Origin of the sequence: Gluconacetobacter asukensis (assembly GCF_014174375.1) — a bacterium.
Taxonomy (GTDB): domain Bacteria; phylum Pseudomonadota; class Alphaproteobacteria; order Acetobacterales; family Acetobacteraceae; genus Gluconacetobacter; species Gluconacetobacter asukensis.
Map to the genome: position 1 here is coordinate 1 of NZ_JABEQE010000002.1, position 114,667 is coordinate 114,667.

Annotated in this window: 103 protein-coding genes, 2 tRNA genes and 1 other RNA gene (1 of these 106 cut by a window edge); 48 read left to right on the top strand and 58 right to left on the bottom strand. The window is 66.4% G+C overall.

Translation table 11 applies throughout. The features are described 5' to 3' along the window. Positions 1-171, bottom strand: a 171-nt coding sequence (locus tag HLH35_RS19840; RefSeq protein ID WP_182977628.1) for a 2Fe-2S iron-sulfur cluster-binding protein, incomplete at its 3' end; no start/stop codon positions are given. A gap of 481 nt (positions 172-652) precedes the next feature. Here HLH35_RS19840 and HLH35_RS02370 point away from each other — a divergent pair. Further along, positions 653-1,564 carry a LysR family transcriptional regulator gene (locus HLH35_RS02370; RefSeq protein ID WP_182977629.1) on the top strand — a complete coding sequence of 304 codons (912 nt, stop codon included), beginning with the start codon at positions 653-655 and terminating at the stop codon, positions 1,562-1,564. Positions 1,565-1,679: 115 nt separating this feature from the next. Here the strand turns inward: HLH35_RS02370 and eat are convergent, their stop codons facing one another. From eat to HLH35_RS02385, 3 genes are read right to left on the bottom strand one after another with little or no spacing between them, the layout of a single operon-like run. Then, a complete protein-coding gene (gene eat, locus HLH35_RS02375; RefSeq protein WP_182977630.1) occupies positions 1,680-3,008 on the bottom strand; it encodes an ethanolamine permease in 1,329 nt (442 codons plus the stop codon). Further along, the gene (gene eutC / locus HLH35_RS02380; RefSeq protein WP_182977631.1) at positions 3,005-3,754 is read right to left on the bottom strand and encodes an ethanolamine ammonia-lyase subunit EutC; all 750 of its coding nucleotides are present in this window, start codon (positions 3,752-3,754) and stop codon (positions 3,005-3,007) included. Before eutC ends, eat begins: the two co-directional genes overlap by 4 nt. Beyond that, the gene (locus HLH35_RS02385; protein ID WP_182977632.1) at positions 3,747-5,123 is read right to left on the bottom strand and encodes an ethanolamine ammonia-lyase subunit EutB; all 1,377 of its coding nucleotides are present in this window, start codon (positions 5,121-5,123) and stop codon (positions 3,747-3,749) included. The genes eutC and HLH35_RS02385 overlap by 8 nt, the downstream gene beginning before the upstream one ends. A gap of 229 nt (positions 5,124-5,352) precedes the next feature. On the opposite strand from HLH35_RS02385, the gene hisG reads away from it, so the two are divergent. The 16 genes from hisG (at position 5,353) to HLH35_RS02470 (ending at position 19,701) form a co-directional block, all read left to right on the top strand. Then, a complete protein-coding gene (gene hisG / locus HLH35_RS02390; protein WP_182977633.1) occupies positions 5,353-6,063 on the top strand; it encodes an ATP phosphoribosyltransferase in 711 nt (236 codons plus the stop codon). Next, the gene (gene hisD / locus HLH35_RS02395; protein ID WP_182977634.1) at positions 6,060-7,373 is read left to right on the top strand and encodes a histidinol dehydrogenase; all 1,314 of its coding nucleotides are present in this window, start codon (positions 6,060-6,062) and stop codon (positions 7,371-7,373) included. The genes hisG and hisD overlap by 4 nt, the downstream gene beginning before the upstream one ends. Before the next feature lie 142 nt (positions 7,374-7,515). Continuing rightward, positions 7,516-7,734 (top strand): translation initiation factor IF-1, encoded by a 219-nt coding sequence (gene infA, locus HLH35_RS02400; protein WP_003622234.1) that lies wholly within the window; start codon positions 7,516-7,518, stop codon positions 7,732-7,734. A gap of 11 nt (positions 7,735-7,745) precedes the next feature. After that, complete coding sequence (locus HLH35_RS02405) at positions 7,746-8,357, top strand: Maf family protein (RefSeq protein WP_338029271.1); 612 nt, start codon at positions 7,746-7,748, stop codon at positions 8,355-8,357. Further along, positions 8,354-9,469 carry a ribonuclease E/G gene (locus tag HLH35_RS02410; RefSeq protein WP_182977635.1) on the top strand — a complete coding sequence of 372 codons (1,116 nt, stop codon included), beginning with the start codon at positions 8,354-8,356 and terminating at the stop codon, positions 9,467-9,469. Before HLH35_RS02405 ends, HLH35_RS02410 begins: the two co-directional genes overlap by 4 nt. Further along, positions 9,462-9,689 (top strand): DNA gyrase inhibitor YacG, encoded by a 228-nt coding sequence (locus HLH35_RS02415; RefSeq protein WP_182977636.1) that lies wholly within the window; start codon positions 9,462-9,464, stop codon positions 9,687-9,689. The genes HLH35_RS02410 and HLH35_RS02415 overlap by 8 nt, the downstream gene beginning before the upstream one ends. Before the next feature lie 59 nt (positions 9,690-9,748). After that, positions 9,749-9,824, top strand: a tRNA-Phe gene (locus HLH35_RS02420). A 200-nt stretch (positions 9,825-10,024) separates the two neighbouring features. Then, positions 10,025-10,393, top strand: coding sequence for an Arm DNA-binding domain-containing protein (locus HLH35_RS19750; RefSeq protein WP_220790505.1), 369 nt, complete (start codon positions 10,025-10,027; stop codon positions 10,391-10,393). A gap of 1 nt (position 10,394) precedes the next feature. Continuing rightward, complete coding sequence (locus HLH35_RS02435; RefSeq protein ID WP_182977637.1) at positions 10,395-10,661, top strand: conjugal transfer protein TraD; 267 nt, start codon at positions 10,395-10,397, stop codon at positions 10,659-10,661. Between the two features lie 210 nt (positions 10,662-10,871). Then, entirely contained in the window at positions 10,872-12,695 is a 1,824-nt protein-coding gene (locus HLH35_RS02440; RefSeq protein ID WP_182977638.1) for a type I restriction-modification system subunit M, read from the top strand. Continuing rightward, positions 12,688-14,013 carry a restriction endonuclease subunit S gene (locus HLH35_RS02445; protein WP_182977639.1) on the top strand — a complete coding sequence of 442 codons (1,326 nt, stop codon included), beginning with the start codon at positions 12,688-12,690 and terminating at the stop codon, positions 14,011-14,013. Before HLH35_RS02440 ends, HLH35_RS02445 begins: the two co-directional genes overlap by 8 nt. Then, positions 14,010-14,456 carry a DUF6978 family protein gene (locus HLH35_RS02450; RefSeq protein ID WP_182977640.1) on the top strand — a complete coding sequence of 149 codons (447 nt, stop codon included), beginning with the start codon at positions 14,010-14,012 and terminating at the stop codon, positions 14,454-14,456. Before HLH35_RS02445 ends, HLH35_RS02450 begins: the two co-directional genes overlap by 4 nt. Continuing rightward, positions 14,453-15,214, top strand: coding sequence for a DUF1829 domain-containing protein (locus tag HLH35_RS02455; protein WP_182977641.1), 762 nt, complete (start codon positions 14,453-14,455; stop codon positions 15,212-15,214). The genes HLH35_RS02450 and HLH35_RS02455 overlap by 4 nt, the downstream gene beginning before the upstream one ends. Before the next feature lie 71 nt (positions 15,215-15,285). Beyond that, complete coding sequence (locus tag HLH35_RS02460; protein WP_220790506.1) at positions 15,286-15,963, top strand: abortive infection family protein; 678 nt, start codon at positions 15,286-15,288, stop codon at positions 15,961-15,963. Then, complete coding sequence (locus HLH35_RS02465) at positions 15,963-19,103, top strand: type I restriction endonuclease subunit R (protein ID WP_182977643.1); 3,141 nt, start codon at positions 15,963-15,965, stop codon at positions 19,101-19,103. The genes HLH35_RS02460 and HLH35_RS02465 overlap by 1 nt, the downstream gene beginning before the upstream one ends. A 343-nt stretch (positions 19,104-19,446) precedes the next feature. Continuing rightward, entirely contained in the window at positions 19,447-19,701 is a 255-nt protein-coding gene (locus tag HLH35_RS02470) for a DUF2171 domain-containing protein (RefSeq protein WP_182977644.1), read from the top strand. A 75-nt stretch (positions 19,702-19,776) separates the two neighbouring features. Here the strand turns inward: HLH35_RS02470 and HLH35_RS02475 are convergent, their stop codons facing one another. Together HLH35_RS02475 and HLH35_RS02480 are read right to left on the bottom strand one after the other, a co-directional pair. After that, positions 19,777-20,205: a hypothetical protein gene (locus HLH35_RS02475; protein ID WP_182977645.1), complete on the bottom strand. Its 429-nt coding sequence runs from the start codon at positions 20,203-20,205 to the stop codon at positions 19,777-19,779. Positions 20,206-20,251: 46 nt separating this feature from the next. Then, positions 20,252-20,773, bottom strand: coding sequence for a DUF1269 domain-containing protein (locus HLH35_RS02480; protein ID WP_182977646.1), 522 nt, complete (start codon positions 20,771-20,773; stop codon positions 20,252-20,254). Between the two features lie 426 nt (positions 20,774-21,199). On the opposite strand from HLH35_RS02480, the gene HLH35_RS02485 reads away from it, so the two are divergent. Genes HLH35_RS02485 through HLH35_RS02495 form a run of 3 tightly spaced genes read left to right on the top strand, consistent with a single transcriptional unit; the run spans position 21,200 to position 23,665 of the window. Further along, positions 21,200-22,009 (top strand): MetQ/NlpA family ABC transporter substrate-binding protein, encoded by an 810-nt coding sequence (locus HLH35_RS02485; RefSeq protein WP_182977647.1) that lies wholly within the window; start codon positions 21,200-21,202, stop codon positions 22,007-22,009. After that, positions 22,003-23,037, top strand: a complete 1,035-nt coding sequence (locus tag HLH35_RS02490) for a methionine ABC transporter ATP-binding protein (protein ID WP_182977648.1) — start codon at positions 22,003-22,005, stop codon at positions 23,035-23,037. The genes HLH35_RS02485 and HLH35_RS02490 overlap by 7 nt, the downstream gene beginning before the upstream one ends. Next, a complete protein-coding gene (locus tag HLH35_RS02495) occupies positions 23,018-23,665 on the top strand; it encodes a methionine ABC transporter permease (RefSeq protein WP_182977649.1) in 648 nt (215 codons plus the stop codon). Before HLH35_RS02490 ends, HLH35_RS02495 begins: the two co-directional genes overlap by 20 nt. A 146-nt stretch (positions 23,666-23,811) precedes the next feature. Here HLH35_RS02495 and mgtA read toward each other — a convergent pair whose 3' ends face one another. From mgtA to ssrA, 6 genes are all read right to left on the bottom strand, one after another. After that, entirely contained in the window at positions 23,812-26,343 is a 2,532-nt protein-coding gene (gene mgtA / locus HLH35_RS02500; protein WP_182977650.1) for a magnesium-translocating P-type ATPase, read from the bottom strand. Between the two features lie 63 nt (positions 26,344-26,406). Beyond that, complete coding sequence (locus HLH35_RS02505; protein WP_338029272.1) at positions 26,407-27,312, bottom strand: MIP/aquaporin family protein; 906 nt, start codon at positions 27,310-27,312, stop codon at positions 26,407-26,409. 2 nt (positions 27,313-27,314) lie between these two features. Next, entirely contained in the window at positions 27,315-27,707 is a 393-nt protein-coding gene (locus tag HLH35_RS02510) for a VOC family protein (RefSeq protein WP_182964853.1), read from the bottom strand. 46 nt (positions 27,708-27,753) lie between these two features. Further along, the gene (locus HLH35_RS02515) at positions 27,754-29,418 is read right to left on the bottom strand and encodes a fumarate hydratase (RefSeq protein ID WP_246384794.1); all 1,665 of its coding nucleotides are present in this window, start codon (positions 29,416-29,418) and stop codon (positions 27,754-27,756) included. Between the two features lie 103 nt (positions 29,419-29,521). Further along, positions 29,522-30,073, bottom strand: coding sequence for an SspB family protein (locus tag HLH35_RS02520; protein WP_182977651.1), 552 nt, complete (start codon positions 30,071-30,073; stop codon positions 29,522-29,524). 185 nt (positions 30,074-30,258) lie between these two features. Continuing rightward, positions 30,259-30,598, bottom strand: a transfer-messenger RNA (tmRNA) gene (gene ssrA, locus HLH35_RS02525). Between the two features lie 65 nt (positions 30,599-30,663). Here ssrA and thyX point away from each other — a divergent pair. Then, positions 30,664-31,614, top strand: coding sequence for an FAD-dependent thymidylate synthase (gene thyX, locus HLH35_RS02530; RefSeq protein ID WP_182977652.1), 951 nt, complete (start codon positions 30,664-30,666; stop codon positions 31,612-31,614). Between the two features lie 10 nt (positions 31,615-31,624). Here the strand turns inward: thyX and HLH35_RS02535 are convergent, their stop codons facing one another. Next, a complete protein-coding gene (locus tag HLH35_RS02535) occupies positions 31,625-32,491 on the bottom strand; it encodes an MOSC domain-containing protein (protein ID WP_246384795.1) in 867 nt (288 codons plus the stop codon). 387 nt (positions 32,492-32,878) lie between these two features. Between HLH35_RS02535 and HLH35_RS02540 the strand changes: the two genes are divergently transcribed. Beyond that, positions 32,879-33,694, top strand: coding sequence for an MlaA family lipoprotein (locus HLH35_RS02540; RefSeq protein WP_182977653.1), 816 nt, complete (start codon positions 32,879-32,881; stop codon positions 33,692-33,694). A gap of 14 nt (positions 33,695-33,708) precedes the next feature. Further along, a complete protein-coding gene (locus tag HLH35_RS02545) occupies positions 33,709-34,329 on the top strand; it encodes an MlaC/ttg2D family ABC transporter substrate-binding protein (RefSeq protein ID WP_182977654.1) in 621 nt (206 codons plus the stop codon). Between the two features lie 192 nt (positions 34,330-34,521). On the opposite strand, the gene HLH35_RS02550 is transcribed toward HLH35_RS02545, so the two are convergent. The 3 genes from HLH35_RS02550 to HLH35_RS02560 form a co-directional block, all read right to left on the bottom strand. Beyond that, a complete protein-coding gene (locus HLH35_RS02550; protein WP_182977938.1) occupies positions 34,522-35,076 on the bottom strand; it encodes a GNAT family N-acetyltransferase in 555 nt (184 codons plus the stop codon). A 160-nt stretch (positions 35,077-35,236) separates the two neighbouring features. Continuing rightward, the gene (gene ettA / locus HLH35_RS02555) at positions 35,237-36,916 is read right to left on the bottom strand and encodes an energy-dependent translational throttle protein EttA (RefSeq protein WP_182977655.1); all 1,680 of its coding nucleotides are present in this window, start codon (positions 36,914-36,916) and stop codon (positions 35,237-35,239) included. Between the two features lie 83 nt (positions 36,917-36,999). Next, positions 37,000-37,073 (bottom strand) — tRNA-Ile (locus HLH35_RS02560). Between the two features lie 160 nt (positions 37,074-37,233). Between HLH35_RS02560 and ppa the strand changes: the two genes are divergently transcribed. Then, the gene (ppa, locus tag HLH35_RS02565; protein ID WP_182977656.1) at positions 37,234-37,761 is read left to right on the top strand and encodes an inorganic diphosphatase; all 528 of its coding nucleotides are present in this window, start codon (positions 37,234-37,236) and stop codon (positions 37,759-37,761) included. A gap of 212 nt (positions 37,762-37,973) precedes the next feature. Here the strand turns inward: ppa and HLH35_RS02570 are convergent, their stop codons facing one another. The 7 genes from HLH35_RS02570 to HLH35_RS02600 form a co-directional block, all read right to left on the bottom strand. Beyond that, positions 37,974-39,200 carry a glycosyltransferase family 4 protein gene (locus HLH35_RS02570; RefSeq protein ID WP_182977657.1) on the bottom strand — a complete coding sequence of 409 codons (1,227 nt, stop codon included), beginning with the start codon at positions 39,198-39,200 and terminating at the stop codon, positions 37,974-37,976. A 58-nt stretch (positions 39,201-39,258) separates the two neighbouring features. After that, positions 39,259-40,491 carry a hypothetical protein gene (locus HLH35_RS02575; RefSeq protein WP_182977658.1) on the bottom strand — a complete coding sequence of 411 codons (1,233 nt, stop codon included), beginning with the start codon at positions 40,489-40,491 and terminating at the stop codon, positions 39,259-39,261. Further along, positions 40,491-43,508: a glycosyltransferase gene (locus tag HLH35_RS02580; protein ID WP_338029273.1), complete on the bottom strand. Its 3,018-nt coding sequence runs from the start codon at positions 43,506-43,508 to the stop codon at positions 40,491-40,493. Before HLH35_RS02580 ends, HLH35_RS02575 begins: the two co-directional genes overlap by 1 nt. A 3-nt stretch (positions 43,509-43,511) precedes the next feature. Continuing rightward, positions 43,512-45,281 (bottom strand): SEL1-like repeat protein, encoded by a 1,770-nt coding sequence (locus HLH35_RS02585; protein WP_182977659.1) that lies wholly within the window; start codon positions 45,279-45,281, stop codon positions 43,512-43,514. A 423-nt stretch (positions 45,282-45,704) separates the two neighbouring features. Continuing rightward, the gene (locus HLH35_RS02590) at positions 45,705-47,141 is read right to left on the bottom strand and encodes an HlyD family type I secretion periplasmic adaptor subunit (protein WP_182977660.1); all 1,437 of its coding nucleotides are present in this window, start codon (positions 47,139-47,141) and stop codon (positions 45,705-45,707) included. Further along, the gene (locus tag HLH35_RS02595; protein WP_182977940.1) at positions 47,138-49,318 is read right to left on the bottom strand and encodes a peptidase domain-containing ABC transporter; all 2,181 of its coding nucleotides are present in this window, start codon (positions 49,316-49,318) and stop codon (positions 47,138-47,140) included. The genes HLH35_RS02590 and HLH35_RS02595 overlap by 4 nt, the downstream gene beginning before the upstream one ends. A gap of 128 nt (positions 49,319-49,446) precedes the next feature. Next, a complete protein-coding gene (locus HLH35_RS02600) occupies positions 49,447-49,848 on the bottom strand; it encodes a hypothetical protein (RefSeq protein WP_182977661.1) in 402 nt (133 codons plus the stop codon). A gap of 129 nt (positions 49,849-49,977) precedes the next feature. Between HLH35_RS02600 and HLH35_RS02605 the strand changes: the two genes are divergently transcribed. Together HLH35_RS02605 and HLH35_RS02610 are read left to right on the top strand one after the other, a co-directional pair. Next, positions 49,978-50,808 carry a hypothetical protein gene (locus tag HLH35_RS02605; protein WP_182977662.1) on the top strand — a complete coding sequence of 277 codons (831 nt, stop codon included), beginning with the start codon at positions 49,978-49,980 and terminating at the stop codon, positions 50,806-50,808. A gap of 159 nt (positions 50,809-50,967) precedes the next feature. Then, on the top strand, positions 50,968-51,399 hold the full coding sequence (locus HLH35_RS02610; RefSeq protein ID WP_182977663.1) for a c-type cytochrome: 432 nt from the start codon (positions 50,968-50,970) through the stop codon (positions 51,397-51,399). Between the two features lie 10 nt (positions 51,400-51,409). On the opposite strand, the gene HLH35_RS02615 is transcribed toward HLH35_RS02610, so the two are convergent. The 7 genes from HLH35_RS02615 to HLH35_RS02645 form a co-directional block, all read right to left on the bottom strand. Beyond that, entirely contained in the window at positions 51,410-51,943 is a 534-nt protein-coding gene (locus tag HLH35_RS02615; protein WP_182977664.1) for a cytochrome b, read from the bottom strand. Positions 51,944-51,948: 5 nt separating this feature from the next. After that, a complete protein-coding gene (locus HLH35_RS02620) occupies positions 51,949-53,217 on the bottom strand; it encodes a cytochrome-c peroxidase (RefSeq protein WP_220790508.1) in 1,269 nt (422 codons plus the stop codon). Next, the gene (locus HLH35_RS02625; RefSeq protein ID WP_182977665.1) at positions 53,217-54,482 is read right to left on the bottom strand and encodes an alkaline phosphatase family protein; all 1,266 of its coding nucleotides are present in this window, start codon (positions 54,480-54,482) and stop codon (positions 53,217-53,219) included. The genes HLH35_RS02620 and HLH35_RS02625 overlap by 1 nt, the downstream gene beginning before the upstream one ends. A 141-nt stretch (positions 54,483-54,623) precedes the next feature. Next, positions 54,624-57,365 (bottom strand): TonB-dependent receptor, encoded by a 2,742-nt coding sequence (locus HLH35_RS02630; RefSeq protein WP_182977666.1) that lies wholly within the window; start codon positions 57,363-57,365, stop codon positions 54,624-54,626. Positions 57,366-57,480: 115 nt separating this feature from the next. Beyond that, positions 57,481-58,554, bottom strand: coding sequence for a YncE family protein (locus HLH35_RS02635; protein WP_182977667.1), 1,074 nt, complete (start codon positions 58,552-58,554; stop codon positions 57,481-57,483). Between the two features lie 293 nt (positions 58,555-58,847). Next, positions 58,848-60,218, bottom strand: a complete 1,371-nt coding sequence (locus tag HLH35_RS02640) for a sensor histidine kinase (RefSeq protein WP_338029274.1) — start codon at positions 60,216-60,218, stop codon at positions 58,848-58,850. Beyond that, the gene (locus HLH35_RS02645; RefSeq protein ID WP_182964833.1) at positions 60,215-60,943 is read right to left on the bottom strand and encodes a response regulator transcription factor; all 729 of its coding nucleotides are present in this window, start codon (positions 60,941-60,943) and stop codon (positions 60,215-60,217) included. The genes HLH35_RS02640 and HLH35_RS02645 overlap by 4 nt, the downstream gene beginning before the upstream one ends. Positions 60,944-61,126: 183 nt before the next feature. On the opposite strand from HLH35_RS02645, the gene metH reads away from it, so the two are divergent. The 6 genes from metH to ybaK all read left to right on the top strand — a co-directional run bounded on the left by metH (position 61,127) and on the right by ybaK (position 68,725). Next, a complete protein-coding gene (gene metH / locus HLH35_RS02650; RefSeq protein ID WP_182977668.1) occupies positions 61,127-64,633 on the top strand; it encodes a methionine synthase in 3,507 nt (1,168 codons plus the stop codon). Positions 64,634-64,702: 69 nt separating this feature from the next. Further along, complete coding sequence (locus tag HLH35_RS02655; RefSeq protein ID WP_182977669.1) at positions 64,703-65,131, top strand: phosphoribosyl-ATP pyrophosphatase; 429 nt, start codon at positions 64,703-64,705, stop codon at positions 65,129-65,131. A 181-nt stretch (positions 65,132-65,312) separates the two neighbouring features. Beyond that, entirely contained in the window at positions 65,313-65,843 is a 531-nt protein-coding gene (locus HLH35_RS02660) for a CvpA family protein (RefSeq protein ID WP_182977670.1), read from the top strand. 73 nt (positions 65,844-65,916) lie between these two features. After that, positions 65,917-67,452 carry an amidophosphoribosyltransferase gene (purF, locus tag HLH35_RS02665; protein ID WP_220790509.1) on the top strand — a complete coding sequence of 512 codons (1,536 nt, stop codon included), beginning with the start codon at positions 65,917-65,919 and terminating at the stop codon, positions 67,450-67,452. A gap of 39 nt (positions 67,453-67,491) precedes the next feature. Continuing rightward, positions 67,492-68,202 (top strand): SDR family NAD(P)-dependent oxidoreductase, encoded by a 711-nt coding sequence (locus HLH35_RS02670; protein WP_182977671.1) that lies wholly within the window; start codon positions 67,492-67,494, stop codon positions 68,200-68,202. 31 nt (positions 68,203-68,233) lie between these two features. Further along, the gene (gene ybaK / locus HLH35_RS02675; protein ID WP_182977672.1) at positions 68,234-68,725 is read left to right on the top strand and encodes a Cys-tRNA(Pro) deacylase; all 492 of its coding nucleotides are present in this window, start codon (positions 68,234-68,236) and stop codon (positions 68,723-68,725) included. A gap of 132 nt (positions 68,726-68,857) precedes the next feature. Here the strand turns inward: ybaK and HLH35_RS02680 are convergent, their stop codons facing one another. Beyond that, positions 68,858-69,592 carry an OmpH family outer membrane protein gene (locus HLH35_RS02680; protein ID WP_182977673.1) on the bottom strand — a complete coding sequence of 245 codons (735 nt, stop codon included), beginning with the start codon at positions 69,590-69,592 and terminating at the stop codon, positions 68,858-68,860. Positions 69,593-69,783: 191 nt separating this feature from the next. Here HLH35_RS02680 and HLH35_RS02685 point away from each other — a divergent pair, with 191 nt between their 5' ends. Further along, a complete protein-coding gene (locus HLH35_RS02685) occupies positions 69,784-70,185 on the top strand; it encodes a hypothetical protein (RefSeq protein WP_246384796.1) in 402 nt (133 codons plus the stop codon). 94 nt (positions 70,186-70,279) lie between these two features. Here HLH35_RS02685 and HLH35_RS02690 read toward each other — a convergent pair whose 3' ends face one another. The 3 genes from HLH35_RS02690 to xseA all read right to left on the bottom strand — a co-directional run bounded on the left by HLH35_RS02690 (position 70,280) and on the right by xseA (position 72,816). Then, positions 70,280-70,765: a helix-turn-helix domain-containing protein gene (locus tag HLH35_RS02690; RefSeq protein ID WP_182977674.1), complete on the bottom strand. Its 486-nt coding sequence runs from the start codon at positions 70,763-70,765 to the stop codon at positions 70,280-70,282. A 105-nt stretch (positions 70,766-70,870) separates the two neighbouring features. Next, positions 70,871-71,248 carry a BA14K family protein gene (locus HLH35_RS02695; protein WP_182977675.1) on the bottom strand — a complete coding sequence of 126 codons (378 nt, stop codon included), beginning with the start codon at positions 71,246-71,248 and terminating at the stop codon, positions 70,871-70,873. 98 nt (positions 71,249-71,346) lie between these two features. Continuing rightward, positions 71,347-72,816, bottom strand: coding sequence for an exodeoxyribonuclease VII large subunit (gene xseA, locus HLH35_RS02700; protein WP_182977676.1), 1,470 nt, complete (start codon positions 72,814-72,816; stop codon positions 71,347-71,349). Positions 72,817-72,886: 70 nt separating this feature from the next. Here xseA and purD point away from each other — a divergent pair, with 70 nt between their 5' ends. The 3 genes from purD to HLH35_RS02715 all read left to right on the top strand — a co-directional run bounded on the left by purD (position 72,887) and on the right by HLH35_RS02715 (position 76,714). Further along, positions 72,887-74,194: a phosphoribosylamine--glycine ligase gene (gene purD, locus HLH35_RS02705; RefSeq protein ID WP_182977677.1), complete on the top strand. Its 1,308-nt coding sequence runs from the start codon at positions 72,887-72,889 to the stop codon at positions 74,192-74,194. 410 nt (positions 74,195-74,604) lie between these two features. Continuing rightward, the gene (locus HLH35_RS02710) at positions 74,605-76,284 is read left to right on the top strand and encodes a M28 family metallopeptidase (RefSeq protein ID WP_182977678.1); all 1,680 of its coding nucleotides are present in this window, start codon (positions 74,605-74,607) and stop codon (positions 76,282-76,284) included. Between the two features lie 103 nt (positions 76,285-76,387). Further along, a complete protein-coding gene (locus tag HLH35_RS02715) occupies positions 76,388-76,714 on the top strand; it encodes a zinc ribbon domain-containing protein YjdM (protein ID WP_182977679.1) in 327 nt (108 codons plus the stop codon). Between the two features lie 310 nt (positions 76,715-77,024). On the opposite strand, the gene lpdA is transcribed toward HLH35_RS02715, so the two are convergent. The 4 genes from lpdA to zapE all read right to left on the bottom strand — a co-directional run bounded on the left by lpdA (position 77,025) and on the right by zapE (position 84,846). Next, on the bottom strand, positions 77,025-78,767 hold the full coding sequence (lpdA, locus tag HLH35_RS02720; RefSeq protein ID WP_182977680.1) for a dihydrolipoyl dehydrogenase: 1,743 nt from the start codon (positions 78,765-78,767) through the stop codon (positions 77,025-77,027). Positions 78,768-78,839: 72 nt separating this feature from the next. Further along, on the bottom strand, positions 78,840-80,081 hold the full coding sequence (gene odhB, locus HLH35_RS02725; protein ID WP_182977681.1) for a 2-oxoglutarate dehydrogenase complex dihydrolipoyllysine-residue succinyltransferase: 1,242 nt from the start codon (positions 80,079-80,081) through the stop codon (positions 78,840-78,842). Between the two features lie 178 nt (positions 80,082-80,259). Further along, positions 80,260-83,133 (bottom strand): 2-oxoglutarate dehydrogenase E1 component, encoded by a 2,874-nt coding sequence (locus tag HLH35_RS02730; RefSeq protein ID WP_182977682.1) that lies wholly within the window; start codon positions 83,131-83,133, stop codon positions 80,260-80,262. A 525-nt stretch (positions 83,134-83,658) separates the two neighbouring features. Continuing rightward, positions 83,659-84,846 carry a cell division protein ZapE gene (gene zapE / locus HLH35_RS02735; RefSeq protein ID WP_182977683.1) on the bottom strand — a complete coding sequence of 396 codons (1,188 nt, stop codon included), beginning with the start codon at positions 84,844-84,846 and terminating at the stop codon, positions 83,659-83,661. Positions 84,847-84,978: 132 nt separating this feature from the next. On the opposite strand from zapE, the gene HLH35_RS02740 reads away from it, so the two are divergent. From HLH35_RS02740 to HLH35_RS02755, 4 genes are all read left to right on the top strand, one after another. Beyond that, positions 84,979-85,323: a carboxymuconolactone decarboxylase family protein gene (locus HLH35_RS02740; RefSeq protein WP_182977684.1), complete on the top strand. Its 345-nt coding sequence runs from the start codon at positions 84,979-84,981 to the stop codon at positions 85,321-85,323. A 106-nt stretch (positions 85,324-85,429) separates the two neighbouring features. Then, positions 85,430-86,077, top strand: a complete 648-nt coding sequence (locus HLH35_RS02745) for a 2OG-Fe(II) oxygenase family protein (protein ID WP_182977685.1) — start codon at positions 85,430-85,432, stop codon at positions 86,075-86,077. A 126-nt stretch (positions 86,078-86,203) separates the two neighbouring features. Next, positions 86,204-86,590 carry a hypothetical protein gene (locus tag HLH35_RS02750; RefSeq protein ID WP_182977686.1) on the top strand — a complete coding sequence of 129 codons (387 nt, stop codon included), beginning with the start codon at positions 86,204-86,206 and terminating at the stop codon, positions 86,588-86,590. Between the two features lie 60 nt (positions 86,591-86,650). Beyond that, positions 86,651-87,130 carry a Spy/CpxP family protein refolding chaperone gene (locus tag HLH35_RS02755; RefSeq protein ID WP_182977687.1) on the top strand — a complete coding sequence of 160 codons (480 nt, stop codon included), beginning with the start codon at positions 86,651-86,653 and terminating at the stop codon, positions 87,128-87,130. A 121-nt stretch (positions 87,131-87,251) separates the two neighbouring features. On the opposite strand, the gene zwf is transcribed toward HLH35_RS02755, so the two are convergent. Further along, the gene (gene zwf / locus HLH35_RS02760; protein WP_182977688.1) at positions 87,252-88,796 is read right to left on the bottom strand and encodes a glucose-6-phosphate dehydrogenase; all 1,545 of its coding nucleotides are present in this window, start codon (positions 88,794-88,796) and stop codon (positions 87,252-87,254) included. Between the two features lie 306 nt (positions 88,797-89,102). Here zwf and HLH35_RS02765 point away from each other — a divergent pair, with 306 nt between their 5' ends. The 6 genes from HLH35_RS02765 (at position 89,103) to HLH35_RS02790 (ending at position 94,721) form a co-directional block, all read left to right on the top strand. Then, a complete protein-coding gene (locus HLH35_RS02765) occupies positions 89,103-90,131 on the top strand; it encodes an aspartate-semialdehyde dehydrogenase (RefSeq protein WP_182977689.1) in 1,029 nt (342 codons plus the stop codon). Between the two features lie 188 nt (positions 90,132-90,319). Beyond that, a complete protein-coding gene (gene sdhC, locus HLH35_RS02770) occupies positions 90,320-90,784 on the top strand; it encodes a succinate dehydrogenase, cytochrome b556 subunit (protein WP_182977690.1) in 465 nt (154 codons plus the stop codon). Between the two features lies 1 nt (position 90,785). Next, positions 90,786-91,208, top strand: a complete 423-nt coding sequence (sdhD, locus tag HLH35_RS02775; RefSeq protein ID WP_182977691.1) for a succinate dehydrogenase, hydrophobic membrane anchor protein — start codon at positions 90,786-90,788, stop codon at positions 91,206-91,208. 123 nt (positions 91,209-91,331) lie between these two features. Next, positions 91,332-93,143: a succinate dehydrogenase flavoprotein subunit gene (gene sdhA, locus HLH35_RS02780; protein WP_182977692.1), complete on the top strand. Its 1,812-nt coding sequence runs from the start codon at positions 91,332-91,334 to the stop codon at positions 93,141-93,143. A gap of 27 nt (positions 93,144-93,170) precedes the next feature. After that, on the top strand, positions 93,171-93,953 hold the full coding sequence (locus tag HLH35_RS02785; RefSeq protein ID WP_182964804.1) for a succinate dehydrogenase iron-sulfur subunit: 783 nt from the start codon (positions 93,171-93,173) through the stop codon (positions 93,951-93,953). Between the two features lie 105 nt (positions 93,954-94,058). Further along, a complete protein-coding gene (locus tag HLH35_RS02790) occupies positions 94,059-94,721 on the top strand; it encodes a protein-tyrosine phosphatase family protein (RefSeq protein ID WP_182977693.1) in 663 nt (220 codons plus the stop codon). 91 nt (positions 94,722-94,812) lie between these two features. Here HLH35_RS02790 and HLH35_RS02795 read toward each other — a convergent pair whose 3' ends face one another. The 5 genes from HLH35_RS02795 to HLH35_RS02815 form a co-directional block, all read right to left on the bottom strand. After that, complete coding sequence (locus HLH35_RS02795; RefSeq protein ID WP_182977944.1) at positions 94,813-95,370, bottom strand: helix-turn-helix domain-containing protein; 558 nt, start codon at positions 95,368-95,370, stop codon at positions 94,813-94,815. A gap of 158 nt (positions 95,371-95,528) precedes the next feature. Beyond that, complete coding sequence (gene lnt / locus HLH35_RS02800; RefSeq protein WP_182977945.1) at positions 95,529-97,019, bottom strand: apolipoprotein N-acyltransferase; 1,491 nt, start codon at positions 97,017-97,019, stop codon at positions 95,529-95,531. A gap of 121 nt (positions 97,020-97,140) precedes the next feature. After that, complete coding sequence (locus tag HLH35_RS02805) at positions 97,141-97,986, bottom strand: GNAT family N-acetyltransferase (protein ID WP_182977694.1); 846 nt, start codon at positions 97,984-97,986, stop codon at positions 97,141-97,143. After that, positions 97,983-98,474: a Fur family transcriptional regulator gene (locus HLH35_RS02810; protein WP_246376292.1), complete on the bottom strand. Its 492-nt coding sequence runs from the start codon at positions 98,472-98,474 to the stop codon at positions 97,983-97,985. Before HLH35_RS02810 ends, HLH35_RS02805 begins: the two co-directional genes overlap by 4 nt. A 91-nt stretch (positions 98,475-98,565) precedes the next feature. Next, positions 98,566-98,970 (bottom strand): MucR family transcriptional regulator, encoded by a 405-nt coding sequence (locus tag HLH35_RS02815; RefSeq protein ID WP_182977695.1) that lies wholly within the window; start codon positions 98,968-98,970, stop codon positions 98,566-98,568. A gap of 89 nt (positions 98,971-99,059) precedes the next feature. Here HLH35_RS02815 and HLH35_RS02820 point away from each other — a divergent pair, with 89 nt between their 5' ends. Next, entirely contained in the window at positions 99,060-99,302 is a 243-nt protein-coding gene (locus HLH35_RS02820; RefSeq protein WP_182977696.1) for a sulfurtransferase TusA family protein, read from the top strand. Between the two features lie 31 nt (positions 99,303-99,333). Here the strand turns inward: HLH35_RS02820 and HLH35_RS02825 are convergent, their stop codons facing one another. Genes HLH35_RS02825 through HLH35_RS02840 form a run of 4 tightly spaced genes read right to left on the bottom strand, consistent with a single transcriptional unit; the run spans position 99,334 to position 101,695 of the window. Further along, complete coding sequence (locus HLH35_RS02825; RefSeq protein WP_338029275.1) at positions 99,334-99,819, bottom strand: GNAT family N-acetyltransferase; 486 nt, start codon at positions 99,817-99,819, stop codon at positions 99,334-99,336. Then, on the bottom strand, positions 99,816-100,493 hold the full coding sequence (tsaB, locus tag HLH35_RS02830; RefSeq protein WP_338029276.1) for a tRNA (adenosine(37)-N6)-threonylcarbamoyltransferase complex dimerization subunit type 1 TsaB: 678 nt from the start codon (positions 100,491-100,493) through the stop codon (positions 99,816-99,818). Before tsaB ends, HLH35_RS02825 begins: the two co-directional genes overlap by 4 nt. Positions 100,494-100,511: 18 nt before the next feature. After that, positions 100,512-101,096: a malonic semialdehyde reductase gene (locus HLH35_RS02835; protein WP_182977698.1), complete on the bottom strand. Its 585-nt coding sequence runs from the start codon at positions 101,094-101,096 to the stop codon at positions 100,512-100,514. A gap of 35 nt (positions 101,097-101,131) precedes the next feature. Continuing rightward, entirely contained in the window at positions 101,132-101,695 is a 564-nt protein-coding gene (locus HLH35_RS02840) for a NifU family protein (protein WP_182977699.1), read from the bottom strand. Positions 101,696-102,062: 367 nt separating this feature from the next. Here HLH35_RS02840 and HLH35_RS02845 point away from each other — a divergent pair, with 367 nt between their 5' ends. Beyond that, a complete protein-coding gene (locus tag HLH35_RS02845; protein WP_182977700.1) occupies positions 102,063-103,091 on the top strand; it encodes a YncE family protein in 1,029 nt (342 codons plus the stop codon). Here HLH35_RS02845 and HLH35_RS02850 read toward each other — a convergent pair. The 10 genes from HLH35_RS02850 to HLH35_RS02895 form a co-directional block, all read right to left on the bottom strand. Beyond that, positions 103,049-104,401 (bottom strand): ATP-binding protein, encoded by a 1,353-nt coding sequence (locus tag HLH35_RS02850; RefSeq protein WP_338029277.1) that lies wholly within the window; start codon positions 104,399-104,401, stop codon positions 103,049-103,051. The two genes, HLH35_RS02845 and HLH35_RS02850, sit on opposite strands and share 43 nt — an antisense overlap. 433 nt (positions 104,402-104,834) lie before the next feature. Next, positions 104,835-105,629, bottom strand: coding sequence for a response regulator transcription factor (locus tag HLH35_RS02855; RefSeq protein ID WP_246384798.1), 795 nt, complete (start codon positions 105,627-105,629; stop codon positions 104,835-104,837). A 166-nt stretch (positions 105,630-105,795) separates the two neighbouring features. Then, positions 105,796-107,043: a tetratricopeptide repeat protein gene (locus HLH35_RS02860; protein ID WP_246384799.1), complete on the bottom strand. Its 1,248-nt coding sequence runs from the start codon at positions 107,041-107,043 to the stop codon at positions 105,796-105,798. A gap of 4 nt (positions 107,044-107,047) precedes the next feature. Beyond that, on the bottom strand, positions 107,048-107,482 hold the full coding sequence (locus HLH35_RS02865; RefSeq protein WP_182977702.1) for an ExbD/TolR family protein: 435 nt from the start codon (positions 107,480-107,482) through the stop codon (positions 107,048-107,050). A 146-nt stretch (positions 107,483-107,628) separates the two neighbouring features. Next, a complete protein-coding gene (locus HLH35_RS02870) occupies positions 107,629-108,054 on the bottom strand; it encodes an ExbD/TolR family protein (protein ID WP_182964793.1) in 426 nt (141 codons plus the stop codon). A gap of 2 nt (positions 108,055-108,056) precedes the next feature. Further along, on the bottom strand, positions 108,057-109,121 hold the full coding sequence (locus HLH35_RS02875; RefSeq protein ID WP_182977703.1) for a MotA/TolQ/ExbB proton channel family protein: 1,065 nt from the start codon (positions 109,119-109,121) through the stop codon (positions 108,057-108,059). A gap of 93 nt (positions 109,122-109,214) precedes the next feature. Beyond that, positions 109,215-109,874 (bottom strand): energy transducer TonB, encoded by a 660-nt coding sequence (locus HLH35_RS02880; protein WP_182977704.1) that lies wholly within the window; start codon positions 109,872-109,874, stop codon positions 109,215-109,217. Positions 109,875-110,462: 588 nt separating this feature from the next. Next, a protein-coding gene (prfB, locus tag HLH35_RS02885) for a peptide chain release factor 2 (RefSeq protein ID WP_182977705.1) occupies positions 110,463-111,594 on the bottom strand; the annotation gives its coding sequence in 2 pieces (ribosomal slippage) (positions 110,463-111,524 and positions 111,526-111,594; 1,131 coding nt in all). A gap of 70 nt (positions 111,595-111,664) precedes the next feature. Further along, positions 111,665-114,427 carry a penicillin-binding protein 1A gene (locus tag HLH35_RS02890; RefSeq protein WP_182977706.1) on the bottom strand — a complete coding sequence of 921 codons (2,763 nt, stop codon included), beginning with the start codon at positions 114,425-114,427 and terminating at the stop codon, positions 111,665-111,667. A gap of 105 nt (positions 114,428-114,532) precedes the next feature. Next, positions 114,533-114,667, bottom strand: the end of a protein-coding gene (locus HLH35_RS02895) for an aldo/keto reductase (protein ID WP_182977707.1). Its footprint extends 753 nt past the window's final position; only the last 135 of its 888 coding nucleotides appear in the window; its start codon lies beyond the right edge, outside the window; the stop codon is at positions 114,533-114,535.

A 114,667-nucleotide genomic window follows, 5' to 3' on the forward strand; every position in this document is an offset into this window, starting at 1 on the left:
CAGCCGCACCACCAGCACCGTGCAGGCGCCGCAATCGCCTTCGTTGCAGCCCTCCTTGGTGCCGGTCCGGCCGCAATGCTCCCGCAACCAGTCCAGCACGGTCAGGGTCGGTGAAAAGCCGGACATTTCATAATACTCGTCGCCGATATAAAACCGGACATGGTGTCGCATTGGCGGCTTCTCCTGACACGAGGACCCGAGATCGGACGCAGCGACCACCCGGCAGGAAACGGCATGACCATAGGGACGCTTCCGACAAACTTGCGGATACGACGCGACAACCAGATTTTTCATCGCGATGACGCGCTGATGAAGCATCAACAGGCGACAAAAAAGCTCGATGCGCGACGCGCCCCTCAGTCTCCGCAGGCGCGGCAAATCCGCAGATCAGTGCTAGTGACTGTATGACAATATAAAATTGCCGATATCGAACCGCCCGTCCAACACAAAGAACGTGACAGGCCGTTGCATTTTTGTCGACACCGGCGCAACCGCCAGTCCTCCTTGACGTTTCTTGACAAAAGCCGCCAAGCTGGATTCGAAACATGCCACATTAAGCCACATACCGTGAACAAGGGTCTCATCAACCAGTCCGATGCCCACTATAAAAACCAGAATACCCGGCAATCGTAATGCGGGTCGAATTTTTACGTTGTCCCGCTTCTCGATCTATTTCGAGATGGTGGCGCAAACGGGTTCCATTCGACAGGCCGCGAGTGCGCTGAACGTCTCGGCATCGGCGGTCAATCGACAGATTCTGACCGTGGAACAGGAGATGGAGCTCCTGCTGTTTCACCGGCATAGTGCAGGTCTGACCCTGACGACGGCCGGAGAGTTGCTGCTGGCAGCGATCATGTCGGGAAAACGCGATTTCGAGTCGTTCCGTACACGCCTCGAAGATCTGTCCGGCCTTCGCCGCGGCCTGGTGGAAATGGCCGTGGTCGAAGCCGTCAGCGATCGTTTCATTCCGGAAATTCTTCTTGAGGTCAACAAACTCTATCCCCGTGTCGAATTCAACATCCGGACACTGGACATCGCGGAAATCTGGGAGGCCGTCACCAGTAACGAAGTGGATTTCGGCATCTCGATCCGCGAAGGTGCGTCGAAGAAGGTCCGTACAGTCGCCACACTCAATTCGCCCGTCGGTCTGGTCGTGCGATCCGACCATCCGCTCGCCGACCTGCGGGAAACCAGACTAAGCCATGCGGTAGGATTGAAACTCATTCTTCCCAGCGGCACCTTGGCAATCGGTGCCAATATTCGCGAAACCCTGGCGCGGCATAGTGTCAACCTGCACGCGGCGATCACCAGCAACCGCATCGTCAGCATCAAATCGCTCGTCAGGAGCGGCCTGGGAGCAGGCCTCCTGACCCTCGCCGACGTCATGAACGAAGTGAAGGCCAGAGAATTCAGCTTCGTCCGGTTGATCGATACCGGCATCACACCCCTGAATTTCTCCCTCTTCTACCATGTCCAGCGTAGCATTTCTCCTGCCGCGCAGACGGTGATCGACTTGATCTCGGATAAATTCAACTCAATCCTCGATGAGACGGACCAGACCTGAGAACCTGAAGAAAAAAAGCAAAAAGACTTTGATTCGTTCAGGGGCATCGCGTGTCCCACGCACAAAACTCCCGAATGAATCAAAGTTTTTTGGTTCTTTTTTCAAAAGAAGAACCTCAGGCATCACCCGGCAGCGCAATGGCGCCCCCCACGAACAACACCGCGACCCCCAGCGCCACCGGATGGAAGACACCCATCAGGACCAGCGCGCCGGATGCCGCGAGCAACGCAAAGGCGGGGACGTAAGGAAATCCCGGCACTTTCCACACCAGATGCGCACTGCCGTCGCGCCGGCGCAGCCTGAACAGGCTGGCCATGGTCAGTACATAGACGATCAGCGCGCCGAACACCGACAGCGTGACCAGTGACGCCGTCAGCGACTGGCCGCCGAAGCTGGCGAAATCGTCGCAGAGAATGGCGGCAATCCCGATCATGCCTCCGGCAAGGGTCGCGACCCAAGGCGTGCCGAGGCGGGGATGGCGGTGCGCGAGCAGGCGCGGCAGGCCGCCGTCGCGCGCCAGCGCGTAGATCTGCCGCGAATAGCCCATGATGATGCCGTGCAGCGAGGCGATCAGCCCGAACAGGCCGAGCCAGACCAGCATGTGGACGTAGCCGCTATGCGGGCCGACGACGATGCGCATGGCCTGCGGCAGCGGGTCGTTGCGATCGGCAAGGGCGCGCCAGTCGCCCACCCCGCCGGCCAGTACCATCACGCCGAGGGCGAGGACGACCAGCGTGAAGATCGAGGCGACATAGGCCAGCGGCAGGGTGCGGTGCGGGTCGCGCGCTTCCTCGGCGGTCAGCGCCACGCCCTCGATGGCGAGGAAGAACCAGATGGCGAACGGCACCGACTGCGCGATGCCGCCCAAGGCGGCGAACGAGACCTGCCCGCTGCCGGCCCAGCCGCCATCGGTAAAGCGCGCCATCGAAAAGCCGGGCCAGACGATGGCCATGAAGATCAGGAGCTCGATAATCGCCGCCAGCGTCACGAACAGCTCGAACCGTGCCGCCAGATGCACCCCGGCGATATTGAGCGCCATGAATGCGCAAAATGCCCCCGCCGCCGCCAGGGTGGGCGACAGCCACGGATATTGCACATGCAGGTAGGCGCCGATCGCCAGCGCGATGGCGGGTGGCGCGAAGACGAATTCCATGACCGAGGCGATGCCCGCGATCAGCCCCGCCCGCCGCCCGAAGGCAGCGGTGACATAGACGAACGGACCGCCCGCGCGCGGCATGGCGGTCGTCAGTTCGGTGTAGGAGAAGATCAGCGACAGGTACATCAGCGCGACCGCGAGGGTCGCGACCAGAAAACCGAGCGTGCCGGCGCTGGCCCAGCCATAGCTCCAGCCGAAATATTCGCCCGAGATGACCAGCCCGACCGCGATGGACCAGAGATGGATGACGCCCAGATGGCGGGGCAGCGCGTCGGTCTGGGTGGTCATGGCGTGCCGGGCGGCAATTGGGCGGTCATGCTGTCATCCTTGAGGGCAATGCCGCTGCGCCCCAGCGTGCGCGCGCCGCGCAGCAGCCAGGCGAGGCGGAAGGCGGCTTCGTCATGCGTCATGCCGCCATGGGCATGGATGTTGGAGAGGCAGTTGCGTTCGGAATCCATGCGGCCGATTTTCGGGTCCCATGTCAGATAGAGGCTGAGACTGTCGGCGGCGCTCAGGCCCGGCCGCTCGCCGATCATCATGACCACGCAGCGCGCGCCGACCCGCGCGCCGATCTCGTCCCCCAGTGCGACCCGCGCATTATGCGCGACGATGACGGGGCCGACGGACCAGCCCGGCAGGGACGCGCGCGCGGCCTCCAGCACGCCGGGCGCCTGGCGCGCCGCCGCCAGTGCCGAGAGCCCGTCGGCGACGACGAACAGGACGTCGCAGGGCGCATGCGGCAGGCGCTCCGCATCCTGCGCGCGCAGCCGCCGCCCCAGATCCGGGCGGCGTACGAAGACGCCGCGATCGGGCGCGCGGCTGCGCACTTCGATGAACGGTTCGGCGAGGGAAAGCCGGGTCGGATCGAGCGTGGCATGAACCGCCCGTCGGGCCGCCGCGTGCGCGGCCTGCAAGGCGCGTACATCCGCCCCCGCCAGCGCGTCGCCGGCCCGGCCGAGGCCGATGCGGGCATGGGTCAGGCCACGCAGCGCGGTCCAGGGATCGCGGGCGAGATCTGGCCGGCTCTCACTCATCCATGAAGCCGGGAAGGGCCAGCGGCGCGTTGGCGTTCAGGCGGCGCTTGCCGTCCAGCAGGGCCATCCGTTGCAGCCAGTGTTCGAATTCGGGGGCGGGAGCGGTGCCATAGACGGAGCGGACGGTCAGGATGTCGTGGTAGGAGAGGCTCTGGTAATTCAGCATCACGTCATCCCCTCCCGGAACGGCGATCAGGAAATTCACCCCTGCGGCCGCCAGCAGCAGCATCAGATCGTCGCTGTCGTCCTGGTCGGCTTCGGCATGGTTGGTGTAGCAGACGTCGCAGCCCATCGGCAGGCCCATCAGCTTGCCGCAGAAATGATCTTCCAGGCCAGCACGAATGATCTGCTTGCCGTCATAGAGATATTCGGGGCCGATGAAGCCCACGACGGTGTTGACCAGCAGCGGCGCATAGTCGCGCGCCACCGCATAGGCGCGCACTTCCAGCGTCTGCTGGTCGACCCCGAAATGCGCGTCCGCCGAGATCGCCGCCCCCTGCCCGGTCTCGAAATACATCACATTCTCGCCCACGCTGCCGCGCCGCAGGCTTCGCGCCGCCTGATGCGCCTCGTCCAGCAGCGCCAGCGAGACGCCGAAGCTTTCATTGGCGCGCTGGGTGCCGGCGATGGACTGGAAGACCAGATCGACCGGCGCCCCGCGCTCGATCATCGCCAGCGTATTGGTGATGTGGGTCAGGACGCAGCTCTGGGTCGGGATGTCGTAGCGCCGGCGGATTTCGTCGAGCATGTGCACCAGCACCATGCCGGTCTCGATGGAATCGGTGGCCGGGTTAATGCCCAGCACCGCATCGCCCGCGCCCAGCAACAGCCCGTCCAGCAGCGAGGCCGCGATGCCGCGCGCATTGTCGGTCGGGTGATTGGGCTGGAGGCGCGACCCCAGCCGCCCCTTCAGCCCCTGCGTGTTGCGGAAGGCAGTGACGACACGCACCTTGCGGGCGACCGCGATCAGATCCTGGTTGCGCATCAGCTTGCTGACGGCCGACACCATTTCCGGCGTCAGGCCCCGCGTGATGGCGGCCAGCGCGGCCTCGTCGACCTCGTAGCTCAGCAGCCAGTCGCGCCACTGGCCGACCGTCATATGCGCGATCGGCGCGAAGGAGGCGGCGTCGTGCCGTTCCACGACCAGACGCGTGACGTCGCACTGTTCGAAGGGAATGACGGCTTCGTTCAGGAAGGCCCGCAGCGGCACGTTGGCCAACGCCTCCCGCGCCGCCACCCGCTCGACCGGATCGGCGGCGGCCACGCCGGTCAGCTCGTCGCCCGACCGCAGGGGCGAGGCCCGGGCCAGCAGGGTGCGCAGATCGTCGAACCGATAGCGTTCGCCCTGGAGGGTCGCGTGAAACACCATGGGGCCGTCCGTCGTCGAGAGAGCGGGTCTGGCAGGGCGGAGCGCCCTCTTGTTCTTGTGTAAGCGGCCGGTCGCATACGCGGCAAGCGCCGGATTCCGCCAGTCACGGCTGTGCGCCCTTCCTGTCGCAGGGCGGAATGTGATAAGTCGCAGCGCACCTGGCGCCTGGACGCGGCCCTGGCGGCCCTGCCGCCACCGCAATGGGGGCGCGCTTGTAGCCGGAGTTCGCATGACCGCCCCAGTTCAGGAAACGACGACTCAGGACACGAAGCTGGTCCTCGCCCTGCCCAAGGGACGCATCCTGAAGGCCGCCGCCCCGCTGCTGGCCGGCGCCGGCATCCTGCCGGCCTCGGACTGTCTGGACGAGGGCAGCCGCCGGCTGCGCTTCCCCACCGACGACCCGACGCTGGACGTGGTGCGCGTGCGCTCGTTCGATGTCGCGACCTTCGTGGCCTTCGGCGGGGCGCAACTGGGCATCTGCGGCGCCGACGTGCTGATGGAATTCGACTATCCCGAAATCTATGCGCCGCTGGATCTGCGCATCGGCGCCTGCCGTGTCTCGGTCGCGCGCCCCAAGGGCCAGGGCGAGGGCGACAATCCCGCCCGCTGGTCGCGGGTGCGGGTGGCCACCAAATATCCGGCCATCACCCGCCGCCATTTCGCGGCGCGCGGCATCAATGCCGATATCGTGCATCTGCATGGCGCGATGGAACTGGCCCCGGTGCTGGACCTGTCGCACCTGATCGTGGATCTGGTCGATACCGGGTCCACCCTGCGCGCCAACGGGCTGGAGGAAACCGAGACGATCGCCACCGTCACCAGCCGGCTGATCGTCAACCGCACGGCGCTGAAGACCCAGCCGGAGCGGATCGGCGCGCTGATCGCGCGCTTCCGCCAGGCGCTGGCCGCGCCCGCCACCGCCGAGACCCTGCCCGCATGAAACGCCTCGACAGCACCCAGCCCGATTTCCGCGCCGGCTTCGCCCGCCTGCTGGCCGACCGCGAGGGCGATACCGCCCGCGTCGATGCCCCGGTGGCCGAGATCCTGGCCCGCGTGCGCGCCGAGGGCGATGCCGCGCTGTGCGCCTATACTGAGCGGTTCGACCGCATGCCGATCACGCCTGACCGGCTGCGGGTGACGGAAGCCGAGATCGAGGCCGCCTGCGCGCAGGTCTCGCCGGACCTGCTCCAGGCGCTGGACGTGGCCGCCACGCGCATCGAATCCTTCCATCGCGCGCAGTTGCCCGCCGACCTGCGCTATACGGATGCCGAGGGCGTGGAGTTGGGCATGCGCTGGACGCCGCTGGATGCGGTGGGGCTGTATGTGCCCGGCGGCACGGCGGCCTATCCGTCCTCGGTGCTGATGAATGCGGTGCCGGCGCGCGTGGCGGGCGTGGAGCGGCTGGCCATGTGCGTGCCGACGCCCGACGGCGTGCTGAACCCGCTGGTGCTGGCTGCCGCCCGCCGCGCCGGCGTCAGCGAGATCTATCGCGTCGGCGGGGCGCAGGCCGTGGCGGCAATGGCCTACGGCACCGCCACCATCCAGCCGGTGGACCGCGTGGTCGGTCCCGGCAATGCCTATGTGGCCGAGGCCAAGCGGCAGGTCTTCGGCCGGGTGGGCATCGACAGCATCGCCGGCCCGTCGGAAGTCGTGGTGGTGGCCGATGCTGGGGCCGATGCGCGCATCGTGGCGCTGGACCTGCTGGCGCAGGCCGAGCATGACGCGCTGGCCCAGTCGATCCTGATCACCACCGATGCCGCCCTGGCCGACCGGGTGGCCGCGGCGGTCGAGGCCGAACTGCGCACCCTGCCGCGCGCCGCCATTGCCGGGGCAAGCTGGGCGACGCATGGCGCCATCATCCTCGTGCGCGACCTGGACGAGGCGGCGGCGCTGATCAACGAGATCGCGCCCGAGCATCTGGAACTGCTGCTGGCCGAGCCCGAGGCGCTGTTCGCGCGCGTGCGCCATGCCGGTGCGGTGTTCCTGGGCTATCAGTGCGCCGAGGCGATCGGCGATTATGTGGGTGGCCCCAACCATGTGCTGCCGACCAGCCGGACGGCGCGTTTTGCCTCCGGCCTGTCGGTGTTCGACTTCCTCAAGCGCACCACCTTTATCGGTGCGGGGCCGGATGCGCTGCTGCGGATCGGCCCGGCGGCGGTGGCCCTGGCGCGGGCCGAAGGGCTTGATGCGCATGCCCTGAGCGTATCGGCCCGGCTGGACGCGCAATGCTCGGGCGCGGACAAAGCTTGACCGCGGCCCCGACAGACCGCACATATCCGCCTGCATTTCATCCGACCGGCCGCAGGACCGTCCCAATAGGACGGTCCTGCGGCCATGCCTGCTTCCTTATTTCCGGCCCGATGCCGGCCAACCAGCATGATCGAAGGATACAATGTCGAAAGAAGACATGATCGAATTCAGCGGTACGGTGACCGAACTGCTGCCCAATGCCATGTTCCGCGTGAAGCTCGATAACGAGCACATGATCCTGGCCCACACCAGCGGCAAGATGCGCAAGAACCGCATCCGCGTGCTGGCCGGCGACCGGGTGAACGTCGAAATGACCCCGTACGATCTCTCCAAGGGTCGCATCACGTTCCGCTTCAAGTAAGGCACCTGCCTGTGTCCGACAGTGCCACGGGACCAGGGCTGATCCTGGCTTCCGCCTCGCCTCGCCGGCGCGACCTGCTGGCGCAGATCGGACTGGTGCCCCGGCGGATCGTCGCCGCCGATCTCGACGAACAGCCCCTCGCCGGCGAACTGCCCCGCCCCTACGCCGAGCGTCTGGCGCGGGAGAAGGCGGCGCATGTCGCCGCCATGCTCGATGAACCCGCCCTGGTGCTGGGCGCCGATACGGTGGTCGCGCTGGGTCGGCGCATCCTGCCCAAGGCCGAGGACCGGGAGACCGCCCGACGCTGCCTGTCCCTGCTGTCGGGCCGGCGCCATACGGTCCTGACCGCCATCGCCGTGCGGCCGACCGCCGCGTGGCCCGAGGGCCGGGCCGCCGAGCGCACGGTCGTCAGCACTGTCACCTTCGCGCGACTGACGGAGCGGCAGATCGAGGCGCTGCTCGATGCCGGCGATTGGGAAGGCAAGGCCGGGGGCTATGCGCTGCAAGGCCATGCGGCGGCGCATATCCGCTTCCTGTCGGGATCGCCCTCCGCCGTGATCGGCCTGCCTGTGTTCGAGGTCGCGCAATTGCTGCGTGGCCAGAAAGGGGCCTGGCTGCCGTGACGGCGCGGATCCTCGCCGCCAGCGCGCCGGGCGAGATCCGCATCGCGGTCACCGATGCCGCCGGCCTGCGCGATTATGCGCTGTGGCGGCCGGGCTGGCCGGACGGCGTGGGCGACCTGCATCGCGGCCGTGCCGGCGCGCGGCTGACGGCCATGGGCGGCACCTTCATCGACCTGGCCGACGGGGCCTCGGGCTTCCTGCCCGACTCGGCGGCGCCCGGCCCGCTGGCCGAGGGCGACCCGGTACTGGTGCGGATCGTGCGCGCCCCGCAGGACGGCAAGGGCGCGCGGCTGACGGCAACCGGCCTTGTCCTGCCCGAGGGCCAGAGCCCATCCGGGCCGCCAGCCCTGCTGGCACGCGGCCCGACGCCGCTGGACGCCCTGGCCGCCGCCTGGCCCCACGCCCCCATTGTGATCGACGATGCCGCCCTCGCGGCCCGCCTGCCCGCCGGGCTGCGCGGCCGGGTGCAGCGCGAACGCCATGCCTTCGATGCCGAGACCGAGGCCGCCTGTGCGGCGCTGGCCGAACCATCGGTGACATTGCCGGGGGGGCTGCGGGCCACCATCACCCCCACCCCGGCGCTGGTCGCCATCGACATGGATGGCGGGGCTGCCAGCAGCGACCGGCGCGCCAAGCAGACGGCGCAGTTTGCCGCCAACCGCGACGCCCTGCCGGCCCTGCTGCACCAGATCCGCCTGCGCAACCTCTCCGGCGCCATCGTGATCGACGTCGCGGGATTGGCCATCCGCAAGCGCCCGGCCCTGCGCGAGACGATCGAGGCCGCACTGGCGCAGGACCCGCTGCGCCCGCGCTTCCTCGGCTTCAGTGCCCTGGGGCTGGCCGAAATCATGCGCCCGCGCATCCGCCCGCCGCTGCACGCGCTGTTGTCGGAGGCGCCGGGCCAGATGCTGCGGATGCTCGATGAATGGGCGCGCCAGGTCACGGGCCAGCCGGGCCGGGCGCCCGCCCTGCGCGTCGGCACCGATCTGGCCCGCGCGCTGGGCCATGATCCGGGCGCCATCGCCGACACCGCCCAGTTATCGGGCCACCAGCCGGCCTGGCGGCTGGACCCGTCCTTGTCCCCCCTGAGCTGGACGCTCGACCATGTCTGATCCCACCGCACCCGCCACCCCCGCCCGTCTGCCCCCCTGCCCGATCTGCGGGCGGCCGGGCGAGGCGGCGTTCCGCCCCTTCTGTTCCAAGCGATGCAGCGACGTGGACCTGGGCCGCTGGTTCTCGGAAAGCTACCGCGTACCCGACCAGAGCGAAGGCGGACAAAACTTCGACGAAAACGATCCGAGACGGGTTGATCCCGATGACGAGGTGGGATAGATCACACCCCCACGGCGGCACGATCCCGATCGCACCGCCCGCGCCGGTCTCGGCCCGGTGCCCAAGTAGCTCAGTTGGTAGAGCATGCGACTGAAAATCGCAGTGTCGGTGGTTCGATTCCGCCCTTGGGCACCATTAGTCTCATTTCCCCACATCTCAAGGCGTTTCATCGAGGCTCATAAAGCCTTGAAATAATTTGTATTTTACAGGTTTTGGCGTTTTTCGCCGTCTCAATCGGCGCCTCCCGATATCGCCCCATCCCACGGATTTTGTTGGCCTTGATGTTGGCCTCGCCCTGATGTTTGCTGGCAAAAGGCCAACAGCATGAGGCGGGAATGGCCCTGACCGATACGTCTTCCCGCACTGCCAAGGGACGGGCGGCGGATTACAAGCTCTCCGATGGTGACGGGCTCTATCTCCTTGTGAAGCCAAGCGGCGCGCGGCTCTGGAACCAGGCATACCGATTCAGTGAGAAGCAGAAGAAGCTCTCCCACGGCGCTTACCCGGTCGTTTCTCTTGCCGAAGCGCGGCGCCTGGCCGAGACGAAGGATGCCGGAAAGAGGGAGGCGTGGGCGAAGCGAGGCGCCGCCTTCTTTCAGCGCCGGGCGCGCAGAACTGCATCCCCGTCTGATCGCGACGCTGGCGGCGGTCAAACGCAGCCGGGCGGCGCGGAATCGATATCAGGCAACGCGAGCGAGGCATGATATGCGCGACTGGCAGATGAAGCGCCGCCTCCGCACGTGCCGTCTGATCGAGCTTGGCGGCCTCGTCGTCAAGGCCGGGATCGTGGACCTCACCGGCGACAACCGCGCTATGATCTATGGCGCCCTGCTCTGGATGACAGGCAAGCTCCAAAGCGCGGACGGCGAACGCGCGCGGGAACTGTGGGGCGGAAAAGGAAGGCTGGCGTTCAAGGTGGAGCGTGAGAGCATAAGCCGCGCGATCTCGCAAGATCGTGACACTGGGACGTGAGACCGAATGGACGGCTCATGTCGCAGCGCCACCTTTCTTGCTATGCTTCCTCTTGACCCAAAGAATCCATTTCGATTCAAATGGCAAAAGGCAAGTTTGGCGAGATTCGGGCCGCGAAAGCCACGTTGACCCGCCGAGCGAAAAAGACTCCGGCCCAATGAGCAACCCGCTCCCGAAGGCGTCTGCGTGAGTAAGGATTGGTAGGGCGGAATGGCTAGGCAATCGCTCAAAGAGAAGTTCGTCACCGTGTTGACCGAGCTGGGCGGCTCGGCAGGCAACGGTCGTTTGCGCGAGACGCTTGGTTGGGCCGAAGCCACATATAATGCCGTCAAGGAAGAGTTGGTCACCGAAGTTGTCGTGATTCCGGGCAGGGGTCGCGGCGGCTCCGTGGCGCTGGCCGACGCTCCACGGGTTGAAGCGGTAAGCGACAAGCCGGTTGTGCCGGCGCCCACAAAGCCTTCCCGATCGAGTGGCAATGGCAAGGGCGGCAACCTGGGCTTCGAGGCAGAACTATTCAAGGCGGCCGACAAGCTGCGCGGCAACATGGAGCCATCGGACTACAAACACGTCGCGCTCGGCCTGATCTTCCTTAAGCATATCTCGGACAGCTTCGAGGCCAAGCGCGCCGAGCTGCTGGCAGACTATCCCGAGGGCGCCGAGGACCGCGACGAATACGCCGCCGACAACGTGTTCTGGGTGCCGCCTACCGCCCGCTGGTCGCACCTTCAGGCAAACGCAAAGCAGCCGGCGATCGGCAAGATGATCGATGAGGCGATGATCGCCATCGAGAAGGACAACGAGAACCTGAAGGGCGTGCTGCCGAAAGACTACGGTCGCCCCGCGCTCAACGCTGTGATACTCGGCGAGTTGATCGACCTCATCTCTGGGATCGCGCTGGGCGCCGAGCAGGGCGCGGCGCGCGACGTGCTCGGCCGTGTTTATGAATATTTCCTCGGCCAGTTCGCGGGGTCTGAAGGCAAGCGTGGCGGCGAGTTCTACACGCCGCGTTCAGTCGTTCAGGTCATGGTCGGCATGATCGAGCCGTTCAAGGGACGCGTCTATGATCCGTGCTGTGGTTCGGGCGGCATGTTCGTGCAGTCCGAACGCTTCGTCGAAGAGCACGGCGGCCGCATCGGCGACATCGCCATTTACGGCCAGGAGTCGAACTATACGACATGGCGGCTGTGCAAGATGAACCTCGCCGTGCGCGGCATCGACGCGGACATTAAATGGAACAGTGACGGCAGCTTCCATAAGGATGAGCTGCGCGACCTGAAGGCCGATTTCATCCTCGCCAATCCGCCCTTCAACATCTCCGACTGGGGCGGGGAGCGGCTGCGCGAGGACGTACGCTGGAAATATGGCGTTCCACCAGCCGGCAACGCCAACTTCGCCTGGGTGCAGCATATCGTGCATCACCTCGCACCAGCGGGCGTAGCCGGCGTGGTACTAGCCAATGGCTCCATGTCTTCGACGCAAAATGGAGAAGATGCGATCCGCCGCGCCCTGGTCAAGGGCGTCAATGGTGCGCCCGGTGTCGTCGATTGCATGGTGGCGTTGCCCGGCCAGCTCTTTTATTCGACGCAGATTCCCGTATGCTTATGGTTTCTTGCCCGTGATCGGTCTAACGGCTTGGTAAGAAGTGATAAGTTGCGCGATCGACGCGCCGAAATCCTGTTCATAGACGCCCGCAAGCTCGGCCACATGGTGGACCGCACGCGCAAGGAGTTCTCCGACGCTGACATCGACATGATTACACGCGCCTACCACGCTTGGCGCGGCGAAGGTGAAGCGGGCGCCTATGAGGATGTGCCGGGGTTCTGCAAGTCAGCGACGTTGGAGGAGATTCAGGCGCATGGCTACGTACTGACGCCTGGGCGGTATGTCGGAGCGGCAGAAGCTGAAGAGGATGATGTGCCTTTTGTCGAAAGGCTTTCTAGCTTTCAGGCAGAGCTAGACATCCATTTTCAGGAGTCAGATCGACTTGCCGCGATCATCCGCCGAACGCTCGCTAAGGTCGTTGTCAATGGGTGAATGGATCACCGATACTGTCATCAATCTTCAATCAAGGGGCATATTGCGCGTCGAAGATGGAAACCATGGGGAGTCGAGGCCTCGGCCTGACGAGTTTGTAGATGTCGGTGTGGCCTTTATCAGGGCGGCCGACATGGCCGATGGTGTCGTTCTATTTGATAGCGCGTCCAAAATAAACAATAGGGCTCGTGAACGTATCACCAAAGGAATCGGGAAACCTGGCGACATTCTAATCTCCCACAAAGGCACTGTTGGAAGAATTGCGCGAGCGCCCTTAAACGCCCCAGATTTCGTGTGCAGTCCACAAACAACATTCTGGAGAAGCGCAAATGAAGAAATCCTAAGTCAGGATTTTCTATATGCTTATATGCGCTCGCCAAGATTTGCTCAAGAATTTCAGGTTCGGTCGGGCGAGACCGACATGGCAGGCTATGTAAGCTTGACCTCTCAGCGATGCCTTGTGCTCTCTATACCGCCGATAGAACTCCAGCGACCTATTGGCGCGCTCATGTCGACACTTGACGAGAAAATTAAGCTGAATCGGCGGATGAATAAGACGCTGGAGGCGACGGCACGGGCGATCTTCAAGGACTGGTTCGTCGATTTCGGCCCAACCCGCGCCAAGATGGAAGGCCGCGCGCCCTACCTCGCTGCGGAAATCTGGCCTCTATTTCCCAGCCGTCTTGATGATGGCGGCATACCGGAGGGATGGACGGTCGTTCCGCTCGCCACTCTCATTGAAATAAATCCATCGGAGCAAATAGCGCGCGGGAAGTCGGCTCCCTATCTCGATATGGCGTCGATCCCGATTGCGGGGCCAAACCCAGAGCCTTATGTCGTTCGCGAGTTTGGATCGGGTATGCGCTTTCGGAATGGTGATGCGTTGCTGGCGCGGATCACTCCGTGCCTCGAAAACGGCAAGACCGCATTCGTCCAGAATCTCCCTGAGGGCGAAGTGGGGTGGGGTTCGACGGAGTTTATCGTCCTTCGGTCGCGCCCACCGCTTCCCAAAGCGCTGACCTATCTGATCGCACGCGATCCGGTCTTCCGCGCGAATGCTATTCGGAGCATGACAGGGACCTCAGGCCGACAACGAGCATCGAACGACGCAATATCGGCGTATTTCTTAACTCAGCCCAAGAACGATACCCTATGGACCCATTTGAATAATCTGATTGCCCCGATGTTCGACCGTATTGCCGCCAACGACCGAGAAAACCAAAGTCTCGCCGCGACCCGCGACCTCCTTCTGCCCAAGCTGATGTCGGGCGAAGTGCGCGTGAAGGATGCCGAGAAAATTGTCAGGCCGGCGACATGACGATTTGGCTAACTCAAGCGGAAGCCGACGCCCTTCTCGCGATGGAGAAGCATCGCGTCGACGAGCAACGCTGGAGCCTGCCCGATATGGGAGGCGGCATCGTCGTGCCGCTTGTCTCGGCTGATGGCGACGAAGCCTTCCATATCGATATCAGCCGGGGACGGATCAATCTCGCAAAGGGCAAGATTCAGAACCGCGCGCGAACAACGATGGTGCTGGCGCGGATCGATTTTGGCGGCCCGCCACATCGTAACCCTGATGATGAAGAGATCGCTTGTCCGCATGTTCACCTCTATCGCGAGGGGTATGGAGATCGCTGGGCATTCCCGATCTCGCCCGAAGTTTTCACGCAGCCGACGGACCACTGGCAGACGCTCGTCGACTTTATGCGGTTCTGCAACGTTACCCGTCCGCCCGAATTTGATCGGGGGCTGTTCACATGAGCGAAATCGACCTTCTGATCGATGGGTATTGGCGCTGGCTGCGAGACAAGACCGCAATCAAGCAATTGAAGGACTGGACCGAGATCACGACGCCGTATCTCGACCGGCACAACGACTATCTTCAGATCTATGCCCGCAAGACCGAGACCGGCTTCGTGCTGACCGATGGCGGTGAAACATTGCTTGATCTTAAGCAGTCGGGATGCCTGATGGACAGCCAGAAGCGCCAGGCCATCTTGCAAACAATCCTCAACGGTTTCGGCATCGAACAGCAGGACACCGAGTTGCAGGTCACGGCGACCAGCGACAATTTCGCGCTGCGCAAACACAACCTGATCCAGGCGATCTTGTCGGTGCACGACATGTTCTTCCTGGCCTCCTCAACCATCGAAGCCCTGTTCTTCGAGGATGTGGCGGACTGGCTTGAAAGCGTCGATATCCGGTACACACCGCGCGTGAAGTTCTCGGGCAAGAGCGGATTCGATCACATGTTCGACTTCGTGATCCCGAAGTCGAAGGTCGCCTCTGAGCGGATCATCCGCGCGATCAACAATCCGAGCCGCAGCACAGCGCAGAATCTGATTATGGCGTGGATTGACACAAAGGACAGCCGACCAGAAAGCTCCGAATCCTTCGCCTTCCTTAACGACAACGAAAAGACCATCGCAGGCAACGTGACCGAGGCGCTTCGAAACTACGGGATCACGCCCGTCGCATGGAGCCAGCGCGATCAATTCCGCGAACGGCTTGTAGTATAGGGGCGGCCGCTATGTCAGCCGACTGGTATCCCGGCATCCGCGCCTTCTGTGCATATTGGGAACAAGCGCCGATGTTGCAGCAGACGTTCGAGACGCTGGAACGCGAGTTCAACGACGAGAACGATGCGTGCATCGACGCGGCCAAGGGCCTTGTCGAATGTGCCTGCCGAGTGCTGATTGAGGAACTCGATGATCCGTTGGCCCCACTTAAGCCGAATGCCACCGATACTCCGCTTGGCCAGTTGGTGGGACTCGCCACTCGCCTACTAGGTCTCGGCGCCGTTCGCCATCGCGCCTTCTCAGATTTGATCAAGCAGCACAACAAGCTGACTGAAACGCTACGGGTGTTGCGCAACGAAGCCGGCACCGTCAGCCACGGCAAAGATGGCTTCATCACCAAACTGTCAATCCATCACCGCGGCTCGGCAATGCTCGCTGCCGACGCCATCATCACCTTCCTGCATGAAGCCTATCTCGAACGCGAACCCGACCCGGTACGGACGTTCGAGCCCTATGAGCGGTTCGAGTCATCCAACGTGATCATTGACGAATTTGCGTCACTTCGCGCCGAGTTGGATGACGAGGGTTCCCTGACTGTCGTTGTCGTCCTCCCTGAAGGAGAAGAAGTGCCACTGGCGATCGAGCCCTCGCGTCTGCTGTTCGGGATTGATCGTGAAGCCTACAAGGCAGTGCTAAATGCCTGCCGAGACGCCAAACTGACTGAGGTTCAAGAAGGGAAGATCACCTGATGGCCTGGCTTTCCGAAGCCGATGTCGAACAACTCGTGCTCGATCGCCTTTCGGCCCTCGGCTATGCCGTTCTGAGCGATGCCGAAATCGGCCCGGATGGCACGACGCCGGAGCGAGAGGCTTACTCGGACACTCTGCTGTTCAAGCGGCTGACCGCCGCGATCGAGAAGCTGAACCCGTCGATCCCGCTGGAAGCACGCGGCGATGCGTTGCGCAAAATCCTGGCGACGGAACACGCCGCGCTTCCACAGGAAAATCGGCGGCTCCACAGGATGATGGTCGAGGGCGTGGACGTCGAGTTCTTCAGCGACGACGGAACGATCCGGGGCGATAAGGTTCGGCTGATCGATTTCGATGACGTCGACGCGAATGACTGGGTCGCCACCAGCCAGTTCACGGTGATCGAAGGCGCCGTCGCGCGGCGACCCGATATCGTGCTTTTTGTCAACGGCTTGCCGGTGGGCGTGATCGAACTCAAGGCGCCCGGGGCTGAAAACGCCACGATTTCCGGCGCTTGGAACCAGCTTCAGACCTACAAAGCGCAGATCGCGTCCCTGTTCCGAACGAACGCCGCCCTTGTGGTGTCGGACGGCATCACCGCGCGTGTGGGCTCGCTGACCGCCGATCAGGAGCGATTCATGCCGTGGCGCACAACAAATGGAACGATCATCGCCGCGAAGGGGCAAGAGGAGTTGACCACGCTCATCGAAGGCGTGTTTGAGCGGCGGCGCTTTCTCGATCTCCTCCGCGATTTCACCGTTTTTGCCGAGACGGGGTCGGGCCTTGCCAAGATTCTCGCTGGTTACCACCAGTTCCATGCCGTGCGCCACGCCGTGGAGAAGACCATCGCGGCGTCCGAGCCGCAGGGCGACAAACGGATCGGCGTCATTTGGCACACACAAGGGTCCGGCAAGAGCCTGCTGATGGCATTCTATGCCGGGCAGCTTGTCCGTGTCCCAGCAATGGAAAACCCGACGATCGTTGTCATCACCGACCGGAACGATCTGGACGATCAGCTATTCGCGACGTTTTCCATCTGCCGCGACCTGATCCGGCAGACGCCGATCAAGACCGAGAGCCGCGAGGACCTGCGATCGGTACTCAACCGCGCGTCCGGCGGCGTGATTTTCACCACCATTCAGAAATTTTCTCCCGCTGCTGGCGAGAGTGCCTATCCGATGCTGTCCGACCGGCGAAATATTATCGTCATCGCCGATGAGGCGCATCGGAGCCAATATGGTTTTCGCGCGAAGTTCGGGCAGAAAACAGGGGAAATCTCCTATGGGTTCGCCAAGTATCTTCGCGATGCACTGCCCAATGCCTCGTTCATCGGTTTTACCGGAACACCAATCGAAAAGGACGATGTAAACACGCCGGCCGTTTTCGGCGAGTATATTGACGTTTACGATATCAGCCGCGCGGTCGAGGATGGCGCGACCGTCCCGATCTATTACGAAAGCCGCCTCGCGCGCATCGAACTGCCCGACGCAGAAAAACCCAAGATCGACGCCGAGATCGAGGCGTTGACCGAGGACGAGGCGACAACCGAACAGGAGCGCATCAAGCGCAAATGGGCGACCGTCGAAGCGCTGGTCGGTTCCGAAAAGCGGCTTGCGATGGTCGCGGCGGACTTGGTTCGTCATTTCGAGGAGCGGATCGCCGCGCTGGACGGCAAGGCGATGGCGGTGTGCATGAGCCGGCGCATCTGTGTCGCGCTCTATGATCAGATCGTCGCCCTGCGCCCTGATTGGCACAGCGACGATGACGCGGCTGGCACGATCAAGGTGGTGATGACCGGCTCGGCCGCCGATCCTCAGGACTGGCAGCCGCATATCGGCACCAAGGCGCACCGTGATCTTCTGGCAAAACGCGCAAAAGACCCGAACGACCCACTAAAGCTGGTGATCGTGCGCGATATGTGGCTGACCGGCTTCGACGCGCCGTCAATGCATACTATGTATGTCGACAAGCCGATGAAGGGCCACGGGCTGATGCAGGCCATCGCCCGCGTGAACCGCGTTTTCCGTGACAAACCGGCTGGGCTGGTGGTCGATTATATCGGAATCGCGCAAAATCTAAAGAACGCGCTAAGCCAGTACTCCGCCTCGGATCAGCGCCAAGCCGGGATCAACGAGGCGGAGGCGATCGCGCTCCTGCTCGAAAAATATGATGTTGTGAAGGCAATGTACCACGGCTTCGACACTGAGCGCGGCTTGTCCGGCACACCGCATGAGCGCTTGGTTGTACTGGCAGGAGCCATTGAATGGATTCTGAGCCGTCAGCATGAGGCAGCGGCCCGTGAGACCACAGAAGACGGAAAACGGCGCGAGAACCGGCGCTATCAGGACTCGGTGCTGGCCCTGTCCAAGGCATTCGCCCTGGCCGCCGCGAGCGACGAAGCGCGGGCCATCCGCGACGAGGTCGGCTTCTTTCAGGCGGTGCGTGCGGCACTGGTCAAAACGGGAGAAGGGACGGGAGCGAGTGCCGCCAACCGGGAATTCGCGATCCAGCAGATTTTGGATCGCGCCGTCGTCTCGACCGAGATTGTCGATATTCTCGCTGCTGCTGGGATTGCGACACCCGATATTTCGATCCTGTCGGACGAATTCCTGGCCGAAGTCCAGCAGATCGAGAAGAAAAATCTTGCCTTAGAGGCCTTGCGCAAGCTGCTGAATGATGAAATCCGCTCCCGGAGCAGAACGAACGTCGTTGAGACCAAACGCTTTTCAGAGCGCTTGGAAGCCGCTATTGCGCGATATCATACGAACGCCATCAGCACGGTCGAGGTGCTTCAGGAACTGATCGAGCTAGCCCGGGAAGTTCGGGCCGCGCGCCAGCGTGGGGAGGAAGAAGGTCTTTCCCAAGACGAGATCGCTTTCTACGATGCTCTGGCCGAAAACGAAAGCGCCGTCGAAGCAATGGGTGACGATTCGCTTAAAGTGATCGCGCACGAACTACTCGTAAGTCTCAAGGGCAGCGTCAGCGTTGACTGGTCGCATCGCGAGAGCGCCCGCGCTCGAATGCGGGTACTTGTGAAACGAATTCTGCGCAAGTACGGCTATCCGCCTGACCTCCAGGACGCTGCCGTGCAGACGGTTCTCCGTCAGGCCGAGGCCCTGTCTGCCAGTTGGACGGCCTGATCGGATCGGCTACGGGTAGGAAACTTTGCTCGCTCTGGCCAACGTAGGCGAAGTTATCCACAGGAAATTGCTGTTGGCCTTTTTGTTGACCTTAGCATTTTCCACACTCACGATTTTCTGTTAGATATCAGGATCATATAGAAATCATGTGATGACGCCCTTGGCACCATTTTCATGAAAAAATACCATCAAATCAAAATCTTATGGTTCCGATTCGCCATTCGCACGGTGTGCGTTCAGGGCGGAAATTCCATCGGACATGCATTAAAAAAGATCGCAGGGGCATCCTTCCGGAGGCCGGGCCGTTGTTTTGCCGGGGCGGCGAAACAAGGAGCAGAATCCCATGATCGCGCTATCCGATATTCACGCCGGCATGCATGTCGTCGGTTCCGACGGCCATCCGGTGGGCAGAATCCGCGCCGTGGAAGGCGCGACGCGTCTCCTTCTTCAGGACACCACTCTGGCGGATGGGGACACGCATTACCTGCCCACGAGCCATATCGTGGAGATCACCGATCAGGTGCATCTCGATTGTTCGGGGGCCATTGCACGCACGCTCTTCGACAAGGATCTGCCGGCGGGCGAGAACACGACATAGGCGGTAGGAAACATCACCTTCATCGTAATGCAAGGGCCGCCCCGGAGAGCCCGGGGCGGCCCTTCGTCATGTCGCCTAAGACTTGCGGCGAAGTTTCTTTACAATCATCACGACGGTTGCCACAACGGCGATGGCCGCCGCGGTACGGATCAGCGGGCTCAGATTCCCGGTCGAACGCGCGGGCACCTGCCCGCTTTCCAGCTTCGCCAGCGCGCCCTGCGTGCGGTCGGCGACCTGGCCGAGCAATGTCGCGGCCTGCTCCGCGCGCTCTTTCGAATTGCCGACCTTTTCCAGGACCTTCGTGTTCAGCTCGTTCACCTGGCCGACTGCGGTATCGCCAAGCTCCTGCAACTGTTTCGCGGTCTGGCGCAGGGCGGTCGCCCCGCTCCGCAGGCCCCAGGATTTGAACTCGGTCCGCAGGGCCTGGTCCGCCTCCCGAAGATCTTCCCCGAGGGTATGAAGATCGGCCCGGAGCTTTTCGACCTGATCAGAAATATTGGCCACGATCTCTTTCTCCCGTTTTCTGCTCGGTGATGTGGCGCCCGCCCTCTCAGCCGGAGCCGGCCAGGAACGCCTGGCGCAGCTTCTGCTCCGCCTCGGACGACAGGGAGGTCTGGACGATGTGGGGATTTCCTTCGAGCGCGCGCAGATGGTCCACCACCTTTCCCGGCTCGACCTTCCGCACCAGGACGAACAGCTCCGATGTCCCGGGCTTCAGGTTGGCGCCCACTTCCCTGATGAAATGGTCGTTGATTCCATAATCGAAGAGCGCACCCCCACCGGCGCCCGCGACCCCTCCCGTCAGCGCCCCGACGGCGAAACCGGCCAGCGGGTTCATGAAGACCAGCCCCACCAATGTTCCAAGCAGCATCCCGCTCCAGAATCCGTCCAGCGCGCCCAGCGCCACCGTATGAACCGACTGGTCGAGATGCAGCCGCCCGTCATCGGTACGGCGCACGACAACCGCGTCATCAACATCAACGAGATACGCGTTTTCGAGTTTCCATATTTCCGCGCGGGCGCGGGTGGCGCCGTCGAGCGTATCGAAGCCAAGAACCACGAGATCGGACATGTCCTGCCTCCTTCGTCACGCGGGGGCTCTCTGCCCCGCTGCCTGGTTTTTCGCCACATGAGAAGACGCCCATTCCCCGTGGCCCGCAAGGCCAACCGCACCGGCCGGGCCGAGGGCTCGCCTGAACGTGCGCGAGCGCAGGGCCACCGCTCACCGCGAGGGAATTTTTCATATCAAGATCGTGATATAAATATCGCACGCGACAATAACGCCTATCCGCCTTCTTCTGTCGCGCATCATTCGATCAACATATTGTATATAAATAATTCTTTTGCCGGATATTTTCATCCCTGACGGGACGCGAGCAGGGTACAGGCAGGAACGCCCTCCTGCTTATTCATGCGAATCCCCGTCTTGATCGGAGGACACCCGACCATATACAACGCACGGAATGCGTATATTTCTTCTTCTGATCGGGGCCCCTCGATGACTTCTTTTTTATCCCAGCCCCGCCGTACCTTCCTGGGCCTGCTGGCGACGGCGCCGCTGCTGCGGGTCGCCCGTGCCGCCGAGCAGAAGACCCTGCGCATCGGCATCATGTCCGGCGAGGACGAGGATATCTGGCGCCTGATCGCCACCCACGCCGCGCAGGCCGGCCTGACGCTGAAGATCGTGACCTTTTCGGACTATAACGCGCCCGACGAGGCCCTGGCGGAGCATGAGCTGGACGCCAACGCCTTTCAGCATGGCCCGTTCCTGGAGGCCCAGAAGGCCGCGCACGGCTATGGCATCGTGCCGGTGGGCGATACCTATTTCTCGCCGATCGGGCTGTATTCCACCCGCTGGCCGTCGGTGGCGGCGCTGCCGAAGGGCGCCGTGATCGGCGTGCCGAACGACCCGAGCAACGAGGGCCGGGCCCTGCGCCTGCTGGAGGTGCTGGGGCTGATCAAGCTGGCGCCCTCGGCCGGCCTGCTGCCGACCGCGCTGGATATCACCGACAATCCGCGCAATCTGTCGGTCAAGGAACTGGATGCCGGGATCGTCGGCCGCACCCTGCCCGACCTCGACGCCGCTGTCGTCAATACCAACTGGGCGTTCAAATCGGGCATCCAGGTCGACAAGCAGCGGATCGGGCAGGAAGCGCTGGCCAATAACCCGTATGTCAATTTCGTCGCGGTCAATGCGGAAGACGCCAAGGCGCCGTGGATCGCGCCGCTGATGAATGCCGTCCATCAGCCGGACGTGCGGCAGGCCATTCTGGACATCTATCACAACGCGATCGTCCCGGCATGGTGACGAGCCTTCTGCGGGTCGAACATGCCTGCCGCCGCTTCGGCGGCCAGACGGCGCTGGACGATGTCTCGTTTCAGGTGCGGCCCGGCGAGATCCTGGGCATTATCGGCCGGTCGGGCGCGGGCAAGACCACGCTGCTGCGCTGCCTGAACGGGTTGGAACGGCCCGATAGCGGGCGCATCCTGATCGAAGACCGCGACATCACGACCCTGCCCGAGCGCGAACTGGTGCAGGTGCGGCGGCGGATCGGGCTGGTGTTCCAGCATTTCAACCTGCTGAATTCCCGCACCGTCGCCGCCAATATCGAATTGCCGCTGCAGATTGCCGGCGTGCCCCGCGACAAGCGCCGAGCGCGCGCCGACGAATTGCTGGAGCTGGTGGGGCTGACGGGCCATGCCGACAAACGCCCCGGCCAGTTATCGGGCGGCCAGAAGCAGCGCGTGGGCATCGCGCGGGCGCTGGCGGCGCATCCGGCATTGCTGCTGTGCGACGAGGCGACATCGGCGCTGGACCCGGAAACCACGCTGTCCATCCTCGACCTGCTGCGCGACATCAACCGGCGGCTGGGGCTGACGATCATCCTGATCACGCATGAGATGGATGTGATCCGCCGCATCGCGCAGCGAATTCTGGTCATGGACCATGGCCGCGTGGTCGAGGACGCCGAGACCGCGCAGGTCCTGCGCGGCGGGGCACAGCACGATGTCACGCGGGCCTTCCTGCATGGCGAATCCGCGCGCCTGCCCGACGCCCTGCTGGCCCGGCTGCGCCCGGACCCCTTTGCCGGGGGTGCCCCCGTGGTGCGCCTGACGCTCGATACTGGGGCGACCGGCACGCCCGTGCTGTCGATCCTGGCCCGCCGCCACGGGATCGACGCCACGATCCTGCAGGCCGGCATGGCCGAAGGCCGCACGCACATGCAGGCGGAATGCGTCGTGCGCCTGTCGGGACATGATGACGGGGCCATGGGCTTTCTGCTTCAGGCCAGCCCGTCGATGGAGGTACTGGGCTATGTCCCGGCTGATTCTTGATCTGATCCTGCACGCCACGGTCGAGACCATGGAAATGGTGCTGGCGTCCGGCCTGATCGCGGTGATCGGCGGGCTGCCGCTGGCCATCCTGCTGATCGCGACCGCGCCGGGGGGCATCCTGCCCCTGCCGGCCTTTTCCCGCGTGCTCGGGCTGGTGATCGACGCCGCGCGGGCGGTGCCGTTCATGATCCTGCTGGTGCTGCTGATCCCCGTCACACGGCTGGTCGCGGGCACCGCGCTGGGCACCGGGGCAGCCATCGTGCCACTCTCGATCGCCGCCGTGCCCTATTTCGCGCGCATCGCGGAAGTGTCGCTGCGCGAGGTCGATCGCAATCTGGTCGATGCCGTGCGCGCGATGGGCGGCACGCGCTGGATGGTCATCCGCTTCGTCCTGCTGCCCGAGGCGCTGCCCGGCCTGATCTCCGGCCTTACGGTCACGCTCGTCACGCTGGTTGGGGCCTCGGCCATGGCGGGCGTGATCGGCGCCGGGGGGCTGGGCGACCTGGCGATCCGCTATGGGTACCAGCGCTTCAATACGACGATCATGCTTTCGGTCGTCGCGGTGCTGATTGCGCTGGTCACGCTGATGCAGGCTGTCGGCAACAGGCTGGCGCGTCGGCTGCGGTGAAGGAAGATCTCTTCTTTTTCTGAAGAAAAAGAAGCAAAAAGACTTTTGATTCGTTCAGGGACATCGCGCGCCCCAGCAAAAAACTCCTGAACGAATCAAAGTTTTTTGGTTCTTTTTTTCAAAAAAGAACAGAAACCGATCCCCGCCTAGTTCTTCCCCGCCGCCATACGCTTCACAAGTTGGGCCGCGACCAGATAACCCGCCGTGATCCCGCCCATCGCCAACAGCACGGCGGCACCAGGCACGGCGAAAGCGAGCCAGCGCCCCGCGATCGTGAAAGGCAGGACCAGGGCCACACTCAGGGCGCACAGGGCGGAGACCAGGAGCCACGGATCGGGTGGGGTGCGCCAGGGCAGGCCGCGTGTGCGGATCAGAAAGACCACGAGGATCTGTGTCGCGATGGATTCCAGGAACCAGGCGGTGCGGAATTCCGGCGCCGCGACGTGGAAACCATAGAGCAGCACGACAAAGGTAATCCCGTCGAAGACCGAGGAGAGCGGCCCCATGATCCCGGCATAGCGGACGATCCCGCGCATGCTCCAGCGTTGGGGGCGGCCGAGATCGGACGGATCGACGGTATCGAACGGGATACCGATTTCCGACAGGTCATAGAGGAGGTTGTTGAGCAGGATCTGCGTCGCCAGAAGGGGCAGGAAGGGCAGGAACAGCGACGCCATGGCCATCGAGAGCATGTTGCCGAAATTGGAGCTGGAGCCCATGCGGACATATTTGAGGATGTTCGCGAATGTGCGCCGCCCCTCGGCCACACCATCGGCTACCACATTCAGGTCCGGAGCCAGCAGGATCATGTCGGCCGCCGCCCGCGCGACGCCTGTCGCACCATCGACGGAAAGCCCGACATCGGCCGTGCGGATGCCCGGCGCGTCGTTGACGCCGTCGCCCAGGAAACCGACGGTCTCGCCCCTGGCCTGCAGGGCGCGGACCACGCGCACCTTCTGGTCGGGGGTCAGGCGACCGTAAAGCGCGACACCCTGGACCCGCGCGGCCAGGGCCTCGTCGCTCAGCATCTCCAGTTCCGGGCCGGCCAGGACGGCGTCTGCGTTCAATCCGACCAGCCCCGCGATCCGCGCGACCACCAGCGGGTCGTCTCCCGACAGCACGTTCACGCGCACGCCGGCCGCCGCCAGTCGTTTCAAGGCAGCGGCGGCACTCTCCTTCGGGGGGTCGGCGAAGGTACAGAAACCCTCGAAGATCAGATCCACCTCATCACCGGGCGCCAGCGCATTGGCAGGCGTGGCGCAGGGTTTGGTGGCGACCGCGATGGCGCGGAGGCCCTGGGCGGCAAGACCGTTCAGCCGGGCCGTGATCGCGTCACGGGCCGCGTCGTCGAGGGCGGGTGCGTCCGTGCCCGCCCGTCGCCGATCGCAGACTGCCAGGATCGCTTCCGGCGCGCCCTTGCAGATCAGCACGCACTCCCCGGCCCGCGCCGCCAGCACGGAGCCACGCCGCCGCTCGTAATTGAACCCGATCCGGCCTTGCGCGGTCCAGCCCTCGGCGGCCTGTGGCGCGGCGGTGGCGAGCGCGCCATCCATGGCGCCGCGATCGCCCGCAAGCTCGGCGCACCGGCCAGCCAGCGTTGCGATATGCGGATCGTCCTCGCCGCTGGCATTGAGGCTGCCGGCCAGCACGATCTCGGCCGAGGTGAGGGTGCCCGTCTTGTCGGTACAGAGAACCGTCATGGCGCCGAGATCGTGGATCGCGGTCAGCCGCTTGACGATCACCCGGCGCCGGGCCATCCGCACGGCGCCGCGCGAGAGGGTGACGGTGGTGATCATCGGCAGCAGTTCGGGCGTCAGCCCTACCGCCAGCGCCACCGCGAACATCAGGGATTCGATCAGGGGCCGCCCGAACAGCAGGTTGATCACCAGCACCGCCACGGACAGGACGCCGGCCGCGCGCGCGACGACCAGGCCGAGGGCGCGCAGATCGCGCTGGAACGGCGAAGGTGCGGTGTCCTCGGCCAGCACGGACGCGACCGCGCCGAACAGGGTCTTGCGCCCGGTGGCCACCGCCAGGGCGGTTGCCTCGCCCGTCTGCGCGATCGCCCCGCGGAACAGCGCGTTCGATGCGTCGGCGGGTGAGCGGGAGAGGATGGGACCGGGGCGCTTTTCCACCGGGTAGGGCTCGCCGGTCAGCGCCGCCTCGTTGGCGGTAAAGCTGGCGACCTCCAGGACCAGGGCATCGGCCGGAATGACATCGCCGGTCCGCACGCGAAAGACATCGCCCGGAACGACCTCGGCGGTGGGGATGCTGACGAATTTTCCATCGCGCCTGACTTCTGCCGTCAGCGCCACCGATTGCTTGAGCGCCTCGGCCGCCCGGGCCGCACGGCCCTCCTGGATCGCGTCCAGCGCAATGGAGCCGATGATGATGGCGGCGATGATGCAGGCGCTGGTCACGTCGCCCATGCCCGCCGACACCCCGGCGGCGAACAGCAGCAGCAGGATCAGCGGCTCCAGAACACGCCGGCCGATCGCGATGACAGGCGAGAGCCTGCGGACGGGCCTGTCCGTGTTCGGGCCGACGCTGGCCAGACGGGCTGCTGCCTCGCTGCCCGTCAGCCCCTGCGCGCCGGATGCGACTGCGGCACATACCGCATCCGGCGGCTGGGTCCAGAAAGGCGTGGGGGACTGCGTTGCGCGCGGCGGATGGCCCATCACCCTTCCCTCTGCCCTGTGACGATCTGAAAGGACGGCGAAAGCGGCTCCGGCCGGGTGACGTTATTCCGTGAGGGACCGCCGCCGCCACGGTAGCAGATAGGGCGCGCGCCCATGGTGGCCGAAATGGGCCACCCGCGCCTCGTGCAGTTCGATCGCGCCCAGGGCGCCCAGCCGCACCAGCGCCACCGTCAGCGCCGCACCCGCGAAAGGGGCCACGCCATAGATCCAGAAACTGCGCCACTGGCCGGAGAACAGTGCTGGCCCCAGGCTGCGGGCCAGGTTGGTGCTGTCGCCCGACAGCCAGGCCTCGAACGGATTGAGCATGAAGAAGAGCGGGCCGGCCACCAGCGGCGTCACCCAGCGCAGGCCGGCGGTCCCGCCGGTGAACAGCAGGGTCCCGATCAGCAGCGCCGTGGTGCAGACCTCGCCCAGGAAGGGCCAGGAGAGCGGCACCGCCTCCGAAGGGATGGTGGCGGCGAAATGGGTGACCCGCGACCACGCCGCCCAGCGCGGCCAGAGCAGCCCCACCAGCGCGACCAGGCCGGTGCCCAGGACCGCGCCCGCCAGTTGTGCAGCCATGTAGCCCAGCATGTCCCGCCACGCCAGGCGTCCCATCAGGGTGAAGGCCAGCGTCACCGACGGGCTGACATGCCCGCCGCTGACCCGGCCGAAGGGCGAGAGGGCCGCGATGGTGCCGCCCATGCCGAAGAACAGCCCCTGCAACGCCACCTGCAAGGCGGGATGGGCCGCCAGCACCCGCCCCACCGGGCTGCCGGCCGCGCCGAGCAGGACGTTGGTGGCAACGCCGAAGACCATCAGCAGGACGGTCCCGGCGCACTCGCAGGCATACAGACGGGGATGGACCGGCCGGCCCGGATTCGGCGCCCCGGCCAACGGCCGGTCATGCGGATGGGGATAGCATGCCGGATCGGATGAAATAGGGGGAACGGAAGCGGATTCGGACACTGCTATCCCTGGTAGGATGCGATCTCGACCAGATTGCCGTCCGGGTCCTCGCAATAGACCGAGGTGACGGGGCCCAGCGCCCCCAGGCGGGCCACCGGCCCGTCGGTGACGCGGACGCCGCACCCTTCCAGATGCTCGACCACGTCGGCGCTGGAAACGGCGGTGATGAAGCAGAGATCGTTGGTACCGGGCAGCGCATCGGTGGCCGAGGCCCAGCCTTCCGCCCCCTGGGGGCGGAGATTGAGCTTCTGGCCGCCGAATTTCAGCGCCGTGCGGTTGTTGCGGCCATATTCCTCCCGCTCCATGCCCAGAACCCGCTGATACCAGGACGCCGAGACCTCCAGGTCACGGACGGTAATGACGACATGGTCCAGCCGATCGACGGTAAAGCGCATGGAACGGGGATCTCCTTGTAGACGGAAGGCGGGGCGGCGCCCCGACTCAGCCCGTCAGGCCTTCGTAGAAATCATTGCCCTTGTCGTCGATGACGATAAAGGCCGGGAAATTCTCGACCTCGATCTTCCAGACCGCTTCCATGCCCAGTTCCGGATATTCCAGAACCTCGACCTTGCGGATGCAGTCCTTGGCCAGCCGCGCCGCCGGGCCGCCGACCGAACCGAGATAGAAGCCGCCATATTTGTGGCACGCCTCGCGCACCGCCTTCGACCGGTTGCCCTTCGCCAGCATGACGAACGACCCGCCGGCAGCCTGGAGCATGTCGACATAACTGTCCATGCGTCCGGCGGTGGTGGGGCCGAACGAACCGGTCGGCAGCCCGTCCGGCGTCTTGGCCGGGCCGGCGTAATAGACCGGATGGTCCTTCAGATATTGCGGCAGGCCCTCGCCGCGCTCCAGCCGCTCGCGGAACTTGGCATGGGCGATGTCGCGCGCCACGACCACGGTGCCGGTCAGCGACAGGCGGGTTTTGACCGGGTACTGTGACAATTGCTTGCGGATTTCGGTCATCGGCTTGTTGAGGTCGATCTGCACCTCCTCGCCGCCCAGATGCTCGTCGGTCGTCTCGGGCAGGAAGCGCGCGGGATCGGTTTCGAGCTGTTCGAGGAAGAAGCCGTCGGCGGTCACGCGGGCCTTGATCTGCCGGTCGGCCGAGCAGGACACGCCGATGCCCACCGGCAGCGACGCGCCATGGCGCGGCAGGCGCACCACGCGCACGTCATGGCAGAAATACTTGCCGCCGAACTGCGCGCCGATGCCCAGGCCCTGGGTCAGCTTCAGGATCTCCTGCTCCATCTCCAGGTCGCGGAAGGCGTGGCCCTGCGGGCTGCCTTCGGTCGGCAGGCTGTCCAGCCACTTGGTCGAGGCCAGCTTGACCGTCTCCAGCGTCTGTTCGGCCGACATGCCGCCGATCACCACCGCCAGATGGTAGGGCGGGCAGGCCGAGGTGCCCAGCGTGCGCACCTTGACGTCCAGCCATTTCAGCAGGTTTTCCTTGGTGGACAGCAGGGCGCGGGTTTCCTGGAACAGGAAGGTCTTGTTGGCCGACCCGCCGCCCTTGGCGACGAACATCAGGTCCATCTGCTCGGCATGGTAGTCGCCCGGCGTGGCCGAGATATGGAACTGCACCGGCAGGTTGGTGCCGGTATTCACTTCCTCGAACATCGACAGCGGCGCCATCTGCGAATAGCGCAGGCTGGTGCGGGTGTAGGTGTCGTAGACGCCGCGCGAGAAGGCCTCTTCCTCGTTGCCGTCCACCCAGACGCGCTGGCCCTTCTTGCCGTAGATGATGGCGGTGCCGGTATCCTGGCACATCGGCAGCACGCCGCCGGCGGCGATGCAGGCATTCTTCAGCAGGTCCAGCGCCACGAAGCGGTCATTGTCCGACGCCTCCGGGTCCTTCAGGATCTTGGCAAGCTGGGCCAGATGGCCGGGGCGCAGCAGGTGGGCGATCTCGTGGAAGGCGCGGGCGGCGAGTTCGCTCAGGGCCTCAGGCTTGACGTGCAGCACGGTGCGGCCGTCGCAGACCGTGGTGTGGACCCCTTCGATCTCCAGCCGCCGATAGGGCGTGTCATCGTCATGGAGCGGAAAGAGCGGGCCGTAGACGAACGGCTTCAACGGTGGCTTGGGGGGGGTGGATGAGGCGTTCAATGGACTTTCTCCCTCTGTGTGCCTGTCTCCCCCGGATTGGTTCCGGGTGGTGGCGATGCACGGAGAGCCCGGCCGCATCCGGGCCCCCCGGATGGTGTACGGTTCAGCCCGGACCGGAACCCTTCTTGCGGAAGGCGGCCAGGCTGACCACTTGTGGCGAGGACGGCGCTTCCTCCGCGGGTTCCGCGGCGTCATCCGCCGGGGCCGCCAGCTCGGCGGCGGCGGGCGCCTCGTCTTCCTCGACCGCCGGCTCGGGCGGGGTGAAGCGCAGCGCGAGCCGGACATGGGGATCGGCGAAGGCGGTCACGGCGTCGACGGGAATGACGAGGATCGACCCCACGCCGCCGAAGGACAGGCCGACCGAGATGGTCTGCGCGTCCTCATCCACCTTCAGGTCCCAGAACTGATGTTGCAGCACGATGGTGATCTCGTGCGGATACTGGGCGCGCAGCCGGCTGGGCAGGACCACGCCCGGCCAGTCGGTGCGGTAGGTGATGTAGAAATGATGCCCGTCGGGCAGCCCCTCGCGCCCCACATGTTCCAGCGCGCGCAGCATCACCCCGCGATACGCGTCCTCGATCCAGGAATCATAGGGCAGGAGGCTTTCGGGAATCGTGGGGTCGAAACCGTTTTCCTCGTCGCGATCGTCGGACATGCGGGATACTCCGTACCGTCCGGCCGCCCCATCGGGAGTCGGCCGGGCCATGATGGCCGTGTGGGTCGCGCCACGCCCTGCCACAGCCTTCAGCCATGCGTCAAACCGCGTGAGGGCACAAGGGCTGCCTCGGCAGGTCAGACATCACAACCGCAGGAATGAATAATGGCATGATTTGGCGGCGAAGTGGGAGGGCTTCTGTTGCCCGGTGCCCTCCCGAACCGCGCTTGTCACTTATGCAGCGACAGCGAGCACCTCAGAGTTATCGTTGGCACTTGTAAGTTAGCCCGATGACGGCGGTACAATGCCGGGCAAAAGGCAGGTCTTTACCATGCGTGTCGAGCCTGTTTCGTCCCCATGCTCCCCTGCCCCGAAGGGTCATGGCGGGGAGAGTTCTGGTGGAGACGCCGGGTACTGCCCCCGGGTCCACTACACTTATTCCACGTGCCGTTTATCGCCATAGCCAAGGAGCAAGCCCCTCCGGCGCTCTGATATATAAGGATGCCGCATCATGGGCGCAAGCCGTGTCCGCAGCCGGTGATTCGTGGTATGCGGCCCCTTGGACTCAGCGGCAGGGACGGAGCGCGGCAATGTTTTCAACGGACCAGAAATCGGAAATCGACGCGGCCCGCGCCGACTGGGCCCAGACACGCCGCACGGTCGTCCCCGCCATCGAAGAGGCGCTGTACGAGCCCCAGCCCGTGCTGGGCACCGGATTCGTCCGGCTGGTCGATTATATGGGCGGCGACCAAGCCATCGTGCAGGGTGCGCGCGTCTCCTACGGGCGGGGCACGCGCAGCACCTCGGACGACCGGGGGCTGATCCGCTACCTGATGCGCCACCGGCACACCAGCCCGTTCGAACTGGCGGTGGCCAAGTTCCACGTCCGTGCCCCGATCTTCGTCACCCGCCAGTGGTTCCGCCACCGCACGGCCAGCATCAACGAATATTCGGCCCGCTATTCGGTGCTGGAGAAGGAATTCTATTTCCCCCGGCCCGAGGACATCGCCCACCAGTCGGCCAGCAACAAGCAGGGGCGCGGCGACAGCCTGCCCCCCGATGCCGCCCAGCATGTGCTGGACCTGCTGCGCGAGGACGCCACCCGCTGCTACGACCATTACCTGGAAATGCTGAACCAGGACGAGGAAGGGAAAATCGTCGATCCCACCCGCCCGGTGGTGGCGCGCGAGCTGGCGCGCATGACGCTGCCGGTCAATGTGATGACGCAGTTCTACTGGCAGCTCAATTTGTGGAACCTGCTGCATTTCCTGCGGCTGCGGGCCGATGCCCACGCGCAGTACGAAATCCGCGCCTATGCCGACACGATCCTGAACCTGGTGGAACGCTGGGTGCCGCTGACCTACGAGGCCTTCCGCGACTACATGCAGGAAGCCGCCCTGCTCTCCGGCCCCGCGCTGCGGGCCCTGCGCGACGTGCTGGCCGGGCGGGAGGTCGATCTGCAGGCCTCCGGCCTGTCGAAGCGCGAGGTCACGGACCTGATCGGCCTGCTGCCCGAGATCGCCCCCCGTCTGGGGCGGTAAAAGGCTGCCGTCAGACCGGTAACAGGTTCGACGGCCCCTCTTCCAGCACCCGCACGTCATCGCCCATCGCGACCCGGCCCGGCCGCACCACCACCGCGTTCTGGCCGAACATGACCCCGCCCCGGGCGCGCCGGGTGCGGGCCAGCGTCGCCAGCGGCTCGCGCGGGTCGGGACTCTCCGCCGTCCGCTGGTCGATGGTCGTTATCACGCAGCGTGAGCAGGGCTTGACGACCCGCAGCAGCGCCTCGCCCACCGCCAGCAGGCGCCAGCCATCCTCGGCCCAGGGTGCCGCCCCTTCCAGCACCAGGTTGGGCCGGAAACGGTCCATCGGCACGGGAGACGGCAGGTCGCGGTTCAGGGCGTCCAGCGACGCCCTGCTGGCCAGCAGCACGGCAAACCCGTCGGCGAACCCCACGGTGGCGCCGGGCGGCGCGAAGGCCGGATCGGCCGGTCGCGCCCCCGTATCGTGCAGGTAGACCAGCCGGCAGGGGCGGCCCAGCGCGGCACCGAGCCAGGCGGCCGCCGCATCGCCCGCATCGACGGCCGGCACGCTGTCCTTCCACACCCGTACGATCCGCCGCGTGCCGTCGACGGGCGGACGTGCGACCGCATGCGCGCCGTGGCCTTCCATCGCCAGCACCAGCCCATCGGTGCCGCGCGCCACCGTCACCAGCGCCATCCGCGCCAGCTGGCGCTGGGTCAGGAAACCGCCATCCGGGTCGGTGACCATCCAGCGCCGGTCATCCTCCAGCCCGCATGGCCCCAGCCGGCCGGCCGATACCGCGATCCCGCCCAGCGACTTGACGGGATGGACATGCAGCGCCACGACCCGCGCCACGCACGCCCCGGCCGCCTGGTCCGTCATATCCTGCATCATTCTTCTCCCTGGCTTCGCGACAGGATGCTGCCGCAGGCGGCCACCGGTCAATCACGGGAACGTGAACGACTCTGCCCGGCGGCGTCCCGCGCCCCTGGTTGCGGGTGCCGGCCGCATCGGCCCCGCCGGGCTGTTCCGCGCGATGACGAACCGGACCGTTCCGGTGGAGAAACAGGCCTGGCACGGCGCAGGTGGCCTGAAAACCCCTGCCGCCCCCGCGCTCGCTCCCCAGGCGCATGACCGATCGGTCAACGGCGACGATTGCACACGCCGCGTCCCATGCTAGAGAGAGGTTTCGCGGACACGCGTCGACGCCCGCGACATCCATTGGCTTCCCCGCGCGTTAGTGGCGCTCGGGAACGGCAGACCAGGGAAACGGGAACGAGCATGCGTGCAGTGACAGGATCGAACTTACAGCCATCCCGGTCATGTACCCCCGCCCGCCGCCCGCGCCGGATCACCCGCCTCATCGCCGGACTGGGGCTGGCCGCGCTGGCCGGCTGCGCGGCCCCGCCGCCCAAGGACCCGGAGGCACTGGCCGAATATCGCGAGGCCAACGATCCGTACGAGTCCCTCAACCGCAAGATGTACGACGTCAGCATGACGCTGGACAAATATTCCATGCGTCCGGTGGCCAAGGCCTATGTCTGGGCGGTGCCCTATCGCGTGCGGCAGTCGCTGGGCAACATGGTCCAGACGATGAACGAGCCGGTGGTGTTCTTCAACGACGTCGGCGCCGGCAAGCCCCGCCGGGCGGGCGATGCCTTCGTGCGCTGGTGCATCAACATGGTAGCCGGTGTCGGCGGGCTGATCGATGTCGCGAAATATGCGGGCTATCCGCACCACGACAATGATGCGGGCCTGACGCTGGCGACATGGAGCGTGCCGTCCGGCCCTTACCTGTTCCTGCCCATGATGGGGCCCTCATCGTTCCGCGACGGGGCCGGCTACGGCATCGATGTCGGCCTGTCGCCCTGGAACTATGTCCCGCGCGGCTATGGCCTGCTGACTTTCAACTGGGCCTATAACATCATGGGCACGATCAACGGACGGGCCGACCATCTGGACGCGCTGGACCAGTTGCAGAAGGACGCGCTGGACCCCTACGCGACCATCCGCAGCGCCTACCAGCAGCAGCGCAAAGCCCAGGCTGAAGCCATCCGCAACGACCATCGCGCCACCGTACCCGACTGGTACAATTGAACAGGGACACAGAGATGAAGACAGCCCTCTCCCGTCGTCATGCGCTGGGTCTTGTTGCCGCGGTCGCCACCCTACGGGTTGCGGCACCAGCCCGCGCCGCTTCTGCCGTGGATGCCCGCGCATTCGTCAACAGCTTCGGCCAGCAGTTGATCGCGATCGTCAATTCCGACCATTCACTGGCCGACAAGAAGGTCGCAATCCTGCCGCTGCTGCAGGCGCATGTCGACATGGACGCCATGGGCCGCTACTGCCTGGGCCGCTACTGGCGGGTCGCCACGCCGGAGCAGCAGACGCGCTTCCTGGCGCTGTTCCACCAGATCCTGGTCAATTCCATCACCGACAAGATCGGCGATTATCGGGGCGTGACCTTCATGATCGGCAATGTCGCCTCCTCCGGTCCCGACCAGGCGGTGGATACGGTGATCAGCCGCCCCGAACAGCCGGCCTTCAACGCGCAATGGATCGTCAGCTTCAGCAGCGGCAAGCCCATGGTGGTGGACGTGATGGCCGAAGGCCCCAGCCTGCGCCTGACCACGCGGCAGGATTATGCGTCCTTTCTCGGCCGGCATAATGGCAGCATCGACGCCCTGCTGCATGCGCTGGACCATCAGGTACAGGCGCACGCCGCCCCCTAGAGGCGGTTGTAAATGCGCGCTGGTGGCGATCCGGCGCGCGTTTCCTGCGCTTCGGTGCTCTCGGCCATCAAGGCCGCTCCGCTCCGATGCTCGGAAACACACGCCGGGCGCGGCCCTGCGGGCCGCTCTCGCTCACCAGCCCACATTTCCAATCCGCCTCTCTCACGCTGATTGGAATGCGCTTCGTCCCCACTATTCCGGCAGCCTGACCGGGCGGCGCGGCGGCAGGGGGGGCAGCGGCTCGGGCGCGACGTCGCGGATGCTTTCATAGACCAGCATCTGGTGGCCATCGCGTTCGAAACTGTCGCACTGGGTCATGCCGATCCCGCCCAGGATGGTGCGCGAGGCGATGTTGGTGTCGCGCGTCACCGCCATCACGCGGCGAATCCCTGCATCATGGGCGAAGCTCAGCGCCGCCGAGGCGGCCTCGCGCGCCAGGCCGCGCCCGGCGGCCCACGGCCAGAGCGCAAAGCGCAGGCCGAGCCCGCGCCCGTCCGGGCGTTCGTGCAGGCCGGTCATGCCGATAAAGCGGCCATCCTCGCGAATGATGAAGATTCCGACCCCGCGCCGTGCCCAGCAGGCCATGTCGTCGGCCATGTCGGCCTCGGCCTGCTGGCGGCTGCGCACGCCGCCCAGCATCATGCCGAACGCCCCGGCATCGGCCTTCAGCCGGGCCATGTCGTCCATGTCCCGCCACGAGACCGGTTCCAGCACCAGGCGCGGCGTGCGGATCGACCCGCCCGTGATCCGGGGATAGGTCGCCCATTCGGTGCGGTCGGCGGGCTGCCCCCACGGGCCACGGCGCAAATGCCGCGCCCCGGCGGGGTCTGGCCCGTCAGCTCCGCGCGGCGGACGCGTCACGGGGGCCCGGCAGGACGGTCGGGACGTGCATGGCCGCCCCGGCGGTTCAGCGTGCCAGGGGGCGGTACTTGATCCGTCCCGGCTCGGTCGCATCCGGACCGAGTCGGCGTCGCTTGTCCTCTTCATAAGCCTGGAAATTGCCCTCGAACCATTCGACGTGGCTGTCGCCCTCGAAGGCCAGGATATGCGTCGCCAGCCGGTCCAGGAACCAGCGATCATGGCTGATGATCACGGCGCAGCCGGCGAATTCGGCCAGCGCGTCTTCCAGCGCGCGCAGCGTATCGACGTCCAGGTCGTTGGTCGGTTCGTCGAGCAGGATGACATTGCTTTCCTGCCGCAGCATCTTGGCCAGATGCACGCGGTTGCGCTCGCCGCCCGAGAGGATGCCGACCTTCTTCTGCTGGTCCGCACCCTTGAAGTTGAAGGCGCCGACATAGGCGCGCGACGGCACGGCCCGCTTGCCCAGATAGATGACGTCGGTGCCGCCGGAGATTTCCTCCCACACACTCTTATTGTCATCCAGGCTGTCGCGCGACTGGTCGACATAGCCCAGCTTGACTGTGTCGCCGACCTTCAGCGTGCCGGAATCCGGCTGTTCCTGGCCCACGATCATGCGGAACAGAGTCGATTTGCCGGCGCCGTTCGGCCCGATGACGCCCACGATGCCGCCCGGCGGCAGCTTGAAGCTGAGATCGTCGATCAGCAGCCGGTTGCCGAACGCCTTGCGCAGATCCTCGGCCTCGATCACCGTGCCGCCCAGGCGGGGGCCGGGCGGAATGACGATATCGGCGGTGCCGCCCGCACGCTCGGCGTTCTGGGCCAGCATTTCCTCATAGCGGGCGATACGCGACTTGCTCTTGGCCTGACGCGCCTTGGGGCTGGAGCCGATCCATTCCTGCTCGGCGGCCAGGGCGCGCTGGCGGGCGCTCTCTTCCTTTTCCTCCTGGGCCAGGCGCTTGCGCTTCTGTTCCAGCCACGAGGAGTAATTGCCCTGGAACGGATAGCCGCGGCCACGCTCCAGTTCCAGAATCCAGTTGGTGACGTTGTCCAGGAAGTAGCGGTCATGGGTGATGATCATGACCGTGCCTTCATAGTCGCGCAGGGTCCGCTCCAGCCAGGCCACGCTCTCGGCGTCCAGATGGTTGGTCGGTTCGTCCAGCAGCAGCAGGTCCGGCTTTTCCAGCAGCAGGCGGCACAGGGCCACGCGGCGGCGCTCACCGCCCGACAGCTTGCTGACCGGGCTTTCGGCCGGCGGGCAACGCAGGGCGTCGAGTGCGATGTCGATCTTGCGGTCCAGTTCCCAGCCGTCGCCGGCGTCGATCTTTTCCTGCAATTCGGCCTGCTCGGCCAGCAGCGCCGTCATCTCGTCGTCCGACATCGGCTCGGCGAACTGCATCGAGATCTCGTTGAAGCGGTCGACCGCCACCTTCAGGTCGCCGAAACCCAGCGCCACGTTCTCGCCGACGGTCAGGGACTCGTCCAGCTTGGGCTCCTGCTCCAGATAGCCGATCCGGGTGCCTTCGGCGGCCCAGGCCTCGCCGCCATATTCCTTCTCGATCCCGGCCATGATCTTCAGCAGGGTCGATTTACCGGCGCCGTTCACGCCCAGCACGCCGATCTTCACCCCGGGCAGGAAGGACAGGGTGATGCCCTTGAAGACCTCGCGCCCACCCGGATACGCCTTGGTCAGGTCCTTCATCACATAGACATATTGCGTGGCGGCCATGACGAAGGCTCCCGATGATCCAGAGTAAAAAGAAAGCGAACGGCCGGCGTTCCCCGGTGGGACGCGCGACGCGGGCTGCGGCCTGCGCCCGGCAGGACTTGAACCCGCAACCAAGCCGTTATGAGCGGCCCGCTCTAACCAATTGAGCTACGGGCGCGCAGGCCGGTCCTCACTTCGCGCATGTGCGGGCTTTTGGCAAGATGCACATTGGCCCGTACCGGCGATTCCCGCCATCGAAACGACGCTTGGCAACGGCCGGCGGCGTCGATAGGTTCGGCGCCATTCTGTTCCTGTTTCCAAGAGTATGGAGCGCCGCCATGGATGTGTCGAAAATCTCGCCCGGCAAAGACGTGCCGTTCGATATCAACGTCGTCATCGAGATCCCGCAGGGATCGTCGGTGAAATATGAAATCGACAAGGACAGCGGTGCCGTCGTCGTCGACCGCATCCTGTTCACGCCCATGGCCTATCCGGCCGCCTACGGCTTCATTCCCGGCACGCTGGCCGACGATGGCGACCCGGCCGATGCGCTGGTGCTGATCCCGGCCCCCGTCGTGCCCGGCGCCGTGATCCGCGCGCGCCCGATCGGCATGCTGCGCATGGAAGACGAAAGCGGCCAGGACGAGAAGATCATCTGCGTGCCGCACGACAAGGTGCATCCGCACTATTCCAAGGTCGAGAAGCTGGAAGACCTGCCCGAGATCACCCTGCAGGCGATCGAGCATTTCTTCACCCGCTACAAGGACCTGGAGAAGGGCAAGTGGGTGAAGGTGACCGGCTGGGCCGGCCGCGAGGAAGCGGGCGAGATCATCAAGGCGTCACTGGCCGCCGCCCAGAAAGCCTGAGAGGCCGTTTGCAAAGTCACCCTGCCGGCGATCCGACGCGCATTTTCTGCGCTTCGGTGCTCACGGCCATCAAGGCCGCTCCGCTCCGATGCTCAAAAATGCACGCCGGGCGTGCCGCTACGCGGCACTCTCGCTCGGCAGGCCGACTTTTCAAACAACCTCTCTAAGTCCTCTTTCCCCTCTTGCCGCGCCTGGGGGGGCAGGAAAGATTTTCAGGCGCCTTGGCCCGCCACCCGGTCAATCAGGTCCCGGTAGCGCGCCATATACGCCCCCATGTCCAGCGTGCGTTCGGCCTGCCGACGCGCGGCCCGGCGCAACCGGGCGGACAGGCGGGCATCTTCCAGCACCTCCAGGACGCCTTGGGCGATGCCATCGGGGTCCAGGAACGGTACCAGCCGGCCGGTGCGTCCATCGGCCAGGAATTCGCGCACCGGCATGGTGTCGCTGCCCACGATGGCACAGCCCATCGCCATCGCCTCGCGCAATGACCAGGACGCCACGAACGGGTAGGTTAGGTAGACATGCGCGTCGGACCGGCGCAGCAGCGCGCGGAATGTCTCGTAATCGACCCTTCCCGCGAAATGGACCCGGTCCGGATCGATCCGCCCCGCCAGTTCCGCCATCATCCGCGCCCGCCACGCGCCATGCGGCTGCTTGGCGCCGTAGCTGACGCCATCGCCGCCCACCAGCACCACCCGCACATCCGGCCGCGCCGCCAGAATGCGCGGCAGCGCGCGCATGAAGACATGAAAGCCGCGATAGGGCTCCAGGTCCCGCGCCACATAGGTCACCAGCCGATCATGCGGCGCGATGACCGTGCCGGCGACATGCAGGGGCCGTTGAAAGGCCGAGGGGTCGGGGGAGCAGGCGTCCAGGTCCACCCCTTCGGGCAGCAGGGCGATCCGCTCCCGCGCCCAGTCGGGATAGGTCATCCACTGGAAGCGGGTGGGGGTATGGCCATGCCCACCCAGCGCCAGCGCCTGGAGATTGACCGCATTCTTGGCGCGGATGGTCGGCCGGATGCTCTCGGGCGAGGGGAATTCCGGGTCGAACCCCACATCCAGCGCGTCGGCATGGTAGAAGAATTCGAAATAGCCCAGCAGCGGTACGCCGGGAAACACATCGCCCAGGTTCAGCAATTCGCCCCAGCCGTGATGGCCGATCACGATATCCGGGCGATAGCCCAGCTCGCGCAGGCTGAGTGCCGCGCGCGCCACGCATTCGGCCCGCAGCAGCGCGAGGTCGAATTCCCGCGCCCCCGGATGCACGCCGTCCAGCCCGCCGCGCGGCAGGCGATAGGCCACGCGGCGCACTCCGGGGACCTGATTGTCGTTCGGCTCGCTGATGAAGACGATCTCGTTCCCGGGGTCCTGGCCCAGATGCCGCAGCAGATGCAGGAACTGGCCGGGAAAATTCTGGTGAACGAACAGATATCTCAAGACATCATCCCGGCAGCCGATTGGGACGGAAACGTGACGGGCGCACGCCGGCCGCCGGTCACGGCTCCTGTCGGGGCCGACGGCGCGACGCCATCTGCCGGCGCGCCTTCAGCAGGCCCACGCGCGACCCCTGCGCCTTGCGCCCCCGGCCCGGCCGGAGGGCATCGATGGACACAATGTCTTCGGCCGGTTCGGCACCCTTGCTCCGGCGCTTCCCCGCGATTTTGGCTGGAGCGTCCTTGACCGGATCGGCGATTCCGGCCCGACGTTTCCGGACCGTCCCGGCGGGCGCCTCCGCCACCGGCGGGGGAGCCGTCACGGGTTTGGGGCGGCGGCGGGTGTTTTTCTCCGCCGCCATGGTGCTGGCCAGCAGCGCCTTTTCCCCCTCGTCGGGCACCTCCGATTCCGCCACCGGCACGATCTCGATGCGGAAAGCCTCCAGCGGCGCCGCGCTTTCGGCCTCCGCCACCCCGCCATCCGTCACCGGTCCCACCCGGCTGCCATCGGTAAAGCTGGCCCAGACGCGGCACTGATACCGGCCGGCGGCCTGCGGCTTGAGCCGGACGCGCAGGCCCAGGATCGGCAGCGCCATGCCGCGACTGCCGCAGAACTGCCCCCCCGAGGCCCAGGGCGACAGCCAGCCGCGCCCCAGCACCGCCTGATATTCGATCTCCTCGGCCGTGATCAGCCGGGCGGGCGCGATGGCGAAGCCCTCGATCCAGTTCCGGCTGCCGGGCGTGCCCATCCAGTCGGCCATCGCGGTCGCCACATCGCCGCGACGCTGGATATGGGCCGTCAACTCGCCGGTGGTGGGTTGCCCGGCCGGGCGATCCCCTGTCGGCCGTTCCGCGGATGTGGGCGGTAGCGGAAAGGGCGGCGCGGCACCGAGGGCCGGCCGGGGCGAGGCCATGGCGGGCGCCGGGCCAGCGGCCGGCGCATCGGCCAGACGCACCACCTGAAGGCGCGGCGTCTCGGCCATCTGGGCCGGGTCCTGGTAGATGGTGATCAGGATCTGCCCGGCCGCCCCCGGCACACGGACCAGTGCGGCGTTGCGTGCCGCCCCCAGCCAGCCATCTTCATCGAAGGTCGCGATCCCGACCCCGACGCCGCCCGGCCCCGGAGCGCGCGAGATGCGCACGCCCGGCAGGTCCTCGCCCGCCCCGCCAGCCGGCATCTCGCCCCCGGCGGCATGGAAGATGCAGTATAGCCCCGGTTCAAGCGTCATCAGGCGGCCGGAGACCTTCAGGTCCATGAGCCGGCCCGGATTGTCGGTCGTCATGCTGTCCGGCATCAGCGGGCTTTCCGTCGAGGGGTGGGGGAACAAGAGGCAGTGTCCTGCACCGGCAGGTAGTCGACTGGATGCAAGGTCGGGATCTCCCTTTTCTCCCGGCGACACGTGCTGGCCGCCCCGATCTGCCCATAAGACAGCAAAAACGTATTCAATTCGTGAATCGGCAGGCCGGGCGGCAGCACGGCCCCGCGACCGGTCCGGCGCACGCGCTCCGCCATCGCGCCCAGATCGAACACCACCGCGTCCAGCCCCGCCTGCCACGCCAGCCCCAGGGCGAAACACCAGGTCTCGGGCCAGATCGAGGGCAGGAAGGCCAGATCCGCCCTTTGCGCCGCCAGCAGCGCGGCGCCGTCGCCTTCCGCGTACGGGCCGGTGACGAACACCCGGCCGGTGGCCATCAGCGCGTCATCGTCCGGCGTATGCCCCACCACGATGAATTCCAGATCCAGCCCCCGGGCGGCGGCATCCTGCGCCGCTTCCAGCAGCACGCGGTACCCTTTCTCGACCCCGATCGCGCCGGGCACCGCCACCCGTATCCGCGCCGCCGAACCACGGGCCGCGACCGCTGGCGGCGCAGCCGCCGCATCGTCCGCCAGCGCGGCCACGCCGACCGCAAGGCCGGGAAAGGCCCGTTCCATGCGGCGGGCGGTATCGGCGGAGGGGGCCATCACCGCCCCCGCTCCGCGCAGCACGGCATTGGACCGCGCACGATAGGCCGACAGGCGCCCGAGCACCGGGCCGGCGCCCTTCAGCAGGCTGTCGCCCGCATGCAGACAGGCGGCGCATCCCGCCGGCCCGGGCTCGCCGCAATACTGGCCGGACGGGTCCACCAGTGCGACGCGGGGGCAGAACCAGACATAATCATGGACATGCACGCTGTACGGCACACCCAGCCCGGCAGCCAGCGTCGGCGCGTCGATCCCGAGCCCCAGCCCGTGATGCCATTCCAGCCTGTCCACCCCCGACGTCCTCAACACCGCCAGCAGCAGATCCAGATCTGCCGGCAGGTGGAAGCGCGGGCTGGCGGACCAGTCGCCCCCCGCCGCGTCTTCCAGCCGGCAGCCATCGGGCGCGGGGCGCAGCACCACCGGCCGCACGCCCCGCGCGCGCCACATCCGGGCCCGGTCCCGCACCACCCGTTCCACCCCGCCGCCCTGATCATGCGTGACCAGAAGCACCGCATGGCGCCAACCGGCCCCGCCCCGCCGCCAGCACACCAGATCCAGCCGCCTGCGGGCATCGAACAGCGGATCGACGACGGCATGGGCCGCCACCAGCGCACCGTAATCGGGATGCAGCCGGTCCATGATCGCCAGATTGCGCCGCAGCAGCGCCGGGCGGGCGGCGCCGAAGGAGGCGGCACCCGCATGGCCGACAAACGCGCCGGGTGCGGCGACATGCCGCCAGCCCACCATGGCAGCGCGTCGGCAGAATTCATTCTCCTCGCCATAGCCCTGGGCGAAGAGGTCGGCGCGGAACGGGCCGGTGGCGGCCAGGCAGTCGTGCCGGATGAACAGGCAGAATCCATGCCCGGTCGGGACATCGACCGCCTGCCCGCGATTGGCCGCCCGCGCCGCCGCCATCAGATGCTGCACCGTCGCCAGATCGGGCATCGGCGCGGGCGCGTCGCCCGGCAGCGCATCCGGGCCGGGCCAGGAGAAGAGGCTGGCCCGGTTGGACAGCGGCGTGACGGTGCCGATATCGGGCGCGCCATAGGCGATGTCGGCCAGTTCCTCCAGCCATCCGCCGGCCACCAGCGTATCGCTGTTCAGCAGCACCACATCGTGCTCCGCCACCGCGCGCATGCCGTCATTGGCCGATTGCGGAAAGCCCAGACGGCGTGTGTGACGGATCAGGCGAATGGCCCCCTCCCGCGCCCGCCGGTCCAGTTCGGCGGCCAGGACCGGGTCCGGCGTCGCGTCATCGACCACGATCACCGCCACCGCGTCCCCCACGCTGGCCCGCACCGAATCCAGGCACGCCAAGGTGGCCGCGCCATCGCCATGCACCGGGATGACGATGGCCGGCCCGGCCCGGCGCGGCGGTTCCAGCGGGGGCGGGCCGGCGGATTGTGCCTCGTCGGAGGACATGACCGGGCGCACCGTCAGCGGGCTGCCCGTCAGGTCGCTGCCATCCGGCCCCAGCACATGCAGCGGGCCGGGCGGCAGGTCGGCCGTCGCCAGGGCAAAGCGGCGGGGCCGGGCCAGCGGGAGCGTGCTCTCCGCCCCCGGCGCAGGATCGGCGACGAGGACGCGCCGGATCATGCGTCCCCGCGCGTCGCGGATGTGCAGCACAGGCGCCTGATCCGGGTCCGACGGATGCCAGGCCCAGCCCGACAGCCCGTCGGGTCCGGCCTCGACCAGCCCGTCGATCCGTTGCAGGGCCGCCGGGTCCAGCGGGCTGCCCAGCAGATTCGCGCCGCCGGCCAGGACCTCCACCCGCCGCGCGCGGCGCCACCGGGCGGGCAGTACGGTCCCATCCTCCGCACCGGGAACGGGCCGGCCGTCGATCAGGACCGTCACCGCCGGCGCCCCTGCCCCCAGGCACAGCCGCCCGGACACGGACAGGCCGCACCAGCCCGGCCGGCCGGCCCGCGCCGCCAGCCGCGCGAGCAGGGGCTGCATGTCGTCGGGCGGCGCATGATGGGACAAGGCATGCTGCGCAGCGGCGATGGCGGCGGTCTCCTCTCCCGCCATCAGCAGGGCGGCCGCCAGGGCCACCCAGCCCTCGCGGAAATCGAAACGCCCGGTCAGGGTACGCAGTAATTGCGCGGCGCCCGCGCCATCGCCGCCGCGCAGCCGCGCCATCGCCAGCGGAAAGGCGACCACGACACTGTCCGGTGCCAGACGATGGGCGCGTTCGTACCAGGCCCAGGCGCTGCCATGGTCGGCGGCGTCCTCGCTCTCCCGCGCGCGGCGAAAGGCCGACTGGGCCTGGGCGTCGGCCCAGACCTGCCAAGCCGCGCGGTCCTGCGGCGTGACCCGGCCGCGTGCGGGCTGCACCCTGTGCCCTGCCACCGGTCAGCCCGCCCCAGCGCCGGCGGCCGGGCCGGCCGCTGCCCCCAGCCGGGCCAGCTCGGCCACGGCGTCCGGCACGCCCTGCGCGGCGGCGCGTTCCAGCCATTGCCGGGCCTCGGCCGGGTCGGTCACGCCGGCCAGTCCACGCAGCAGATAGCGCCCCAGCATCAACTGCCCCAGCGCATTGCCGCGTTCGGCCGCCATGCGGAACCAGTGCTGGGCCTGCGGGCGATCCACCGGCACGTCGTGGCCGCCGCCCAGCAGCGCGCCCAGCGAGAACATGGCATCGACCTGCCCCTGTTCGGCCGCCGCCCGATAGAGCACGGCCGCCGCCGCATGGTCGCGCGGGCCGCCACGCCCGGTCAGCATCAATTGCGCCAGAGCGACCTGGGCATCGGCCATGCCGGACTCGGCCGCCCGCGCGATCCAGCTCCGGCCCGCCGCCGCGTCGGCCGCGCAGCCGCGCCCGTCCAGCAGCATGCGGCCGTACCAATATTGCGCGTTCACCACCCCGTCGGCGGCGCGCAGCATCCAGCCCGCCGCCGCCTGTTCGTCCCGCGCCATTCCCAGCCCCTGGGACAGGCAGATGCTGAAATTGAAGGCCGCGACTGGGTCCCCGGCCTCTGCCGCGTGGGCGAAATACCGGCCGAGATCGCGCCGGTCATCCTCCGACGCATCCTGGTCCAGCAGCAGATTGCCCAGATCGGCGCCCGCCCGCCCGTCGCCCAGTGCCGCCGCCTGCCGGAAACAGCGCGCGGCCTCGGTCACGTCGCGGGGCTGGCCGGCCCCGGTCAGGGCCAGCATCCCCAGCGCCCGCCATGAGGCGGCATGGCCGGCCGAGGCCGCCCGGCGATACCATTGCGCGGCCTCGATATAGTTCGGCGGCAGATCGCCGCCGCTGGCATACCGATCGCCCAGCAGCGATGCGGCCTCGCGATCGCCGGCCAGGGCGGCACGGCGCAGCCAGCTTTCCGCCCGCGTCGCATCGCGGGCGCAACCCCGCCCCTCCAGCAGGGCCAGGCCAAACCGTGCCTGGGCCGCGCGCACGCCGGCCTCGGCCGCACGCCCATACAGCGCAGTGGCCGCCGCGCTGTCGCGCGCCACGCCGCGCCCCTGTTCGGTCAACGCCCCCAGCAGGAACTGCGCCGATCCCAGCCCGGCATCGGCCGCCAGACGCAGGGACGCCGCCGCCCGCGCATGCCCGGCCTCATCGGTCGCCGCCCGCATCCAGACCAGCCCGAGGCCCAGATGGCCCTGCGGACAGCCGGCGGCGGCGGCGCGGGAGAACCAGCCCTCCGCCGCCGCCGGGTCGCGCATGTCGGCCGGCCCGTCGGCGAGGATATAGCCATAGAGCGCCTGTGCATCGGGCGACCCGGCCTCGGCCGCAAGAAGCGCCCAGCGGGCGGCCTCGACCGGGTCCGACACCCGGTCGCCCGGCGTTTCGGCCACCAGGCGCACGCCCTGCCCCTCCGCGCTTTCGCGCGGCAGGCCGAACAGATAGAGCGTGCCCAGCACCATCCGGGCCTCGACCCACCCGGCCTCGGCCGCGCGACGCATCCAGCGCGCACCCTCCACCAGGCTGGGCGGCACGCCGGTGCCATCCAGATAGGCCCGCCCGACCCGAAACTGGGCTTCGGGCATGCCGGCCTCGGCCACGCTGCCCAGCAGCGCCACCCCGGCCACCACATCCCCGTCCTCGATCAACCGCAAGGCATGCGCCAGACGCGCCCGCGACGAAAACCGCGCCCCCAGCGCCGAAAAAACCCGCTTCACGCCCTACCCCGGATCAGACAACTGCCAGAACAGCGCATAGATGTTTCCAAGCGTCCGAACGCAGCGGCCATGAACACCGGACGCACGAAACCCGCCCCAGATCGGATTGAGCCGCGGAGTTTGGACCCGCAAACGTGAGCTGCTGAGCGAGAGCGGCCCAAAGGGCCGCGCCCGGCGTGCGTTTCCGAGCCTCGGCGCGGAGCGACCTCCATGGCCGTGAGCACCGGAGCACAGGAAACGCGCGTTTGCGGGTCCAAACGTAAAACCTGTCCTGCAAGCCATTCTGCCGAGCGAGAGTGCCGCCCAGCGGCACGCCCGGCGTGCATTTCCGAGCATCGGAGCGGAGCGGCCTTATGGGCCGTGAGCACCGAAGCACAGGAAATGCGCGTCGGATCGCCGGCAGAATGGCTTGCAGGACAGGTTTTATGGTTCGCGCATGCCATTGGTCATGGCCGGCACCAGATGATTCATCAGATATTGCATGATGGTACGGCGGCCGACATGGATATCGGCTTCGACCGGCATGCCGGGCTGCGCGTGGAAGAAAGGCGGCACGCCATGCAGCGTGTACCGATCGACCCGCACCCGCGCGCGGTAATAGGCGTCCATCCCGCCGGCGGCATCGGCCGGCTGGGCCGGGGCCGGCGATCCCGGGGCGCCGCGCCCACTTTCACCGGGGGCGAAGGAATCCGCGCTGATGACGCGCACCACGCCTTCGGCCCCGCCATACTGAGTGTACGGGAAGGTCGCGAATTTCAGCAGCACATGGTCCCCCGGCCGGATGAAGCCGACATCGGAGCCCCGGATCGCCGCCTCGACCTCCAGCCCGCTATCGACCGGCACCAGGGTCATCAACTGCGTGCCCGACTGCATCACCGACCCCACGGACAGGGCGGCGATGCCCAGCACCACGGCGTCGCGATCGGCGCGCATCACCACCATGCTGTGCCGCAGCCCGGCCTTGCGGGATTCGTCGCGCGCGTCGGCCAGATGGTGCTGGGCGGTGGCCAGATCCTCATAGACCGTGGCCTTCCAGTTCTGGGCGAAGCCGTCGCGTTCGGCCGTCACGGCCTCCAGCTTGGCGCGGGCGCTGTCGGCGGCCTGATGGGCGGCAATCTGGGCGCGCTCGACCTCCATCAGGTCGTTCTGCGCCGAGAGCGTGGACAGGCGGCTGCCCACCTGGTCGCGTTGCAGGCGCTGGCGCATGGCAAGCACGTCGGCCGCCACGCGGGCACGGGCGCCATACATCGCGGCATCGGCCAGATTGCCCTGCATGTCGCTGCGCGCCCCGGCAATCTGCTTGTCGTAATTCTCGATCCGGGCGGTCAGTTCGGCCCGCCGCCGCGCGAAGGCCGCAGCTTCCTGCATCGCGGCCGGGTCGCCGGGGTTGGGCGCATACTCCCGCCCGTCGGCCTCGGCCGTCAGGCGCGCCACCTGGGCGGCGTAGGCATCGGCCTGCTGGCCCATGTCCTCGACATCCGCGCCGGTCACGGTCGGGTCCAGCCGGGCCAGAATCTGGCCCTTGTGGACGAAATCGCCCTCATGCACGTCGATGGTGCGGATGATCGCGGTTTCCAGCGGCTGGACCACCAGCGTCGCTTCGGTGGAGACCATCCGCCCCTGCGCCGTCACCACCTGGTCGAGCGGGAAGACCGACATCACGATCACGCCCACGATCGCCAGGGCCGAGACGACCCAGACCAGATAGAGCGCCGAGGCGGTGGGCGGCAGGTCGATCAGCGCCAGGCTGGGCGAATGGAATTCCAGCAGGGCGCGCGGCATGTCGCGGTCGGCGGTCTCGGGCAGGACATAGGCTTCGACCGCGTCGGAATCGGGCGGCACCAGGGGGGTGGCGGTCATGGCGCGTCCCCCTCGGCCAGCATCGCCGCCGGATGGGCGTGCGCGTGCGCGCCCGATTCATGCCGGTTCTGTTGCAGCCATAGCGCGCGATAGATCGCGCAGCGCTCCAGCAGGACCGCATGCGGGGCGATATCGACCACCTGCCCCCGGTCCATGACGCAGATCCGGTCGCAATCGACCAGCGAGGACAGGCGGTGCGAGACGATGACCATGGTGCGCCCGCGCGCGATACGTTGCAGGTTGGCGTTGACCACGGCCTCGCTCTCCGGGTCCAGGGCCGAGGTCGCCTCGTCCAGGATCAGCAGTTTCGGGTCGCAGATCAGCGCGCGGGCAATGGCCAGCCGCTGCCGCTGGCCGCCCGAGATGTTGGTCGATCCTTCCTCGATCCAGGTTTCGTACCCGGCCGGCATGCGCTCGATGAATTCCTCGGCCCCCGCCAGCCGGGCAGCCCGGATCACGTCATCCAGCGTCAGGCCCGGCCGCCCGGCGGTGATGTTGTCGCGCACGGTGCCCCGGAACAGGAAATTGTCCTGCAGCACCACGCCGAGCGAGCGGCGCAGATGGGTCAGGTTGATCTCACGCAGGTCCACCCCGTCCAGCCGCAGATAACCGGTATAGGACCGGCTGACGCCCTGGAGCAGGCGGGTGATGGTGGATTTGCCCGACCCGCTGCGCCCCACCAGCCCCAGCGTGCTGCCCGCCGGAATATCGAAGCTGACACCCGACAGGGCGCGCGTGGTGGCGCCGGGATAGGAGAAATAGACCTCCTGGAACGACAGGGCGCCCCGGATGACCGGGCGCAGGCCGGTCGTCAGGGCCTGGCGCTCGGTCGGCTGGTTCAGCACATGGCCGGCCTCGGCCAGCGCGGTGCGTACCTCGCTGAAATCGTCCAGCAGCCGCGCCAACCCCACCAGCGGCGACGCGACACGGCCGCCTAGCATCATGAAGGCCATCAGCGCCCCGGCACCCATGTCGCCGCGATGCGTCAGGATCAGCCACGCCCCCACCAGCAGGACGCCGCGACTGATGAAAAGCTCGAACGGCTGGGCCACGGTCGCGGCCATGTTGCCCATGCGCCCCGCCGCCAGCCCCCACAAGGCGGCCTCCGCCGAGCGTTCGTCCCATAGCTGGCGCCGTGTCTGTTCCAGCGCCAGCGTCTTGACGGTGCGGATTCCGGCTACCGTTTCATACAACACGGCGCCACGCCCCATGTCGGCGGCCATCTTGCGCCCGACCAGTTGCCCGACCGGCCGCATGAAACCGAACACCACCAGGCCGATCATCCCGGCGGCGCCAATGGTCATCCAGGCCATGGGCGGGCTGAAATAGAACAGGAACGGCAACACGACGACCAGCGTGAACAGGTCCAGCACCGTGTTCATCAGCTTGCCGGTCATGAAATCGCGCACCCTGTAGATGGCGGATACGCGACCGATCACCTGCCCGGCCTGCTCGCGCTCGAAGAATTCCAGCGGCAGGGACAGCAGCCGGTCGAACACCAGCAGCGAGATCCTGGTATCCAGCCGCGTCGTCACCACCAGCGCCAGTTCCCGCCGCGCATAGGTCAGCAGGATTTCGTAGAAGCTCATCACGCCCAGGATCGCCGAAACCGAGATCAGGGTGGCGAAGGAGTGATAGCTCACCACCTTGTCGATCACCTGCATGACGATCAGCGGCGGGAAGATCGCCAGCACGCTCAGCACCATCGAGGCCAGCAGGATGTCGCGCATCATCCGCTTCTCGCGCAGCACCATGCGGCCCAGCCACGCGGCGTCGATCGGCGCGTCGGCCTCGCTCTGGTCGCGGCGGCGCTTGACCAGCAGCACGTCGCCCGTCCAGACCTGCGCCAGGCGCAGTTCGTCCAGCGGTACGGGGGGCGTGCCTTCATCACCCAGCGGGTCGCGCAGCCAGACGACGCCACGATCGGGGTCGCCCGCCACCATCAGCCCCGCCGAGCCGTCACGGAACATCAGCACCATGGGCGGCACGCTGCGCAACCGCACCAGGTCACGCCAGCGCAGGCGCATGCCGCGCGCCACCGCGCCATGCTCGTTCAGCCAGCGCGCCAATGAAGCCGGTGAGGGTGTGACCTCGCCGGGTTCGGCGATGAAATCGCGCACATCCATCGACAGGCCATGGAAGCGTGCCGCCGCAATCGCCGCATACAGGCGGATCATCGTCGGCGTCGGCCGCGCCCCTGTCTCCTGATCTGCCCCCTGATCTGGCTGCGCCACGGATCGTCCTTCGCTGGTCCTGATGGCACGATCCTAGGACCGGAAAGACGAATGGACGGTTAATGGGGCCGCTAATGCCCGGACGCGTCCGCCGACAGGCGCCAGACGGGGCGATAACGCGCCACGACCACGCGATTTTCCTCCAGCGCCTGCCGCGTTCCTTCGCGCAGGGCGGCGGGCACCACCACCATCACCCGCGCGAACCACGGGCGCTGGCCGGTCACGCGGGCACGAAACAAATCAGCCAGCATGGCGGCAATCGCGCCATCCGGCGTGCAGCAGACACAGTTCGCGCCATGACCGAAGGGCGTGGGGGCCGGCATGGCGACGATGCCCAGCCACTGACCGCCCTTGCCGCCGCCATCGCCCGCGCCTCCCACGCACAGCACCAGTGTCGCGCCATCGCCGGGCAGGTCGGCGAAAATCGCGTCATCCACAAGGTCCAGTGCGATCAGCCCGTCACCGCGTTGCATGATGCTCCTCCATGCCCGTTCTCGGCCATGATAGATGATCGGGCGCCCGCGCTGCAGACATACAAACTATTTAATTCATGGCCTTTCATTTTCATGGCCTGTTCACGCACGTCACAGGACATGAGCAGAATGAAGGACGCCCTCATGGTCGGCAGTACACTCCCCGCCCAGACGAACATGACGCGGGGCAGCCGCAGGGCGGCGGCCCTGCTCGCGATGGCCATGGTAACAATGCATGGCGCGGCCGCAGCCGACGGCGACGCCACCTCCCGGCCCACGCAATCGTCGCTGATCGTTTCCTACCGCAGCACGCCTGCCGGACGGCCGGCCCTGCTGCACACGTTGCGAGCCCGACTGGCACCCCGCCTGCATGCATTGCAGGCCGAAGGCAGACTGATGCATTACCGCATCCTGTTCAGCCGCCTAGCCGACGCGAATACGTGGGACGCGCTGCTGATCCTCGATTTCCGCACCGACGCGCAAGCAGCCTCCTGGCGGGCAGTCGATGCGGAAACACCGGCCGGGCTGGCCGCGACGGACCTGGCGCAGGTGACAGCCGTGGAAAGCACCCCCTCCGATCCGGTCGGCAAGGGCGGCCCTGCCGATGATGGACCGGACCCGGTCTATATGGTGGTTCCCTATGATTATTTCGTGCCGACGAAGGACTACATCGCCTATGCCCGATCCTATGTCTTTCCGCAGACCGACGGGTGGATCGCGGCCGGCGCCCTGAATGCCTACCAGCTCTACATCGCCCGCTATGGTGCCGGCCGAAACTGGATGTCGATGCTGGTGCTGGCCTATCACGGCGATAACGGGCTGGACCGGCGCAATGACGTCGTTGCCGCCACCCGCAAGGCCTTGAGCGCGAACCCCGACTGGGCGGCAAGGGCAACCGGAAAAGGCCATATCCGCACGGAGAAGGCCGCCATGATCGCTGATCTGATCGCCGGCGGCTGAATCCCTTCGGGAAGATCCCCGGAAACGGCGGGTCCACGACAGTTCCGTATTCCATGAACGTTTTTTGAATATCATTCATGGTCTGGGCATATGTTCTCGTGATGTCCGCCGCGCCCCTTTACACTTCCGGCACAAAAAGGGCCGAAAGGATAACGTGCGATGTCGAAAAGAATGTTCCTGTTCCTGACCCTGTCGGCCCTGGCGGGCGGACTGCCGGTGATCGCCATGTCCGAAGCTGCGGAGACGTCGTTCGCCAATCTGGTGCAGCATGGCGATCGTTCGCGCGGCCGTGATCTGGCGGACAGCATGTGTTCCGACTGTCATAATTTCGATCGTGGCGGCGCGGCAATGATCGGACCGAACCTCTATGCCGTACAGGGCCGGCCAGTCGCATCCATGGCCGATTTCAATTTTTCGCCTGCCCTTCTGGCGCACAAACCGCAGGTCTGGACTGTCGACACGCTCTCCGCCTGGCTGAAGAACCCCGCCGCCTTCGCGCCGGGCACACGCATGGCGTTTGACGGCATCACGGATGATCGGGACCGGGCGGATATCGTGGCCTATCTGGAGAGCCTGTCCGACGGGAAATGATCCGCATCCGTCACCGGGGGCGGAGACGCGGCAGCATCCGCCCCAGCGTATCGTCGCGCCCCACCAGATGATGCCACAACGCGGCGCCGGCATGGCCGCAAGCCAGCACGATGATGGCCCAGGCGCCATAATGATGCAGCCAGGTCAGGGCATTATGCCAGGACCGATCCAGCCGGCAGGCGCCGCAGCTTATGTTGGCGCCAAAGACATAAAGCGGATGGGTGCCCGTCAATCGCCAGGCGACACCATCGATCACTTCGGCAATCAGCAGGCCGTATAAGAGCGCATGAACCCCCGGCACCAGCCGGCCAGGCACGGGCGGCATACCGGCCCGGCGTGTCCAGCGCCAATACAGACGCACCAGAAGAAGCAGCGCGAATGCCACCCCGACACTGGTATGGATATTGCGGGCCATCGTCTTCCATGCCGACCCGTACCAGCCCCAGCTTTCGCCCATGGCGAATTGCAGGATCACGATGGCGGCGGTGATCCAGTGCAGCCGGCGCGTCACAGGATCGTAGGAAAGAGAGGGAGGATTCTGCATCGTGATCATTTCGGTTGGACCGACGGAATCCGATAGCCATCGGTCAGGGTTTTCAAAAAGGCGACCAGGTCATCGACCTCGCGTTCCGACAGGATCGGCCTGCCGCCGCGTGTCTGGGCGGCGAAAGGCATGTCCGCACGGTCCACGTTTCCGCGCAGATCGGGCGGAAGCCCGTCATAGGGCAGCGCCGCATCCTGCCGCCCATACCATCGGCTGGGGTCGGTATCGCGGGTGATGTAGAATTCGACGACGTCGCGCAGGCTTTTCAGCGATCCGTTATGGAAGAAGACATGCCGGCTGGCGACGTTGCGCAGCGTCGGCGTCATGAACAGCCCGCAATAAGCCCGATTGGCCGGGTCGCGCGCCGGGGTCAGGTCGGTGCGCAGCGGGCCGCACAGCCCCATGTCGTAGCCCCCGTGGCCGGCCGGTGCGATATCCGGATTGGCGGGAATGCCGATATCCTTGAAGAAGAAATCCGTGAACTGACCCACCGATGTCGCGCCGTCGCGTCCCGGCCCCTGGCCGGCGGTGTGGCATGATGCGCAGTTCGCACGGTCGGCATCGTTGAACAGCGCCATGCCCCGCTGTTCCTGCGCGCTCAGTGTCACCTGGCCGCGCGTATAGAAATCATATTTGCTGCTATAGGGATGAAAGGACGTATCTTCATGCTGGAAGGCCGCCAGCGCCGTCCCCATCGCCTGGACCAGCCGATCGGGCGTGGCGAATATGTCCGCGCCGAATAATCTGGTAAATATTTGCACATAGTCCGGATTGCGCTGCACGCGCACGCGGACGGCCGCAAGGTCGGGGTTCGCCATTTCGAAAGGGGTGGTCAGCGGGCTGGCCGACTGAGCCGCCACCGACGCCATGCGACCATCCCAATCATAGCCGCCACCGGGGCCGCTGGCCGATTCATCCGGATTCTCCAAAGACACTGAGAAATCCGGATTTTCATCCCTGTATGTCAAGGTCGGAACGGCCCGGATTCCGGCCCGGTCCAGGGCCGCGCCCCCCATCTGCACCGGCCGGGCATTGGCGGGCGCATAATGATTGGCCGGATCATGGCAACTGGCGCAGGATTGCCGGCCTGAGGCCGATAGTCCAGGATCGAAGAATAACAGCCGGCCCAGCCGGGCGGCAGGCGACAGCCCGTCTGCCGCCCGCGCGGTGCCGGCGCCCCAGGGCAGGGTCAGCAGGGCGGCCAGCACGCACCACCCGGCGATCCGCCCGGCGGACCGGCTCGCCGCACCCATGCGCCCCGGCCCGCCTGCCATCAATGTGCCGCCAGGGCAAACATCCTGACCATCGGCACGACCGGCGTCTGCACGAACGAGCCATCGGCCGGCTGGGCCGCCGTTCCGTCATTGGCATGGCCGATATGCTCGGCGATGCCGAACGCATCTTCCATCGTGCGCAGCAGCGAATAGTGATTATAGGGCGTGTCGTCCTGCACGCCGCGCACACCGTGATTGGTGATCACCAGCGTGGGAATGCGTCCGCCACCCTGATTGACCACGCCCTTGTGCGGCTGCCCGGGAGCGACCGGATGATAGCCGCAGCAGCCCTGTACGCCGGCGCCACCGCTGTCATCCTCGTCGAACGTGACCACGATCGCCACATTCTTCTTCGACTTCCACTGAGGCGAAGCCTGGATATGATCCACCAGGGTCTGGACATAATTGTCGCCTGTCGTCAGCAGCGGCGACGGTCCGTAGCCATGGCCCTTGCATTCCGGGTGGTCGTTCATGGGGCCGGACGGACCATGATCGTCATGACACTGGTCAGGCACGAAATAGGCGAAACGCGGCAGCTCGCCCGTCGCCAGATCGTTGAAGAAGGCCTGCTCGCCGCGATTGTGCGCATGGAAATCCGCCGCCTCGCGGATATCGTCGAAATTGACCGACGGATTATGCTTGGACGCATACAAGCCGCGCACGTCGGCAGTGGTATCGTCCGATGCCGGATAGGTGGGCATTTCCGGCATGCTTTCGCCGGTCTGCGGATTGGTGGGCATGCTCTGATTGTACATCGACCAGGAAATGCCAGCCTTGTTCAGTTGCGCGAAGAAATTCGGTCCCGTGAAGTGATGCGCGACATAGGCCTTGTTCTTCTTGATGCCGTTACAGGGCCGGTTCATCGGCGCCATATCCGGCTTGCCGGCCACGATCGCCTTGTCGGCGGGCAGCGCAGTGCCGTCGGCCTGGCAGTACCAGCCATCGTCATCCAGGACACCTTCCTGATCGCCGGCCATCATGGCGATATAGTTCGGTTCGCTGGGGTGGGTAATCCCGTAATAGGAAGTGGCCGAATTATAGGTCCGCGCCAGTTCCGTCATGTGGGGCGAGCTGGCCGGATCGGCACCGATGATTTCGCCATACTGGCGATTTTCCATCTCGATGACGATGATATTGTCGTAATGTGGCACGCCTTCCAGCACCGGAGCTGCGTGATGCGCGGCATGAGCCTGCTGGCCCGCCGCGAGCGCCGAAGTCACGAGCAGAGCAGCCCCGAGACGGCTGAAGATCGATCGCTTGGTCATGGCTACCTTGTTTTTCATTCGTGAAACACTGCCGGGGAGCATGTTTCCTTGCAGGATTCTATCATACCGCCCCGACCGGGCCGCCAGAAGGACGAAAACGTCCTTCCAGCATGAATTTTTTTGGAAATTATTGATTTGGATTTACAAAGAAACATCGACACCGAACATGTAGGCCGAACCGAAATATTGCAGTTCGACCATTCTTTTCGCGGAGATGCCCTGTGTCGCATTCTGCATCGTATTGGTGAAATTGCGAGCCTGGAAATTGACGGTGACCCTACGATTGATCCGGTAGCTCGCGCCGATGTCGAAATTCAGGAACGGCTGCACGTAGCTGTCCAGTGACGGGTCCGAGCCCAGGCCGGTCATGGTCAGTCCCTGGTAATTACCGTTGAACTGCACGTTGACCGGTCCATAATTATAGAAGGCTTCGAAGTTCCAGACATGGCTTGTGGTGTTGGGTAACGTCTCCTGCGTGCCGTTACGCTGCTGGCCCCGCGAATTGACGTAGGTCATATTGCCGCCGACCCCGAATCCTTTCAGAATTCCTGGCAGGAATTCGAATTGCTGCCGGTAGTTCAGTTCGAATCCGCGGGCGTAGGCATTGGGGATATTGGCGTAGGTGCTGACGGTGGCCTGACCGGGCAGATTATAGCACCCCGTGCAATAATTCGTGTAATTTACGATATAGTTCTTGAACAGCTTGTAGAATGCTCCGCCGGAAATGATTCCGCCATGTGGCAGGTAATATTCCATCGACACGTCGAAATTATTGCCGGTGGTCGGCTTCAGACCGGGATTGCCGATGCTGACCGCGTTCGTGGACGTATTGACCGTCTGGCTGGCCGTCACCTGGTTGAAGCCGGGGCGGCCAACGGCAGTGGACCAATTGGCGCGGGCGATCAGATTATCGGTGATATTGTAGCGCAACTGCACGGTTGGAAAGAAATTGGCATATTCCTGCCCCACCGCGCGCGGTGAAAGCGTGGTGACGCTGCCCTGCGTCACCGTCTGCGTACCACGATAGACACCATCCGTCTTTTCATAGCGGAAACCGGCGAGAATCCCCAGACGGCGCCAGGTAGCCCGATATTGCAGATAGGTATTATAGACGTTTTCGTTATCGTTGATATATTGCTGCTGCGCCGTCGTGCCGGCGGAACTGGTGACCTGCGGATAGATCGCGCTGCTGGCCAACTGGTTGACCTGGTGAGGGCCGGCCGGGTAGCCGATATTATAAAGCCCGTCGAAGAACGTCCATTGGTCGCTACCCGCCAACTGCCCGGCGGTGACGTTGGGCAGGTGGGAATATGTATAGGTCGGGTCATAATGCTGGATATGCTCCATGCGCAGACCGCCGCCGAAGCTGAGCATGCCCTTGAGTTCGCGGAACAGGTTCAGCTCCGTCGACGCCCCGACATGACCGGTCCATTCGTAATCCTTGTCGTGCTGGATCTGGTTGCTCAACGACGACAGTTTGTACGCATTATAGTCCAGCGGGTTGAGCCCGTTCAGCACGGTAACCGTCGGGCGCAGGGGATTGGTCACATTGTCATAACTGACCGGAACATTTGTCGGGCCGGCGAAATTGGAGACATAGGACGAGGTCTGATCGACATTGTTGGCGGCCCAGGCACCGAAATAATCCAGCTTGAAGCGCCCGATCCTGCTGTCGCCGCCGAATTTGTAAACCCGCTCCAGATCCGTGGTCTTGGTATTGGTCACACCCTGCGATAGGCTTGCGGTACCATCCTGCCCCGGATCACCCAGACCGGTCTTGGGGCTGAACGCATAGATCAGCTGATTCCTGACGACCGGCGCATAGATCGCCGATTCGAACATTTTCAGATAGATCTTGTTATTATGGTCGATATCCCAGCCCAGCGTGCCGCCGTAGGAATAACGCACCTTGTGCCCCGCATACATCACCTGCGATGCCTGCGTGACCTTGTTCGCCTGGCTGCCGACCGGATCGCCCGACGCGAATTTCTGTTGCAGGTCCCCCATGTTCAACCAATCGGTCAAACCGTTGAGGAAGAACGATACGCTGAACGGCCTCTCGCCCGATGCATGGGGATTGAAGGGATCGCCATGCAGGCCAAACCGCATGCCGCCCGCCAGAGTGCCCTGAAAAACCGGCGTCGCGCTGGGATCGCGGTAGCCGCCCGCAAGGTGGAATTTCAGGAACGGGTCCTGATTTTCGCCGATATCGCGCGACAGGATGTTCATCTGGCCGCCCAGCGCGATGGCGTCCTGCTCGGGGCGGTTGGTCTTGGTAAGTTCCAGCGCCCCGGCCAGCGATGCCGGCATGGCATCCAGCGGCATGGCGCGGCCCGAGCCGCTCATCGAGCCGGCGGGCAGCAGAACGTCCTCGAACATCACGCCATTGAGGCTGGAATCCAGGCCGCGTATCTGGAGTGCCCGCGATTCGCCGCTTTTGAAGATGATCGAGGCTCCGGGCATCCGGCGCATCGCGTCACCCAGAACGAAGTTCGGAATCTTCTCGATTTCCGACTGCGGCATCAGAACGACGATGTTGGGCGCGTTTTTCTGGACCAGGCGCGCTTCCTCGATGGTGCCGAGGGCATTGGCCTTGGGCGGGCGCTTGAAACCCACGACCTGAAGATGCTCGGGGGCGGAGGAGCGCGCCGCGTCCGCGTGCCGCGCGCCACGTCCGGCGTCACCGCCATGAGATCGCCCGGCATCGGCATGCGACGCCCGCTTACCGTGGTGCTTCTTGCTTTCCTTGTGCCTCTTCCCGTCATGATGGGACTTTTCCACCTTCTGTACATCCTGGGCATACAGAAGAGGCGCCCCGACAGGGGCCAGCGCGGTCGCCAGGCATAGAAGCGTGCTGCGGCATAGCATCGGATGGATACGCATCGAAAATGACGACTCCAGGCGGTGCGGGCACGCTGGGCGGCCTCGCTGGATCTGACGGGGAAAGATCGGAATATCAGTGCCGCCGCCCCGGAAGATGGGGGCGGCGAGCGGGATGTCAGGGCTTCTTCTTGGCGTCGGCAGCCGCCTTCGCGGCGGCCTGGGCGACCGGATCGGGCGCCACGGTGTAGATGTCCAGCGCCGCCGGACCGTCCGGCGTCTTGGCGTGGGCGATATAAAGCTGCTTCAGCTTGTCGACATAGACGGAGACCTTGCCGGTCTTGGTGTCGATGCGCTGGATTTCGGTGAAATGATCGGCATCGTCGCGGTGAAAGACGCTCAGCCCTTCGCTGCCGCTGACATACAGACGGGCATTTCCGCCGTCCCAGGTGATGCCATCGGCCGTATCCACCGAACCGGCGGTGGAGAGCAGCGTGCCGTTGGCCGCATCGATCACCGACAGCTTGCCCGGCTTGCGGCCGATGACGAACAGGCGCTGGGTCTTGCCGTCATAGGCCATCGGCGTGATCAGATTCAGGCCGGGAACGGTCCAGATCGTCTTCAGCGTCCGCGTCGCCAGATCGATGACGGCGATCTGGTTCTTGTCGCGCAGGTTGGCGAACATCAGGCCGCGCGCGTGATCGATGGCCATCATCTCGATATTGGACGACGGAATCGCGATCCGCGCGACTTCCTTGTACGTCTTGACGTCGATCACGCTGATCGACGAATTGTCGGACTTGTCCTTCTTGCCGCCGTTGCCGATATAGAAGAGACCCGCCTTCTTGTCGTAGATGGCTTCATCGGCGCCCTGCCGCAGCGGAATGACCCTGGCGATCTTCAGCGACGGCACGTCGACCACGACGCAGCCCAGCTTGTCGTCCGAAACGAACATCTGATGCTGGTCGGCGACATAAGCGGGCGTATGCGGCAAACCGAACCCGCCGGCCGAGGCCAGGTGCGCCCCGTCGCTGAGGCGGAACATTTCGACCGTCGCATGTTTTTCCGCCATGATCAGAAGGCGATCATCCTTCTTGTCCACGGCGAAATGATCGAAGCCGCCTTCGGTGATTTCGGGTAACGGCGTGCTGCGCAGGAATTGCACGGGGCCATTGTCGGCATTCAACGGCGCGGCCATCGCCGTTCCGCAACCGACCAGAACCGTGCCCACAAGAAGAAAAAATTTTCTCATTTCTACAACATCCCATCCGTTCGGCAGTCATGGACCACCGGAAAGGCGGTCTCCGCGACAACGGCGGATCAACTGCGAAATGAATGACGGTGTTATAGTCGAGCGTATTGGAAACCTGCGTGAAGGTTCTGAAGAACAATTGCGGCTGAATTTTTAAAACATTGGCGATTGTTTAGACTGCCCGCAATCGCCGACGCCAGGCAGGCGCAGGCGCATATGTTCCATGCCCCCGATAGACGACGGACGTGGTGAACAGGGTCAGCGCGTTGAAATAACCCCCAAACTTCGTTCCGTCACGAGCCGCAGGGTATCGAAATGGTGCAGCGCAGGCCGGGATCATTGTCCGACAGGACGATGGTGCCGCCATGCAGCCGCACGATCGCCCGCGCCATGCTCAGCCCCAGGCCGCTGCCCGGCACCGACCGGCTGGCATCCAGCCGCACGAACCGATCGAAGACCTTCTCGCGACTCTCCGGTGGAATACCGGCGCCATTATCGGCAACGACCAGGATCGCGCAATCGTCGCGCACCTGCCGCGTGACCATGATCATGCTACCGGCCGGCGTGTGGTTGATCGCGTTTTCCACCAGGTTGGACAGCATCTGCGACAGCAGGACGATATCCCCCAGCACAGTGATCGGCGCGGCATCGCCAGCCGCCAGGGACTGCCCCCGGTCCTCGGCCAGAGGGCGATACATTTCCACGATCTGGCAGACCAGCACGTCCAGCGGGACAGGCGACAGCGCATCGGTGGCGATCCGGGCCTCGATCTGGGAGAGGCGGAGAAGAGAGGAAAAAATTTCCAGCGCTCCATCCAGATCGTCCAGCGCGTCTTCGATCATGTCCCGCCCTTCGGCGGATACTTTCTGGAACGCCGCCGCCATCTCCAGCCGCTGGCGCAGGCGCGACAGGGGGCGGCGCATGTCGTGCGCGATATCGTTCGATACCTGCCGCAGGCTGGCGATCAATTGCTCGTTTTTCTCCAGCATCGCGTTCAGACTGTGCGACAGATGGTCGAATTCGTCGTCACCCCCCTGATAGGGAATGCGCCGGGACATATCGCCATTCATGATCTGCCGCGCGGTGACGCTGATCGTCTCGATCCGCCCCAGGATAACCGCGCTGAGCAGCGTGCCGCCGCCCACGCCCAGGACAGCGAAGCCGATGACACCCCACCCGAGCAGCATCCAGACATCACGCCGCAATTCGGTCAGGGAGCGCGCATTGAGGCCGACAAACAGATAGCCGTCCTTCAGCAGTACCCCTTCGCCGAAGATCATCTGGGTCCGCTCGCCGGACGGCCGCCGGTGTTCGCGCGACAGCCAGCGCAGACCGGGCCATGGATGCAGATGCAGCATGTTACCGGCGACCACGCGCTGCGAATCATCCTGCAGGAGATAGAAGAATTCGGGTTCATGCCGCACCAGTCCCTGGATGACCGGCTGGATATCCGCCAGGTTGCGCCCCCCGGCGGATGACAGGATCTCAGTCACTTCCGCAATCACCGCCCGGCGGATCTGCTGCTCCATGGAATGCTGGCTATGCAGGGCTGCCAGAAGAACAACAAACAGGCCGGACACGATCAGCAGCCCGGCAAACAGCAGCACGATCCGGAAGGAGAGGCTGGACGCGATCCGGTACAACCTGTCCAGCCGGTGTTTCACGGGGCCGTATCCGCTTGATCGAAGGAGGGACAATCATGGGACACCATGATGTAGCCGGCGCCACGAACAGTGCGGATCAACTGCCGCCCGTCAGGCCCCAGCTTGTCGCGCAGGCGGCTGATATGGTTTTCGACCAGATTGGTATGAACGGGAAAATCGACGTTCCAGGCATAATGCAGCAGCATCTTCCGCGACAGAATGACACCGGGATTGTGCATGAAATATTCCAGGACCTTGATCTCCTGGGGTTGCAGCTGCAGCTTCACGCCGAAACGCGTCACGTCTCGTGACAGCAGATCCAGCGTGATGCCGGCGATCCGCAGAGCCGTCGCAGCGCGCGCCGGGCCCGCGCGACGCACCAGCACGACCACCCGCGCCGCCAGTTCACGCATGGCGAAAGGCTTGACCAGATAATCGTCCGCCCCGCCGCGCAGCCCCTCCACCCGACTGGACACGCCGTCCATCGTCGTCAGGACCAGTACAGGCGTGCGGATCTCCTCCTTGCGCAGTCGGGTCAGCACCTGCATGCCGTCCATGCCCGGGAGCATCCGGTCCAGCACGACAACGTCCCAGGGCTCGCGCAGGATATGGATCAGCCCCTCCATTCCGTCGAAGGCGCATGTCACCGCAATGTCATACTGCGCCAGACCTTCGCGGATATAGGCCGCCATGTCCGCGTCGTCCTCGACCAGCAGCAATCGTATCGGGGAATATTTTTTGCTCATGCCGGCGCGACAATAGCGGCAGCCGCCCCCCGAGCGTAAGCAGGACATCGGCGATATGGGGATTTTTTACCCATCCTTCCCTACCGACCTGTCCCGTCGGCTCACAACGGGCTGGACAGGGGGGGACGCCATGGGAATAACTCCAGCCTTTACCCTGCCCTCCATGCCGGATCACTATACACGATGACCGCTCGCCCCCATCTTCTCGACGCCCTCCGTGACCAGGTCCTGCTCTGCGATGGCGGCATGGGCTCGCGCGTGCAGGTGCTCGACCTCGATGTCGAGCGCGATTACTGGGGGCAGGAGAACTGCACCGAGATCCTGAACCTGTCCCGCCCCGAACTGGTGCGCGAAATCCATCGCGGCTATTTCGAAGCCGGCGCGGACATGGTCGAAACCAATTCCTTCGGCGGTTCGCCCATCACGCTGGGCGAATTCGGCCTGACCGACCGGGCGCGCGAGATCAACCGCACCGCCGCCCATCTGGCGCGCGAGGCCGCCGAGAGCTTCGCCGACGGCCGCCACCGCTATGTGGTGGGCTCGATCGGGCCGGGCACCAAGCTGCCCTCGCTGGGCAATATCGATTACGACACGCTGGAAGCCGGCATCGCCGAGCAATGCCGGGGCCTGATCGAAGGCGGCGTCGATGCGCTGCTGATCGAAACCTGCCAGGACACGCTCCAGATCAAGGCGGCGGTGAACGGTGCCAAGATCGCCCGTGCCGAGCAGGGCACCGACACCCCGATCTTCGTGCAGGTGACGGTCGAGACCACCGGCACGCTGCTGGTCGGGCCGGACATCGCGGCGGCGGCCACGGCCATCCACGCGCTGGACGTGCCGCTGATGGGGCTGAACTGCGCCACCGGCCCGCAGGAAATGGCCGAGCATGTGCGCTGGCTGGCCACCAACTGGCCGGGCCTGGTCTCCATCCAGCCCAATGCCGGCCTGCCCGAACTGGTGAACGGCCAGACCCACTACCCGCTCTCGCCCGCCGACATGGCAAGCTGGGTGGAGCGCTTCATCACCGAGGACGGGCTGAACCTGGTCGGCGGCTGCTGCGGCACCTCCACCCCGCATATCGCGGCGCTGGACGCCATGCTGCGCCGCCGCGCCGAGGGCACGGGCCGCCACCGCCCCGCCCCGATCGTCCGCCGGCCGGTGTGGATTCCCTCGGTCGCCAGCCTCTACACCCAGGTGCCGCTGCGGCAGGAAAACAGCTATTTCTCGATCGGCGAGCGCTGCAACGCCAACGGCTCGAAGAAATGGCGTACCCTTCAGGAAGAGGGCGACTGGGACGGTTGCGTGGCCGTGGGCCGCGAGCAGGTGGGCGAGGGCTCCAACGCGCTGGATATCTGCACCGCCTTCGTCGGCCGCGACGAGATGCGCGAGATGAACGAGGTGGTGACCCGCTTCACCGCCTCGGTCAACGCGCCGCTGGTGATCGATTCCACCGAAACCCCGGTCATCGAGGCCGCGCTGAAGCTGTATGGCGGCAAGGCGATCATCAACTCGATCAATTTCGAGGATGGCGAGGGCCACGCCCGCGACCGCATGCTCCTGGCCCGCAAGTACGGCGCCGCCGTGGTGGCGCTGACGATCGACGAAGTCGGCATGGCCAAGACGGCCGAGGACAAGCTGCGCATCGCCACCCGGCTGGTGGAATTCGCCTGCGACCGCCACGGCCTGCCGCAGTCGGACCTGATGATCGACCCGCTGACCTTCACCATCGGCACCGGCGTCGAGGACGACCGCAAGCTGGGCCTGTGGACGCTGGAGGGCATCCGCCAGATCCATGAGCGCTTCCCCGACATCCAGATCGTGCTGGGCCTGTCGAACATCTCGTTCGGCCTCAACCCGGCGGCGCGCGCGGTGCTGAATTCCGTGTTCCTCGATCACGCGGTGCGCGCGGGCATGACGGCGGCGATCGTCCATGTCTCGAAGATCCGCCCGCTGCACCTGATCCCCGAGGAAGAGGTGAAGGTGGCCGAAGACCTGATCTTCGACCGCCGTGCGGAGGGCTACGACCCGCTGCAGAAGCTGCTGGAACTGTTCGCCGACCGCAAGGCCAGCGATGCGGTGAAGAAGGTCCGTGCCGAAACGGTGGAAGGCCGCCTGAAGGACCGCATCGTCGATGGCGACCGCAAAGGGCTGGAAGCCGATCTCGACGAGGCGATGGCCACCATCCCGCCGCTGGACATCATCAACACCATCCTGCTGGACGGCATGAAGGTGGTGGGCGAGCTGTTCGGCGCCGGCAAGATGCAGCTGCCCTTCGTGCTGCAATCGGCCGAGACGATGAAGGCCGCCGTCGCCCATCTGGAGCCGCACATGGAGCGCGTCGAGGGCCAGGCGCGCGGCATCATCGTGCTGGCGACCGTCAAGGGCGACGTGCATGATATCGGCAAGAATCTGGTCGATATCATCCTGACCAATAACGGCTACCGGGTGATCAATCTGGGCATCAAGGTGCCGGTCGCCGACATGATCACCGCCGCACGCGAGCACAGTGCCGATGCGGTGGGCATGTCGGGCCTGCTGGTCAAATCGACCGTGATCATGCGCGAAAACCTCGAAGAGATGGCCCGTCAGGGGGTCGACCTGCCCGTGCTGCTGGGCGGCGCCGCGCTGACCCGCAATTATGTCGAGGAAGATTGCGCCGCCGCCTACGGCACCGACGGCCGCGTGGCCTATGCCCGCGATGCGTTCGACGGCCTGTCGCTGATGGACCAGGTGGCCAAGGGCGAGTTCGACAATTACCTGGCCGCCGTGCGCTCCCGCCGCGCCGGCAAGGCCACCCGCTCGCGCCCGCGCGACATGGAACAGCAGGAGCAGCGCGGCTTCGGCCCCGTCGATATCGCCGCCGCCCGCGCCCGCCGCCACCGCCTGACGCAGGGCGAGCCGGTCGTTACCCCGCCCTTCTGGGGTTCCAGGGTGCTGGAAGCCACGCCGGACGCCGTTCTGCCGTTCCTGAACGAGCGGTCGCTCTATCAATTCCAGTGGGGCTTCCGCAAGCAGGGCCGCTCGCTGGACGATTTCATGGGCTGGGCCAAGCAGGAACTGCGCCCCGTGCTGCGCCGCATGCTGGCGCTGGCGGCCGAGCACGACATCCTGCGGCCCCAGGCCTCCTACGGCTACTGGAAGGCGGCGGGCCAGGGCAACGACCTGATCCTGTTCGCCGAGGACGGCACCACCGAGGTCGCGCGCTTCGCCCTGCCGCGCCAGCCGCGCGAGGATGGCGCCTGCATCGCCGATTTCGTGCGCGACGTGGATGACGAGGCCCGGGACGTGATCGGGTTGCAGGTCGTCACCGTGGGCCAGAAGGCGTCGGACATGGCCCGCGAATGGTTCGAGGCCAACCGCTACAAGGATTACCTCTACCTGCACGGGCTTTCGGTCGAGATGGCCGAGGCGATGGCCGAATATACCCACAAGCGCATCCGCGCCGAGCTGGGCTTCGCCGCCGAGGACGACCGCGACATGGCGAAGCTGCTGCAACAGGGCTATCGCGGATCGCGCTATTCCTTCGGCTATCCCGCCTGCCCGAGGCTGGAGGACCAGGAGCCGATCCTGAAGCTGCTGGATGCCGAGCGGATCGGCGTGTCGCTGACCGACGGCTACCAGTTGCACCCGGAGCAATCGACCTCCGCCCTGGTGGTCCTCAATCCGCAGGCGAAATATTTTTCGATCTGACGGAAGACCGCCATCTACAGCCAGCGCGCGATGTTGACCGCATGATCCCCCCCCCGGCATCATCGCGCAATGGTATCCCCCTCCCTTCCACCGCCGGGTGACGACAGCGCTGCCCCGCCGCCCGACGCGCGGCGGGCGGTCGAGGCGCTGTGGCAGGCCCTGTCGCAGCATGCCGCCCAGGCCCCGCCCCCCACCGAATGGGATATCCGCCGCCTGGCCCGCGCCTTCGGGATGCATGGCGACCATTGCGTGGTAGGGCTGATCGCCGAGGACAAGGGCCAGCTCATCCGCGAGAGCGCCCATGTGCTGACCTGCCTGATGCGGATCTGGGCGGCGCGCGACCTCCCGGCCGGCGCCGTATGGACCGAGCTGGACCGCCGCACCCAGGTCGGCGAATTGCTGGTGATGCTGAACAACACGCAGCGCCGCCGCGCCGGCCGGCCCGCCGGACGGTCCCTGGGCCGCCCGTGGAAGATCCAGTCCACCAAGTTGCCCTGATGGCGCGGATGCGATCTTTCCTTTGGCACCACGGGGGCCGGGTGGCATAAGCGCCCGTGGATAACGCCCCTCGATCACGCCCTCCGGGCCAGACGGCCCGCCGCAGCACAAGGACAGTTCCGCCCCTCATGTTTCGGGTCCCTTTTTTCCCGGCGTCCGGCCGGGTGGCCGATCCTGGTCCATGAGCGGAGCCTGGGTGGATCTGGCGGCCGCGCTGGTGGTGGTGGCTTCGGCCCTGTTCGGGTGGGGGCGCGGCCTGGTCCGCGAAATCCTGGGCCTGGCAACCTGGGCCGGCGCGCTGGTCCTGGCCATGCGCTGGATGGAGCCGGTGCGGCAGGCGCTCACGCCGTGGATCGACAACCCGCTGGTCGCGTCCGCCGCCGGCTTCGTCCTGCCCTTCATCGGGCTGCTGATCGTCTTCACGCTGCTGGCCCAGCTTCTCGGCCGGATCGTCCGCGACTCGGCGCTGGGCGGGCTGAACGGCATGCTGGGCCTGCTGTTCGGCGGGCTGCGGGGCTATGTTCTCCTGGCCGTGCTCTATCTTGCCGTGGGGACGGAAGTGGCCCCGGCGGAATGGCCCCAGCCGGTGCAGGATGCACGGGCCACGGCTTTCGTTGCCCGGGGGGCCTTCTTTCTGAGCGGGTTCCTGCCCATTTCCATGCAGGCACGCCTTGCGCAACCGCCGCAGACGCGCCATGACGCCCCGATATGACCCCTTAGCGGGGCCTCCCCAGTGCCAGCCCGGGGTCTCCGCCCGGTCACCCGCCGAGGAAAGAGAACTGATCATGCCGATCCGCCCCACCGTCCCGCAGGCCGCCACCTCATGCAGCCCGGCCGCCGCGTGTCCGTCGGGCCACCGCGACGACGTGCCGCCGCAGTGGCACGACGACGACAAGCCGCATGAGGAATGCGGCGTCTTCGGCGTCTGGAACGTCAAGGATGCCTCGGCCCTGACGGCATTGGGCCTGCACGCGCTCCAGCATCGCGGGCAGGAAGCCACCGGTATCGTGTCGTATGACGGCGAGCGCTTCCACACCCACAAGGGCCTGGGGCTGGTGGGCGACGTGTTCGGCGACGCGCGGGTCATGGCCACCCTGCCCGGCCACCGGGCGGTGGGCCACAACCGCTACGCCACCACGGGCGCCACGCTGATCCGCAACGTGCAGCCGCTGTTCGCCGATTTCGAGTTCGGCGGCCTGGCGGTGGCGCATAACGGCAACCTGACGAACGCCGAGACCCTGAAGCGCGCGCTGGTGCGCCGTGGCTGCATCTTCCAGTCCACAACCGACAGCGAGGTGTTCATCCACCTGATCGCGATCTCGCTCTACGCCTCGGTGATCGACCGGCTGATCGACGCGCTGAAGCAGGTGCTGGGCGCCTATTCGCTGGTGGTGCTGTCGCGTGACGCGCTGATCGGTGTGCGCGACCCGCTGGGCGTGCGGCCGCTGATCCTGGGCCGCATCCCCGGCGAGACCGAGTCCGCCCCGCCATCCTGGGTGCTGGCCAGCGAAACCTGCGCGCTGGACATCGTGGGCGCGGAATTCGTCCGCGATGTCGAGCCGGGCGAGGTCGTCATCATCGACAATGACGGCGTGCGCTCGGTCAAGCCCTTCGGCGAGCAGAAGGGCCGGTTCTGCGTGTTCGAATATATCTATTTCGCGCGCCCGGACTCGGTGCTGGACGGCGTGCCGGTCTATGAGGCTCGCAAGCGCATCGGCATCGAGCTGGCCCGCGAAAGCGGGGTCGAGGCCGACGTGATCGTCCCGGTGCCGGATTCCGGCGTGCCATCGGCCATGGGCTATGCCATGGCCAGCGGCATTCCCTTCGAGCTGGGCATCATCCGCAACCATTATGTCGGCCGCACCTTCATCGAGCCGACCGACCAGATCCGCCATCTGGGCGTGAAGCTGAAACATTCGACCAACCGCCCGGTGCTGGACGGCAAGCGCGTGGTGCTGGTCGATGATTCGATCGTGCGCGGCACCACCTCGCGCAAGATCGTGGACATGGTCCGCGCCGCCGGCGCGCGCGAGGTGCATATGCGCATCTCCTCGCCGCCGACCACGCATTCCTGCTTCTACGGCATCGACACGCCCGAGCGCAGCAAGCTGCTGGCCGCCCAGCACGATCTGAAGGAAATGGCCGAGCTGATCGGCGTCGACAGCCTGGCCTTCATCTCGTTCGACGGGCTGTACCGCGCCCTGGGCCATGAGGGCCGCGCGGCGGCGGCGGGCCGCTATTGCGATGCCTGCTTCACCGGCGACTACCCGATCGCCCTGGTCGATTACGAGGCCGCCGGCGGCGACCCGCACTGCGCGTGACCGCCTGCCGGGCATGAGGCCGCAGGGCGGCCACCCACCATGCTGACGGGCAGCGTGGCGCTGGTGACCGGCGCCAGTCGCGGCATCGGCCGCGCCACCGCCCTGGCCCTGGCCGATGCCGGAGCCCATTGCATCCTCACCGCCCTTACCCCTGGCGGGCTGGAGGAAACCGACGATTTGATCGCACGGCGCACCGGCCGGCACGCGACCCTGCTGCCCCTGGACCTGCGGGACGGGGCGGCGATCGACGCGCTGGGCCCGTCGATCGCGGCGCGCTTCGGCCGGCTGGACGTGCTGGTCCATTGTGCCGCCATGCTGGGCGTGCTCACGCCCGTCACCCACATGCGCGACACGGACTGGGACACCACGCTGGCGGTCAACGCCACCGCCGCCTGGCGGCTGATCCGTACCACGGCCCCGCTGCTGGAGCGCGCCCCGGCCGGCCGCGCATTGTTCCTGACCGACGGGCATGCCGCCCGCCCCGCCAGCTTCTGGGGCATGATGGCGGCCTCGAAAGCGGCGATGGAGGCCGTGGTGCTGACCTGGGCCGATGAAATCGACCCGGACTCGGCGCTGCGGGTCAATTTGTACGATCCCGGCCCGGTGGCCACCCGGCTGCAGGTGCAGGCCATGCCCGCCGCCGACCTGTCCGCCCTGCCCCGGCCCGAAGACGCCGCCGCCGCCATCGCCGCCCTGTGCCGCCCCGACGCGCAACGGCACGGGCAGAGGATCGTGGCCGCCGGAGCCTGACGCGCGCGCCCGATCCTGTTATGACACCGACATGGCCAAGAAACCCCAGATACCCGGCACCCCGGCGACGCTGGCGCTGACCCGTGCCGGGATCGCCTTCACCCCCGTGACCTACACGTACGATCCCGATGCCGACCGGCTGGGCGTGCAGGCCGCCGAGGCGATCGGCGAGCCGCCGGCCCGGGTGTTCAAGACCCTGATGGCGGAAATCGACGGCAAGGCCGTCTGCGTCGTCGTGCCGTCGGACCACGAGGTCAGCATGAAGAAGCTGGCCGCCGCCTTCGGCGGCAAGAGCGCGAAGATGATGAAGCCGGCCGATGCCGAGCGCATCACCGGCTTCCGTGTCGGCGGCATCAGCCCGTTCGGGCAGAAGAAGCGCGTGCCCACGGCTTTCGCCCGGCAGGCGGCCGATCTGCCCTATCTCTACACCAATGGCGGGCAGCGGGGCTTGCAGATACGCCTTGCCCCGGCCGACGCGCTACGCGCCTGCGAAGCTATGCTGGCGGATCTGACGGCGGAGTGATCTTCTTTTTCTGAAGAAAAAGAAGCAAAAAGACTTTTGATTCGTTCAGGGCCCTCGCGTGGCCCGGCAAAAAACTCCTGAACGAATCAAAGTTTTTTGGTTCTTTTTTTCAAAAAAGAACGCCTTCCCTTCTTATCCCTGCTGCTGCGAGGGATCGGCCATCTGGACCGGCGCGGTCGGGAACTTGCCCGATTTCGCGATCACTTCCGGGTCTTCGTTCGCCGCCGGCAGATAGACATGGGGCAGGATGGCGTTCAGCCGACTGGCCACCTGGTCGCTGATATCGACCTGCGGCCCATGCAGCACGGTCAGGCCCGACTGCACCACCAGCGTCAGTCCGCGCGCCTTCGCCACACTGTTCACCACCTGGCCGATTTCGCGCTGGACCTGGTTCAGCGCGATCTGGATATCTTCCTCCAGAATCCGGTTGCGGTTGCCGAACTTGCGCTGATCGGCCGCCACGCGCTGCTGCAGGCTGCGCTGCTGGGCTTCGGCCTCGGGCCGGGCCGCGTTCATCATCTGCTGGCGCAGGGCCTGGATCTGCTCCTCCTCGGCCCGCACGTCGCGGATCAGGGCGTCGCGCCGCGTGCCCATTTCCTTCTCGACCTCCTGGATCGCGACGGATTGCCGCATGATCGCATCGGTGTCGAATACGCCGACGATCGGGGCGGGCGGCTTGGCGGCGGGCGGCAGCGGCCCGAAATCGGGCACTGGCGGCGCCGGCAGCAGGGGCTGCTGGTCGGCGGCGGCGGGTGCTGCAGCCGGCGCGGGGGCCGCGACGGCAGGGGTCAGGACGGCACCCATCCCGGTCACAACGAAGAATCCGGCCAGAAGCCGGCGGCACGAGGTCCGGGAAATATCGGTCATGATCGCAATCCGTAAGGCAGGGAGCAAACGCGACGGCGCGAGGGCCGGAGACGGCAAAAAGAGCAATGCTGCCCTGCCTAGCCGATCACCGGGAGCATGACCAGTCCTCGGCCGTTCAAACACATGCATGCGCGCGCGACGATCGGGCCTATACTCGCCCTTCCACGCCCCTCTCCGAAAGGCCCTTCGCCATGAGACCGCGTTGCCACCGGCACCTTGCCGGATGCCTCACCCTCGCCGCCCTGTGCCTGCCGCCGGTGCTGCCCTTGGCGCATGCCGCACCTGGACCTGCCGCACGAGGACCCGCCGCGCCGGCGCCGCATTCCGCCTATCCCGATGGAACCGGCGATTCGCTGGTCGACCGGCTGAACGCAGCCCAGTTGCCGCAGAGCTATCATGGGCCGCTCTATTATCAGGGCCAGCCCATTCCCCCGGCCCAGCCGCTGGATGTGCAGTCCCTGCCCCCGAACGTGCCGCAGATCGTACCCTCGCCGCCGCCCGGCGCCCGCGCGCCCGAGCCCTCAATGCGGCCGCCCGGCCTGACCGGCAGCACCCTGCCGCCGCCGGAGCCCCCCTGCGCCGGCGCCTGCTGAGGGGCGGGGCGCCATAATTCCGCTGTAATTCCAGACCAGACTGACTGTGTGACGTCGGTGCGTGATGCAAATGTTCCCGGCGTCACACCCCTGATCACAGCATCCCGTACAATCGCCACATCACGGGCGTATGGGAGAGGAAGATCAGCCCCAGCCCCGAGGCGAACAGCAGTTTCAGCCCCAGCGGGCCACCCGCCGACACCAGCGCATCCAGTGTCAGGACCTGCATGCACGGGTCGACCGGCCGTACCGGCCGCCCCCGTGCGTCGCACACTGCCGGCGCCGCGATCCGCGCCCGCCATTCCTGCCGCTGCCGCGCCTCTTCGGCCGCCGAAATCCGCGCCCGTCCGTAGAGCAGGGTCACATAACGATCCAGATCCTCGACCCGATACATCAGCGTCCGCCCGTTCCGCGCCGCCGGGCGCGGCCCCGCATGCAGCAGACCGAGCATACGCAGCCGCCGCGATGGAATGCCCAGATAGACGGCAGCATCGGCCACGGGCAACATGCGCCGCAGGGGAAAGACATGAACGGTCGCCGAACCGTCATTGGCGCCATCCGGAGGAGTGAGGCCGCTCATCCCCTCGACGATGTTGCCCCACGGCTCCGGCTGTCAATCATAACCTGCCCCGACAGCGGGACCGTTTCCGGATAACGCTTATGCCGGATTGCGGATCATAGTCCGTTAGCGGCAGATATGCCGTTCGCCATCCGCGCCGATATAGGTGCCCGTCAGCGGGTCGAAGCAGGCATTGGCCGTGCAGGCATTGCCCGATACCAGGGGGGCCGGATTCAACCGGGCCGCCATGCCCTGCGTCATATGCGCGGCGGCGCCGCAGAGCGGCGTGTCGAGCGGGGCGGAAGGGTCGTTCACCAATTGCGCCTCGTTGGCGGGCGGCGGCGCTTCCGCCGCCGTTCCGGGCGCGAACTGCAGGGGCGGGCGCCGCGCCGGCTTGGGGGCCACGGGCGCGGGGGGCTTGGCGCAGCCGGCCAGCAGCGCCATGACGCACAGCGCCGACAGGCCGGTGACCCGTGCGAAAGAAGACCGGGGACGTTCGTTCATGGCTCTGTCCTGTGCGCTCCGGCCGACCATCGGGCAAGCCATTCCCGTCCCATCCATCATCCGCCTTATCGCCATCATCTGCCCTATCGTTGGTACGGTCAAAGATCGAGCTGCCCCTGCGATGCGTCGGGCCGCAGGGCGCGGACCTCCGCCACGCCGTCGGCGAAGGTCAGTTCCAGCCGCCCGCCCGGCCGCACGTCGGCCGCACGGGTCACCGCCATGCCCGACGGATCGCGCACCAGCACATAGCCGCGTTCCAGCACCGCCATGGGCGAGAGCGATTCCAGCCGCCCCCCCAGCCCGTTCAGGTGGGCCCGCCGCTCGCGCACCATCGCCGCCAGCGGGGCGGCCGACAGGCGGGCCCGGTCGGTGCGCGCCCGACGGTCGCGCAGCGCCTGCCGCAGGCCCGACAGCAGATGGCTGGCCACGAGGTCCAGCCGGGCGCGGCCCGGGCCGGTCAGCAGCAGGGGCGAGGGCATCATGCGCCCGGTCGCCAGCAGGGCGGCGCGCCGCCGTTCGATCAACCCCGGCAGCGCGCGGTCCAGCCGCGCACCCCGATCGTCCACCCGCATCCGTGCCGTGCCCAGCAGCGACGGCAGATCGGGCATCCGCGCCGCCGTCCGGTCCAGCCGCAGCCGCGCCGTCTGCGTCAGGCGGGCCAGCCCGCTTGTCAGGCGCGCGGCGCGATGTGCCAGGTCGGCCACCAGTTCGGTCCGTGCCGGCACCGCCATCTCGGCCGCCGCCGTGGGGGTGGGCGCGCGCCGGTCGGAGACGAAATCGATCAGCGTGGTGTCGGTCTCATGCCCCACGGCCGAAATCAGCGGAATGCGGCAGGCATCCACCGCCCGCAGCACGGCTTCGTCGTTGAAGGCCATCAGATCTTCCAGCGACCCGCCGCCGCGCGCGACGATCAGCACATCGGGGCGCGGCACCGGCCCCCGCCCGTCGATCGCATCGAAGCCCGCGATGGCGGCGGCGATCTGCGCCGCGGCACCCTCGCCCTGCACGGCAACCGGCCAGACCAGCAGCCGGCGGGGAAAACGCCGAGCGACGGTGGTGCGGATATCATGCAGCACCGCCCCCTGCGCCGAGGTGACGATGCCGATCACACCGGGCAGGAACGGCAGCGCCCGCTTGCGCGCGGCGTCGAACAGCCCCTCTTCCGCCAGTTTCAGGCGCAGCCGCTCGATGCGCGCAAGCAGCGCGCCCTCGCCGGCATATTCCATCCGCTCGACGATCAACTGATAGGACGAGCGCTCGCCGTACGACGACACCTTGCCCGTCGCGATGATCTCCAGCCCGTTTTCCGGCACCAGCCCCAGCCGCGACACCGACCCGCGCCAGACCACACCCGAGATCTTCCCGCCTTCGTCCTTCAGCGAGAAATAAAGATGCCCGGACGGGTAGCGTTTGAATTCCGTGATCTCGCCGCGCACACGCACGCGGCCGAAATTGCCCTCCAGCGTGCGGCGGATCGCCCCCGAAATCTCGGAGACCGAATATTCGGGCACATTACCCGCCATGGGGCCCGGTCCGGCGCCGCCGGAAGTGCGAAGAGTTTCGTCCATCGGCACAGGGTATGATAGAGACGGCCTCCCCGGAAGGCCCGGGGCGTGCGAGGAACAGGGAAACGAATTGATGCGGGTGCTTCTGGTCGGATCTGGTGGACGGGAACATGCGATGGCGGCGGCGATCGCGCGCTCGCCCGCGCTTGAGGCCCTGTTCATTGCACCGGGCAATCCGGGCACGGCCGCGCTGGGCACCAATGTCGCCATTGCCGTCGACGACGTGCCCGCCCTGGTGGCCTTCGCCAGGGCCGAGCGGATCGACCTGGTGGTGCCGGGCCCCGAGGCCCCGCTGGTCGCGGGCCTGGCCGATGCCTGCATCGAGGCCGGCATCCCCTGCGCCGGTCCCAGCCGCGCCGCCGCCGAACTGGAAGGCAGCAAGAGCTTCACCAAGGAAGTCTGTGACGCCGCATCCATCCCCACCGCCCGGTGGGAACGGTTCGATGCCGCCGCCCCGGCGCTGGATTTCGTCCGCCGCCGTGGCGCGCCGATCGTGATCAAGGCCGACGGCCTGGCCGCCGGCAAGGGCGTGGTGGTGGCCATGACCGTCGCCGAGGCCGAGGACGCGATCCGGTCCATGATGGACGACGCCACCCTGGGCGCCGCCGGACAGTCGGTGGTGATCGAGGAATGCCTGATCGGCGACGAAGTGTCGCTGTTCGCCTTCTGCGCCGACGAAACCGCCGTGCTGATCGGCGCGGCGCAGGACCACAAGCGCATCGGCGAAGGCGATACCGGCCCCAATACCGGCGGCATGGGCGCGGTCTCGCCCCCCACCGGCTTCGACCGCGCACGGCAGGAAGCAGCGCTCGACCTGCTGGTCCGCCCGATGCTGGCCGAAATGGTCCGTCGCGGCACGCCCTTCCGCGGAATCATCTTCGCCGGCCTGATGCTGACGAACGAGGGCCCGAAGCTGATCGAATATAACGTCCGCTTCGGCGACCCCGAGGCCCAGGCCCTGCTGATCCGCCTGCAATCCGACCTGCTGCCCGCCCTGGCCTCCGTCGCCGCCGGCACGCTGGACGCGGCGGACATCCGCTTCTCCGACGACCACTCCATCAGCATCGTGCTGGCCGCGCGCGGCTACCCCGGCAAACCCGCTGCCGGCGGCGTGATCACCGGACTGGACCAGGCCGAAGCCCAGCCCGGCGTCCACGTCTTCCACGCCGGCACCAGGCGCGACGACCAGGGCCGGATCGTCGCAGCCGGCGGCCGCGTCCTGACCGTATGCGCCACCGGCACGACATTGGGCGAGGCCCGGTCCCGCGCCTATCACGCCATCCCGGCCATCCACTGGGACGACGCGGTGTGGCGGCGCGACATCGGCGACCGCGCCCTGCGCGCTGCCTCCACAAAGGACGCACCGTCAGACGCAGGCTGAGACCCATCGTCGCGCGGCAGTTTCCTCCAGGGCTCTGCCGCGCGGCCCCAGCCGGCAGGCAACCGGCGATAACGAAAAAAGAAAGAAATTGACGGAAGCGTTCGCATCCAGCAGCGAACGTGAAAATTCCTTACGATCCCCCACGAGAAACCGTTCGCGAAATCTCGAAGAATAATCCCGCCAATCAGAAATCTGCCCAGAGCATAGAATCTCTCGGCACCCATATCATCCGCTCCATGGATAAACGAAGACATATCCTTGCAGGCATTGTCGGCGACGCGACCTGTCAGAACAGGCAAGATTACAAAGATACGAACAGCGCCTGGCTTGTCGCTACCGTAAAACGGGACCACAGTGCCGGTTATCGACAGGCTGTCTCGCGGCAGCATAATTCCGACCGGAGATATTCCATGATCCCTCGTCGACCGCTTGCGGCGCTCCTTCCCGCAGTCATTCTCGCAACATTGGCGCCTGCGCACGCGGCGTCCCCATGGGCGCCGATCGATCCCGCGCGCATGTCGGCGGCGATCCGCACCCTCGCCTCCGATCAGTTCGAGGGCCGCGCCCCCGCAACCACGGGCGAGGCCAGGACGGTGGATTGGCTGATCGCACAATATCAGAAGATCGGGCTGGAGCCCGGGGGCGAGAATGGCGGCTGGACCCAGACCGTGCCGTTGTTGCGCACCAGGATCGGAACGCCGTCACGGCTCGACGTGACGGTCGGTGGAACAGCACTGCCGCTGGAACTGAAAAAGGACATCTATCTCTCCACCCTGTCGCCCGTCGAGCAGATCAAGGTGAACGGGGCCCCGCTGGTGTTCGTGGGATATGGCGTGCATGCGCCCGAACGCCAGTGGGACGATTACAAAGGCGTCGATCTCAAAGGCAAAGTCGCTGTTTTTCTGATCAATGATCCGGATTTCGATGCGAAGCCGGGAGAACCCGTCGCCGGACGTTTCGGCGGCCCGACCATGACCTATTACGGGCGCTGGACCTACAAATATGAAGAGGCGGCGCGACGTGGCGCCATCGCGGCCCTGATCGTGCATGACACGCCAGGCGCCTCCTATCCATGGACGACCGTGATCGCGCCGGGTGGCGAGGCGTTCGACATCGTGCGCGAGGGGGATGCCAGCAAGCCGGTGCCGCTCCAGGGCTGGCTGGAAGGCGACGCCGCCACACGCCTGTTCGCCCGCGCGGGGCTCGACCTCGCGGCGCTGCGCGTGAAGGCGCGCGACCCGGCGTTTCGACCGGTGACGCTTCCGGGTGCGACCCTGACGGCCGATGTACCGGTCGAGATGGCGCATCTTCAGAGCCACAATGTCATCGGCAAGTTGACCGGCGCGAAATATTCTGACGAGACGGTCATGTATGGCGCGCACTGGGACGCGTTCGGTGTCGGCACGAACACGCAGGGTCAGCCCGTTATCCGGCGCGGCGCCATCGACGACGGATCGGGCGTCGCCGCGGTTCTGGAAATTGCCCGTGCCTTCAAGGCTGGTTCGAAACCGGCCCGAACGGTCATGTTCGCGGCCTGGACCGCCGAGGAACGCGGCCTGCTCGGCTCAAGCTGGTATGTCGAACATCCGCTGGCGCCGCTTGCGAAAACGGCAGCCAATTTCACCATCGATGTGCTGCAGATGGCCGGACCGGCGCGCAACGCCTTCCTGATCGGTGCGGGGCAGAATACATTGCAGGACGACCTCGTGCCCGCAGCCCATGCGCAAGGCCGCATCGTGCAGCCCGAGGCCAGTCCCGAGCGCGGCGCCTTCTATCGCGCCGATCATCTGCCCTTCGCACGCGCGGGCGTGCCGGTCGTCGCCGTGATGGACATGACCGGCCCTTACGACCTGCTGTCGGGCGGCGTCCCGGCCGGCGAAGCGTGGTTGAAGGCCTATATGCAGTGCTATCATCAGGCGTGCGATGCCTGGAGCCGGGACTGGAACTTGCGGGGTGCGGCAGAGGATGCGGCGCTCGTCTATCGGATCGGGCATGACGTGGCCTTCTCGCACGCATGGCCACAATGGAAGGCGGGGTCCGAGTTCGCCGCCGTCCGCGCGGCCAGTGCCGCTGCCCGGACCGCCGAGTAAGGCCCATTGCGGTGGGAGGAATGCCGTGAGCCGGCGTCCCCCACCTGCGCCGTTCGCCGAGACGGGCATTGTATGCCGGGCCCGGTGGGGCTAAGCCCCGTTCATGAGCACCACCGCACCTGCCTGCCCGCAATGCACTCTGGAAGAGACGCATGTCGAGGGGGCGAACCATGTCTGCGACACCTGCGGCTATGAATGGCCGGCCGACATCGCCGAAGCCGGCCCCGCCGAAGAAACGGTGCGGGACGCCAATGGCGTGACGCTTGCCGATGGCGACACGGTGGTCGTGATCAAGGACCTGAAGGTGAAGGGCTCCTCGACGACGCTGAAGGTCGGCACCAAGATCAAGAATATCCGCCTGCGGGGCGGCGACCATGCGGTCGAGGCCGGCGGCTATATGCTGAAGGCCGAGTTCCTGCGCAAGGCCTAAGAGGCTGTTTTAAAAGCCCCGTTGGCGGCGGCCTGACGGCGGTTTCCTGCGCTTCGGTGCTCTCGGCCCATAAGGCCGCTCCGCTCCGATGCTCGAAAACCACCGCCAGACGCGCGGCTGGCGCCACGCTTCCACTCACCATCGGGGCTTTTAAAACAGCCTCCAAACGAATCGGGGTGCAGGGGTCCGCGACCCCTGCCGGGTTCGGGCAGAGCCCGACCCCTGCCCACCACACTCGGAAGACTGCGCCCAACAAAAACGCCCGGCCACCGAAATGGCCGGGCGCGATAGACAGTCATCCAGCATGCGATCAGATATGGATCGCGCGCTTTTCCACATCCAGCGCCGCTTCCTTGACCGCTTCGCTCAGCGTCGGATGCGCGTGGCAGGTGCGGGCGATATCTTCCGACGAAGCGCCGAATTCCATCGCCAGCGTGGCTTCGGCGATCATTTCGCCGGCGCCGGGGCCGATGATGTGCACGCCCAGCACCTTGTCGGTCGTGGCATCCGCCAGCACCTTCACGAAGCCGTCGGTCATGCCCATGGCGCGGGCGCGGCCGTTGGCGGTGAAGGGGAACTTGCCGGTCTTGTAGGTAACGCCGGAATCCTTCAGCTCTTCCTCGGTGCGGCCGACGGTCGCGACCTCGGGCCAGGTGTAGACGACGCCGGGGATGGCATCGTAATTCACATGACCCGCCTGGCCGGCCAGGATCTCGGCGATGGCAACACCTTCATCCTCGGCCTTGTGCGCCAGCATCGGGCCGGCGATGACATCGCCGATCGCGTAGACGCCCGGCACGCTGGTCGCATAATGGGCATCGGTCACGACACGGCCGCGCTTGTCCAGCGCCACGCCGGCCTCTTCCAGGCCCATGCCCTTGCTGGCGGCGGTGCGGCCGATCGACAGCAGGACGATGTCGGCTTCCAGCATCTCGGCGGTACCACCGGCGGCCGGCTCGACGGACAGCGTCACGCCCTTGCCGGTCTTCTCGGCCTTGGTGACCTTGTGGCCCAGCTTGAACTGCAGACCCTGCCTGGTCAGGATACGCTGGAACTGCTTGGCGATCTCGCCATCCGTGCCCGGCACCAGACGGTCGAGATATTCGACCACCGTGACCTCGGCGCCCAGACGGTGCCACACGCTGCCCAGTTCCAGCCCGATCACGCCGCCGCCGATGACGACCAGCTTTTTCGGCACGGCCGACAGTTCCAGCGCGCCGGTCGAGGTAACGATGACCTTCTCGTCGACTTCGACACCCGGCAGGCCGGCGCTGTCGCTGCCGCTGGCAATCACGATATGCTTCGCCGTTACCGGCTTGCCGTCGACCGTGATGCGGCCGGTGCCTTCCAGCTTGCCGAAGCCCTTCAGCCAGGTGACCTTGTTCTTCTTGAACAGGAACTCGACGCCCTTGACGTTGGCATCGACCACTTCGGCCTTGCGCGCCATCATCCGCTTCAGATCCAGCTTGACGCTGTCGATCAGGATGCCATGGCCCGCGTAATCATGGCCGGCGGCATGGAAGTTTTCGGACGATTGCAGCAGCGCCTTGGAGGGAATGCAGCCGACATTCAGGCAGGTGCCGCCCAGGGTCGCGCGCTTCTCGACGCAGGCGACCTTGAAGCCGAGCTGGGCCGCACGGATGGCGCAGACATAACCGCCGGGGCCGGCGCCGATGACGATGACGTCGTAATCGGTCTCGGCCGGGGGGGCGACCGCCGGGGCGGCGGGGGCCGGAGCAGGTGCTGCCTTGGCTTCGGCAGGCTTCGCCGCCGGAGCGGGCTTGGCGGCGGCAGGCTTCGTCGGCGCGGCGCCCGCGCCTTCCTCGACGGTCGTCAGCACGGCGCCGACCGCGACTTCGTCGCCCTCGGCCACGGCGTGCGCACCCAGACGGCCGGCCGCGGGGGCGGCGACCTCGACGCTGACCTTGTCCGTCTCCAGTTCCACCACCGGTTCGTCGGCGGCGACGCTGTCACCCGGCTGCTTCAGCCACTTGCCGATCGTGGCCGTCGTCACGCTCTCGCCGAGAGTCGGCACCTTGATTTCAATGGTCATATTCTTGTCCTGCGTTCGCTGCGTCGGAATGAATCGGCGGACCGGGCCGAGAACCCGGTCCGCCCCGGCGCATCAGACCTCGAGCAGCAGACGGCGCGGGTCTTCCACGTTCTGCTTCACGCGCACCAGGAAGCTGACGGCTTCCTTGCCGTCGACGATGCGGTGATCGTAGGTCAGGGCGATATACATCATCGGCCGGATCACGACCTGGCCGTTCAGGGCGATCGGCCGATCCTGGATGGCATGCATGCCCAGGATGGCCGACTGCGGCGCGTTGATGATCGGCGTCGACATCAGCGAACCGTAGATGCCGCCATTGGTGATCGAGAACGTGCCGCCCGACAGTTCGTCCAGCTTCAGCGACCCGTCACGCGCGCGCTTGCCGAAACCGGCGATCGCGCTCTCGATCCCGGCGAAGCCGAGCTTCTCCGCATCGCGGATCACCGGCACGACCAGCCCGTTGGGGCCGCCGACCGCGATGCCGAGATTGACGAACTCGCGATAGATGATGTCGTCGCCGTCGATTTCGGCGTTGACCGCCGGGAATTCCTTCAGCGCCGCCATCACCGCCTTCGCGAAGATCGACATGAAGCCCAGCTTGGTGCCGCCATGCTTCTTCTCGAAGACGTCACGATATTCGGCACGCAGTTCCTTCGCCGCCGTCATGTCCACCTCGTTGAAGGTGGTCAGCAGGGCGGCGGTGTTCTGGGCGTCCTTCAGGCGGCGGGCGATGGTCCGGCGCAGGCGGGTCATCTTCACCCGTTCCTCGCGCGGGTCGTCGGTGCGCGGCGTGGCGGGGGCGGCGACGGCCTTGGCCACCGGCGGCTGCGCCAGGAACGACAGCACGTCACCCTTCGTCACCCGTCCGTCCTTGCCCGTGCCGGTGCCGATCTCGGCGGTCGAGATGCCCTTCTCGGCCATGATCTTCTGCGCCGACGGCATCGGGGCATGGGCCGCACCCTGGGCCGCGACATCGGAAGGCGGGGTGGCGGGACGCGCGACCGGGCCGGCCGCGACCGGCTGGGCCTGGACGCCGGCGGGGGCCTTGGCGGGCGCCGCCGCCTTGGGGGCGCCGCTGCCGGCCTCGACCGACGCCAGGATGGCCCCGACCTCGACCTCGGCGCCTTCGGCGACCAGCTGCGGACCCAGCACGCCGGCTTCCGGCGCCGCGACCTCGACGCTGACCTTGTCGGTCTCCAGCTCCACCACCGGCTCGTCGGCGGCGACGCTGTCACCCGGATTCTTCAGCCACTTGGCAATGGTGGCGGTCGTCACGCTCTCGCCCAGCGTCGGAACCTTGATCTCGGCAGACATCTTTCTTTCCATTCCCTCTGCCGGTCAGATCCGCGTGCTGGACCGGGGCACGATCGTCCGCGCCCCCCACCCGTCGTCTGCCGGCTTGTGCATTCTCAACATAACCAGACTGAAGCCGGCGCGGGAATACCGCGCCGGCCGACCTTCGACGTCCCGGCCCGCCGGCCGGGACGCAACCTCAGGCCACGCCCAGCGCGCTGGCGACCAGGGCCGCCTGTTCGCTGGCATGGATTCGGGCCAGACCCGTGGCCGGGCTGGCGGCCGCGACGCGGCCGACATAGGTCGGACGCCCGCCCTTGCGGCCTGCCTTGGTCATCACGCCCTCGATCAGGCGGTCGACGAAGGTCCATCCCCCCATGTTCTCCGGCTCTTCCTGGCACCAGATCACCTGGGCCTTGGGATACAGCGCCAGCTGTTCGGCCAGCAGCTTTTCCGGGAAGGGATAGAACTGTTCCAGCCGCAGGATCGCGACCTTGTCCAGCGCGCGCTCGCGCCGTTCGGCCAGCAGGTCGTAATAGACCTTGCCCGAGCAGATCACGACCCGCTCCACCTTGTCGGCCGACGCGATCGGATCGATCTCGCCGATCACCGGACGGAAGGTGGTGCCCGACGCGAACTCCTCGAGGTTGGACACCGCGAGACGATGACGCAGCAGCGATTTCGGCGTCATGATGACCAGCGGCTTGCGATAGCCCAGCTTGAGCTGGCGGCGCAGGGCGTGGAAATAGTTCGCCGGCGTGGTGATGTTGCACACCCGCATGTTGTTCTCGGCGCAGAGCTGGAGGTAACGCTCCAGACGGGCCGAGGAATGTTCCGGACCCTGGCCTTCGTAGCCATGCGGCAGCAGCAGCACCAGACCCGACATGCGCAGCCACTTGGTCTCGCCCGAGGCGATGAACTGGTCGATGATGACCTGCGCACCGTTGGCGAAATCGCCGAACTGGCCTTCCCACAGCACCAGCGCGTTCGGATCGGCCAGCGAGTAGCCATATTCGAAGCCCAGCACGCCGAATTCGGACAGCAGCGAATTAAAGACCTCGAACACGCCCTGCGCGGGGTCGATATTGTTCAGCGGCGCATAGGTGTTCTGGTTGACCTGGTCGGTCAGCACCGCGTGGCGCTGGCTGAACGTGCCGCGCTGGCAGTCTTCGCCCGACAGGCGGACGCGATGCTTCTCCAGCAGCAGCGAACCGAAGCCCAGGGCCTCGCCCGTGGCCCAGTCGATGCCTTCGCCGGTCTGGAACATCGTGGCCTTGGCCTTGAGCTGGCGCACGATCTTCGAGTTGACGTTGAAATCGGCCGGCGCGGTGCTGATCGCGGCACCGATCTTGCGCAGCGTCTCGACCGGGATACCGGTCGCGGGTTCGGGGTCCACCGCGCCGACCGGCGGCGGCTTCAGGCCGGTCCAGGCCCCTTCCAGCCAGTCGGCCTTGTTGGGCTTGTAGGTCTGCGCGGCCTGATAGGCCTCTTCCAGACGGTTCTGGAACGCATCCCACTGCCCGGTGGCCTCGGCCTCGGTCACCACGCCTTCGCGCACCAGACGGTCGGCATACAGCGTGCGGATCGTCGGGCGGGCGGCGATGGCCTTGTACATCGTCGGCTGGGTGAAGGACGGCTCGTCGGATTCGTTATGGCCGTGGCGGCGATAGCCGACGATGTCCAGCACGATGTCGGTAGCGAATTTCTGGCGGAAATCGGCCGCCAGACGCGCGCAATAGATCACGGCCTCGGGCTCGTCGCCATTGACGTGCAGGATCGGCGCCTGCACCGCCTTGGCGACGTCGGTGCAATAGAGGCCGGAGAACGCATGCGCCGATACGGTGGTGAAGCCGATCTGGTTGTTCACCACGATATGGACCGTGCCGCCGGTGCGATAGCCGATCAGCTGCGACATCGCCATGGTCTCGTAGACCAGGCCCTGGCCGGCGAAGGCGGCATCGCCGTGCATCAGCACCGCCATGTGGCGGCTGCGCGTGTGCGGGTCGTCATCGTCCTGGGCGGCGCGCACCTTGCCGATCACCACCGGATCGACGGCTTCCAGATGCGACGGGTTGGGTTGCAGCGAGATGTGGACGGAACTGCCGTCGATATCCACGTCGGTCGAAGTGCCGAGATGGTATTTGACGTCGCCCGAGCCCTGCACGTCGTCCGGTTTGAAAGAGGCGCCGGCGAATTCGCTGAAGATGGCCGTGTAGGGCTTGCGCACCACATTGACCAGCGTGTTCAGGCGGCCGCGATGCGGCATGCCGATCGCAACCGTGCGCACACCGTCCTTGGCCACCTGGTCGATCAGCGCATGCAGCGCCGGAATGGTGACGTCCTCGCCCTCCAGTCCGAAACGCTTGGTGCCGACATAGCGCTTCTGGCAGAACGCCTCGAAGCCCTCGGCCTCCGTCAGGTGCTCCAGGATGACCTTCTTCTGCTCGGCCGAGGCCCCGGCGCGCCAGTTGTCGCCTTCCAGCCGCTGCTGCAGCCAGTTGCGCTGCTCGGGGTCCTGGACATGCATGTATTCCGAGCCGATCGGCCCGCAATAGACGGCACGCAGCGCGTCCAGCACCTGGTTGATCGTCGCCGACTGCGTCTGCGGGCCGATCAGGTTGGCGACGATCTTGCCCAGATAGATCGGACGGTCGAAATCCTGCGGGCCGAACCCGTAGGTCGCGGGGTCCAGATCGGCATGGGGCTTGGGCACCTGCAGGCCCAGCGGGTCCAGCCGTGCTTCCAGGTGGCCGCGCACGCGATAGGCGCGGATCAGCTGCGTCGCGCGCAGGCTGTCGTCGGCCGCCGCATTCAGGCTGGCCGTCGAAACGGGCGCGGCCTTCGCCGGGGCCGCCACAACGTCGCCGCCATCGATGCTGGACGGGCGCGGCGCCCACGAGGCACCTTCCGCGTCATGCAAAATCGCAGCGCCTTCCTCGTCCATCGCCGAGAACAGCGATGCGAAAGAAGGATCGACGCTGCCGGGGTCCGACGCCCAGCGAGCATACAGGTCGGCCAGATAGGCCGTGTTGGCTCCGCTGAACGCGGTCGACAGGATATCTACGCCCGCCATCTTGAAGACATCTCCTCATTCATGGCCTGATCGGCCACGTCATTATCCGGACCCGGATCATCTGCGCCGATCACGGCGAAAAGACGATCCTCACCCTTTATCGTCCCAACCCTAGCGCCACCTTTGGCCATCCGCCGCCATCTTTCGCCACGGGCAGGATTGCTTCGCACGCATACTCACCTTTCCGTTTCCACCTGCTCACGCAACGGTGTCACGAAACCGGCATCAGGCGCACGGCACACCGAACAGCGACGGAACCGGCAGATGACCCGAAGGGCCGTCCATACCCAAGCAAAGAGCGAACCACTTGCCTACCGCCGCGCCGCTCACACCACCGCCATATGCGTCACGATACCGTGACAGCAGGGAACGCCCGCCCCCGAGCCCAAACCGCCCCGGCCGCCGCCTGCGCACCCGGCGCGCACGCCCCCGGAACGCACCGGCCGGGCCAGGCGCCGCCGCGTTGGAAATGCTGAAAAGAAAGGCAGACCCTGCATGGATTTTGGCTGGGCCTGCCGGGCATGATCAGGACAGATGCGGCAGGTCCAGATAGGCGGCACTCTGCATCTCCTCGAGCCGCGAGGCCGTCCGCTCGAAAGCCTGCGCGCCCTCGCCCTTCTGGTAGATCGCATCCGGCTGGTCCTCGGCCGAGGCGAACAGCTTCACCTTCTGTTCGTACAGCGTATCGACCAGAACGATGAAACGGCGGGCAACATCGAAATTATCGGGTCCCAGACGGGGAATATCGTCAAGCACCAGAGCCGGGAAGCGCGTGGCCAGGGCCAGGTAGTCGCCCGCGCCCAGCGCCCGCCCGCACAGGTCGGGGAAGATAAAGCGCGCCACCGGGCCGGCCGCGACCGTTACCGCGAGCTTGCGGCCCATCACCTCCAGCGTCACGGGTCGGATCGGCGCGCCATCGGCCAGGCGCATGAAGAGCGAATCCAGCTCCTGCGTCGCATCCGGGCCGGGCGGCACGATCCAGGTCGTCATGCCGCGCATGCCGCCGCGACGATAATCGCGCGGCGAGTCCAGGACCACCGTATCGACCTCGCGCTGGATGATCGCGATGAAAGGCCGGAAGGCATCTGCCCCCGGCCGGTTCTGGAACAGATCCTGCGGTTCGGTGTTCGAGGTCGCGACCACGACCACGCCGTCGGCAAACAGATATTCGAACAGCCGCCCCAGCACCATCGCGTCGGCGATATCGTTCACCTGGAATTCATCGAAACAGAGCAGCCAGGCTTCCTGCGCGATGGCGCGGGCCAGCGGCGGAATCGGATCGGTCAGCTCCGGGTTCCGACGCTTCATGTCGTGCAGCCGCTTGTGAACATCCTGCATGAAGCGGTGGAAATGCACCCGCATCTTGTGTTCGACCGGCGCCAGTTCGAAGAACAGGTCCATCAGCATGGTCTTGCCGCGCCCGACCTGCCCGACCATGTAGACCCCGCGCGGACGCGGCGCCTCCGCCGCGCCGCCATTCAGGCCCAGCCGGGCCTTCAGTCCGCCCAGCAGCCCCTTCGGCGGCGGGCGCCGCACCACGGGGTGATAACCGGGCAGTTCGCGCCACAGCCGGTCCAGCCGGGCAGCCGCCTTGGCCTGCTCGGGGTCGCGGGACAGCAGTCCGGCGGCGACCCGTGCCTCGTACGCAGCCAGGGGCCCCGAGCCAGAGGGCAGATTCAGATCGGATGCGAAGGCTGTCAGCGCGGATTCCATGATCTATCGCCGATAGCGCCGGCAACGCCTCTCAGCAAGAGCATCCACTCGCCAAACCGTGTCGTGACAGGCCTGCTCTCCATCTGGTGAACTCCATCGCGGTCCATGACCACACATCAAGGATGTTTCGCGATGATCGACTGGTCCGCCTACCGCCATTTCCTCGGCCGGGCCGTGCCCGCCTTCGCCGCCCTCTCGCCGGGAACGGTCGAAGGGCTTACGACGCTGGACAATGCCCCCAAGACCACCAACCGGCTGGACGCCAAGACACGCGAACTGATCGCGCTGGCCGTCGCCGTCACCACACGCTGCGACGGATGCATCGCCGTCCATTCCAAGGCCGCCGTGCAGGCCGGCGCGACGAAAGAGGATATCGCCGAGGCCCTGGGCGTCGCCGTGGCGCTGAACGCCGGCGCGGCCGCGGTCTATTCCACCCGGGCGCTGGACGCGGCCGAAAAGGCTGCCGGCGCGGCCTGACGCCCGCGCGGCGGGGCGCGCCGTTCCGCCCCACCTTGATTTCCCGCCGGCTCCGGCACTAGGAATCGGGATGTGGTCTTCCTCATCCCGATCCCGCGCAGGTTCCATGACCGTCACCACGCCCATCCGTCCCGATTACGCCGCCCTGGAAGCCGCCCGTGTTTCCGACATACCGTTTGCCCATGTCGTGGTCCGGAATTTCATCCGGCCGGACGACCTGGCGGCGCTGGTGGCCTCGCTGCCCGACCTGTCGTCGGGCGGGTCGTTCCCACCCTCGGCGCTCACCCTGTCGCCGCTGGCGCAGGGCCTGATCGCGGAGCTGGAAGGGCCCGTGCTGCGCCAGGCGATCGCCCGCAAATTCGCCCTGGACCTGGACGACGCGCCGACCATGCTGACCCTGCGTGGCCGCACACGGGCCAAGGACGGGCGCATCCATTGTGATTCCGTGGCCAAGCGCGTGACGGTGCTGCTGTATCTCAACCCGGCCAGCGAGGCCTGGGCCCGGCAGGAGGGCTGCCTGCGCCTGCTGCGCGGCCCGGACGATGTCGAAGACTACGCGGCCGAGATCCCGCCCGTCGACGGCACGCTGCTGATCTTCCCCAACGGCCCGACGACCTGGCACGGCCACCGGCAATATGTCGGCCGGCGCTACACGATCCAGCTCAACTATATGGAAAACGACGCCAAGGCCCGGAACGAACTGCGCCGCCACCGCCTGTCGGCCCTGGCAAAGCGCCTGTCGCCCGCCGCCTGATCCGCGCCGCCCGATCCGCGCCGGGCCTCGGCCCTGATTCTGACATGATCTGCGCCGATCATCCTGACATGAAACAGGATTCGGCCCACCATGGCCGAACTGACTTTAGATTATAGGAGTCCCGTCATGCGGGTCCGCACACTCCCTCTTCTGATCGCCGGCATCCTGCTGGCCGGTGCCACGCCGATCGCAGCCTCGGCGCCTGCCCTGGCGGAGCACTGGGATCGTGGCCGCCACGACCATGGCTGGCACGGTCACGGGCCGGACCGTGGCTGGAACCGGGGCGGCGGTCCCGGCTGGCGCGGCGATGACCGGGGCTATCGTCGTGGCCCCGGCGTCGGTGCCGCCATCGGTGCCGGTGTCGCCGGCCTGGCGGTGGGCGCGCTGATCGGCGGGGCGCTGGCCTCGCAGGCCGCGCCACCGCCGGCCGCCTATTATCCGCCTCAGCCGGAACCGCCGCCGCCTCCGCCGGCTTATTATCCGCAGGCGTCCTATGGCGCGCCGCCTTACTGAACCCGCCCGCCTGACACGCCCGGCCCGTTCAGCCCCATGATTTCCCGGAGACCTCCGTCCATGACCGTCCGCCGGTTACCCCTCATCGCCGCCCTTGCCCTGCTGACCACGCCCGCGCTGGCGGCGCCCGACACCACGGCCCCGACCGCCACCGCCGCCCCGGGCTCGGCCGTTCCCGTCCACACGCCGCACGATCCCTCGCCGGACCAGCTCGAAGCCCATATCGCAACGCTGCATCAGCAACTGGGCATCACCCCGGCGCAGGACAGCGCGTGGAATGCCTTCGCGCAGGTGATGCGCGACAATGCGGCACGCTTCCATGACACGATCGAGCAGCGCCGCGCCAAGCTGGCGACCCTGAGCGCGCCCGACAACATGCAATCCTATGCCGACCTGATCACCCAGCGCGCGCAGGACCTGCAGTCGCTGAACATGGCGTTCCGCACGCTCTATAACGGACTGAGCGACGCACAGAAGAAAACCGCCGACACCCTGTTCCGTCAGTCGGACAACCACCCGAAACAGGCTGCCGCGCACTAAGCGTTCAGGGCTCTGCCCTGAAACCCGCCAAAGGGCATTGCCCTTTGGAAACCATTCGATATCAACGCATTGGGATGCAGGGGGCCGCGACCCCTGTCGGGTTCGGGCAGAGCCCGTCTCTTTATGTGCCGTTCAGCGGGTACCAGGCCCGCCCGTCGCGGGCCAGCAGCGCGTCGGCACCGGCCGGGCCGGTGGCCCCGGCATCGTAGAATTCCAGCCCCTCGGCCGCGTGCCCCCAGGATTGCAGCACCGGATCGACCGCCGTCCAGGCCGCGTCGATATTGTCGGCCCGCTGGAACAGCGTGGCATCGCCGGTCAGGCAATCATACAGCAGCGTTTCGTACCCCACATTGGGTTGCAGGTCGAACGCGTCTTCATAACGGAATTTGACCTGCACCCCGGCCAGGTCCATCGCCGGGCCCGGATGTTTGGCGGCCATCTCGATCGTCAGGCCCTGGGCCGGCTGCACGTTCAGGATCATGCGGTTGGGCGGCAGGCTGTCGGTGGCCGTGCCGCGAAAGATCGCCACCGGCGGCTTCTTGAACTGCACCACCACCTCGGTCCGCCGCCCGCCCAGCGATTTGCCCGTCCGCAGGTAGAAGGGCACGCCCGACCAGCGCCAGTTATCGACACACAGCTTCAGCGCCACATAGGTCTCCGTCACGCTGTCGGGGGCGACACCGGGCGCCGCGCGATAGGCGACGACCGGCTTTCCCTCCACGGTGCCGGCGCGGTACTGGCCGCGCACCGCGTCCTGGGGCCGAACCGGGCGCACGGACTCGAACAATTGCTCCTTCGCCGTGCGCACCGTCTCGGCCGAGAACGAGGCCGGCGGCTCCATCGCCACCATGGCGAAGAGCTGGAACAGATGGTTCGGCACCATGTCGCGCAACGCACCCGTCGGCTCGTAGAAGGCCCCGCGCTGCTCCACGCCGATGGTCTCGGCCGCCGTGATCTGCACATGGTCGATATATTCGTTCCGCCAGAGCGGCTCGAAGATCAGATTGCCGAACCGCATGGCCAGGATGTTCTGAACCGTCTCCTTGCCCAGGAAATGATCGATCCGGTAGATCTGCTGCTCGTCCAGCACGCTCAGGACCTGCCGGTTCAGCGCCCGCGCGGTCGCCAGGTCGGAGCCGAACGGCTTCTCGATCACCACGCGGCGGAAGGTCCCCTCCTGCTGGGCGACCAGCCCCGCCTGCCCCAGCATCTCGACCAGCGGGCCGAAGAAGCGCGACGGCACCGCCAGGTAGAAGACGGCATTGCCCTTCACCCGCTGCGCCAGCGCCCGCATCTGCTCCAGATCCGCAAAATCGGCCTGCACATAATCCAGCCGGTCGGCAACCCAGTTCCAGGCATCCTGGTCGATGGTGGGCGTATAGAACTCGCCGTCCGGGTCCTTCGTAAAGTCCTGCATCGTGGCGGCCAGCCCGTCCCGCCAGTCGGCGGCGGTGCCCGCCACGCGATCGACGCCCAGCACGCGGAAATCGGCATCCAGCAACTCGCTGCCGGCCAGATTGTACAGTGCCGGGATCAGCAGCCGCTTGGTCAGGTCGCCGCGCGCACCGAAAATGACCAGCGTGCAGGCCGGCGCCGGCCGGCTGCCCGATGGCGGAATGGCGTGTGCGCTGCGCGCCGGCGACGAAATATCGCGAAAGAACGACATGACGGGACATCCCCCTGGACAGGCCGCCACCGCATGGACCGGCGGCGGCAACGGACGCATTGCGCCGGATCGACCTGCGCCATCTGACACCCGCATGGTCATCGTGACAACGCGCGGCGGCGCCATCCGGGCACACAAGCGTGAGACCCGGGGCGTCCCCGAGGCCCGGAATGGGGAAAAACCGCGCCTGACGGCGGCTCTCGCTTGCGTCAGGCCCGGTCAGGCACTACCTCTCAGCGTCTCCGTTCCGGAGTTTCCAACAGGCCCCCCGGATAGGCCGGGGGCACAGATCAGGGATTGTGTTCGATGGGATACCGCGTCGCGGTCGTAGGCGCCACGGGAGCCGTGGGGCGTGAGATGCTCAAAACGCTGGCCGAACGCGCGTTCCCGATTACCGAGATTGCCGCCCTGGCTTCGGCCCGTTCGGTCGGGCAGGAGATCTCGTTCGGCGAGAAGAAGGTGCTGAAGGTCCAGAACCTCGAGACCTTCGATTTCACCGGCTGGGACATCGCCCTGTTCTCGCCCGGCGCCTCGGTCTCGGCCGTGCATGCGCCGCGCGCGGCCAAGGCGGGCTGCATCGTCATCGACAACACGTCGCATTTCCGCATGGAACCCGACGTGCCGCTGGTGGTGCCCGAGGTGAACCCCGACGCGCTGAAGAAGGCCAAGCGCGGCATCATCGCCAACCCGAACTGCTCGACCATCCAGATGGTGGTGGCGCTCAAGCCGCTGCACGACCTGTTCACCATCCGCCGCGTCGTGGTCTCGACCTACCAGGCGGTGGCCGGCGCGGGCAAGGAAGGCATGGACGAGCTGTTCATCCAGTCGCGCGGCAGCTTCGTCGGCGATCCGGCCAGCCCCGAGCAGTTCACCAAGCAGATCGCCTTCAACTGCATTCCCCATATCGACCGCTTCATGGATGACGGCGCGACCAAGGAGGAATGGAAGATGGCGGTCGAGACCCGCAAAATCCTCGACCCTGATATCTCTGTTTTCGCTACCTGTGTCCGCGTGCCGGTCTTCATCGGTCATTCCGAGTCCGTGGTGGTGGAATGCGAGGAGAAGGTGGATCTGGAGCGCGCCCGCGCCGTCCTGCGCGACGCGCCGGGGGTCATCCTGCACGACAAGCCGGAGGATGGCGGCTATGTCACGCCGATCGAATGTGTTGGCGAGGACGCGACTTACGTGTCGCGGCTGCGGATCGACCCCACCGTCCCCAACGGGCTGGCCTTCTGGTGCGTCGCGGACAATCTGCGCAAGGGGGCTGCGCTGAACGCAGTGCAGATCGCCGAGACCATGATCGCGCTGGACCTGATTCACCCGCGCACCCGCTGACCCCAAATGCCGCGAAACCGGAACGGTTCGACTCCGTTCCGGTTTCCGCGAACCGGACCCCGACAAGGCGTCTCGCGACCTCGTGTTCCCCCCTGCGTTGACCGCGCCCTTTCCCCGGCGTAGGACCGAACAGGCACAAGGCGACGGAACAAACCGGAGCCATAATCAGGGAAATCGACGAGACGACCATGCAGGATGTCCGTGATGCGCTCTATATAGGGCACCGAAGCGACGGAACACTGACCCGGCGACCCATGTCCCCGCATCTCCAGGTCTATCGCTTCCGCCTCTCCATGTTTCTTTCGATTGCGAACCGGGCAGCCGGCGTTGCGGCGGCGGCTGGGTCCGTGCTCGGCGTCTGCTGGCTGAACGCCGCGTCGAAAGGGCCAGAATCCTTCAAGAAGGTTCAGAAGGTCACCCGCAATCCTCTGGGCAAGCTCGCCCTGGCGGGGTGGACGCTGGCGCTGGTCTATCATTTCGTCGCGGGGCTGCGGCATCTCGCATGGGATGCCGGCTACCGCTTCGAAAAGAAGGAGATCAACGAGGACGGTCCGGTGGCCGTGGGTGTGACGGTGGGCGCCACGCTGGTGCTGCTGGCCAGCATCTTCGGCGTCGCCGCCTGTCGTTCCAGAAAGAAGAAGAAGGCATCCTGACATGAACGCGTCCCATACGCCGCGCATTGATGTCATGCGCTCCCAGCTGGGTCGGGCCCGTGGCCTCGGCTCGGCCAAGACCGGTGTCGACCATTGGTGGCTGGAACGGATGTCCGCCGTGGCGCTGGTTCCCCTCTCGGGCTGGTTCGTGCTGCAGGTCCTGCGCCTGGCCGGCGCCGAGCAGCAGGACGTCGTGGAATGGGGCGGCAAGCCCGCCAATGCCTCGATGCTGCTGGCCCTGATGGTCCTGACCTTCTACCACATGCAGCTGGGCCTGCAGGTCATCATCGATGACTATGTGCATGGCAAGGCGCACCTGCCGGCCAGCCTGTTGCTGAAGGGCGCGGCCCTTCTGATCGGGCTGTTCGCGGTGATCGCCGTCCTGAAGCTGGCGCTGGCTCCGTCGACCAAGGCGGGTGCCTGATCGGGCACCCCCGGGCGGTGTCCGGGGGGCCGCGAAGCAAGTGACACAGAGGACAGTTCCGGCCCCGGAGCAGCCGCCTAAGGCGCCCATCGGGCCGGACGAGCATCGGGACACGTCCAAACAATGAACGCGATCACTCTTCCATCATCGAATGCCTACCGCATCATCGACCATGCGTACGACGTCGTCGTCGTCGGTGCCGGTGGCTCGGGCCTGCGCGCGACGCTGGGCATGGGCGCCGCCGGTCTCAAGACCGCCTGCGTCACCAAGGTCTTCCCCACCCGCAGCCACACCGTCGCCGCCCAGGGCGGCATCGGCGCGTCGCTGGGCAACATGGCCGAGGACAATTGGCGCTGGCACATGTACGACACCGTCAAGGGGTCGGACTGGCTGGGCGACCAGGACGCCATCGAATATATGTGCCGCGAGGCCGTGCCGGCGGTGCAGGAACTGGAACATCTGGGTGTTCCCTTCTCGCGCACCGAAGAGGGCAAGATCTACCAGCGCCCGTTCGGCGGCCACATGCGCAATTACGGCGAGGCCCCGGTGCCCCGCGCCTGCGCCGCTGCCGACCGCACCGGCCATGCCATCCTGCACACGCTGTACCAGCAGTGCCTGAAGCATAACGTCGAATTCTTCGTCGAATATTTTGCCATCGACCTGATCATGGACGACGAAGGCGCCTGCCGTGGCGTCGTCGCCTGGTGCCTGGAAGACGGCACGATCCATCGCTTCCGCGCGCAGACGGTGGTGCTGGCGACCGGCGGCTATGGCCGTGCGTACCAGTCCTGCACTTCGGCCCATACCTGCACCGGCGACGGCGGCGGCATGGCGATGCGCGCCGGCGTGCCGACGCAGGACATGGAATTCGTCCAGTTCCACCCCACCGGCATCTATCCGGCCGGCTGCCTGCTGACCGAAGGCTGCCGCGGCGAAGGCGGATACCTGACGAACTCGGAAGGCGAGCGCTTCATGGAACGCTACGCGCCGACCGCCAAGGATCTGGCGTCGCGCGACGTGGTCTCGCGCTCCATGACCATCGAGATCAACGAAGGCCGTGGCTGTGGTCCGAACAAGGACTACATCATGATGCATCTGGAGCATCTGGGCGCGGACCTGCTGCATGAGCGCCTGCCCGGCATCTCCGAAACCGCGCGCATCTTCGCCGGTGTCGACGTGACCAAGGAGCCGGTGCCCGTCCTGCCGACCGTGCATTACAACATGGGCGGCATTCCCACGAACTATCATGGCGAAGTCATCCGCCCCACCGCCGACAATCCCGATGCCGTCGTCCCCGGCCTGATGGCGGTGGGCGAGGCCGCGTGCGTGTCGGTGCATGGCGCCAACCGCCTGGGCACCAACTCGCTGCTGGATCTGGTCGTGTTCGGCCGCGCCGCCGCCAAGCGCGCCGCCGAGATCATCAAGCCGCTGGAGACCATCGCGCCGCTGCCGCCCAAGGCCGGCGAGGCCGCACTGGACCGTCTGGACAAGCTGCGCAACGCCAAGGGCGGCACCCATGTGTCTGCCATGCGCGACACGCTGCAGCGCACGATGCAGAAACATGCTGCCGTGTTCCGCAACTCCAAGAGCCTCGCGGAAGGTGTCGAGAAGATCAAGGACATCTGGACCGGCGTGCCCGATCTGGAAATCTCGGACCGTTCGCTGATCTGGAACACCGACCTGATGGAAGCGCTGGAGTTCGAGAACCTGCTGGCCAACGCCACGGTCACGATGGCGGGCGCCGAAGCCCGGCACGAAAGCCGCGGCGCCCAGGCGCACGACGACTATCCCGACCGCGACGACAAGGAATGGATGAAGCACACTGTCGCCCATCTGGACGACAAGGGCGGCGTCACCCTGACCTACCGCCCGGTGCATATGAAGACGCTGACCGACGAGGTCCAGGTCTTCCCCCCCAAGAAGCGCGTCTACTGAGCGAAGCGGCGGAAAAGGAACGAGACGATGGTCGAATTCAGCCTGCCAAAGAACAGCACGATCGGGAAGGGCCGCACCTTCCCGGCCGCGCCCGGTGCCAAGAACGTCAAGCCGTTCCGGATCTATCGCTGGAATCCGGACGATGGCGCCAACCCGGTGGTCGACACCTATGAGCTCGATCTCGACGCGATCGGCCCGATGGTGCTGGACGCGCTGATCCACATCAAGAACAACGTCGACACGACGCTGACCTTCCGGCGTTCGTGCCGCGAGGGCATCTGCGGCTCGTGCGCGATGAACATCGACGGCGAGAACACGCTGGCGTGCCTCAAGCCGATCAAGGACGTGAAGGACGCGGTTTCGATCTACCCGCTGCCGCACATGCCCGTGGTCAAGGACCTGGTCCCCGACCTGAACGGCGCCTATGCCCAGCTCCGCTCGATCGAGCCCTGGCTGAAGGCCGACACCGCGCCGCCGCCGGATTCCGAGCGCCGCCAGAGCATCGAGGAACGCGAAAAGCTGGACGGGATGTGGGAATGCATCCTGTGCTTCTGCTGCACGACCTCGTGCCCGTCCTACTGGTGGAACGGCGACCGGTATCTGGGCCCGGCCACCCTGCTGGCGGCCTATCGCTGGATTGCCGACAGCCGTGACGAGCATACGGGCGACCGGCTGGATGCGCTGGAAGATCCGCTGAAGCTCTATGCCTGCCGCACGATCATGAACTGCACCCAGACCTGCCCCAAGGGCCTGAACCCGGCAAAGGCGATCGCCCGGATCAAGGAACTGCAGCTGGAACGCAAGGTCTGATCCCGATATCCCGTCCCGCCAGGCGGGAGAGATTGACTGAGGGGGCGCCGGATGAGACACATCCGGCGCCCTTTCTTTTTGCCCCGACCGAGGAAGCCGCCTGCCGTGTTCGAAGGATCTCTGGCCGCGCCCGACGGCAGAAGGCGGGCGTGGATCGACAGCCTGTTCGTCGATCACGCCATCTTCCGCATCCCCTGGACCAATCTCGCCCCCGTCATCCCGGGCAAGGTCTATCGCTGCAACCACCCGACCCCGGCCCGGCTGGCGGCTGCCATGCGCCGCTACAACCTGCGGACGCTGGTCAATCTGCGCGGGCATCGCAAATGCGGGTCCGACGCCCTGTCGCGCGCGGCCGCGGCCCGGCTGGGGCTGACCCATCTGGACATGGCCTTCGAAAGCCGGGGCGCGCCGCATCGCGAGCGCATCCTGCGCTTCGCCGCGATGTATCGTACGCTCGATTTCCCGATGCTCATGCACTGCAAATCCGGCGCCGACCGGGCGGGCCTGGCCTCGGGGCTGGTCATCCTGTTCGAAGGGGGTACCGCCGCACAGGCCCTGCGCCAGCTTTCATGGCGGTTCGGCCATTTCAACCGCTCGCGTACCGGCATCCTCGACGCGTTCTTCCTGCGCTACCAGCAGCAGGCCGAAGGCCGCATCCCTTTCCTGGACTGGGTGCGCGACGAGTATGACGAAAAACAACTGCGCCAGGATTTCGTCGCCGGCAGGCTGGCATCCTTCGTCAACGACCAGGTACTGCGCCGCGAATGAGACGAGGGCTCTCGCCCTCGCCACCAAACGACTGGTTTCCAAAGGCGCCGCCTTTGGCGGGGTGCGGGGCAGAGCCCCGCGTAAAGTCCCCTTATTCCGGCGGAATCATCATCCGGATCAGATCCAGCACCCGCCGGCGGGTCGCCGCATCCTCGATCCGGTAATAGGCGCGCACCAGCTCGATCGTCTCGCGACGCGACAGCAGGGCCAGCTCGCTGGCCGACGCCACCGGACCATCCGACGAACCGCCGAAGGCTTCCTGGGCCTGGGCAAAGCCGAGCGCTTCGGCATTGCTCCGCCCGACCGCATGGCCAGCCGACCGGCGGCCATGGTCCAGCCCGTCAAAGAAGAAACTGACCGGCACGTCCAGCACGTCCGAAAGCTCGTAGAGCCGCGAGGCGCTGACCCGGTTGGTTCCGCGCTCGTATTTCTGGACTTGCTGGAAGGTAAGGCCCAGCGCCTCGCCAAGGCGCTCCTGCGACATGCCTAACAACGTACGGCGAAGCCGGATACGACCGCCAACATGGATATCCACAGGCTTTGGACCAACGCTCGGCTTATCGGTCAATAGATCTTCTTGCCCCTTGGCATCAACGTGGTCCAGCGTGCGACGGGTGGGACAATGCAACATTAACTTTCCATTTACCATCATCCTGGCAGTCCGCTCACTGACAATTCAACAATCAATCTGTAATGTGATGGGTGCCGACTATCCGCTCGGCATTGACACGCGGTCAGGCCATACGGTAGGCGCATACCTGATATCAGAAGCGGTCATATACCGCCACGGGATAGTGGAAAATTCGGCTACAAGGGGCGCGCAACCAGCCTTCTGCCAATCCCGGGCACCCACGTCCCCAGTGCTGGCAGCAGCATTGCCGCTGCCAGCAGGATCGGGACCCAGCGCCCCCAGCGACCGAAGACAGTCTCAGGCAAGGGGGCACTCAGCGAAACGACCAGCGACCCCTGCCGATTCCAGCCCAATCGCGCCAGTTCATGGCCATGGGCGTCGAACGCGGCGGAAATGCCGGTATTGGCGGCGCGCGCCACCGGCAGCCCTTCCTCGACCGCGCGCATGCGCACCGCCGCCAGATGCTGGCGTGGGCCGGCACTGTCGCCGTACCAGGCGTCGTTGGTGACATTGACCAGCCAGTCCGGCCGATCCTTCGCATCCACGACCTGCCCCGAGAAGATCACCTCGTAGCAGATCAGCGGACCGACGGGCGCCACATCGGGCAGATGCCAGGTCTGGACACCGCCTCCCGCCGCCATGCCCTCGCCGGGGACGACATGGAACGGCAGAAGACGGGGCTGATATTCGCCGAACGGCACCAGATGGGATTTATCGTAGATATCGGCCACCTGCCCCTCGGGACCGGTCACCGCCATCACGCTGTTGCGCCATCTGCCTTCGAAATCGGAACGGATGGCACCGATCAGCCCCGCGGCAGACCCTTCGCCGGCACGGGCGATCATACGCCGCGCGATATCGTCCTGCTGCAACAGGCCCGGAAACGCCGACTCGGGCCAGACGAACACCACCGGCCGGTCGCCGGCTTCGAGCAGCGCACGGGCGATGCCCGAGCGCGTCAGCGCCAGATAACGACGGAAGATCGCCACATTGTCACTGCCGTCGATCTTCTCGGTTTCCGGCACGTTGCCCTGAACCAGCACCACGGTCGGGTTCCGGCCGGGGGGCAGCGGCGTCAGAGCCAGCCGGCCCCAGCCTGCCAGCCCCCACACCGCCAGCCCGGCCAGGGCCGCCAGCGCGCCGAAGCGCCCAACCTGCGGCAGCAGCGCCAGCAGGACGGTACACAGGGTCAGCCCATCGACGCCGATCCAGGCCGCCGGCTGGATCATCACGTCGCCCAGCCGACCCGGCAGTTCCCAGGTCGTCCCCAACGGATTCCACGGAAAGCCACTGAAGATAAAGACGCGGCCCATGTCGAACAGGGTCCACAGGCCGGCGAATGCCAGCAGGCGCCGCCAGCCGACGGGAGCCAGGCGGCACAAAGCGGCCGGCAATGCCGCGATGGGGGCGAGGATCAGCGCACAGCCGGGAGAGGCCAGCGGCACCAGCCACCAGAACGTATCCGCACGGACCAGAATCGCGTCGGTCAGCCAATACAGCCCGGCAGTGTGAAGCCCCAGCCCGAACAGGAAGCCGCGCCGCGTGGCACCGCGCCACGAGCCAGCCGCGTCGATCGCCGCCGTCAGCACGGCGAAGCAGGGAATCAGGATCGGAAACAGATCGACCGGCGGAAAGGCCAGTGCGGCCAGCGCACCGGCCAGCAGCATCAACAGGTCGGCCCGCCATCCGCCGGCCCCGATCACGCGCGCAAGCCCGCCCCCCAGCCAGAGGGGCGGAACCGGCGCAACAGGGTGGGCCCCAGTGGGCAGAACCCCCTCCTGAAGAGCCCTAGTCGAGAGCGTCACGCAGCCGTCGTTCGTAATGACGGTAATACTTGTCGGCCAGCAATTCGCTCTTCACGATCACGGCCACGTCGGTGGTGTTGAACTGATCGTCCACCACGGCACCGTCGCCGATATAGCCGCCCAGCCGCAGATACCCCTTGATCAGGGGCGGCAACCGGGCAAGGCAGCGGCGATGGTCCAGCAGGTTCGGATCGGCCCGCAACATCTCGACCCGCCGATGCGGCAGCGCGCGCAGCCTCAGCGCGGGCGGGGCCAGATGGTTGTGGTAGAGATAGGTCAGTTCGTCGGCCAGCGGGGCCGGATCGGTTCCCGACAGGCTGGCGCAGCCGAACAGCACATCGATCCGGTGCAGGAAGATGTACGAGGCGATGCCGCGCCACAGCAACTGCATCGCCGCCCGGCCGCGATAGTTCGGATCGACGCAGGAACGCCCGACTTCCAGCAGCCGTCCCGGAAAATCGGTCAGCGGCGACAGATCGTATTCGCCCGAGCTGTAGAAACGCCCGACCTTGCGCGCATTGTCGCCCTGCAACAGCCGATAGGTGCCGACCACGCCCTTGGCGCCCGAGGAAATCGCATGGTCGATCACCAGCAGATGATCGGCATATTCGTCGAATTCATCGACATCGCGACGGGTGCGCAGGGTCCGCTCATCCGGCCGCGCGCCCATCTCCTCGTAGAAGACGCGATAGCGCAGCGCCTGGGCGGCATCGCGTTCGGCATCGTTGGCGGCGATACGCACACCCAGATTGCCGCCGCGCAGTTCGGGAAACCCGTCCCGTTCAAATTCCAGGGTCGACAGCGACCGGATCGGTTTTTCGAGGCTCAACGACGTGATCCATCCTTGCTTGCCGCACGGGCGGCCCGGGCCGGCTTGTCATCCGGCGATGCCGGCTTGCGACGCGCGAACAGTTCCAGACGATGGGAAACGAGGTCGAAGCCCAGCCGCTCGGCAATCCGATGCATCAGGGCCGTATGTTCCGCATCTTCAAACTCGATGACCTTGCCGGTGTCGACATCGATCAGATGATAATGGTCGCCTTCCTCGGTCGCCTCATAGCGCGCGCGCCCGCCGCCGAAATCCCGGCGCTCGAGGATACCCTTTTCTTCCAGCAGGCGCACCGTCCGATAGACGGTCGCGACCGAGATCCGGGCGTCGAGGCTGACCGCGCGGCGGTACAGTTCCTCGACATCCGGATGATCCTCGGCCTCGGACAGTACGCGCGCGATCACGCGGCGCTGGCCCGTCATTTTCAGGCCCCGCTCTATGCACATCCGGCCGATGCGCGATTCCATGGCATCGCCCGACGCTACCATGTCGGCAGTCCGGCCCGAACCTCAGACGTTTGGTCCAACGAAGCTACCGCCTCCTCCGAGAAGGGCCGACCCGTCGCCGGGCGCCCCATATTCATTCCTCGCGCTTCGTACCCAGTCCGATTTTCCGCGCGAGGGACGACCGGTGGCTCGCATAGTTCGGTGCCACCATCGGGTAGTCATGCGGCAGGCCCCACCGCTCCCGATACTGGTCCGGGGTCAGGTTATAGGCCGTTTTCAGGTGCCGTTTCAACATTTTCAGCTTCTTGCCGTCTTCCAGGCAGACGATATAGTCCGGAAAGACCGACCGCTTGGGCGAAACCGCCGGCACCGGGCGCTCGGGCTCCGGCGCCACGCGACCCAGCCCGTCCAGCGTGCCATAGATCTGCCGGATCAGGTCCGGCAGGGCAGCGGCCTCGACAGCATTGCCCGAGACATAAGCCGCCGCGATCTGCGCGGTCAGGTCCCGCAGAGTGTTGTTTGCCATTTCAGTGGCCATGTCCAAGATCCTGCCAGTCAAAATAAACGCATCTCTATATAATTGAACCCGACGCCATCGCAACCATACTCGGAGAGAAGGAGATAGTGATGAACGATCAGGAAAGCGCGGCACTCGACATTACTGGCGAGACCTGTCCCATGACTTTCGTACGCACGCGCCTGGCGCTCGATCGACTGCCGAACGGCGGTTGTCTGCGGGTTCGGCTGCGGGGCGCGGTGCCGCTCGACAATGTCAGCCGCAGCGTCCGGCAGCTGGGTCACGCGATCACGGCGCAGACCGATCACGGTAACGAGATCCACGAAATCCTGATCGTCAAGGCGCCTGCCTGACCCCGGCCCGTCATGAAAATTTCACAGGCCATCACGGCGCCGGAGGCGTTCCGTCCGTCAATGCCCGCTCAAGCACCAGCGCATCGGCCCCATCGGGATAATAAGCGCGGCGCCGGCCGATTTCGCTGAATCCCGCCCCCCGATACAGCGCCTGGGCGGCCGCGTTGGCCGCCGAGACTTCCAGGATCAGCCGGGCCGCCCCCCGGGCCGCCATCTGCCCTTCCATCCAGTCCAGCAGCGCGCGCCCCATCCCCCGTCGGCGCGCCGACCCCGCAACGGCCAGGGTCAGGATCTCGGCCTCGTCGGCCGCGACCCGGCCGATGACGAACCCTTCGGGCACCGGCTCGTCCCCCATCCGCCCCAGCCCGACCAGCACGCCGGGCATCGCCAGCACCGCGTCCATCGCGGCGGCGTCCCAACAGTCGGCGGGCGAAAACGCGGCGCGGTGCAGGGCGGCGAGCAGCGCCCCCATATGCGCACCACCCGGGCCGATGACGGGTCCCGCTTCCCCGGTCACAATGCGCCGGGGGCTGGGCGCAGCCCCGCCGCAGGCAGTTTCGCCTCGGGCGGATCGACGTAAAGCGGCAGGATCTCGCGCGCCGCCAGCCCGGCCGCCCGGCGGTCCAGGGCCGCCTGCGCGATCATCACCCCATCGGGTACGGTTCGCGATGACAGCACGATATCGTCCCGCCCCGCTCCGCGTGCCGCCAGCATGCCGGCCGCCGCGTCGCCCGCCAGCAGCAGCCTGCCGGGCGGAAAGACGAAATCGTCACACATCGCGGCCTGAACCACGCCATCCTGCTCGACGAAGATGCGGCCACGCCGCGCGAAGGACAGGCACAGCACCGCCCGCCCAGGCCCGGCCTCTTCCCGCAGGGCACGGGCCATGGCCTCGCCGCTCGTGATACCCGCCAGGGCGCAGCCCGTCCCCAGCGCCAGACCGTGCGCCAGGGCCAGCGACGCCCGTAATCCGGTGAACGAGCCCGGCCCGACGACCACCGCGATCAGGTCGAGATCCGCCGGCCGCCATCCGCATGCCGTCAGCAGCGCGCTGCAATGGGCCGGCATCGCCTCCGCACCCCCGCGCCCAGGCAGGTCGAGCATCCGCACGGGATGCAGCGCACCCGTCTCCCCCTCAACACAGCCCAGCAGGGCCGTCGCCTCTGCCCCGGCCGGGGCAGCGTTGATCACCAGAATCCGCACGTGGGGTCAGAGCATCAGGCAGGCATCGTCGAAGGACAGGCGCGGCGCGCGCGGCCGCTCGGGCTGTCCATCGGCATAGCCCAGGCTGACCAGGAAATTGACCCGCCAGCCCTGTGCGGCCAGGAACGCATCCTCGACCGCATAGGCGTCGAAGCCGGAAATCGGCAGCACGTCCAGCCCCAGCGCCCGCGCGGCCATGATCAGGTACCCCCCTTGCAGGGTGCCGTTGCGAAAGGCCGTTTCCTCGGCCAGCCCGACATCGGCGGCGAACCAGGCCCGCAGCCCCGGCTCGGGGTTCAGGGTCGCGAAACGGTCGAAGAACAGCGGATCATGCGCCACGATCACCGTGACCGGCGCGGACAGCACCTTGTCGATATTGCCCTCGGACAGGGTGGCACGCAGCCTTTCGCGATTGTCGGCGGTGCGCAGGAAGACGAAACGGGCGGGCGAGCAATTGCCCGAGGTCGGCCCCAGCCGCACCAGGTCGTACAGGCGATGCAGCACATCGTCCGTCACCGGTTCGTCGCGCCAGCGCTCGGGCGTGCGCGCCGTACGGAACAGCAGGTCCAGCCCGGCTTCGTCCAGAACCATGTCGTCTCCCACCTTGCGTAACGGTGACCGGAAGGTCAGGCGTCCACCTGCTCGACCGACACCACTTCCGGCACATAATGCCGCAACATGTTCTCGACGCCATGCTTCAGCGTCGCCCGCGAGGACGGACAGCCCGAACAGGCGCCCTGCATCGTCAGGCGCACCACGCCGTCGCGATAGCCGCGGAACACGATGTCCCCGCCATCGCCGGCCACGGCCGGACGGACGCGCGTGTCCAGCAGTTCCTTGATCTGGCGGACGATTTCCTCATCCTCCGGCGCGATCAGCTCTTCCTCGACCGCCGTATCCTCCTCGACCACCGGGCGGCCGGAGACGAAGAAATCGACCAGGACCGACAGGATCTGCGGCTTCAGCGCCGACCATTCGACCGTCTCGTCCTTGGTCACGGCCACGAAATCGCCACCCAGGAAGACCCGTGCCACGCTGGGCTGGTCGAACAGGGTTTCCGCCAGCGCGGACCGGCCGGCAACCGCGTCGGGGCTGACGAAATCCGCGGTGCTGCGCCCGGGCATGACCGTGCGGCCCGGCAGAAATTTCAGGGTCGCGGGATTGGGGGTATCTTCGGTTTCGATGAACATCGATATGGGCCTTATCCGGCTGGGGGCAGCGCAAGGCGGACCGTGGCGGTCCGGTTACTGTCCAGATGTGCCAAGACGCGCGGCGAAACAAGCCCCTGATGGCGGAATGGAGGCATGCCGCCGCCTGTGGACGAGCCGCCGGGAATGCGTCTGTCCCGCCGGAGATGACGGAAACGCAATCTGTCCTTGCGCGAAGTCATGGCGAAAGCAGCACCCGATGTCCGAAATGCATTGACACACAGAAAGGGCTCTGGCCTTGCATGATGTGGGAGCCGGCCCGCATTTTCGGTCAGGTTCCCGGGCCCGGCGAGGGACGTGCGATCCACGGCGAGGGCCTGTTCTGACCAGCCGAGGCACCGAATCCACCATGCGTTCCGTCCCGCTCCGCCCTACCCGCCTTGTCCGCCGCGCCAGCATGCTGATGATGGCATGCGCGTCGATGGCCGTTCTCTCCGCCGGGGCCGCGCGGGCCGAGCGCCTGGCCTTCGTGCTGAATTCCGCCGATGCCACGATCAGCGAATTCGATATCGACACCCATCAGGAAATCCGCCGCGTCTCCGTCCTGCGCGAGCCGCACCACACCGCGCCGACGCCCGATGGCAAATATCTGCTGGTCGGCGATACGGCCGGCAACATGCTGTTCTTTCTCGATGCGGTCACCGGCGAGCGGGTGAAGCAGGTTCCCGTCGCCGACCCTTACCAGCTTCAGTTCAGCCCCGACGGCCGCTTCTTCACCGTCGCCGGACTGGCCCGCAACCAGGTCGATATCTACGACGCCGCAGATTATCACCTGCTGCACCGCATCCATGTGGACGCGATGCCGAGCCACATGAACTACGCGCCGGATTCCTCGGTGGTGTATGTCAGCCTGCAGGATACCGGAAAGCTGACGGCCATCGAAACGGCGACCGGCAACGTGTTGTGGACATCCGATGTCGGGTCCACGCCCGCCGGCGTGCTGTGGCATAACGGCCAGATCCTGGTCGGCGTGATGGGCACCAACTATGTCGCGGCCCTGGACCCGACGGACGGGCATATCGCGCGCAAGATCGAAATGGCGCCGGGTCCGCACAATCTGTTCGTCTCGCCCGACCAGAAGCGCCTGTATGTAACCTGCCGCGCCTCGGGCGTCATCGAACGGCTGGACTGGGATACGCTGAACGTCGTGCAGTCCTATCACGTGGCGGGCGGCCCGGATGACATCGTCTTCGCGCCCGACGGCAAGATGTGGGCGACGCTGCGCTGGCGGCAGCATGTCGCGATCATCGACCCCACGAGCGGCGAGGTCACCGACACCATCCGCACCGGCCGTTCGCCGCACGGGATCTGGCTGAACACCAACCAGCCCCTGCTTCACCTGTCGATGGCCGACCGCCCCGCCCTGCCGACACCCTGAGCCTTGCCCGCGCCCTGAGCCTTGCCCCCGTTCTGGACCCGCGAGCGGGGTAGCAGGATTTCGGCCCGCAATCCGCCTTCGGGCCGGTTCGCCAAGGTGAACCGGCCCCCTTCACGCGTCACCTCGCGGTTCACGATCGCCAGCCCCAGCCCCAGACCGCCCGTGGACCGCGACCGCGACCCCTCCACGCGATAGAAGGGTGCCAGCACCCGCGTCAGTTCGGCTTCGGGCAGGCCTGGCCCATCATCATCGACCCGTATCCGCAACCCGTCGGGCGCAACCGACAGGCCCACCCGGGCCGCGCCGCCATAATTGACCGCATTGTCGATCAGATTGCCGAAGACGCGCTTCATCGCCAGCGGCCGGACTTTCACCAGGCAGTGCTCCGCGCCGTCATACACGACATCCCGCCCCTGGTCGGCCGCATCGTCGACCAATGTCCTCAGGATCGAGACCAGATCCACCGATCGCGCGGCTTCGGGGTCATTCTCGCCGGACAGATAGGCCAGCACGCCGCCGACCATCGCCTCCATCTCCGCGACGTCGCTTTCGATCGCGCTCTGCGCTTCCGGATCGTTCAGAAAGCCGGCGCGCAGACGCAGGCGTGCCAGGGGCGTGCGCAAATCGTGCGACACGGCGGCCAGCGCCTCGGTCCGGTCGGCGATCAGCCGGCGGATGCGATCCTGCATGGCATTGATCGCCCGCGCCAGGTGACGGACCTCCCGCGGCCCCTTCTCCTCGACCGGCACCCAGCGGCCTGAACCGACCCCATCCGCCAGATCCGCCAGGGCCCGCAGCGGCATGCTGAGCGTATGCACCAGCATCGCCGCCGCCAGCAGCACCGCCCCGGCCAGGATAGCGGCCGAGGCAAGGCCCCGCGTCATATGATGCGGCTGGAGGATATCCGGTGCCACGAAGCCCAGCCGGCTGCCATCGGGCAGCCGCACGATGCCGCGCACGTCGGAAGTGCCGATCTGGGTCGGGGACAGGTTGAGCACCGCCCCGCGCAGGGTTTCGCGGTTCGCCACCAGCCTGTCATGCAGGTCGCGCAGTGCTGCCGGCTCCGGCTTCATGGGCCGGCCCGCCACGGGCGGCCGCCAGTCGAGCGTCAGGTCGCCGGTCGAGAGCATGGCCGCCAGGATCGGCCGCTGGGACAGCGGCGTGGCCGCCAGCACCCGCGCATCAACTGCCAGCCGCTCGCCAATGGCGTCCAACTGCGCATCATCGACCGTATAGGTCTCGGCCTCTTCGTAAAACGCCGAACTGCCCAGGAACACCAGCGCCACCGCCGCCAGCAGCACAAACGTCACCCGCCCGACCAACCCCCGCGGCCAGAGCGTGATCCGACGCACCCCAGGCGAAGACCCGACAGTCAATGCCCGACCCGGGACGCACGCCAGGCCGCCACCAGCACATATGGCCGGGAGTGTGTGCGCGGAAACGTGGGCTGGTGAGAGAGAGCGGCCCACAGGGCCGCGCCCGTCATGTGTTTCCGAGCACCGGAGCGAAGCAGCCTTGATGGCCGTGAGCACCGGAGCGCAGGCAACGCGCGTCGGATCGCCACCAGCGCATATGGCCGGGAGTGTGTGCGCGGAAGCGTGGGCTGGTGAGCGAGAGCGGCCCATAGGGCCGCGCCCGGCATGCGTTTCCGAGCACCGGAGCGGAGCAGCCTTGATGGCCGTGAGCACCGGAGCGCAGGCAACGCGCGTCGGATCGCCACCAGCGCGCGTTTCCGCGCACACACTAGAGGCGTTCTACGGGGGCGGTGAAGATATACCCCAACCCCCGGACAGTCCGGATCAGGGCTTCGGAATCGTTGCCCAGCTTGCGGCGGAGGCGACTGACCAGAACGTCCACACTGCGATCGGACACATCGCCCAGACGCGTGCGCGACAGTTCCAGCAGCCGGTCCCGCCCGATCACCCGTTGCGGATTGTCCAGGAAGCTGGCCAGCAGATCATGCTCGGCGCCGGAAATATCCACCACCGCGCCCGAGGGGTCGGTCAGTTCGCGCCGGCGCAGATCCAGCGTCCAACCGGCGAATTTCAGCGTTTCACGGCGCGGGGTACTAGGCTGAACCCCGGTCACGCCACCGCTGCCGCGCCGCAGCACCGCGCGGACCCGTGCCAGTAATTCCTTCTGGCTGAAGGGCTTGGCCACATAATCGTCGGCGCCGAGTTCCAGGCCGAGCACGCGGTCCAGTTCCTCGCCCCGGGCCGAGACCATGATGACGGGCGTGTGCCGATCGGGCTGGATGGCCTCGCTACCTGGCGTGCCGCCCCGCCGCAGCGAGCGGCAGAGATCCAGCCCGTTGGTACCCGGCAGCATCACGTCCAGCACGATCAGATCGGCGGGTGATGCCGCCAGCGCGGCCCACATCTCGCGCCCGTCCTGCACGCCCCGCACGCGATAGCCATCGGCCTGCAAGGCCCTTACCAGCAGGGTGCGCATGCCGGGATCGTCCTCGACAACCAGAATGCGGGCAGGCAGGTCGGAATCGGGGGCGGTCTGGGACATCGTCACGGGGTGAATCGTCATTCCTGAAAGCACCGGCCGCCTGATCGGGCCGGGATGACAGAAGGATACCGCAAAATCGGCATCGGCGAAAAGGACCCCATCAATCAGCAAAGGCCGGGCGGAACGATCCGCCCGGCCTCGCCGTATGCCAGGTCATCATGCCGGGCCGTTCATGCCCGGCCACCACTCAGTGATGGGCGGCGGCTGCCGGGGTCAGCTTGAGAACCCAGAGCTGGGCGATATCCCGGGCGCCATTTTCGCCCGCGACGGTCTTGAGCGTCGCGATGGCGTCGGCGGTATGCCCGGCCGCTGCCTGCGCCAGCCCGTAATGCAGCTTGCCGATATTGGGGTCCAGCGGACCCTTCGTCAGCCCCTGCTGCATGACCGCAAGGCCTTTGTCCGCCTGGCCGAAGGTCACGTAATTGTAACCCACGGTCAGCAGTGCATTGCCCGTCGGTGCATTGGCCGCGGCCGCTTCGTCCGCCGCGATGGTGGCCTTCTTGTCGGCCACAGCCTTCACGACCATGGCTTTCAGCTTGGCCTCGCGCGCGGCCCCCGCATCCTTGCCCAGGGCGCCGCTGGCGTAACCGGCATTCATCAGGTCCAGCGCCAGTTGCGGCAGGCCCGCCTGCATGGCCAGTTCGGTCATGTCCATGAAATCGGACGGCGCCGTCAGCACGCCCGCCGCCAGCCGGATGCGATAGACATCAAGCTGCAGGCCGGGCGCCACCTTGGGGTTGGTGATCAGCCCATGCAGGATCAGCGCCCAATATTCCGGCTTGGGATAATAGGACACCAGCGTCACATAGGTGTGGTTCAGCCCCGACTGGTCCTTGAGCTGCGTCTGGCAGGCCGCCAGAAGCTGCAGCTGGGACTCGGCGGGCACCTTGCCGGCCTTGAGCGCGGCATCGATCTGCGCCTGCTGGACGCGCGCCGCATTCTTGTAATCCTGCTGCAGGTAATAGGACTGGATCAGCAGCGTTTCCATCGCCGGGTTGCTGCCGGCGGCTTTCAGATACTGCTCGGTCCCGGCGACGGCCCGGGGATAGTCCTTGGCGGTGTAGGCCATCGTGGCCTCCGCCATCATCATCTGCAGCTTGGCATCCTTGGGAGTGCGGCTGGACGCGATCAGCTTGTCATAGGCGGCCGTCGCCGCCGCCACATCGCCCGACTGCGCCGCGATGGCAGCGCGCATCTGGGTGATGGTATATTCTTCATAGTCCGATTTGCCCGGCACGGCCTCGGCCGCGTCGACCGCGGCCATCGCCTTGGCATAGCTGTGCGCGGCCAGGGCGGCCTGCGCCTGCTGCAAGGGCTTGCCGACCTTGGCACTCAGGGCATCGGCCGCCAGGGCGGACCCGACCGGCGAGACGGAAAACGGAACGGCGGCGATCACGCCGGCAAGCAGGCCGGCGCGGAACAGACGTAATGACATCAGCTCATTGTCCTTCCATGAACTGATCCTGACCTACGATACCCAGCTTGGTAATGCCAAGCCTCTGGGCATCCGCAAGGACATGCGCCACCGTCTTGTAGTCGGCCAGACGATTGGGGTGGATATGCATTTCAGGCTGGTCGGGCTCGGCGGCAGCCTGCTGGAAATGCGCCAGCAGCGATCCCTCGTCCCCGATGGGCTCGCCATTCCAGGAAATGCTGTTGTCGAAATCGATCGCGAGCGTCACGACCTTCGGCACTTCGGTCGAAGGCGGCGGGTTGCCCTGGGGCAGGTCCAGCGCGACCGAATGGGTCTGCAGCGGAATGGTAATGATCAGCATGATCAGCAGCACCAACATGACGTCGATCAACGGCGTCGTGTTGATATCGACCATGCCTTCGTCTTCGTGGGTACTCTCGGAGCCGACACTCATGCCCATGGCGGTGTACTCTCTAAAAAACGCGGACTGCCGGACCGTTCAGGCCGCCCACCCCTGAACCGGTGCGGACGGGCGAACGCGGCGCCCTGATGTGAGATTCCCGGAAGTCCGGGGCCGGCGTGAACCGGCCCCTTGTTCCCCGTCGTTCAGTCCGAGTGCGGCTGCTCGGTGATGAAGTCGACGTGGTAGATCCCGGCTTCCTGACAGGTGGCGATCACCCGCCCCACAGATTCGTAGCGCGACTTGGCATCGCCACGGATCTGGATCTGGGGCTGCGGCTTGATCACCGCCACCTTTTCAAGCCTGTCCAGAAGGTCAGCGCGACTTTTGATCGCGATTTCATTCCAGTAGATCTGCCCGTTCTCCGTCACCGCCAGCACCACGTTGCCGGGCTTGGTCTGAGTGGGCTGGTTGGCGTCCTTCGGCAGGGTCACCTTGATCGTGTGTGTTGCGACTGGGATGGTGATCAGGAAGATGATCAGCAGCACCAGCATGACGTCGACAAGTGGAGTGGTGTTGATGGCGGACACCACCTCGTCTTCATCGCCGCCGCCTCCGACTTGCATCGCCATGTTCAGGCAACCCGGTTGGAGGTGGTGGTGGTGGTCGGCGAGTTATCGGGATGAACCACGATTTCCGGCGCGACACCATGACGGAAGCCACCCAGCAGGATCGACTGCAGGTCGGCGGCGAAGTTGCGGACCTTGTCCATGGCACCCTTGTTGCGACGGACCAGCAGGTTGTAGCCCAGCACGGCCGGAACGGCGGTGCCCAGACCGATCGCGGTCATGATCAGCGATTCACCGACCGGGCCGGCAACCTTGTCGATCGACGCCTGGCCGGCGATGCCGATGGCGGTCAGGGCGTGATAGATACCCCAGACGGTGCCGAACAGACCGACGAACGGCGAGGTGGAACCCACGGTGCCGAGGAAGGCCAGGCCACCCTGCATACGCGCCTGGATGGTGTCGACGGCGCGCTGGATCGACATCGAGGTCCAGGTATGCAGGTCGATCGATTCCTGCATCGTGCCCTCATGGTGCTCGGCCGCGACGATGCCGGTATCGGCGATGTAGCGGAACGGCGAGGACGGCTTCAGCGCGGCGGCGCCTTCCTGGATCGAGGACTTGGTCCAGAAGGTCGTCGCGGCTTCCTTGGCGGCCGAGAACATACGCATCTGTTCGAAGAACTTCGTGATCATGATGTACCACGTGCCCAGCGACATGACGACCATGATCAGCAGGACGCCGCGGGCGATGATGTCACCATTGCGCCACAGCGCATCCAGGCCGTACGGGTTGCCCGCCGGCTTGGCCGGGGCGGCGTCTTCGGCCGGCGGCGTCACGGGAGCCGGGGCGGACGCATCGGCGGCCGGAGCGGCCGGGGCAGCACCATCGGCGGGCGGGGCGGCAGGAGCCGAACCGTCGGTCGGCGCGGCCGGAGCGGCGGCGGGGGCCGATGCGTCGGGCGCCGGAGCAGCCGGCGCCGTGGCGGCAGGAGCCGACGCGTCAGGAGCGGGAGCGGCGGCCGGAGCGGTGGACTGTGCGTCCTGAGCCACCGCGATCACGGGCGACGAGACGCTCAGAATGGCAGCCAGGGCCGACGCGGCAACGACAGGAACACGGTGCAGTCTGGTCATGTACTCCAAATCCTCTGTGGTAAATGGCCCGTTTACCGGAACCCCGGAACCGTCGGACTTAACATCCGGCCGGCCCCGGTCGTTAGGTGACCCTCAGTCGTTGCTGAGCCTGAAGGTAATCGTATACGGATGGCGGAACTCCTTGATGGGCACGCCATTCTTCACCGCTGGCTGATACCGGGCGCGGCGGACGTAATCCAACGCGGCCTGGGAGAAAGACTGCCCACCCTGCACGCTCGTCACGGCGCAGTTGCTGGTCGACCCGTCCTGCTCCACGTCGCACACCACGGTCACGCGGCCTTCCCGATTCTCCTCGAGCATTTCCTCGGGATATTCGAGCTTGACGTTGTTGACCGGACGCGCACCCGCCAGATGATCCGGAACCGGCGGCCCGACCGGCGCGTTCTGCGCCGACGGCGGCACAGGCGGCGAAGGCGGCACAGGCTTCGGCGGTGGCGTATGCGTCACCTGCTTGATCACCTGCTGCGGCGGTGGCTGAATCTGGATCTTCGGCGGCGGAATGTACGGCGGCGGCGGCTGCGTCATCACCGGCGGCGGCGGCGGCGGTGGCGGCGGCGGCGGCGGCTTTGGCTCCGTAATAATCTTGGTCTGGATGGGCGGATGCAGCTCCTGGACGATCTTCGCCCCGAGACCGTTCATCAACGCCCAGATCAGAACCACGTGCAGGAGAACAACGACAGTTATGCCGATGATATGCTTCGTCGGACTGCGTTGTTGTTCCGCGTAGTTCATGTCGAAACCTCCTTAACCCTCTCGTCCACGCCGGTTTCGGCACTCAAAACCACAACAAATCAGGACCACTGCGCAGCGTCCGACCCTCCGCCCGGGTAAACCCGGGCCATGCCGTGGCGCGAACCACGGGCACGTGCGAAAGGGCGTAACAGACTACATCGGGATCGTGCATCCCCTGCGTTCCGACCTGACCGGACAGACATCGAAATGCCGCCAAGCCGTCGAATTGGGCTATTGCGCCCATCCGATGTCAAGCAAGATATTTATCGAATTTGAAACGAGTAATTTGTCATCAGTGGCCCAAAAAATGGCCATATTAACAACCTGTCATAAATGGCCAAAAACTGGCGATTTTTGAGATCGTGCCCGTTTTTCTGCCATTTTTCGCGCCGAGTCCGATTTCGTTGCGAATCCGACACAACGGCCGGCCGGCGCCATGCGGCCTCGTTCACCGCGCTGACGAAGCCTCAACGCAAGAGGCCGGGACCGGGTTCGAATCCATCGCGCGGCACCGAACCGCACCATGGAGACGGCCAAAAAAAAGGGCGGCCGAAGCCACCCTTTCCTGCCGCCGGAGATATCCCGCGATCACTGTGCGGAGGCGCTGGCCTCGGACCGGGTGGCCCCCACCCGGGCGGCCAGGGCCGCCGCCATGAAATCGTCCAGGTCGCCGTCCAGCACGGCGCCGGGATTGCCCCGCTCGACATTGGTCCGCAGGTCCTTCACCAGCTGGTAGGGCGCCAGCACGTAGGAACGGATCTGGTGCCCCCAGCCGATATCGGTCTTCGCCGCCTCGGTCTGGGCTGCCGCGGCTTCGCGCCGTTGCAGTTCCTGCTCGTACATGCGGGCCTTCAGCATCGTCATCGCCGTGGCCCGGTTGCGGTGCTGCGACCGGTCGGTCTGGCAGGCCACGATGATGCCGGTGGGAATATGGGTGATACGAATCGCGGATTCCGTCTTGTTGACGTGCTGTCCGCCCGCGCCCGAGGCCCGGAACGTGTCGACCTTCAGGTCGGCTTCGTTGATCTCGATCTCGATCGAATCATCGACCACCGGATAGACCCACACCGAGGCGAACGAGGTCTGCCGCCGCGCGGCGGCGTCGAAGGGCGAAATCCGCACCAGCCGATGCACGCCGGCCTCGGTCTTCAGCCAGCCATAGGCGTTGGGACCGGACACCTGGATCGTCGCCGATTTCAGCCCCGCCTGCTCGCCCTCCGAGCTTTCCATCAGCGTGACCTTGTAGCCATGCTGTTCGGCCCAGCGCGTGTACATGCGCAGCAGCATCTCGGCCCAGTCCTGGGCCTCGGTACCGCCCGCGCCGGCATTGACTTCCATGTAGCAGTCATTGCTGTCGGCCTCGCCGGACAGCAGGCTCTCGGTCTCGCGGCGCTTGGCCTCCTCGGCCAGGTCGCGCAGCATCCGCGTGGCGTCCTTCAGGACGGCCTCGTCGCCTTCCATCTCGGCCAGTTCGACCAGATCCAGCGTATCGCGGACATCGGCTTCCAGCCGCTGCACCCCTTCGACCTGCCCGGCCAGGAGGGTGCGCTCGCGCATCAGCTTCTGGGCGGCATCCGGATCGTTCCACAGATCCGGGTCCTCCGCCCGATTGTTCAGTTCGGCCAGGCGGCCAAGTGCGACATCCCAGTCAAAGATGCCTCCTCAGCAGTGCCACCGACTGCTTGATCTGGTCGTTGAGAGCCTCGGTCTCGGCGGACATGGAACAGGAACTCCATCGGTCAAGAGGGGCAGCCGACCGGCGGCCTGCCCGACAGGAAATGCAAACGGGGTCAATACAGGCCGCCCATGCCGATGTCACCCCCGGCGCCCGGCGCGGCCGGGGCGGCGGCCGACGGTACGGGCTGGCCCGGCACGGCGCCGGGGCCGGTCGCGGGGCCGCCCGCGGGCGCGGCGGAAGGCGATGCCGCCATGTCGCTTTCGGAATCCGGCATCGTCTCGGCGCCGGTATCCTCGGCGGTCAGCGCGCCGGTCGCCGTGGCGTTCAGGTCGGCACTGATGCCCGGCACCTGGTCGGGCTTGAAGGCATCCATCGCCATGCCCATCCCGGTATCGTACCGCGTCAGCGTCAGCCCCTGCGGAACGGGGAAATCCAGCTTCGGCCGGTCGGCCAGCACCGCCTTCATCACCCGGTTCCAGATCGGGCCGGCGATCGTGCCGCCGGTCTCGTTCTTGCCCAGGGTCTGCGGCGTGTCGAACCCGACCCAGACGATCGTCACGATATCGGGCGAGAAACCAGCGAACCACGCATCGTTGAAATTCTGGCTGGTGCCCGTCTTGCCGGCAATGGGGCGGTCGATCCCGTGCCCCGCCCGGGTCCCGGTTCCGCGCAGGATCACGTCGCGCATCATCGTCACGATCTGGAACGTGCTGGCCGGCGAGGCCACCTGCGGCCGCGTATCGACCAGCACCGGCCCATCGGCCGGCGCGGCCATCGCCGCCGCAATCGCCGCCTGTGCCAATGCCGGCGTCTGGCCACCCGCGGAGGCCGATTGCGGCGCCGCAACGGCGGACGCGGGGGCGCCAGATGCGGGCGTGGCGGGACCGGGCGTGGCCGCCGCCTGCAAGCCCAGGCCCGGCGGCTGCCACAGCACATGGCCGTCGCGGTCCTGCACATTGTCGATCAGGGTCGGCGTCACCAGCCGTCCGCCCGCCGCGATGGTGGCATAGGCCCCGGCCTCGCGCAGCACGGTCGTCTCCACCGCGCCCAGGGCGGCGGGCAGGACATGGGGCATGGCATCAACCAGTTGCAGCGACGTGGCCATGTTCGCCACCGATTTCATGCCGATATGCGCCGCCAGGCGAATGGTCACCAGATTGCGCGATTCCCGCAGCGCGTCATGCAGGGTGGTGGGGCCCCAGAAATCCTTCTCGTAATTGTTCGGGTGCCATGTGCCGTACGAAACCGGGGAATCGTCGAATTTCTGCGACGGCGAAATCCCCTGCTCCATCGCCGTCAGATAGACGAACGGCTTGAAGGACGATCCGGGCTGGCGCAGCGCCTGGGTGGCGCGGTTGAACTGCGACTGGCCGAACGACCAGCCGCCCACCATCGCCAGCACCCGGCCCGTCCGCACGTCCATCGTCACCAGCGCGCCTTCGACCTTCGGCACCTGGCGCAGCGCCACACCGCCGCCCTCGGCCTGCGGCTCGACCATCAGCAGGTCGCCCGCGTGCGGGGCCCGCATGCGGCGCATCCAGGCCATGTCGCGCGCCAGCAACCGGCCGGTGCGCGGTTCGGCACGCGCCGCCGGCCCTTCCAGCCAGCCGACCTCGCCCGTCGACGGCGACAGCAGGACCCCAAGCCGCCAGGAGTCCAGCATGCCGGGCAGCCGCGCCGTACCAGCCAGGGCGGGGACCCACTGGCCGGCGTTCGCCACACCGTCCAGATGCCCCACCGGCCCGCGCCAGCCGCCATGATCATGGTCATAGGCCATCAGCCCGTCACGCACCGCTGCCGTGGCGACCTGCTGCAAATGCGGGTCCATGCTGGTATGGACCAGAAGGCCACCCTGCATGGTGGTGTCCTGCCCGTACCGCTCGATCAGCTGGCGACGCACCTCCTCGCCGAACCATTCCGAACCCGGGACCGGGCCGGGGCGGGTGAAGGATTGCGGCACCAGCGGCTCGTTCTGGGCGGCGCGGGCCTCGCTATCGGAAATGGCACCGGTCTCGGCCATGCGCTGCAGCACCCAGTCGCGCCTTCCCTTGGCGGCGTCGGGGAAGCGATAGGGGTTGTAGTTGGTGGGCGATTTCGGCAGCGCGCCCAGGAACGCGGCCTCGGCATCGTCCACCTGGTCCAGCGGCTTGTTGAAATAGGTCTGGGCCGCAGCGCCCACGCCATAGGCACCCGCGCCGAGATAGATCTCGTTCAGGTAGATCTCCAGGATCTTTTCCTTGGGCAGGGTCTGCTCGATCCGGATCGCCAGCAGGGCTTCCCTTGCCTTGCGTTCCAGCGACAAGGTCTGCTTCGATCCCAGCAGCATGATGCGCGCCACCTGCTGGGTGATCGTCGAGGCTCCCATCGGGCGGTGCCCCCGATGCACGGTCAGGTCGCTCAGCCCCGCGCGGATGATCGCGAACGGGTCGACGCCGCCATGGGTATAGAATTTCTGGTCCTCGGCCGCGATGACGGCATTCTTCACCCGGGCCGGAATGGCCGAATAGGGCACGAAGATGCGCCGTTCGGCCGCCAGCTCCGCCATCACCTTGTCATCGCCGGAATAGAGGCGGCTCATGACCGGCGGCTGATAGGTGCGCAGCCCGTCCACCGTCGGCAGGTCGGCCACCAGCTGCTCGTATTTCGTCCAGGCCACCAGCCCGCCCGCCAGCGTCACCAGCAGCACCACGGCCGCCCCGCCACCCAGCAGGCGGCGGACCAGCCGGAAGCGCGGCCGGCGTGGGCCGCCGCCCGGCCCGGTCAGGCCGAAGCCACGCCGGGGCTGGCCCGGGGCCGCGCCTTCGACGACATCGCCCCCGACGCGCGAGGTGACAAGCAGCCGGCCGTCACGGCCTGATCCGTTACGAAAAATCATCCAGGGTCCAATGGGCGAAGGGCAAGGGAACGAGATCCGTCATGACGGGCAAGGACGCCTCTCCTAGCATTCTCGGGCCGCGGCGTCGCCCCCCGGGCAGGGGCGTCAACCATCCGCCTGACGGCGCCATTCCGCGCGCCCCTCCTGCTCCAGCCGGGTGAAGGTCGCATCGTCCAGCACCAGTCCGGCGGCGGCCACATTCTCTTCGACGTGCGCGGGGCTGCCGGTGCCGGGGATCGG

What these genes read in the sequence shown, in the direction of transcription:
- eat (WP_182977630.1), bottom strand. Translation starts at nt 3,008, where the DNA reads ATGACCACCCAGACCGACGCGCTGCCCCGCCATCTGGGCGTCATCCAT.
- eutC (WP_182977631.1), bottom strand. Translation starts at nt 3,754, where the DNA reads ATGAGTGAGAGCCGGCCAGATCTCGCCCGCGATCCCTGGACCGCGCTG.
- HLH35_RS02385 (WP_182977632.1), bottom strand. Translation starts at nt 5,123, where the DNA reads ATGGTGTTTCACGCGACCCTCCAGGGCGAACGCTATCGGTTCGACGAT.
- hisG (WP_182977633.1), top strand. Translation starts at nt 5,353, where the DNA reads ATGACCGCCCCAGTTCAGGAAACGACGACTCAGGACACGAAGCTGGTC.
- hisD (WP_182977634.1), top strand. Translation starts at nt 6,060, where the DNA reads ATGAAACGCCTCGACAGCACCCAGCCCGATTTCCGCGCCGGCTTCGCC.
- infA (WP_003622234.1), top strand. Translation starts at nt 7,516, where the DNA reads ATGTCGAAAGAAGACATGATCGAATTCAGCGGTACGGTGACCGAACTG.
- HLH35_RS02415 (WP_182977636.1), top strand. Translation starts at nt 9,462, where the DNA reads ATGTCTGATCCCACCGCACCCGCCACCCCCGCCCGTCTGCCCCCCTGC.
- HLH35_RS19750 (WP_220790505.1), top strand. Translation starts at nt 10,025, where the DNA reads ATGGCCCTGACCGATACGTCTTCCCGCACTGCCAAGGGACGGGCGGCG.
- HLH35_RS02435 (WP_182977637.1), top strand. Translation starts at nt 10,395, where the DNA reads ATGCGCGACTGGCAGATGAAGCGCCGCCTCCGCACGTGCCGTCTGATC.
- HLH35_RS02440 (WP_182977638.1), top strand. Translation starts at nt 10,872, where the DNA reads ATGGCTAGGCAATCGCTCAAAGAGAAGTTCGTCACCGTGTTGACCGAG.
- HLH35_RS02445 (WP_182977639.1), top strand. Translation starts at nt 12,688, where the DNA reads ATGGGTGAATGGATCACCGATACTGTCATCAATCTTCAATCAAGGGGC.
- HLH35_RS02450 (WP_182977640.1), top strand. Translation starts at nt 14,010, where the DNA reads ATGACGATTTGGCTAACTCAAGCGGAAGCCGACGCCCTTCTCGCGATG.
- HLH35_RS02455 (WP_182977641.1), top strand. Translation starts at nt 14,453, where the DNA reads ATGAGCGAAATCGACCTTCTGATCGATGGGTATTGGCGCTGGCTGCGA.
- HLH35_RS02460 (WP_220790506.1), top strand. Translation starts at nt 15,286, where the DNA reads ATGTTGCAGCAGACGTTCGAGACGCTGGAACGCGAGTTCAACGACGAG.
- HLH35_RS02465 (WP_182977643.1), top strand. Translation starts at nt 15,963, where the DNA reads ATGGCCTGGCTTTCCGAAGCCGATGTCGAACAACTCGTGCTCGATCGC.
- HLH35_RS02470 (WP_182977644.1), top strand. Translation starts at nt 19,447, where the DNA reads ATGATCGCGCTATCCGATATTCACGCCGGCATGCATGTCGTCGGTTCC.
- HLH35_RS02480 (WP_182977646.1), bottom strand. Translation starts at nt 20,773, where the DNA reads ATGTCCGATCTCGTGGTTCTTGGCTTCGATACGCTCGACGGCGCCACC.
- HLH35_RS02485 (WP_182977647.1), top strand. Translation starts at nt 21,200, where the DNA reads ATGACTTCTTTTTTATCCCAGCCCCGCCGTACCTTCCTGGGCCTGCTG.
- HLH35_RS02490 (WP_182977648.1), top strand. Translation starts at nt 22,003, where the DNA reads ATGGTGACGAGCCTTCTGCGGGTCGAACATGCCTGCCGCCGCTTCGGC.
- HLH35_RS02495 (WP_182977649.1), top strand. Translation starts at nt 23,018, where the DNA reads ATGTCCCGGCTGATTCTTGATCTGATCCTGCACGCCACGGTCGAGACC.
- mgtA (WP_182977650.1), bottom strand. Translation starts at nt 26,343, where the DNA reads ATGGGCCATCCGCCGCGCGCAACGCAGTCCCCCACGCCTTTCTGGACC.
- HLH35_RS02510 (WP_182964853.1), bottom strand. Translation starts at nt 27,707, where the DNA reads ATGCGCTTTACCGTCGATCGGCTGGACCATGTCGTCATTACCGTCCGT.
- HLH35_RS02520 (WP_182977651.1), bottom strand. Translation starts at nt 30,073, where the DNA reads ATGTCCGACGATCGCGACGAGGAAAACGGTTTCGACCCCACGATTCCC.
- thyX (WP_182977652.1), top strand. Translation starts at nt 30,664, where the DNA reads ATGTTTTCAACGGACCAGAAATCGGAAATCGACGCGGCCCGCGCCGAC.
- HLH35_RS02535 (WP_246384795.1), bottom strand. Translation starts at nt 32,491, where the DNA reads ATGATGCAGGATATGACGGACCAGGCGGCCGGGGCGTGCGTGGCGCGG.
- HLH35_RS02540 (WP_182977653.1), top strand. Translation starts at nt 32,879, where the DNA reads ATGCGTGCAGTGACAGGATCGAACTTACAGCCATCCCGGTCATGTACC.
- HLH35_RS02545 (WP_182977654.1), top strand. Translation starts at nt 33,709, where the DNA reads ATGAAGACAGCCCTCTCCCGTCGTCATGCGCTGGGTCTTGTTGCCGCG.
- ettA (WP_182977655.1), bottom strand. Translation starts at nt 36,916, where the DNA reads ATGGCCGCCACGCAATATGTCTATGTGATGAAGGACCTGACCAAGGCG.
- ppa (WP_182977656.1), top strand. Translation starts at nt 37,234, where the DNA reads ATGGATGTGTCGAAAATCTCGCCCGGCAAAGACGTGCCGTTCGATATC.
- HLH35_RS02575 (WP_182977658.1), bottom strand. Translation starts at nt 40,491, where the DNA reads ATGCCGGACAGCATGACGACCGACAATCCGGGCCGGCTCATGGACCTG.
- HLH35_RS02590 (WP_182977660.1), bottom strand. Translation starts at nt 47,141, where the DNA reads ATGACCGCCACCCCCCTGGTGCCGCCCGATTCCGACGCGGTCGAAGCC.
- HLH35_RS02595 (WP_182977940.1), bottom strand. Translation starts at nt 49,318, where the DNA reads ATGATCCGCCTGTATGCGGCGATTGCGGCGGCACGCTTCCATGGCCTG.
- HLH35_RS02600 (WP_182977661.1), bottom strand. Translation starts at nt 49,848, where the DNA reads ATGCAACGCGGTGACGGGCTGATCGCACTGGACCTTGTGGATGACGCG.
- HLH35_RS02605 (WP_182977662.1), top strand. Translation starts at nt 49,978, where the DNA reads ATGAAGGACGCCCTCATGGTCGGCAGTACACTCCCCGCCCAGACGAAC.
- HLH35_RS02610 (WP_182977663.1), top strand. Translation starts at nt 50,968, where the DNA reads ATGTCGAAAAGAATGTTCCTGTTCCTGACCCTGTCGGCCCTGGCGGGC.
- HLH35_RS02615 (WP_182977664.1), bottom strand. Translation starts at nt 51,943, where the DNA reads ATGCAGAATCCTCCCTCTCTTTCCTACGATCCTGTGACGCGCCGGCTG.
- HLH35_RS02620 (WP_220790508.1), bottom strand. Translation starts at nt 53,217, where the DNA reads ATGGCAGGCGGGCCGGGGCGCATGGGTGCGGCGAGCCGGTCCGCCGGG.
- HLH35_RS02625 (WP_182977665.1), bottom strand. Translation starts at nt 54,482, where the DNA reads ATGACCAAGCGATCGATCTTCAGCCGTCTCGGGGCTGCTCTGCTCGTG.
- HLH35_RS02630 (WP_182977666.1), bottom strand. Translation starts at nt 57,365, where the DNA reads ATGCGTATCCATCCGATGCTATGCCGCAGCACGCTTCTATGCCTGGCG.
- HLH35_RS02635 (WP_182977667.1), bottom strand. Translation starts at nt 58,554, where the DNA reads ATGAGAAAATTTTTTCTTCTTGTGGGCACGGTTCTGGTCGGTTGCGGA.
- HLH35_RS02645 (WP_182964833.1), bottom strand. Translation starts at nt 60,943, where the DNA reads ATGAGCAAAAAATATTCCCCGATACGATTGCTGCTGGTCGAGGACGAC.
- metH (WP_182977668.1), top strand. Translation starts at nt 61,127, where the DNA reads ATGACCGCTCGCCCCCATCTTCTCGACGCCCTCCGTGACCAGGTCCTG.
- HLH35_RS02655 (WP_182977669.1), top strand. Translation starts at nt 64,703, where the DNA reads ATGGTATCCCCCTCCCTTCCACCGCCGGGTGACGACAGCGCTGCCCCG.
- HLH35_RS02660 (WP_182977670.1), top strand. Translation starts at nt 65,313, where the DNA reads ATGAGCGGAGCCTGGGTGGATCTGGCGGCCGCGCTGGTGGTGGTGGCT.
- purF (WP_220790509.1), top strand. Translation starts at nt 65,917, where the DNA reads ATGCCGATCCGCCCCACCGTCCCGCAGGCCGCCACCTCATGCAGCCCG.
- HLH35_RS02670 (WP_182977671.1), top strand. Translation starts at nt 67,492, where the DNA reads ATGCTGACGGGCAGCGTGGCGCTGGTGACCGGCGCCAGTCGCGGCATC.
- ybaK (WP_182977672.1), top strand. Translation starts at nt 68,234, where the DNA reads ATGGCCAAGAAACCCCAGATACCCGGCACCCCGGCGACGCTGGCGCTG.
- HLH35_RS02680 (WP_182977673.1), bottom strand. Translation starts at nt 69,592, where the DNA reads ATGACCGATATTTCCCGGACCTCGTGCCGCCGGCTTCTGGCCGGATTC.
- HLH35_RS02685 (WP_246384796.1), top strand. Translation starts at nt 69,784, where the DNA reads ATGAGACCGCGTTGCCACCGGCACCTTGCCGGATGCCTCACCCTCGCC.
- HLH35_RS02690 (WP_182977674.1), bottom strand. Translation starts at nt 70,765, where the DNA reads ATGAGCGGCCTCACTCCTCCGGATGGCGCCAATGACGGTTCGGCGACC.
- HLH35_RS02695 (WP_182977675.1), bottom strand. Translation starts at nt 71,248, where the DNA reads ATGAACGAACGTCCCCGGTCTTCTTTCGCACGGGTCACCGGCCTGTCG.
- xseA (WP_182977676.1), bottom strand. Translation starts at nt 72,816, where the DNA reads ATGGACGAAACTCTTCGCACTTCCGGCGGCGCCGGACCGGGCCCCATG.
- purD (WP_182977677.1), top strand. Translation starts at nt 72,887, where the DNA reads ATGCGGGTGCTTCTGGTCGGATCTGGTGGACGGGAACATGCGATGGCG.
- HLH35_RS02710 (WP_182977678.1), top strand. Translation starts at nt 74,605, where the DNA reads ATGATCCCTCGTCGACCGCTTGCGGCGCTCCTTCCCGCAGTCATTCTC.
- HLH35_RS02715 (WP_182977679.1), top strand. Translation starts at nt 76,388, where the DNA reads ATGAGCACCACCGCACCTGCCTGCCCGCAATGCACTCTGGAAGAGACG.
- lpdA (WP_182977680.1), bottom strand. Translation starts at nt 78,767, where the DNA reads ATGACCATTGAAATCAAGGTGCCGACTCTCGGCGAGAGCGTGACGACG.
- odhB (WP_182977681.1), bottom strand. Translation starts at nt 80,081, where the DNA reads ATGTCTGCCGAGATCAAGGTTCCGACGCTGGGCGAGAGCGTGACGACC.
- HLH35_RS02730 (WP_182977682.1), bottom strand. Translation starts at nt 83,133, where the DNA reads ATGGCGGGCGTAGATATCCTGTCGACCGCGTTCAGCGGAGCCAACACG.
- zapE (WP_182977683.1), bottom strand. Translation starts at nt 84,846, where the DNA reads ATGGAATCCGCGCTGACAGCCTTCGCATCCGATCTGAATCTGCCCTCT.
- HLH35_RS02740 (WP_182977684.1), top strand. Translation starts at nt 84,979, where the DNA reads ATGATCGACTGGTCCGCCTACCGCCATTTCCTCGGCCGGGCCGTGCCC.
- HLH35_RS02745 (WP_182977685.1), top strand. Translation starts at nt 85,430, where the DNA reads ATGACCGTCACCACGCCCATCCGTCCCGATTACGCCGCCCTGGAAGCC.
- HLH35_RS02750 (WP_182977686.1), top strand. Translation starts at nt 86,204, where the DNA reads ATGCGGGTCCGCACACTCCCTCTTCTGATCGCCGGCATCCTGCTGGCC.
- HLH35_RS02755 (WP_182977687.1), top strand. Translation starts at nt 86,651, where the DNA reads ATGACCGTCCGCCGGTTACCCCTCATCGCCGCCCTTGCCCTGCTGACC.
- zwf (WP_182977688.1), bottom strand. Translation starts at nt 88,796, where the DNA reads ATGTCGTTCTTTCGCGATATTTCGTCGCCGGCGCGCAGCGCACACGCC.
- HLH35_RS02765 (WP_182977689.1), top strand. Translation starts at nt 89,103, where the DNA reads ATGGGATACCGCGTCGCGGTCGTAGGCGCCACGGGAGCCGTGGGGCGT.
- sdhC (WP_182977690.1), top strand. Translation starts at nt 90,320, where the DNA reads ATGCAGGATGTCCGTGATGCGCTCTATATAGGGCACCGAAGCGACGGA.
- sdhD (WP_182977691.1), top strand. Translation starts at nt 90,786, where the DNA reads ATGAACGCGTCCCATACGCCGCGCATTGATGTCATGCGCTCCCAGCTG.
- sdhA (WP_182977692.1), top strand. Translation starts at nt 91,332, where the DNA reads ATGAACGCGATCACTCTTCCATCATCGAATGCCTACCGCATCATCGAC.
- HLH35_RS02785 (WP_182964804.1), top strand. Translation starts at nt 93,171, where the DNA reads ATGGTCGAATTCAGCCTGCCAAAGAACAGCACGATCGGGAAGGGCCGC.
- HLH35_RS02795 (WP_182977944.1), bottom strand. Translation starts at nt 95,370, where the DNA reads ATGGTAAATGGAAAGTTAATGTTGCATTGTCCCACCCGTCGCACGCTG.
- lnt (WP_182977945.1), bottom strand. Translation starts at nt 97,019, where the DNA reads ATGCTGCTGGCCGGTGCGCTGGCCGCACTGGCCTTTCCGCCGGTCGAT.
- HLH35_RS02810 (WP_246376292.1), bottom strand. Translation starts at nt 98,474, where the DNA reads ATGGTAGCGTCGGGCGATGCCATGGAATCGCGCATCGGCCGGATGTGC.
- HLH35_RS02815 (WP_182977695.1), bottom strand. Translation starts at nt 98,970, where the DNA reads ATGGCCACTGAAATGGCAAACAACACTCTGCGGGACCTGACCGCGCAG.
- HLH35_RS02820 (WP_182977696.1), top strand. Translation starts at nt 99,060, where the DNA reads ATGAACGATCAGGAAAGCGCGGCACTCGACATTACTGGCGAGACCTGT.
- HLH35_RS02835 (WP_182977698.1), bottom strand. Translation starts at nt 101,096, where the DNA reads ATGGTTCTGGACGAAGCCGGGCTGGACCTGCTGTTCCGTACGGCGCGC.
- HLH35_RS02840 (WP_182977699.1), bottom strand. Translation starts at nt 101,695, where the DNA reads ATGTTCATCGAAACCGAAGATACCCCCAATCCCGCGACCCTGAAATTT.
- HLH35_RS02845 (WP_182977700.1), top strand. Translation starts at nt 102,063, where the DNA reads ATGCGTTCCGTCCCGCTCCGCCCTACCCGCCTTGTCCGCCGCGCCAGC.
- HLH35_RS02855 (WP_246384798.1), bottom strand. Translation starts at nt 105,629, where the DNA reads ATGACGATTCACCCCGTGACGATGTCCCAGACCGCCCCCGATTCCGAC.
- HLH35_RS02860 (WP_246384799.1), bottom strand. Translation starts at nt 107,043, where the DNA reads ATGTCATTACGTCTGTTCCGCGCCGGCCTGCTTGCCGGCGTGATCGCC.
- HLH35_RS02865 (WP_182977702.1), bottom strand. Translation starts at nt 107,482, where the DNA reads ATGGGCATGAGTGTCGGCTCCGAGAGTACCCACGAAGACGAAGGCATG.
- HLH35_RS02870 (WP_182964793.1), bottom strand. Translation starts at nt 108,054, where the DNA reads ATGGCGATGCAAGTCGGAGGCGGCGGCGATGAAGACGAGGTGGTGTCC.
- HLH35_RS02875 (WP_182977703.1), bottom strand. Translation starts at nt 109,121, where the DNA reads ATGACCAGACTGCACCGTGTTCCTGTCGTTGCCGCGTCGGCCCTGGCT.
- HLH35_RS02880 (WP_182977704.1), bottom strand. Translation starts at nt 109,874, where the DNA reads ATGAACTACGCGGAACAACAACGCAGTCCGACGAAGCATATCATCGGC.
- HLH35_RS02890 (WP_182977706.1), bottom strand. Translation starts at nt 114,427, where the DNA reads ATGATTTTTCGTAACGGATCAGGCCGTGACGGCCGGCTGCTTGTCACC.